Raw genomic sequence first — 115,343 nt, forward strand, 5'->3', positions numbered from 1 at the left:
TTCTTAATTATACAAAAATGTACCATACAGAGAGAGACTTTTTTAGTGTCTACTCTATAGGGTACATTTTACTTCTATGCACGGCCAGATGCTCTCGTCCTCCCCTAAAAAGAAAGAGGTTTTTATGTCGTTTTTTTAATTTGGATATATATAAATATATTCCACTCTATCCAGTATATCGAATACTATGAATCTCACAAGTATGAATTAACGTTTTAAAGTGGCTGATTTTCTAGCAACAAACAATGTCATTTCTGTTTGTATCCATTTTTGAATAGAAAATATCTTATATTCCCAATTATAAATCAGTATATTTTCTCATTAGTAATTCGATTGGTCCCCTTGTAAGGCGGGATCGCCAAATATAGGACAGAACAATTGCACTTACAAAGAAAAGAATAGAACACATAAGCGAAATATATAGAGTTTGATTTTCCAGCAAATTTACAAATACTAAACCAACTAAAAAGAGTACGTGCCCAATATAATGTGTTAATGCCATTTGTCCTGTTAGGATAAGAGATTTTGTAATTATATTTTTAGTGAAAATTTCTGTAAAATATATACATAAGATGATAACGATAACAGCTGAACTTGAACTAGATAAAATATAAAAAACATTTGGAGGCATAGGCTTTGTGGAAAAGATATACATTGCAATGTCTTCTTCTATATAGGGACTTATTGTTTTAATAAGAAAAAACGAAAGGCTTTCTAGTACAATAAATGAAAAAGAGGCATACCATAATAATTTTTTTCTAATATCATTTTGCGTAAAATCTAGCCTTCCTAACCACATACCAAGTAGAAAGAAGCATAGCCAAGGAAAAATAGGATGAAATCCATTGAATAAGAGATTACGCCAAAAACCTTCTAGTGTCCAAAATGTTGAGTATTCATGGAAAGATGTATCCCAGCCTTTCGTATAATCAAATATTAGTTGGGAAATTTGGGCTGTAGTTAAAATTACGATGCAAGAATAGAGAAGTGTACGGTTTGATGCGACAATATAAAAAGAAGATAGAAACATATAAAATGCATAATAGTGTAATATATCAGCATTCCAGCCAATTATATATAAGAAGATTCCTAGAATTAATAGAAAGAACGCTCTCCTCCAAATTGTATGTTTATTCTTTTTAATAAGAATAAGGTCTTTCGTTACACGTGCTTTTTTAGTCATGAGAGAGATTCCAATCCCAGCTAAAATTACAAATATTGCAGAAGCCCTTCCTTCAAAAAGGCCTGTGAAATGAATGATCCACGCTGCCCCTTTACCATCGGCTCCCATTGCCAATTTATAATTCACAATGACCATTCCGAATATCGCGAGTGCTCTAGCGAAATCGAAACCTGTTACTCTTTTTGATTTTTCAACCATTGTATTACTCCCCTTTATAAAATACTCTTTACAGTTAACCTCCAAATTTCTTCTGCATGGAGAATAATTGCACTTCCCATATATTTATCTAGCCCTTCGACAACTAAAGTGAGTAATTGTGCCTTCGCTTCAATTTTTTCATTTTTTAGAACTCCTAATTCAACTCCAAAGTGTAAAATTCTAGTAAACCCTTCTAAATATTCCTGCAGTACTTCTTGTAGCCAGTTTTCATACTTTTCTTCGCGCATGCTCAACACAACAAATTCATTTAATATTTTGGAGTAATAAACGTCTTTTTCTTGGACCTGTATCATATGAATCCCATCATGAATAAGCTGTGTTTCAAAATTTTCTTTGTTATATTTGTGCATTGAAAAAAATCTAGAGAAATTAATTTCTTTTACAATTACTTTAAACAATTCTTTAATTAATTCTTCCTTTGAAGAAAAGTAATAATAAATGGCAGGTTTAGTCACCCCCACTTCTTTTGCAATCATAGATAAACTAGTTTTTTCAAATCCATTTTCGGCAAATAGCTTATAAGCTGTTTCTAATATTTGTTCGTATTTTGATGACATGAGGTACACTCTCCTTTTTATTTACTTACCGGTAGGTAAATTATAAAGGATATTATTTCCATATTCAATAGGCGAAATGACAATTTATTTTCTTATGAACAGAAGGTGTAAATACAACACATATATCTTCTAAGTCAAAAAATTTGAAATTCTTCTTTTAAACCCTTAGTATATACTCTGACTCAAAATTTATAGTTATACGATGTAATGTAAAAAAGGAGGTTTTATATAGGATTTTCACTACTATTAAAGACTGAGAGGTTTTCCTATGTGGCGTAATAAAAATGTATGGATCGTTCTCACCGGTGAATTTATTGCCGGGATAGGGTTATGGCTAGGGATTCTAGGTAATTTGGAATTCATGCAAAAGCATGTACCATCTGACTTTATGAAATCCATTATTATGTTTATTGGTTTATTAGCTGGTGTCCTTGTTGGGCCCATGGCTGGAAGATTTATTGACCAATATTCTAAGAAAAAAGTTCTTTTATATGCAGGGTTAGGCCGTGTATTAAGCGTTATTTTTATGTTTTTCGCTATTGAGTACGAAAGTATTTCATTTATGATTTTATTTATGATCGCCATTCAAATTTCTGCAGCTTTTTATTTCCCTGCACTACAATCTGTTATCCCACTTATTGTTCAGGAGCATGAATTATTACAAATGAATGGAATTCATATGAATATCGCAACAATCGCTCGAATTGTCGGCACCTCACTAGGCGGTCTCCTACTCGTTGTAATGAGTCTGAAATATATGTATGCTTTTTCAATGGCTACATATGCACTATTATTCTTTGCTACTTTTTTATTAAACTTTGAAGATACAAAAACAAATATAACTAATGAAAAGAAACGCCAAAATACAAGTTTCATGGAAGTATTTCGCATTCTAAAAGAAATCCCAATCGCGTTTCGTGCTTTAATTTTAAGTATTATTCCACTTTTATTTATTGGCGGATTTAATTTAATGGTTATAAATATTAGTGAAATGCAGCATGATACAACAATTAAAGGGTTTATTTATACAATCGAAGGTTTATCTTTTATGCTTGGTGCGTTTGTCATAAAACGTTTGTCAGAGCACGTTTCTCCATATAAATTACTATATATCTTTTCAATTTGTATTGCTTTTTCTCACTTATCACTCTTTTTCAGTGATATAAAATGGATGACACTTGTTTCTTTCGGTATGTTTGGATTTAGTGTTGGTTGCTTCTTTCCCGTTATGTCAACCATTTTCCAAACGAAAATTGATAAAAGCTACCATGGACGTATATTCTCATTCCGTAATATGTTTGACCGTGTCATGTTCCAAATTGTCTTACTCGGAACGGGTTTTTTCTTAGATACAATTGGATTACAATATATGGTGCTTATCTTTGGTGTTATTTCTTTGTTTATTATTTTCATTTCAATATTGCAGCAAAAACAATTAAACAAAAACACTTCTCAAACACCAAATATGTAGGAGCCATCTCATTTTTGAGATGGCTTTTCTTATGATAAAATCAGTTTACCGAAATCTCCTGTTTTTATATTTGCACTGTTTGCTTCATCAGTATCAATATGCATATCTAAAGCATACGTATCCTTCACTCGGATTAATACTTGATTAAAAATCAGCCCTCTATCACCTTTAACTTTCACACTCACATATTGTCCTTCACTCACTTGAAACTGCGTTGCATCTTGTGGTGTCATATGAATGTGCCGCTCAGCGACAATTACTCCTTTATCAATTTGAAATTCACCATTTGGACCAATTAAGGTAATACCAGGTGTCCCATCAATGTTTCCCGATGAGCGCAGCGGGGCATCGATGCCAAGATGACGAGCATCTGTTTTTGAAATCTCGACCTGTGTAAATTTGCGAACTGGTCCAAGAATTCGTACTTTCACAATTTCGGATTTCTCTGTTTTGATCGTAACTGTTTCTTCTGCTGCGAATTCTCCAGGCTGAGAAAGCTCTTTTGCTACCGTTAACTCATAACCTTCTCCAAAAAGCTTTTCTAAATCTTCCTTTGTCACATGAATATGTCGATTTGATACACCAATAGGAATGTTCTTCATTTTATTTCTCCTTTTGTTGATATACACTTTCTATTATTTCCCCCTTTATAAAAATTAGTTATAAAAAATAGCAGCTAACATGTGAACTAAGAGTTTGAGTTTTTTGTATTTGTTTTTATTAAAAAATATACGGTAAAGGAAATTTTATTATCAACACTATTTTTACATCTACATCAAAAATGGTAAAATAAATTTATGCGTGTTTTCAGAAAAGCGTAACAATACAAATAACAGGACAAGTTTTAATAACAAGAAGAGTATTTTAGGAGGCGTTATCCATGAATTATAAGTTAGCAAATCGTATGGAAGCATTTCAATCCTCAATTTTTAGTGAACTAGCAACATATAAAAAAAAGAAAATTGCAGAAGGTCATGAAATTATTGATTTAAGCATTGGAAACCCAGATATGCCACCTGCTGATATTGTCATAGACACACTTGTAAATGCAGCAAACGAAAAGAATAATTATGGTTATACATTAACAGGTACACAAGAATTTCACGAAGCCGTAACAGAATATTATAAGATGAATCACCATGTAACTTTAAATGTTGACAATGAGGTCTTATTATTAATGGGATCACAAGACGGACTTGTTCATTTACCAATGGTTTTTGCTGATTCAGACGATATAATTCTTGTTCCAGATCCAGGATACACTGCGTATGCAACAGGACTTGCAATGGCAGGAGCAACTCCATATTTTATGCCGTTAAAAAAAGAAAATCATTTTCTTCCTGATTTACATACGATTCCAAAAGAAGTTGCTCAAAAAGCAAAAATGATGATTTTAAACTTACCTGGTAATCCTGTACCAGCAATGGCAACAAAAGCATTTTTTACTGATGTGATTGTCTTTGCAAAAAAGCACAACATTATTGTCGTTCACGACTTTGCTTACTCTGAATTTTATTATGATAATCAAAAACCTATTAGTTTTCTATCCGTTCCTGGAGCAAAAGACGTTGGCGTAGAAATTAACTCATTATCTAAAAGTTATAGCTTAGCCGGCAGTCGCATCGGTTACATAATTGGAAATAAAGACATTGTCGGAGCGCTCAAGCAATTTAAATCAAACACAGACTACGGCGTCTTTCTTCCCATTCAAAAAGCGGCAACCGTTGCTTTAAAAGAGGGTGCTACATATTGCGCAGCAAACCGGATAATCTATCAAAAACGAAGAGATACACTTATTAATGGGCTAACAGAAGCGGGGTGGCATGTTGAAAAACCACCTGGAAGTATGTTTATATGGGCTGAAATTCCAAAAGGCTATACTTCTTTAGAGTTCGCATATACATTAATTGATCGTGCCAATGTCGTTGTTACACCAGGTCATGCATTTGGTCCACATGGAGAAGGGTTTGTTCGCATTGCCCTTGTACAAAATGAAGAAAAATTAATACAAGTAGTTAACAACATTAAAAATAGTGGCATTTTTTCTAATAAAGGTGCTTTAATTAAAAATTAATTACATTTTTTCTTCTCTTTTCTATATATACAAGTTAAAAAAACGATAAATCCTTTTAGGGGAGACGAGCGCATCTGGCCGTGCATAGAAGCGATCAGAGCCTTTTCCTGCCACATGCACTGTTCTTCCCTCTTATCTAACAACAGAATAATATATAATCAAGGAGGTCATGCATGAGTAATATTAATATTCAAAGCATACTGCCGCACCGGTACCCATTTTTAATGATCGATGGCATCGTTGAAATAGATACCGGTAAATCGGTAAAGGGTTATAAAAATATAAGTTGCAACGAATGGTTTATAACCGAATCGCAAACGACGATGCCACATATGTTAATTGTTGAAGCAATTGCACAACTCGGAACATTTGTCAGCATGGAAAATACTGATGGGTTGGGATTTCTTTCATCACTAGAAGGAGTAGAATTTTTAGGGGCCGTTCAGCCTGGCGATCGATTAGACCTATATTATGAAGTTATTCGTAATAAGCGTGGATTCATCCTTGAGAAAGGCCATGCCACTGTAAATAAGAGAACCATTGTCAGTGTAGATAAATTATTAGTGTACATGCACTGAAGTCCAATTTAGATTTACAAAAATTAGAACAGTGACATTTACACTCACTGTTCTGTTCTGTTCTTTTCTCTTCTATCATACCTTTCGAGAGGACTCCCACCTCTAAACATATATGAAAGTGGTGAGGTGAATCGAAAAAAATATTTTATGTTCAAGTAAAAAGACAGAAACGTACGTTCTCGTTTTGGTATAATATCCTTAACAAGGAGGTGAAAAAATGACAATGGAAAATCAAACAAATTATAAAACTCTTCAGATTTGGATTAAAAAAGGACATCGTATGTATTCTTATTTTCAAGAATCTTGCCAAAACGCTAAAAATATGTACAACACGACAAACTTTTATATACGACAAGTGTATACAGGTTTGACACAAGATAAAGAATTGCAACTTTTACAAAAAGAAGTTTTGGATACAATTGATAAAAACATGGGGAAGATGAATAATACACAACTTCTTGCCTATCAAAAGAAATTGGAAAAAGAGAAAACAAAGCCAAAAGAAAAACAAAAAGAAGTGAAATGTAATTTGTTTTCAGAACCAACTACAGAAAAACCTTATGTAGATTATAATTTTCTAGATGCATTATTTAAAGCGATGATGCAGAAAGATTATCGTGCTTTGCCTACGCAATCTAGTCAATCCATCATGAAAAATGTATTCCAAAATTGGAAGTCTTTTTTCGCTAGTTTAAAAAATTATAAAAAGAATCCCAACAAATATACTGGAAAACCTAGAATTCCAAAGTATATTCGTTCTTCTGAAAAGGAAATCTTGTATACCAATCAAGATTGTGTCATTAAAAATGATAAGTTTTTAAAGTTTCCAAAGACAAAATTGCAATTAAACATTGGGAAATTGGAGTTTACTGAAGGGAAACTGAAGCAAGTTCGTGTGATCCCAAAATACAATGGATATGTGGTAGAGTTAGTGATAGATGTTCCTTCAGAACAACAACCCATTGAAGAGAATGGTCGTTATATGAGTATTGATTTAGGGATTGATAACCTTGCAACCATTGTAACAAACACAGGTATGAAGCCTGTACTTGTTAAGGGCAAGCATGTCAAAAGCATAAATCAATATTACAATAAAATGAAGAGCCATTTTACAAGTGTTTTAAGGCAAGGTAAACAAACAAATAAAGGCTCTTTTACTTCTAAAAGAATAGAAAAACTTCATCAAAAGCGTTACCTGAAAATAAAAGACATCTTCCATAAGGCTAGCCATCATATTGTAAAACTAGCTCAAGAAGAGGAAGTTTGTAAAATCGTTATTGGTCAAAACAAAAGTTGGAAACAAGAAACTGATATGGGAAAGAAAAATAACCAAACATTTTGCCATATCTCACATCGTTTATTGATTCAAATGATTACATACAAAGCAAATGCGGTAGGTATTCAAGTTGTTGTAACCGAGGAGTCTTACACATCAAAAGCAAGTTTTCTAGATCATGACTTTATTCCAATGTATGGTACAAATAACCAAAATGTAACTTTTTTAGGAAAACGAATGAAGCGTGGTATGTATCGTTCTGCAAAAGGAATCGAAATCAACGCAGACGTAAACGCTGCGGCTAATATTTTACGAAAAGTAGTCCCGAATGCATGGACAGACGGGATAGAGGGGTTAGGCGTGAAACAGCTCGCTAGTGTGTTAACTCCACTGACGTTAATCGTCCGTTAGGTCGAAACGTTAGAAACCCCCACTTCAAGCTTTGGTAAGTGGGGGAGTATTCATTAAGATCCTTTTGCTCCATAACCTTTAATATTTATTTTTACGCTATATTTGATTGGAACTTTACTAAATGTTTTATCCCAATCTTTTTTGACCTTTTCCCATACTTTTGGGTTCTTAATTCTTAATCTGTTTCCAAAGCCAGCAACGTCAACCTCATATTCTTTTTGTATCTTTTTTAATGTGTGATCTACTAGTCGATTCACTTCTTGTATAACAGCTTTTTCTGCTCTTGTTAGAAATTTATTATTAAAAGAATTCCCTGAAGTAACCCAATTTTCAGATATTTGCCCCTCTGATTCGATTTTTACATCAAAAGAAATTTTGTTTCCTTTAACTTGTGGTGTGATCGTGCTTTTCATAGACGCCACCTCATACATGATAGGTTGCCCTGTCTCTTTATCAACACCTTTCACTAAACCACCTTTCCCTTTACCCGTTATCCATGTTAAGCCTTCTAATTCTTTTTCAGACAAAAAACCACGCAGTTTTTTTGTTTTCCCTTTAATAATAGCAGCTCCCGAAAATTTCACTTCCCCTTTTGCCGATACCACATTTTGCAATAGAAAACTGGATTCTGATTGCATCTTGCCAGGTAATTTAGCAAGAGGAACAGGAGGTAAAATCCTTGATGTTCTATATTGATTATCTGCAATTCCATAGAGACGAAGTGCCGGAATTTCTCCTGGTTCCTTCATTTCTAACGTATTGCTAGCTCGTCCTTTGCTAATTAACATGAGGCAGCTTGGTCGAATCTCATTATCACGAAGATAAATATCAAGTATCTTTTTCAAACTATACGTACGCGCAAGATTTGCACTTATAACAATCACTTTTGTATGGTGGAAAATCACGGGGCGATCTCTTCTTAATGAAACTTCTCGAATCATTTGATGGAGAGAATCACCGGTTTCAGAAACATTCGTATAAGCTTTTTGCCCTGACGCCCCGCCCTTCCCACCTCCACCAGATGATTGTGGGTTAACAAATTGATAGGTAGTGGTTATAAGGTTCTTTTTTGGATATCCTCCGTCTTCTTCTTCTAGTGCTTTTTCAACAGTCGACTCCTTGCCCTTATCAAATGCCAAACCTACTTCAAAACCAAGCTCTTCAATTACATGACTGCTCCAGCATCCTGTAAGAGAAAAAAGGAAAAGTACTAACGGTAAAACTAGGAGGAATCGTATATTATTAAGATTTTGTTTCATTCTTTCCCTTCCTCCATCTTACGATCATGAGGAGAAGAATTGGCAATACACCGAATAAAAACAAAGCAGTATTCCCGATCATATCTCCAAGTTTAAATAAATCGTTAGTATTCTTTGGGATTAAAGCAATAACGTAAACAACTGGTAGTAATCCATACATAAACGAATGAATATTCTTTTTAAAAAGTTGAGCCAATCCAAAAGCAGCAGCATAGTAACAGATTGTATAAGTTGAAAAGATTTGCATAATCCATATTACAAGTAATAAAGATTCAAACCGTTCAAATATTAAACCAGGGATTTCAAAACTTCTCATGAGATCAAACGTTGGCCATGTTCTCGTTATTACGCCATCGATAGAAAAAGCTCCAATTACCATCACAACTGTAATAACATAAAAAATTAAAGGAATAACAGTTCCGACTAGCACAACTTTTACACCTTTGTTCGGCTTCTCCATAAACACCAACAGGAGCAACATGATTTCGGCACCTGAATATGCGAGAGTTGTTGTTTTGATCCCTTTTAGTACTGGCATAATACCTAATCCTAATACTGGACGGAGATTATCTGTCTCAAATATTCCGATACTCATAAAGGCAGTTAATAAAAAAATAAAGATTGTAATCGGAAATATAATCCCAAACATACGAGCCATCGGATTGATGCCACCTATCATCAAATAGAGACCTACCCACATAAATGTCATGATAATAGCCCAGCCAGGTGTTCCTTCCAGTAAAAAGAAACTTGTTACTTCCTCCAGTATTCTCACTTCAAATGAGGAAAGGGTAAAAAAGTAAATGATAATACATAGACTAAGTAACCCGCCTATCCATTTCCCTACAATATCTTGGCTATACTGATAAAATGTTTTTTCAGGAAACTGTTGACTTAATTTGACCATGATTATCCCCGTAACCATTGCAATCAATCCGCCTAAAATAACAGTTATCCATACATCTGGTGTTTTCACTTTCTCGGCAGCTGTTCTAGGCAAGGTGAGAATACCTGCTGCAAGTACATAATTGATCATAATAACAGCTGCTTGTGAGGTCTCAATTCGATCTTTAGGATTGGTAATCATCGCTGGTCACTTCCTTTTCAAAGTAAGCTATCCTTTTCGTATTGGATCTTTCGTACGCAGCATCTTTGGACGACGTTTCATCATTTGAAATGGAACGCGAACTATAAAGTCTTTCCAATCACTTGATCGATAAGGAACAGCTGGACTAACATAGGGCACACCGAAACTCTTTAGCTTCACCAAATGACTACATAAGAAGAGAAAAAACAAAATAAGTCCATACAACCCAAACAAGGCAGCGCAAAACATACCTACAAAGCGAAGGATGCGAAGAGGAATCGCTGTACTATAATGAGAGAGCGCAAATGAAGAGATTGCCGTTGCAGCTACTACAATAACCATAATAGGACTAACAATTCCTGCTTCAACCGCAGCCTGTCCAATAATGAGTCCGCCAACGATTCCCATCGCCGAGCCAATTGGTTTTGGCAAGCGCAGTCCAGCTTCTCGTAAAATTTCAATAGCGACTTCCATAAGTAATGCTTCTATAATCGCAGGAAAAGGAACACCTATCCGTCCTCCTATAATAGAAATGGCTAACTTAGTCGGAATTAATCCAGGATGAAACGAGATAAAGGAAATATACAAGGCAGGTGTAAAAAGAGCAATAATAGCTGCTCCAAAACGTAATACACGGATGAGTGTGCCTGGAATCCAACGCTCATAATAATCTTCAGGCGATTGCATCATCATACTAAATGTAACTGGAGCAATTAACGCAAAAGGCGTTCCGTCTAATAAAATTGCCACCCGCCCTTCCATCAATGCAGCAACGACTCGATCAGGACGCTCCGTACTTTGCACCTGTGCAAAAGGACTAAAATAATTATCTTCGATGAGCTGTTCTACATATCCTGATTCCGGTACATTATCAATATCAATTTTCTGAATTCTTCTCTTCACTTCTTCTACCAATTCCGAATCAGCAATCTCTTTCATATAAGCGACGACGAGTTCTTTTTTTGCTCGCTTTCCCACTTGGAATTTTATTAATGATAATCCTTCATTTTCACCATGGCGTCGTAACAGAGCGGTATTATCACTTAAAATTTCTGTGAAACCGATCCGCGGACCTCTAACTGATACCTCTGATATAGGCTCTTCTATATTCCGGGTTCGTCCTTTCGTTGTACTGAGAATCAACACATCTGTTGTGCCATCAACCAAAAGAGCTGTTGAACCTATCAATACTTTCGACATCAAACTCTTTATATCATGAACTTCTTTTACTGCACTTATGGAAAGGACTTGCTCTTTAATAAATTCTTTTGAAACCGTCCCTTTCTTATAAGTTGAGTCATGTTTATATTCTTCATAAAAATCAATCATTAATGATTTCATAATATGTGTTTCGATGAGCTCTTTATCTGACAATCCTTCCACAAAAATAATTGCCGCTTGAATACCTGTACGCCCGATGTTAAACTCCCGAAAGTGTACATCTGAGTTTTCACTAATTTCTTTCTTTACAAGTTCTAGATCCACCGTAAAATTGCCTGTGAAATTTTTAGAGGTGTTTTGAACGGACATAATTCCTTGCTTATTTTCATACATATTTGCTGTTTTTTTCATTTGTTGATTTTTTGACTCCTGTTCTCTCATTCTTATCACTCTTTCTCTAAAAAGCTTATTATATATCCGCCTAATACGAAACTTCACCAGTAATCACCGACTTTGGTATCACATTACAGTAAATGTTTATCAAACTGAGAGGTTGTTGATAAAGCTAGCCTATTGTAGTTGACTTCAAAATGGATACATTAAATCATTCATTTCGTTATTTTTCCTCTAATGTATGGATCCAACTAAAAATTTTTGAAATCACATACGGAATGAACAACACAATAAAGGATTGTCCAAAAACTTTCCATTCGGGGAGATAGGCAACGATTGTTTTCCACATTTTAACCATCCTATATCATCGGAATTTCATACGTAATTATTATGTGTTTTGTGCGGAAATTTAATCCAACCAAATACAGTGTAACTGCTCTGCTACCATATAAAAATGTAAATGAAACAGAGGTCACGCTTCATAGCGTGACCTCTGTTTCATTTATTTATTCTGTGTATAAGTATTCGCCTCGACCGTTGATAAAAACGGACTTAATTCATTTTTAAAATAAATATATAACTCGTGCATAGCACGTGTACAAGCCGTGTAGAAAAGCTTACGTTCACTTTCTTTTCTATATCGTTGATTTGAAGCGTTATAAATAATTACAGCGTCAAACTCTACACCTTTTGCTAAATATGAAGGTACGATAAGTACTCCCGGATCAAACGAAGTTGTTTCTTTTTCGATAAGGTGAATTTGTACATGTTGCTGCAATGTATTATATGCCGCTTTACTTTCCTCGGCAGTTTTACAAATAATTGCTATCGTTTTATGATTATTTTTTTGCAAATCTTTAATCCGATTTACAATATTTCGATGTAATTCCTCATCTGTTTCTACTGCTGTTATAACAGGTTTTCTCCCCTCGCGCTCAAATGGTTCAATACGGTTACCTTCTGATATTAGTTGCCTTGTGAATTCAATAATTTGTTTCGTGGAACGATAACTACGTGTAAGTTCAATCTTTTTACTTTTTTCCTCTCCATACAAAGCATATAATTGCGAAAATCCATTTTCGGCCGCATGTACATGTATCGTTTGATTAAAATCACCAAGTACCGTCATTTTACTATGTGGAAATAATCGCTTCAAAAAGGTGAATTGAAAAACAGAATAATCTTGTGCTTCATCAATAAATAAATGCATTGCAGATGTATTTCGTTGTAAGTCTTCCAGCTGATCTTTTAAATATAAATAAGGCGTCGCATCCTCATAAGTCATATGAAAATTCCGTATACACCTAACTGTTTCTTCGCATATTTCTTTCCAGCATGACGGTAAGTTATTATGATCTGTAAATTGTTTTACAAACAACGGATCAGTGAATAACTGTAAATAAATAGCGGTCATATTAATAAATTGAAACTGTTTCACCCGTTTTCGAATTGGTTTAAAATGCTTTTTCACAACCATTGCAGCTAACATTTGTTGTTCACGTTCAAAATCATCAAATGTATTCGTATCATTTTGTCTCTCTTGTTGCAGTTTTTTATGGATTTTTGCATACGTTTCTTTATCAAATAGCTGTATTTCCTCTTCAACCCAAAGTTCTTTTCGCTCTAACTGCTCTCTTTTCTTTAATTCTTTCAGTAACCACTCAGAAATTAATTTCATTCGATTCGGAATCCGCATGGATTCAGGAAAAGAATAAAATTTCTCTAGAATTTCCTCTTTCGATATTAAAACATTCCTGCGAAATTTCACGTCTTTAAAAATCATTCCAGCTTGTTTCAAATATGCCACATAACTGTCTACAACTTTAACAAAATGTGCACTTGCTTTATATTGAATGCCTTGCATACGTATTAAATATGCTGTGTCTTCTTTCTCTGAAAGTACATATTCCATTTGCGTAAACGGATCTTCTACATGAAACGTTTTCTCTATATGCTCCTCTATATACTCTTGAAATGTGGTTTGTTTCATATTCTCTTCTCCTAATTCAGGAAGAACAGTCGAAATATAACTATTAAACATTGGATTAGGAGAAAAAAGAATGATTTGATCTGCATGTAATGTATCTCGATATCGATATAGTAAATAAGCCACACGCTGCAATGCAGCCGATGTTTTTCCGCTTCCTGCTGCTCCTTGTACAATGAGTAGACGACTCGTTTCATTACGAATAATTAGATTTTGTTCTTTTTGAATCGTAGAAACGATACTTTTCATTTGTGTATTTGCATTCTTTCCTAACACTTCTTGCAATAATGCATCACCAATTGTTACCCCTGAATCAAACATGCTGTCCATTTGACCGTAACGAATGATAAATTGTCTCTTTAAAGTTACTTCTCCTGTAATCATTTCATTTTGCACCTTATATACGGCCGGTCCCAACGGAAAATCATAATACAAACTGGATATTGGTGCTCTCCAATCATAAACAAGAAATTGTTCTGTACTCTCATCAAAAAACGAATGAATGCCAAGATAAATTTGATCCGAACTTCTTTCACCATCTTCTAAAAAATCAATTCTCCCAAAATACGGGGATTGCTCCAGTCGTTTTAACATTGTAAGCTGCTTATCTGCATGATAGTGACTGCGTTCTCTTTCAGCTAGCAACTCTACTTGTTGCTTTATACTTGCCGCTGTTTCAACGGCCTCTTCAGCATTATCGAAGTTAGCTGTTACATCGTTCCAAAAGTTTTTTCGAATTTGAACTACTTCTTTCTTTCCACTACTTACATATTGTTGAAGACTATCTATGTGCACTTTAATTTTCCGTACAACTTCCTCTATTCGTTTTTGTTCCCTCTTCCACTCTTGTTCATACTGCTCCATATTGTCACTCCTTATCGACAAAAAAATTTTGACCAAAAGTTTGACAAACACAGGTGTTTTTTGATAAAATTAAATTGGGTAATTATTGAATAAAAGATAATATTTTCTATTGGTCATTTTTTCATTTTAACATATACATCTTACTTAGTTCAATGAAAATCAATACAATTATCAAACAATTTTACTCTATATGAGAGATCAAAAAAATCGATTCCCTATTTAGGAATCGATTTTTTGACGTATTCAATCACTTCTTATCGTTTTATTTTATTGAATTCCGATTACTCTACTATTTCCGTTCTTCGCAATTTGGACTTTTGCATACTTCCCTTCCCCTTTCACAAGGCTAACAGGAACTCCACGTGTACTTCCAATCGTAACATATCCATAATTCATATATCCCTTAATCCAAATTCCTTTTTCTTTCGGGTAGTCACCGATCTTTATTTGATCTAGACGATAATTCTTTTCTTGTTCTTTTTTCAATTTTATATACACTGTTGTTTTTGATTCTTTTTTTGTTTCACGATTCAACATCATTTCATTTGCTTCCGCTTCTATTTTGAAAGAAAACCATACTTTTTTCATATCCCCTAATTCTGTAACTGGATTTTCCAATTCTAACAATACAATATTACTGTTAGAATAGTTCCATTCTTGTTGTGTAACAGTACCTAGTAATATAAAACCAGAAAGTATACCTACTAACCATATATGTTTTTTCTTATAGGTTCCGTTATATTTTATTATGTTCTCTTGTTTATGCTGCTTATTTGTTAATAACAATACAATCCCTGCCAGAAACAACATCCCGCTCAATCCGTAGTTTCCAATGTAATTTGTCTCATACATAATAAAATTCGTAAATAAATAGATTACAATGCCAATCCGCTTCATTACAATATCTCTTACATACAAAATGCCTAGTACAAGAAGTAATATATATCCACCATGTGCACTTACAATAAACCAATAATCAGCTCCTTCGTATTTCCCTAACAAATAGAAAAATGCATATACCAATCCAAATCCAATACTATGTCTGAATAAAAATTTATTTTTCCGTACAATCGCAAAAATGAAAAATCCGATATGAATGAATACGAGATAACTCATACTTGTTGTATATTCCTCATCTCTTATACATTCACTTACAATAATTCCTTCCAATAGCCACCATAAACTATATTGTTCTGCCTTATGCTTTGCAAATAGACAATATCCAAATATACAAATAGCATACAACAATCCCCATATGTAATGGTGACTTGTTACAAGTGTTGTAATTCCTGACATGATAGCGAAAACAAATAAAAATATCCGCAAAAATTTTGCTGTTATTTTTTTATATCCCAAAATTCCAAGCACACTTAGTGTAGCGCTTATAATCATGATAATGCTGCTTTCCCTTACTATTTCCCATAAAATAAAGTACAGACTCGCAAGAAAAAGAATACTCCCTATTGAGCTTACGAAAACATATAGCACGTACTCTCCTATTTTCCGATGGTTTATGTTCGTTTGATTCTTTTTTTCTTGCCAAGTGAGATATTGCTGAGAAATAACAACAAACAAGCCAACAAGTCCCATCAATATATAAGAGATATTCATAGTTAAATTTACAAATAAATTCGTTATATCTATCAATGCATACAACGACCAAGCCGTTAAAATTGCACCAGTTGTTATTTTATACAAATTTCTTTCTTTTATTTTTTTGAATACCGTAATGTATACAACTGTCAAGAATATTGCACACACTACTTTTATCAAATAATTTGGTTCTCCTCCATCGTATAATCGTTCAAGGTACACTGTCCACAATCCTAATAAACTAGTTGTATAAAATACAAAACGTCCTGTCATTTCTCTTCCGAATCGGTACCATATAACTGAAGCAACAGTTATCATAGTAGATTGCCACTTGTCCGTGAAAGCAAACCATGTTATTTCATCGATATTTGATAAAAAGAAAAACAATGCTCCGCCGCTAAGCACATACCACTCTGCTTTTTTATCAGTTATATAAAAATATAACACGGGGAGTAACCAACTAATTGAAAGCCATAACTCTTCATTTTCTATACCGTAAATGTTTCGAAACATCCAACATGACCACGCATAAGCTAGATAGATCGTTACACACATCCCTCTCATAAACAACACATTTGCAAACATTACATTCCTTATTACAAAATAGCCCCCAAGTGCAAGAAGAGGTACCCCTAGTACGGCTAAACTTTGATAAACCGTCTCCCATGAGTAACGCATCGTCATCATTAAAACGATATAAGCACCAAGCAAAGACCATACTCCAAGTATTCTAACAATATCATCTTTCCAGTCCTTCATCCCCCATCCCTCCTTCTATAAGTGTATTCTTTTTATACATATTTTTCACTTATAATTTGTATATTTTTCCTTTTGTGATTTTAGTTGGGAAATCTATGAAAAAAAGCTCAATGTTTCTCTTTTTTCATAGAAACATCGAGCATCTTACACATTCTATACTAAATAAATTCATTTTTATTTCTCGAGATATACATCGATGCTATGAAGAATACAACATAACCGCTCCTATGCATGGCCAGATGCTCTCCTCCTCCCAAAAAAAGAAAGGGTCTTTATGTTGGTTTTTCAATTTGTATTTATATACTCTGTCTTAAGTATAAACAACCGTCCTAACTTTTCTATTCATACTATAATAATTCCTTTATAGCGTTTATCACGACCTCTGGATTCTCTAATTGAATTGAATGACCATTCTCTGTTTGAATGTGTTTCGTACAGTTTGTTAGTTGACATAAAAGTTGCTGCTGTTCTTTCCATATAGGATCTGAATTATTAGAGCTTATGATAACTACCGGCATGTTTTCACGTAAATTTCCTGCTCGTTTTACTTGGTTCGCTGATTCTTCACTGTATAACATTTCTTTATAAACCGCTTCATATGCCCGAGGAGTATATCCCACGTGTTTTACATGATTTTGAACTTGCGCCGGAAGACTTCTTCCTCCTACCGGTATTTTTAATAGACGCGGCAAACCAATTGTAGAGGTGATATATCCTAATCTCATCTGCTTTAAGCTTTTTACGTATTGCTGCGATCTGTCTGTATTCATTTCCTCTTTCAAGTATCGATTTTCATGTACCGCATCAACCAATACAATTCCTGCTACTTCATCTGGATATTGACTTGTAAATAATCGCATATTTAGTCCTGCAAATGAATGTCCCACTAAAATATAAGGAGGCGAAATCCCCATTTTGTCTAAAGCCCTTTTCAAATCATTCACTACTTCTTGACTAGTCGATAAACCACTTCTTGTATCACTCCAACCATATCCAGCCCGGTCAAAAGAAACCACTCTTGTAAACTTTGATAATTCAGGCTGGACAAGACACCAGGCTAAACAATTACCGCTTAAACCTGCATCTAAAATAACAGTGGCATTTCCATTTTCTTCACCAGAAATAATAGCATGAACGCTGCGACCATCGACTTTCACGATACTTCCAGGTTCTTTCGTTTCGTTCATTTTTCTTATATACAGATTTCCCGCTGTAAACGGAAATAGTACTGTGCTAATTGTGGTTTTTAAAAGATAATCAGTTTGAAAAGTCATGACATTAATTGTACCCCCATCCAACTTTTTAAAAATTGATGTTACCCTTATTAACTAGAGTTCATCCTCCGGAAATAAATAAATTCATTTTATTCCTCTCCAAACTAATTATTCGTCGTTCATTATGAAATCTCTTTTAAAAACTGTATATTTTCACCAAAATTCAAAAAATTTATCCTATTTTTAAATTTCAGGGTTTACAAACGGAACCCAACTGTATATACTTACTTACGTAAGAAAAAATTTCCAAAGGAGGTCGAATGATATGATGAAAGTAACTGTATACGTAGCACCTGTTTCACAATCAAATAAATATTCGACCATCCATATGGGGAATTGAAAATCGTGTTTACTATGATTTAAATTATTCTGCCACAGGAGGTCGGATGCCTCCCTGTGGCTTTTTCATGCCTTGCCGCAGGAGCACTCTGTCTTCCTGTGGCTTTTTTGTGCGATTTTCATATTCTTATGATTTTATACACTTGAAAGGGGTTAAAAATAATATGACATTTCATGTATTCTTTTTAACGATTACGATTCAAAAGACTCGTCTATCTGAAGAAGAACTTGAACATAAACAACGTGTTCAACAAATCGTGGACGAAGTAAAAGATCGTCAAATATCGTTTTATAACCATCTGTAATTTCGAATACCAAATAACGATGAAAGGAGATATTTAAAATGATTTTATCTAAGCGAAAAATTATGATTTGGATTGTAGAGGTAGACTCCGCATAACTTAGTATTTCTTAAGTTTGGATTACGAATAAATAGAGCTATTGAAAATTACCTCTGTCAAGTTTGCAACATACAGTAATACAGTATATAAAATCAAAAAACATACTGTTTGAATAGTTCGAGAGGAATCATTTTTTAAATTAGAAACATGCTCTCATCAATCGACCTTTTATCGGTTAAAATCTGATATGCAAACAAAAACAAGGTTGCTATAAATAATTATAAGCAACCTTGTTCACAATTTTTATTCATTACTTTTTTAAAAATCTAATGCATTCACTTTATCTTTTACTTTATTCACTTTCTGAGGTTGTTGAGAAAGTTGGCTGCATTCACGAAACGCAAAATGTTTACAACCTATACACTTTTTCGTATCCAAATGTTCTAAAGCGTAGTTAATTGCATCCCCTGTATGCTCAAAGAAGTTCTGTTCCGCAATCTCAGCATATAGTCCATTTCTAACTAAAGTTGTTTTTAGTTCAGATTGAATTCCTGAGACTAGAAGTATACCACCTTGTTGTTTAAAAGAATGAACAATACTTCTAAAATAAGACTCTCCCGTCGTATCAATAAAAGGAACTTTCCCCATTCGTAAAATTAAAACTTTCGGTTTATAATGAATGGTTGCTAATATATTTTGTTCAAATGTTTGAGCAGCACCAAAGAATAATGGACCTTCTATTGTATAAATACTAATTTGCGGACAATCATGAGCCTTATTCACCACATGTGGTAACAATTTTTCATTCTTTTTCGAATGATCTGGAAGCACTTTTGATATAACTAGCATGTTGCTCATACGTTTTGTAAATAAAATAATAGCTAAAATAAGACCGATTTCTACAGCTGTTGTTAAACTTGTAAATACAGTTAACAAAAATGTTACAACTAATACAAGAGAATCTCCGCTCTTCATTTTAAGGATATGGGCAAAATGTTTTTGTTCACTCATGTTCCAAGCTACTACCATTAAAATAGGAGCCATACTCGCAAGTGGAATGTGCGAAGCATACGGAGCTAATAATATAAGTATTAATAAAACAAAGATTCCATGAATAACACCTGATATCGGTGAAGTAGCTCCGCTCTTAATATTAGTTGCTGTTCGAGCAATTGCTCCAGTTGCCGGAATACCTCCAAATAATGGTGTCACAATATTGGCAATTCCCTGCCCAATAAGTTCTTTGTTACTATTGTGTTTACTATTTGTCATACCATCTGCCACGACAGCGGATAGAAGAGATTCAATACCACCGAGCATCGCAATTACAAATGCCGGACCCATCAGCTGTTTGATACGCTCGAATGTAATTTCTGGTACATGAAACTGCGGAAGTGTATTAGGTATTGTACCATATGCTGTACCGATAGTGGGTACATGGCCTGAGAAAAATACCGTTGCAATTAAAGTTGAAATTACAATCGCTACTAATGAACCAGGCACTTTTGGAAAGATTTTTGGTGTTACGAGTATAACAACAAGACAAATGAAAGCTGTTATAATGCTATAAAAATTGATGGTATCAATATGAATAAAGATTTCGTTCAGATTTGCTATAAATGCCTCATGCTTTTTTATACCTGTTAAACCTAAAAAGCTAGCAATTTGCCCTATAAAAATAGTAACAGCAATACCTGATGTAAAACCAACTGTTACAGGACGCGGGATAAACTTAATTAAAGATCCCAATTTAAAAATCCCCATTAAACATAAAAGAATTCCAGCTAATAAGCCCGCCAGTAACAAATTTTCATATCCATAGGTAATTACAATACTTAAAAGAATCGGAACAAAAGCACCTGTCGGCCCTCCTATTTGATATCTTGAACCACCAAATAGCGCAGTTAAAATTCCAGCAATACATGTAGTATAAATCCCATACTCTGGTTTAACCCCAGAAGCTATAGCAAAAGACATAGCAAGTGGAATCGCAACAACTCCGACAATCGTTCCTGAAAGAAGATCCTTTTGAAAGTGCCCCAATGAGTATCCTTCAAATCTTCCTGTAAATAACCCTTTCATTATAAACCCTTCTTTTCTGTTTTAATAAATCTTACTTTTTCCAAAAAATTAACTACCTCTTAATAAATTTGAATTGTAAATACATATTCTTATATAAAGAAATCGTTAACTTAATATTTACTAAACGTTTTGCTCAAATGACGTTCTAATTCACCTATATCTCCGTTCTCTTGTGCAAAAGTTTTCAATCTTTTTGCTAAAAGCAATCCATCTCGACTATCTAGCTTTTTCATATCTATAAATGATGTAATCTTTACTGTCTCTGGTGTATTATCCCTACGAAACATTTGCCCCGGAATTTCACTCCAAAAACGATTCCATTCATCCAGTAATCCTATTTGATCAAATAAAAAACTTTGAATCCCACATAACCAAGCTGTACAAGCCGTATTTCTCTTCTGACACCCAACATTATCTTGTAAATGCTGGCATGAAAAACAACAAGAATTCCCGCTCTTAATACAAACTTTACAAACGTGATAAGCTCCTACTGAGCGAAATATCTCAATTCCATGTTGAATAATAACGTCTTTCTTAACTTCGATACTCAACCCCCTCCTTAACTATGTTTTTATCATCATCTTCTAACATTGAAATCGTATCAATTAAATGGTTATTAAAAATTGCTCGTGCAACTTCGAGTAAATTCATAATCATTGGATCTCGAAGAGCGTATAAAACTCTTTTCCCATCTTTCGTACCAACAACAATATTTTTTGCACGTAGTACACTTAACTGTTGTGAAACTGCCGATCCTTCCTTATTCAGAATACTTTGAAGTTCATTTACACTTTTTTCACCCTCTGATAACAATTCGAGAATTCGGATCCGTAAAGGATGTGATAAGGCTTTAAAGAAGTCAGCCTTAAACTGTTGCATTTCGTTTCCCATTCAAACGCCTCCATTACTTACTTTTAAAGACTTTACAAGTATTCTATACATCTTCAAATGTTTGAATATGTATAGAATACTGCTATAGTTAGTAATTTTCAATACAAATTTTTAACCATTAAAAAGGCCCAAAATTCAAAAAATCCTATGTATATTTTAATTATTCGTATTACAATTATACTTAGAACGAAAGAAGACCAGTTACACTCTGTAACCGGTCCTCTTTTTATTTCTTATTTCTTTTCATTTTAAAAAGCCTAACTAAGTTTGAAATGATTGTTTTCAGTACAGCATAAGTTGGTACAGCTAAAATCATTCCAATAATTCCAGCAAAATTTCCGACACCAAGAATCAACATGATAATTGTTAAAGGATGAATATTTAATTTCTCACTCATAATTCGCGGTGATAAAATGTTACTCTCAAATTGCTGAACAATCGTTACTACAACAATAACCCATAACGCCTGCATCGGCGATACAAAAAGACCAACAATAACCGCTGGTGCCGCTCCTATAAACGGACCTAAATTTGGAATAATATTCGTAAATGCTGCCACAATCCCTAAAATAAAAGCATAAGGCAACCCAATGATTAAATAACCAACAAACGTGAAAGCTCCGACAAATAAACAAACAAGTGCTTGACCTTGAATATAAGCTGCAAGCGTTTCATTCGTTTCTTTAAAAAGACGAAACCCTTCTTCACGATAAGATTCTGGTAAAAAACGAACTGCTGCTCCAGGGAATTTATGACCATCTTTAAACATATAAAACAAAATAAATGGAACTGTGAAAACAACCAATGCAACGTTTGTTATTATTCCAAATAATGCTGTTGCACTCGCTGTAAGCGTATTTGGTATCTCTTTCAAATACGCAAGAGCGTTCTTTTCTAACGTCTGTAACGAAACATAATCCTGTGTTGTAAGCCATTGAAATAGCTTATGATTTGATAAATCTGCTATGTATTCTTTCCCCACTTTAATATACGTTGGCATATTCGTTACTAAATCCATCAACTGATGAGATACAGTTGGAACAACAACGCCAACTGCAACAGCTATTAATGAAATAATAAAGACATATAGTAACAAAATTGATAAGCTGCGTGGTACCTTTTTGTTCTCTAAAAAAAGTAACACGGGATTAAACATAAAATACAAAAATGCCGCAATTAAAATAGGGAAAAATAAAGTGGATATAAAAATACCGATTGGTTGAAATAAAAACGAAATTTTTGTACAGATAAAAATAATCGCTACAACCATCAATACTTCTAATGTCCAAAAATGAACTTTTGATTTCAAAAAAAGTGCCTCCTTTTAAATTTCTTCTATACATTGTAACAAATTGTAGCAAAAATTTATATGCTATTTCCACGTTCTATATTCCAAAACATAAATAAATACACTACAATAAAGGCATACGTGAAACTTTTGTCAGTAGAGTTTTCATTCTATGATGATTATTAGTTGAACCAATCGGACTTTTACGGGCGGTTATTCCTTCCCTATCTCCTTTGTATATCTCAAAGTCCTGAAGTGAGGATTCAATTGTCCGTAAGTAGCAAGATAAAAATTTGCAACTAAAAGGTGATAATTATGCCAATATGCAGTATATGTAGAGATGATAAACAATGTATAGAACAATATGTAATTCCAGAAGTGTTATGTGGATATTACTATATCAGCACTGTGTGTGAAACATGCCATGAAAACGCGCTAGCAAGTATAGATCGTCTATTAATTAGTCATAAATTAATCCAGTATAAAATTGATCAACTTAAACATCAAATTGACTCTCCTCTTCTTCTAGATATATATAATGAAGAAGAATATGCAAATGAAGAAACGGAAAGTGATGAGTTCCAATTCTCAAATTCTCTCATTATGAAACTATGTAAAAGACACGATATCTCACTTCATGATGAAATATGGAAAGAAGAACGAGTAACAAGAGTTGCGGGTTCTATTCAACGTGAATTACTCCTTGATAACCGCAAATATAAAATGGGTTTACTGAAAATGGCTTACTTATTTGCTGCAAATACAATAGATGGTTATTTTCATGACCCTGATGCAGTAGTTATTTCTAACATTTTATCTAACATAGATTTCATTGAATTAAAAGATAGAAATATTGTACGAGAGTTAAGTAAAAGTTCATTATGGAACACTTTAAATACCGATTGCGAAAACCACTATTTTATTCTACTAAGCGACAAAGATGGATTATTTTGTTTTATTCGCCTCTTTGATGTGTTTGATGTGGTTGTTCATCTATCTAGAAAAAGATACAATCTCCCGTCACCAATTGTTGGTATAAATGATGCAATCAATCAAGAATTTTATACAAAAAGCTTAAAAGAATATATGAATGGATTATTTAAGCCAACAAACGGAATTCAATCTTAAAAAGTCAATGTAATCCCAAAAGGAGAACGTACGCTCTCCTTTTTTACATGTACAAAATTGTGCTATAATAACTATGAAAAGAACGATACAATCACTTAAACAAGTTTAATTAGCATATAATAAAAAAAAGACTAGCGTGCGGCAACACACTAGTCCCATATAACTCAGCAGAGTGGATTATTCATTATCCTATTTGTTTCTCATGAATTAAACAACCCACCTTCTATTGGCGTAGAGTGGGTTGTTATTTTTTGAGCTTATCGATTAATAACACGACAAACGTTAGCAATGCAACGAGAAAAAGACCACCTTGCAAAAGCAACGAAAGTTCACTCAATTTATCACCTCCCAACACTTAGAGAAGTGATAATAAAACAACCACTCTGACCATGAGTTACTCTTTCATTTTATCATAAATTTCATTTCTTTACGATGAAAACCGGCAAGCTTTATACTTGCGGGTTATTTTATTGTGTTGAGAAAAAACAAATGTGACATACTAAGAAAAGGAAGGTAGTCATATGTGGAATTTGTAATCATTCCAAAAGAATAAGCATTACGAAAGAACCCTTACAAACCGAGCATTTTATCTTTCGGCTTGTAAGGATTCATAAATGATCAGCTTTTTATTATTGATGAAGTTGTACTTTATTCATTACTGTATCATAAAACGCTCTCTCATCATCCACATTGATGTGAACTTTTGTTACTGTTTTTTGAAACCCATAAAACATAGTTGCCTGCATTGGCTCCACTAACACGATTTCGAGTTTTGCTGGTTCTTTCATAAACTCGTTTACTGTCGCATCAAAAATTTGTTTTTGTTCAATTTTAGAAGGTAATGCCCCTTTATTATGATGTATGCATTCAATATTACCAAATGGTACAATAAGCTGTTTCGTCAACCCAACTTGTAAAATAAGCTCTTTATCAGTTACAACATATGGACATAAACGAATTGCTTGTATTTCTGCTAAGAAAAATATCACAGCGTAAATATTTAAGATTAGTAGAATCCATGCTACAATCGGATTCCATTGATGAAGAAAATAATGAAAACCGATTGATTCAATTAAAGTTGCATGTATAAGCATAATATTAAATGCAATGACACCTGTTTTTTTATGATATGTAAACATTCCTGAATCTGCAGGTACTTTTTTACGCCAAGAAAATAACGCGTAATAAAACAACTTACATTCTGATAACAATACATTCACAGCGACACTTTCGAAAACGGAATCGTATACTGCCCTTTCGATGGCATATGAAAAAGATGGATACGTGAGCTTGTATTTCTTATAAGCACGAACAATCGCAGGTAGTTTTCTTGCTATTTTGTAAAAAAGATACAATTCTAAGCAAAGAAATGCAATTTCCCCGGCTACTACTATATATGTGACAAACGAATAAGATTCAAAATACGGATTAGGAATAATAAATCTTGCAGCCACATAACCTGCAAGTATCACAGGAAAAATATATTTTAGTGAATATCGCCTTCTTATAATCAGTATGTAAGTGACGATTGGAATAGTAAGTATAAAATCAAATAGAGAAGCAAGTACTACTCGGTTTGGTAAAGGCGACATGATTGGTAGTGCATAAAGAAGAATATTCGAAAGGATAATCAAACTCGTAATAGCAAACCAAATTAACCATCGTTTCTTCGATATAGTATGATTCATGTAATCATTCCTTTTTATTTAAAAGTTTCATTTAAATGATCTCTGTAAAATGTAATTGCTCTTTCATAGTTCTTTACACCTTCCGTTTTCACTACCACGTCTAGCAGCAGTTTCATCGCATCTTCATGAGATTGTACATTGTACTTTGCAATGGATAAAAATACTTTCATGGCGTCATCATCTGGATAACATTTTATTCCCGATTCCAATGTAGCAATAGCTTTCTCATACTCTCCAATACACCGATATGTACTTCCTAAACAAATATAAGCACCTCGCAAACTTTCCCCTTCTAATCCTAGTTCAATAGCTTTCTCGTAATACGGGACGGCTTCCGTTTCCATTCCCATAGCATCGTGTGTGTATGCACATTGATACAAAATTTCTGGATTTTGAGTAAAGTTTGTTAAACTTAACAATATCTCTCTTGATTGGGCAAACTTTTTCTCATTACGTAATTGAATCGCTTTTTTTAATAGATTTTCCATCTTCTCCACCTACAATATGTATTCTTTTTTAACTCTCATGAATGAATAACAACTTGTTCTTTTTCAGAGTGTATCATTGTAAGTTTATTAATAAGACTTCTTGCTGTATTTGCTTTATCTAGACATACTTGAACTTCACTACCTTTAGAAATAATATAGTGATTTGTTTCAGTGGTATATAGTGCATTGGAAGCATTTGCAACTATGAAATCTGCTTGTGCACCTTCCATTCGGATTTGTGCTCTCGTTATTAATTCTTGTTGACTTATACCACTCTCTAACTTAAATCCTACTAACACAACACCCGGATCCCATTGTTTAATTTGAGATAGTACTTTGGGAGCTTTCTTAAAATGAATAACTGGCGGCATATCGCTTGATAACTTTCCTAATTGATCCATTACATTTCCTTCTTGATCGACAATTTTATCAACAATCCAATCCGAGCCAGCTACCGCCATAATGACAATATCTACTTTTTCACTTGTAATAATTTGTTTCATTTTCTCTTGTAAATCAATAATTCCTTCAAACGAATGAGAAGAAAGATTATGAGTCGCATCAGGTTTTTCTGCAAAATAACCATGTAAATATATAACAGAAGCCCCGTTCTTCAACGCTTCTTCTGCAAGAAGTTTTCCCATTCTTCCTGTCGATAAATTCGTATGTCCACGTACTTCATCCCATTTTTCTATACAGCCACCACTAGTTATGAGTACCTTTTTCCCCTTCATGTTTCCCATCCTTTAATTAGAGATTTGCTTCGTTTGCTTTTGTGTAAAAAACCATTCCGTTCCAAAATCAACGACTTCTCGTTGCTTCATTAATTTACATGATGCGTTCCCTATTTTTCCAAATATAACTGATCCGGTTTCATCAAATGCTTTTCCTAATGGCTCAAAATCATCAGAATCATAATCAAATTCCTCATACTCTTTCCATATGCGAGCTCCATTTTCGATAATCGGTGCTCCAATTTGGACTGTTTCTCGATATTGCGAACGAACTTCAGATAAATGAAGTGATGTATTCGAATCATGATCTACTCCGATTAATAAAATATATCCATCTAAATCATACATTTTTCCCAAAGGTGACTGTTCTCCAAAACTAGGAGTAAGGATGTGATCATCAATAATTTGTTTTGCGTGTTTCCCCCACGCTGCAAAGCTATGTAACGGATGATTACTTCTTTTTGTATTTGGATATGTCCGAAAACACTCCACTATTTTCCCCATACTTCGCGTTGGTGTTGTTTCCGGATGAAACGGTGGTACATTGTCACGAATAATTTCCCACCAACTTTCTGGGACAGGTGGCATTTGCCAATTTTTCGGATCAGACAAATCACTTGTTTGAGTTGGCATAATGATTGTTCCTTCTTCTGTAACTACTTCCATTAAAGCTTCTACTACCGCCAAAGCCCCACCACTTACCCAACCAATCGAACTAAGTGATGAGTGTACAATAACGTTCATTCCTTCTGTAACACCTAATTTTCGTAAATCGCTTACAATTGTATGAATTGTATTTGGCATTTTTGTTTTTGCGATTAAATCGTTTATGCTCATAATAAATCCCCTCGTACCTTCTAATAAAATTTCTTTTATCTTCCATTTATATATTATCATATTTTTCTTAATTTTTAATCTTTAAAAAAGGGACTACCTTTTACCATAAACAGAAAAAAGATGACCTTTAAAGATCATCTTCTCATGCTGTTATTTTCTCCTCTTTTTTCTCCATAACCGCCGCAAAACTATGTAAAATCATCCCCACGACAACAAGACTCATTCCAACCCAAGACAAGGTTGATGGTAATGGTGCTGACAATAATATTAATTCACCAAATAGCGCGAATAATACTTCACCAGATTGCGTCGCTTCAACTGTTGCCAATTTTTGCAGATCATCTTTTACAAGATCCGTCGCAAAAAAGAATAATACAGTTGCAATAAGACCTGAACTAATTGCAACTACCAAACATTGCAGTACTTGATCTGATGATGGTAATCCAACCGTTACAATTCCATATCCAGATAAAAGAAACCAAAAAGGTAAACTAGCCAACGTCATCCCTAACACCCTTTGAAATACATCCAATTCGCCGTTACACACTTGCATCATTTTACGATTACCAAGTGGATATGCGAACGCTGCAAGCATCACTGGTACTACACATAAAATAGTTTCTTGAATTCCTAGTGACGATGCATGTTCTATTTGCATAATGGCGACTCCAATTAAAATAACGCTGGACATCGCCAACTCTTTTATCGGTATTTTATTATGTATCACTTGATTCGAAAAAAATGGTGTTAACAAAATGCCCGCAATTATTGTCATTTGCCAAGTTAATGCGACGAGCCATCCTGGTCCATAAGCCCCGGCAAAGCTCAATGGTGCATAGAATAGTCCAAAACCTACAACACTCCATAACAACCATTCAGCTGGTTGTTTCTTCATATACTGAATAAGCTGCTTTCCATTCCCTCTATACATAACAATGATTAGTAATAGCGGAACCATAAAGAAATAACGTAAAGATGCGCTCCAAATCCAGCTTCCTCCTTGTAAATCCATTGCTCTGTTTAGCACAAAAGTAAACGCAAAGAAAAAAGAAGCTAGTATTCCTAATAGAATCGCTTTCATGTATAACTCCCTATGACATTAATGTTCTTATAAAAATAGAACCATATATTCTTCATCTCGATACACTTCATCCATTTTCAATGCCTTTTTTTCTAGACCATACGTTTCAAATCCAATTGATTGATATAATTTTTTTGCTACAATATTATTTGAAACAACTGATAAACTAATTTGTTCTACATTTAACTGCTTCGCTTTTTTCACGACTTCATTTATTAAGTTACGTGCATACCCTCTTCCTCTACTTTGAGCACTTACATACATTCCAACAATATGCCCTTTATGACGAAGTGCTGCTCTTGATTCTGTTAATAGTGTTACAATCCCTACTAACTTATTATTCTCATCTAAAGCGCCAAATGTATGGCTATGTTCTCCTTGTAAATTTTTGATTACTTCTTGAATCGGCTCTTCCTTTTTGATTGCTTCTTCATATGTAGTAATATAAGCTTCTGGATTTTTTTGCAATGCTTCTAAGCGTAAATCCCAATAATTTTCTGCATCTACTTCAGTTAACATTCTAATCATCTGACTTCATCCTTTCTTACATAATAAAATATAAACCTGCCTTTAGACAGGTTCTACAAAATTAGATCTTTTCCTATATATTTAATAAACAACATTTTGTTTACATAATAGTATTATATGTATCTTTTACTTCTGTAATGAAAAAATACGAAGTACCTCATCAACTTTATTCATTGTAGCATCACTTAACTGAATATTTTCAGTTTGATAAAAATGAAACGCCTTTTGTAAACCGTTATACAAATTTATTTGTGGTACATATAAATAATGTGCATTTAATTTTTCTATATTCATAGTATAAGTAACATTACGGAACGGAAAATAATTTCGTGTTGAAATGCCAGGATTTAAAACTGTTTCATCTATTTCCACAGTATGCGCTTCTCTTCCTACGATTTGGCTTGCTGTATCGACAAATGTATTCCATGTAATATCTTCTGGATACGACAAATTATAAGCTTGTCCATTAGATTGTTCTGAACCTATTACACTTTCCATCACTCGAACTACATCATCGATATGAACAAATTGCACTGGACCTACATTTTTTGGAATTGGAATCGTAAGTTTTTTTGTCAAGCGATCGAATATGTACGCTTCTCTATACAAATTATTGCCCTCACCATATATATACGAAGGTCTAAAAATCGTAATTGGAAATCCTTCTTGTTTATGTAAGGAAAATAAATAATCTTCCGCTTCTTTTTTATCAAGTCCATATTGCCCCCAATTATAATTTTCTGCTCGCTCAAAATCTTCAAATAAAGTTTGGTTAGTAGGAGCGTATACTGCTCCTGAACTACAAAATACATATCGCTTTAATTTACTTGTATCTACATAATCTAGTAATGTTTTTACATGATTCTTATGATAAGCCGTAATATCAAAAATATAGTCATACTGTTTATTTGAAATATTCTTCTTTATGTCTAAGGGAACATTTCGATCTCCTATAAGATGTGTATGTACTCCCTCATACATAATTTTCCGTGTTCCTCTAGTAAAAATATCTACTTCATATCCTTTTGAGATTAAAAACTTTGCTAATGCTTCACTAACAAACTGCGTACCACCCATTACTAATATTTGAACCATATATATTTCCTCCTTTATCAGAAAATCTATTTTATAACTCTAATTCATAGTGTTTCATAACAACTTCCATATTAAATTTTCTCATCATAAATTTCTCTGGTTCTATAATTCTTTCAAATCCAAATTGCTCATATAACGCATGTGCATCTTTTGTAACTAACATAAATCGTGTCCAGTTAAGCTTTGGATGCTTTACAATCGTCTCCATTAACCACTTGCTTAATCCTTTTCCTCTATAAGCAGATACAATAAAGACATCCGCCAACCAAGAAAAACGCACAAAATCCGTAACAACTCTTGCAAACCCAATTTGTTGATTCGTTGCACTTTCATATACTCCATAACAAAGCGATGAGTTATTAATAGCTTCAGTAACTAATTCTTTTTGTATTCCTTTTGCCCAATAGGAATTATTGCAAAGAAAATCATGGATGGTATCGATTTGTAACAAATCTTTATTGGTTGAAATATAATAATTGTTATTCTTCTTTACGTATAAGGCTGATTCCTTCCTTTCAAATTCCCCCTTATTTTACATAAGATAAAGGTAAATGCAGTTGGTTTGGAATAGTAGTTAAAAACTCTGGTGTATATTTCAGCGTAATAGAATAAGAATGTTGCACAAATTGTATTGTGTCTTCTTTTTTATTTACGTTTTGGATAAATTCTAGATCCGGAGTTCCAAAGGTGATGTTCATTTTGGGCATTAATGCTCCCATATCAATTGGAATCCACGGCCTTCCTTCTTTCACAACAACCGCATGTGCAGTACCGCCAATTACAAAATTGAATATATCTTGGTCATGCATCGTCTTCATTTGTAATGTATTTTTCAACCATTCTCGAAACATAGGAACAGACGGAACTGGAAATCCGACTTCTCTTACATACATAACTTGTAAAGGACCATTTCTTTGTAAAACCTCTTCTTGTACATATTCATGTGAAATAATCTCAAGAATATTCCCATCACTATCTTTGAAATATACGGCTTTACTTACCTTAGAATGATACGTAACTTTTTCACCTTGTTTATCCTTTAAAATTTGTACACCCGATTGTGTGAGCCACAATGCAATTTCATCAAACAGAGAATACGGCACTTGAAAAGCAAAATGAGTTGGCACAATTGGTTCTAATATTTCTTTGAAACTAATGGTTGTAAAATGAGTAACTTGAAACCGAATAAACGTTTCTGTTTGCTTTGCAATTGGAAATTGTAGGATATCAGCATATACTTGTTTTACGCCTTCAATGGATAATGTTTGTAATTCTATATCTGCAAAATGTGTAATCATATAGCATCCCTCACAATGGTTATTTACTACTAGTGTATAAAACATACTTAGTAAAAGAATCCACTTAAAGAGGGATCATGTAATTGCTACTTTTGTAGTATAGGCATGTTCACTGATAAATCTTCTCCCTCTATTACAATTGCCATCAAACCAGTTTTTGTACTTGTCTCATGATTTTCTCCCTTTTCCCAAAAAGCAGCTTGTCCTGCCTGAATAGGAATCTTTTCTTTATTCTCTCCGCAACATTTCAAAAAACTCTTCTTTTAACATACTAAAACGAAAACGATCAACAAATTCTCCGAGTCTCAGTCGATCTTTTCTCATTAATCCTTCACATACAAATCCAGCCCGTTTATAACTCTTCATCGCTTTCGTATTATCTGCATCTACTCGTAGCCAAATTTTTTCTAAATCGAACTCTTCAAATCCAATTTGCAGCATTTCATATAAAGCAGCCATTCCGTATCCTTTTCCCCAATATCGTTTATCTCCAATCGCAATTCCTAGCTCTGCATTTTTATTTGTTCGATCAAAATTTTTCAAATCTACCCAGCCGATATGCACACCTTCTTCGGAACAAATTGCTCTTTGTTCATAGCCATTTGTTCGATTGATACACATTTCAATCCATTTTCTTGTATCTTCATGCGTAAATGGTGGATATTGATCTGGAACTACTAGGTGACGTGTTACTTCTTTATCTAAAGACCATTGATATCGATCTTCTATATCATCTAATGACAATTCTCTTAATTGAATATTCGGCAAATTGAACATGTAATCATTCCTTATTTTTATATGTTTGTACAATTAATTCTCCTATATTTTTCAGTACTTGTTCTAATTGATACCACTCTGTATTTTCACCTTTTGCTTGAACAAAACCAATACAAAATAATACGCGATCTTCTAAATATAAATAACCAACATCATTACAAACTGTTTCAAGCCCACCAGTCATATGCAGCCATTCATATTGATTAGAGAATCGAAAACCATCTGGGTCTTCTTGTTCTTTTAAAGATTCGAAGATAAGCATATTTTCTTTTTTGTACTGATATAAGAATTTCATGAATTGAAATACACTAGCTGGTGTTCCGCAATTTTGAATTATACTTGTATTATCCTTGTTAACGAGTATATCGAGTTTCATATGCTGTAATTCACTATTTATCTCTTCTATATCAATTTTTTCTACAATAGAATCATATGCTTCTCTCGAATGTTTACTAATAGCCTCTTTGATTGTTATGGGTGTTATATACTCATGTTTCTGAAAAGCAATACTACCTACAATCCATTTTGCCAAACTCGCTAAAGGGAAATTTTTATTTTCATTTATACATAAGGTTTCCTTTGTTTTGGTGTCATATAAATACAGACCTATTTCTACAGAAGAAGGAATGAGTTGTAGGATATCCTTTATCAATAGTTTATTAAGACCCATTACTTTTCACCCTTTCCAATACAAAAACCCTCAAAAAGACGGCCTCCGTACATGTCTAAAATACCATCCACAAATACAATAATTTGCTCCTTCTCTCCCGTTTTATAAAATTGTTCAAATGTAGATACAAACTCTGCAGCAACCTGTTCATCATATTTCTTTAAAGTTTTCATGAACCACTTTGAGTGTCCTGTCCAACAATTATTCATTCGCAATATAAACTCATGAACAAGATCCGCAAGATGATTTGCAATAAACAATTCATCTTCTCGTTTTGCTACGCCAATAAAGTCGTCTAATACATCTGTAATGAAATATCGTTTCTGTTGTATCATTTCATTTGTCCATGGTTCTGGTCCTTTTTCTAATAGTTGCTGCGCTTCTTTCTTTATTGATGGTATGATGCCATTTATATCTTTTAACACAATTCCCTCAACAACAAGTTGCGGTAAAGAAGGACGACCACGTTTACAATCACTCGCAAAAAAGTCTTTATAAGACGTAAAGTTGTGAACAAATACTTCAACAGGCCATCCGTTAGCTATGAAAGATTCACGATACGCTGAAGAAAGCGTACTATCAAAAATGATAATGTCTAGATCAGAAGTTTTCGTTCCTTCTCCCCTTGCGATGCTTCCTCCTAAAAGAGCCGCGTCACAATTTGGAAATTGAGATGCAAGAATTTGTTTAGCTGCCTCTACTGGTTCCATATGTATCTCTCCTACTAGTTTATTATTTATATATTCTTTACTATCTATTGTCACTCATGATATATTCGACATTACTTTTTGATTTCCCTATTTTTTAACAAAAATACGGTATGTGAAATTCAAAAACTAATCTTTTCCGAACCTAGCTATAGCTAACTCATATATTTTAAAAACATTTTTCTTGAAAAAGACAAAATTTGAAACGATAGTTTAAGACCTTTTATTTTAATTAAAAAATCCTTTAACTAGACTGTACATAGACCATAAACCGAACATAAATAAAATGAAACCAGAAATACGATTCACAATGTTTAAAGAGAAATTTTTCATTCGATTCATCAATATTCCAGTTACACTACTAAGAATTAACCACCATAATGTTGAACCCAAAAACACTCCCAACACTACAACTAAGATGGTCGTCGTATCATCATTCAAATTAGAAATTCCCAGCCCAGAAAAAATGGCTAAGAAAGATAAAATGGTTACTGGATTTGTTAAAGTTAAAAAAAAGGTAGAAACATATGCTGAAAAAGCATTATTACCATTGGCCTTAGCTGATGTTTTTGACGGTTTTGAAACAAAAATTTTCAGTCCTAAATATAATAAAAACACACCACCAATAAAATGAATCCATCCTTGTTGTTCAATTAAAAAATCAGTTATAAGTGTTAAGCCGAGTCCAGCAATCATCCCATACAGACCATCAGCTGTTGCTGCACCTAACCCCGACATAAAACCAATAAATTTCCCATGCGCCAGTGTGCGTCGTATACATAAAACTCCAATAGGTCCAACAGGGGCTGCGATACTAAGCCCAATAATTAATCCTTTAATAAACAATTCAACGGCCACCATACTCCCCCTCCAATATTAATACTATCCTTTTATATATCTAAATCACGTTTACATTCGTATCGCGCTATAATCAACACAATATTCAAAATACTATTATAACATGTCTTCTATACTGGTAATAAACCAATTATGTAACTGACCTGCTCCAACCGGTTTTTAAGGTTAGTTAAAGAAGAAAAAAGGTACACCACTATATAATTAGTGATGTACCTTTTTTAATATAATGTGTAACATTATAAACAATTTCAAAGTACACTTTATATATTTTTTTCGATCGCGCTAAAACTAAATATAGTCCCATCTTTATTTGACTGTAAAGTATATTTGATATTGAGCAGTCTAGATATATCCTCAATTATTTTTAATCCCAGCCCCGTACTTTTACCATTCATATCAAATCCAATTCCGTTATCCCTAATAGAAACAATACTATTTTCAATCGTTACCACAAGTTTTTTAGCTTTTGAATGTTGTAACGTATTTTGAAACACGTTATCAAACAACCTTTGAAGCCACAAATTATTACTAGTCCATATCAAATCTTTATTTATTGGACTATATATTAATTCCATGTCATGCATACTATACAGATAACTCCATTTTTTAACCATCATTCCTAATAGATCATGTATATTCACATCATCATTTACAATATAAGAATTCTCTAACATATCTGTAGATTGCATTTTAAATTCATTGGTTAATTCAGCAATATACTGTATTTGTTGATATAACGATTCTAGTACTTGTGTTTGGCCATGATATTGATCTTCTAAATAAAATAATTGTAACCTCATAGCGGTTAAAGGTGTATTAATATCATGTCTTAGTTTATTTAAAAGCTCCTTTTTCATTTCCTCTTGCTGTTTAAGTTCTAATTCTCGATATGTAGTTCTTTCAATTAATAAATTTACTGATTTAATTAATTCCCCGACTTCATCATCGTTTTTCACATCTAATGTATTCGGAACCTTTTTATCGCTAGCTAAATGTCGAATTGTTTTATTTAATATATTTATTTTATTTAATAGCGAGTTAATTGATTTCGAGAATAAAAATGCTAACATTAATAGCGATACAAAAAAGATAACTAACATTGTAGGATATGCAAATGATTCATGAAAAGGAATGCCCTTGTTCTTCGCTTTAAAGGCAATATCATAAATTACTGACATAAAGACACTAATCAATAGCAATAACAATGGCACGCTACTAATAGCGATAAATAATAATAACTGGTATTTCTTTTTTAATTTCATTTCTTCATGTAGGTATTTAGTCTATACCCTTCTCCATATATATTTTGAATAATTTCACCGTTCTTATCATTGATTTTTGTTCTAATCTTTTTTATATGTACATTCACGATATTGGGATTTCGGTCTTCAAGTTGCCATAAGTAATCAAAAAAATGTTCTTTCGTTAAAATCCTATCCTTATTTTCATATAAATAAAAGAATATTTTACGCTCAATTGCGGTAAATACAACTTCATTATGCAGGCTACTTCTGAAAACCTTTTTATGTTCTGCATCAATATATACATGTTTAATTTGTGTAAAAGTACCATATTGATTATCTAGCATTTTCTGCATTCTTAATAACAACTCTCGCGGATCAAAAGGTTTTATCATATAATCTTCCCCGATTGTCAAACCTTGAAGTTTGCTATCCATATCACTTCGAGCGGATAGAAAAATAACTGGAATATTTAATCCGAGATTTTTTATTTTCTTTGTAATTTGATAGCCATCTTCACCTGGCAACATAATATCCATTATGACTAAATCTATCTCATGGATGATTCTAGTAATATCTTTTCCTTCTTTCTTCCAACATACGTTGTACCCTTCGCGTTGCAAAATTTTTTGCAATAAATCACCAATCATCAAATCATCTTCAATAATTAAAATGTTATATCCCCTCATCACATAAAACCCTTCATTTTTTATCTTTCTTATTCATAAACTCCATTGCCAGGTTGTAAATTTCATCTGGTTCGTATAAATAAATACAGTGTGTACCACTAATTTGTACAACTTCTGACTTTGACAGCTGTTTGGCAAAATCCTTATAATTTTCATACTTTTGTTTTGTATATTTCGAGTTTTTATATTGTTCAGCAACTGCATCTATAAACAATATCGGTGTTTCTTTTGGGAATGGTAGATGAATTGATTTCCTCCCATTTTCATATACCTGTAAAAGCTCTTGCTCCATATCATCATTAAAGAACTGTTTATAAGCTATTGCTTTATATACCTCTTTTTCCTGTTCAGTTAAAAAGGATTGTCGAATTACTTCGGGATTATAAGCTAAAGATGGTATTAATCGATGCAATCCGATTTTTGTAAAAATATTCATTCCTTTTACTTTTAGTGTATCTACTTGACCTAGTTTTTGCGTTACATATTGTTGTGGTAAGCCAATATCTAACGCAATTATTCCTTTTATCTCATTTGGATACTTTTGTGCCCAGTAGATAGCTTCTAGACCGGATAATGAGTGAGGCATTAATATATATGGCGGCTTATTACCACTTTGAATAAGCGCCTTCCTAGTCTGTTCTAATATTGTATCAATATCTCTGTCATCTTTAAAAGTATCACTGTATCCGTAACCCGCTCTTTCAATGACAGCAATCTTATTTTCTTTTGAGAACTTACTGTACAGTCCTTTCAATTCATAAACAGGAGCAGCTATCCCTGCACCAGACATAAATACATATGTATCCTCACCGCTACCTTCATTATATACATTCATTTTTTTATTATTAAAATAAACTGACGTTCCCTTACTTTTAATTAACGCTGACTCTTCGCTTAATTGGTAGTTATGGTATATACATACAGATACCAATACAAGTAAAATAACCGCAATGAACGCAACAAATATATTTTTTAATACTTTACATAATTTTCTCATAGAATTCTCCTTTCAAGCTATATTGAAAGGATACGAGATAAAAATAAATTTCTAATAAATTTTCATCTATATTTTTTAACATATGTTGCTATGCAAAATAAAACATAACCCATACTCGTTTTTTCCTTTTGTTTTAACCTTGCCTGTGGGAGAAAAAGGCCCTGAGCGTTTCTATGTTCTCCCCCCCTAAAAAAGGTTGGATGTCGGTTTTTCAACTTGTAATTACACAAATTAATTTACAAACATTTTTCAGGATTGATTTCAATAAACTCCCATTTTCCTTTCATATTCTTTTTATATTGCGCAGCCAAAATATCTGTATCATTTGTTAGTTGAAAAAATACAAAGCGATATTTGTTCCTGTCAGTACCAATCACATCAATTATTTTCGTATAACCTTCTTGTTTTGTTGGAAGTCTTTCTTTTACAAGTTTACACCAATTCCCGAACTTGATATCAACTACCGCCTCCGCATTATGTTGCCAAAGGTGATAAGCAGCACATAAAAAATCTTCACCCCAAAATCATTTATTTTTAAAATATATGGTTTCACTAAACGATTAATAAACAAAATTCAAAGAATCTTGCATCGCTTTCAAAAATCACTTCATTTCTTGTAAATATATTTTTTTACAGTACTATACATAAAATTCCTAATATAATAGAATGAAATAGAATGGGATTATTAGAAATAGAAAGAAGGACATTTATGCGTAACAAATCATCTCTTGTAACTTTATTTAAAAGAACTCTTATTATGTGTGTAGGAATATCATGCATATACGGTGTGTCTACCAAATCGAGTCACATTGTAAAAGCTAGTACGGACGATTCTCCACAATCTGTTCAGCTAGTAAGCGAAATACAAACTGCACTAGCTCCAAAGGAGACACCGGAACAATACAATGGTCAAGTTAGAAAAGTAGCTTATCTTACTTTTGACGATGGACCAGGAAAGTATACTGCTCAATTATTGGATATATTAAAACAAAATGATGCGAAAGCTACTTTTTTCCTTATTGGCTCTAATGTTAAAGAATATCCAAATTTAGTAAAACGCGAATTAGCAGAAGGTCACTATGTCGGCATGCATAGTATGTCACATGATTTCGCGAAGCTATACAAGCAAGGCGGTTATGTGAACGAAATGAAAGAAGATCAAAAGTTAATTGCTAATATAATCGGACGAGATCCAAAATTAACACGTCCACCATACGGTTCTATGCCAGGCCTAAATGAAGCATTACGAAATCAAGTCGCTGAAAATGGTTTGCGAGTATGGGACTGGACTATCGATTCTTTAGATTGGAAGTATAATAAAATGCCAGTGGATGCTGCTTCTACTAAAATTGTAGAAAATGTAATTGCAGGTGCAAAAACGAACAAAGAAGTAATCCTACTTCATGATATTCACCCACAATCTGTTTCTGCCGTATCTGCTATTATTAAAGGGTTAAAAGAAAAAGGCTATGAGTTTGAAAGTTATAATGAAAATGAGCATTTCGAATTAAACTTTTGGCATGATAAACGAATTTAATATAAATAAAAGGGCTGATTTCTACATCTTAAGAATCAGCCCTTTTATAATTAAAGTATGCTCCATTATATGAAAATGTAGTTTTGTATTATAGTTTGATAAAAAATGACGCTACTAACTCTTATAAGACAGCAAATAAAAAAGAATCCATTTTGAAAATATAGATGTGATATTTATCAAATAGTTTAACGTAATTCCGAAAAAAGTCCCCATCTTCAAGCGCGTAACGCGCAAGAGCCCAACAGTAAGGTAGGGATGAATTTCAGTTAGGCATCGCCTAACTGATTTGTAAGAACTGCCAATTGTTCGTATGGTGTATACGTTCTATATCTGATATCTTTACTTGCTTATAAGATTTAGCTGGATTTTGTATATATTGTCCATCGATATCTTGTACGTATACCATTTTCCCTGTAAATCCTGTCACAAATCCTACTTGTCCAAATACTTTCACTTTATCTCCTAAGTAGATTCCATCTACATACGGTGTGTTTTTCTTGTTCCGTTTTGCACTTGTATTCTTTATTTTCTTGCCTTTTCTTGCAGTTGCTTCATGTAGGGAACGCTTTTTCTTTCTAAATTGCTTGATGCGAAATTCACCACTTTGATCATATTCTTGCAAATATTTGGGACTTGTAATCGCAATTGCGTCATTTATATGTGTTTTTGATAAACCTAATTCTTTTCGTTTTGGTGTTGTGTAGCTGCCATACGTAGTGTCACAATCTAAACGATTCATGATTTGTAACCGCAATATATTCATAAAGGCTGTCTCTTTATATTGTTTTGGCTTCTTAAAAACATGTTTAAGTTTCCCTTGATGAAATTTTTGATGACATTCATCATGTACGGTTACGAGGTTATCTGCCATATCCGAACCACCATTGCATCGTTCGATGATATGATGCGTATGCAAGATGCCACCTTGTTTCTTACAAATTTGACAGGTGTAATTGTCTCTTGCGAATACATAATATCTAGTATTCCAAAAACCAAAAGCATCTCCTTGTTGGTATTCTGTTCCTTGTATATCGGGATTTTTTAGCTTTTGGGCATCAAACTTTCCTACTTCGACAATCACTTTTGGCGAAGATAAGAGTGACTTGAATGTTTCAATCCAATGAATTTGATTATCTACTTTGCTTTGAATCGATGGAGGCAACCATCCTTTTTTCTTTTTTCGATTGAGAAAACGCGCTTTGCGATACCTTATTTTTCGCTGTCTTCTTCCTCTGCGTAATGCAGCTCTTAGTGTGAGATTTTCTTTGACGTCCTGACGTAACTGGATGGTTCCTTTTGCTAACACATTGTTTTCAGTGGTAATCGCAATGCCGATATGCTTTACTCCGCTGTCAACACCGATTGTAACGGGCTGCACCGCTTCACCTGTGGCATATTGCAATTGAATTGTAAACGGAGTGTATCCAATAATCTTTGCTTTTCCTTGTTTGAGAAGAAGCCTAGCCTTACGAGGACTACAAGGCATAAGTGGTTCTCCTCTTAAATTCTTAACAAATACACGCATGTTTTGTCCCTCCTAAGAGTTTGTTTCCCTTCGCCAATGTTTGTAGGTGTTGGCAACTTCTTATACAAGAAGGCTTGTGGTTGACCGTTCCTTCCCAATCAGAACTGCTACAGAGCCACCATAGAGCCAAGAACTAGGGAATTATTCTTGGGTATGCAACCTACGAACGGAGTCCACGAAAGACTGTGGCTAGACAACCAAGGCTTTTTTTAAGCCCCCACTTCAAAACGTGTTAGCGTTTAAGTGGTGGGTAGTTGACCTTTTCAGGATTTAACACGATATAAATAGATATAATTTTATTCCCATCAAACCTAAAGCTCATTACCGCTTGCATTCCAGTACAATTTGTGATTACAATTCCAGGAGAGCCATTTACCCTTGTTTGTATTATAGAATATTCATCTTGATTCGCAAGGAATTTTTTTGCTAAAACAATAAGAAGTTTTTGTACACGCACTGCCCCATAAACAGGTTTAGCTGCAGCGGTTACTTTGCCGCCGCCATCTGCATAATATGCGATGTCTTTCCCTAGAACTTCCATCATCTGATTTGTATTTCCCTGCTGAATAGCGTTTATAAAACATGTAATGACTTGTTCGTGATCTTCTTTCACAGTTTCGACCACAATTTGCTTTTCAAGTTCTGGAAGCTCCTTTTTTATCCTACTTAAGATTTTACGGCAATTTGCTTCTTTTTTCTGTACAATTTCAGCAATCGTTTCATAGTCATATTCCAAAATTTCACGGAGTATAAAAATAGCTCTTTCAATTGGATTCAATTGTTCAAATAATACAAGCAAAGCATATGACATATCATTTTTCATCATCATTTCTTGTAATGGATCTGCTTCAATTGCTGCAATTGGTTCTGGTAGCCATGTCCCCACATATAACTCTCGTTTTTTCTTAGAAGACTTCAACATATCTAAACAACGATTGGTAACTAATTTACACAAAAATGCTTTTACATTTTTGCTGTGCTTCAATTCGTATTCATTCAACTTTATAAATACATCTTGTATAACATCTTCTGTATCAGCAATACTACCAGTCATTTTATAAGCAAGTGAGAAAAGAAGAGATTTATACTCAATATATAATTGACTTAGTTCAGCGTTTTCCATTGAAAAAAATCCTCACCTTCTATTTCATTCGGCACAATTAGACAAGTAAACTAGCTTGATTCCATGTTCGTTCTCGTATACGAGAACCTATTTTACCCGATAAAATGAAATCAAGTCCCCATTTTTGAACCCAAACAAATCCATTGTTAGGTCCAAGACTAATACAATATAATTTGACAGGATAAGGTTTATGAATAATAGAGTTAGATACTCCATATATCTCATTCTTTAAAATTTTACTTAATCTCGTCGCCTGAGGAATCGCTTCTTTACACGTCATTCCATCTACTTGTTTTGTTTTTTTATCAACAACTCTTGCACAGTCTCCGATTGCGTATATATGTGAATACCCTTTTATAGAATACGTATCAGTAACTAATATTTGGTTCTCATTAGATAACGGAAGATTAAATGTTTGAATAATCGGATTCACTTTAACCCCCGGTGTCCAAATACACTCTCCTACTGTATATGTTGTTCCATTTGTACAAACTAACTGACCATTTTCAAATTTCATCACTCTCGTTTTAGAGATGCATTTTATTCCGATTTTTTTGAGTTCATATGTTAATCGGTCACTTACTTTTACCGGAACCCCTCGTAATAAATGTTCTTTTGAATCAAATAAAATGACTTCTACCTCAGCTGGATTAAGTCCTACTTTTTGAACTTCTCCTTTAAACCAAACACATATTTCTGCAGAAGTCTCAATACCAGTAATCCCTCCGCCTACAATCGCGATGCGCAATAGTTCTCGCCTTACTTCTTTATTTTCTTCTATTTTTGCTAGTTGAATTAAAGAAAGCAATTTTTGTCTTATCTCTATAGCGGTCTTCGTACTACTTAATGTTGTTCCGCCTAACGTACTAGGAATTTCTTGAATGACACTCCCTAGTGCTAATACAAGATAATCGTATTGCACTGTTTTTATTCTTTCATCTTCTAATTTTATGTCTATTTCTTTTTTAGAATGATTACACGTTATCGCTTCTCCCTTTATAAATTCCATTCCATCTGTACAATACCTCTTTAATGGAACTTTTAAATCCGCATCTTCAACCACTGACTTAAACAATAAAACCTTCCGAAAATGAAACGAACTTTTATCCACTAACGTAATTTTCACTTCTTTTCCTAGTGAAATACCTAATTCTTTTTTTAATCCATTTAATAAATTAATACCAGCAAATCCTCCGCCTAATATAACAATATGTTTCATTTTCATTCCCCCTTTACCCTTAAAACGATTCGATTTATTTACTTGTGACATTTTAAAAGGAGAATTTATAAAAAAGAGTACAAAAAAACATCCCCTACATGAAGGGGATGTTACTATTTATTTTGCTTCTTTATACATCGCTTCTACTTGTTTTTGAAGCTCTTCGTTCTCTAAATACTCATCATATGTCGATTGTTTATCAACTAAACCGCTTGGTGTTACCTCAATAATACGATTTGCGATTGTTTCAACAAACTGATGGTCATGTGATGTGAATAAAATTGTTCCTTTAAACGCCATTAAACCGTTGTTTAATGCTGTAATAGACTCAAGGTCTAAATGGTTTGTTGGATCATCGAATGTTAATACGTTTGCACCACTTAACATCATTTTAGAAAGCATACAACGTACTTTTTCTCCTCCAGAAAGAACAGAAACGTTTTTCTTTACTTCTTCACCAGAGAACAACATACGACCTAAAAATCCGCGTAAGAAGCTTTCAGACTCATCTTGTGGTGAAAATTGACGTAACCACTCCACTAAGTTATATTCGCTATTTTTGAAGAACTCAGAGTTATCACGTGGGAAGTATGCTTGAGATGTTGTAACGCCCCATTTAAATGAACCACTATCTGGCTCCATTTCACCTGCTAAAATTTTAAATAACGTTGTAATTGCAATTTCATTACGTCCAACGAATGCAATTTTATCACCTTTATTTACAGTGAAATACACGTTATCTAATACTTTTTCGCCATCAATTGTTTTAGAAAGGCCTTCCACTGATAATAAATCATTTCCTACTTCACGCTCTGGTGTAAAACCAACGAACGGATAACGACGAGAAGACGGTTTAATATCATCTAATGTAATTTTATCTAATAATTTTTTACGAGAAGTTGCTTGTTTCGCTTTTGAAGCGTTCGAGCTGAAACGAGCAATAAAGTTTTGTAACTCTTTTACTTTCTCTTCTTTCTTCTTATTCGCATCTTGTGTTAACTTTAATGCTAATTGACTAGACTCATACCAGAAATCATAGTTACCAACATAAAGTTGAATTTTACCAAAGTCAAGATCCGCCATGTGCGTACATACTCTGTTTAAGAAGTGACGGTCATGGGATACAACGATAACTGTGTTTTCGAAGTTCATCAAGAAGTTTTCTAACCATTGAATTGCTTTTAAATCTAAATGGTTGGTAGGCTCATCCAGTAATAAAATATCTGGTTGACCGAATAGCGCTTGAGCAAGTAATACTTTTACTTTCTCTGCCCCTGTTAACTCAGACATTTTTTTCGCATGAAGGTCTTCACCAATGCCTAGTCCTTTTAAAAGAATTGCAGCTTCTGACTCTGCTTCCCAACCGTTTAACTCAGCAAATTCACCTTCTAGCTCAGCTGCGCGCATACCGTCTTCATCACTGAAATCTTCTTTCATGTAAATCGCATTCTTCTCTTGCATTACTTCATAAAGACGTGTATGTCCCATAATAACTGTTTCTAGAACTGGGAATTCTTCATATTCAAAGTGGTTCTGTTTTAAAACAGCTAAACGCTCACCTGGTGTAATATGAATATCTCCTGTTGATGCATCAATTTCACCAGATAAAATTTTTAAGAACGTAGATTTACCAGCACCATTTGCTCCGATTAAACCGTAACAGTTACCTGGTGTAAATTTTATGTTAACATCATCAAAAAGTTTACGATCTGCAAAACGTAAACTTACGTTACTTACTGTAATCATGTAGTTCCTCCTAGTAATACCGCTGCATCCAGCGTTTTCTCACCGAATGTCCTAAAAGTCGTAGTTTACGACTCACTTATTTTAGACTATTGCTATTATATAGTAGAACTCGAATGAATAGCAACGATAGATTCATTTTCTGCAAGGAAATCAAAAAGCTTTCCGCATTAATTCCGCTTTACTATCCTATTTCGTATAAAAAGCTGTTCAAAATGTTTTTTCATATCTTTTCGAAAAACAAAAAATTAAATAGCAAAAGTTATTGATATTAAGAAAACTATTACAAGTAAACAATAAACTCTATACGCTACTAAAGAGTCAATAATTTAATATAAAATGCCTCTATTTTCCTTGTTTATATAGCTTTTTGGTATATAAGTGAGGAACTAGGATCTCCTTAACATTGTAAATCCATATTTTTTGTTTTAAATAAAACAAAAGACAATCCTGCCGAGATACAGATTAGTACAGCACCAAATATATACACCATTCTAATACCAAAATATTCAGCTATAGCTCCTACTATAAATATAGAAATGCTTGAAACTGTTGACAACAAAACATTACGAGAAGCATATACTTTTGGAAGTAATGACACATCTATATTTGTTTGAAATGCAGTTTGCTGTGCTATATCCCGTATTTGATACGCCGGTCCCATCGCAATACAGAGTATAAGCGATAAGAGAGGCATACTACTAAGCCCATATAACAAAGTAAGAATGCTGAACAAAAAAGAGCCAGTTGCCATACTTAGTACAAGATTTGTTTGAATCTTTTTTGCTAGATATATCGTTATAATTCCTCCGACAATGGTACCAATATAATAACTAGCATTAATGTACCCCCACCATTGTTCTCCTTTGTGGAGTATTTCTTTTACATAAACCAATGTGATTGCACCAACCCAGATTTGACCTGCAATTCCTTCGATTACATCCATTAATGTAACTAATCGCAAGGTTGAGTTACTCCAAAGATGAATCCAACCTTCCTTCATAAGGGTCCACTTAGATGCTCCTTGCTGCTCTCTTTTCTGATTGTACAGAGAGCGAATAGCAAAGTATAAACAAACTATAGAAATCCATAAAAAGACAGCCGTTATTAGTAAAGTAGAAGTATACCCCATTTTTACAACAATAAATCCCGTCAGCGTATAGCCACCAATTTGTACCGCTTGATTGGAGATCGATAACAAGCTATTTGCTTTTACAAGTTCTTCTTTTAAAACGATTTTGGGAACTATAGAATTCAATAAGGGACTCCCCCATCCTTCAACAAAAGAAAGTATCAATATGTAAGTGAGTAAAATATAAATATGAGAAGTTAAGAATGTAAATCCTAATAGTAAAAAAGTAATCAAGATACTCTTAGTTATTTGCAAGTTTACAAGTGCTTTTGACGTAGAAGTATTTTGTAGAATTAGCGGTGCTGACAAACCAGCTATTAATCTTGTAAGAGCTTTCAAAAAAGGAAATAAAGAAGCAAATAAAACAGATTCCGTTTTCTGATAAATAAAAGTTGTAATGACCATAATATATACGACATCAGCTAACGAGATGGTTGTTTGAGCTATCCAGAACGAATAAAATCTATAATTTTTCATTGCCACCTCCAGATAAGAAATATAATTTAATTGTAACTATTATAAAATAAATAGAATTTAAATGTTTAATACAAATATTCAAGAGATAAACCTAATGCATTACCACATAACAATTTTCGGAAATGAATGACGAACAATTGAATGGCTATTAAAAATAGGGTAGCACTTCTTAAATATAGCCAAGACAACGGACCTACACAATCCTAACTAAAATTCACTTGCACACTTCAAACAAGTAAAAGAATATACTATTGCATACATGACCCATTGGAGTGAATTTATTATGAACCTCTTTCCAATAAGGGTTGTTGCCGTTACCCCTGTAGCAACCCCTGCCATCCACGTTGCCGCCATTCATACGGCAAGTCCCGTTGTAGGAATTGTAACGCCATTCATTTGGCCATATCCACCCATTCACTTATCGGTAACACATCCACACGTCAGCTATTATTACCATCACTTTCCTACAATATATAGAAAGTATTGATGAACCGTTTCATTATTACCGAACATAAAAAGCGCCATTTTTACATAGCGCTTTTTATGTTCTATATCCATTCGAAATGATTAAAAGAAATCATAAAAAAACGGCTGCTCGGAAGGAATCAAATTTTCAAATTGTTTTATGTCTTTTTCCCTCCCAGTAATGTTACCAATTTGATATAATTCCAATGGCCTTTTGTAACCGAAAAGCACTGTAGAAAGTGCATTAATGTTTACATGTACCCCCTTTCCTTTTAATGCTGCAGCTTCTTCTTCGCTTAACATAACTATTTCTTTCTCTCGTATAACTACTGTTTGATTATTCCAATGTGCATATGAATCAGAAATATGTAAAATAACCTCTTCCTCGTTATTTTCCCAAGCAAATGGATATTGCTTAAGAAAACGCTCAACATCTACGATTCTAGCCATAAAGTAAGGTTTTACTTCCGCTTTAATACGCGGCTCTTGCAATGAAAACAGCAATGGCTCTTTTTCATGAACGATCATCTCAAGTTCTTGTATCATTGAATCATGCTGACAAATGAAGTTCCATAAACCCGTTCTAGCTTCACTGTCTAATGGTACAAATTCTTCTATTTTCATCTTAGAGCTTTCTATTTTATACAAAATATAGCCCATTGGCTCATCTGCTCGATTATAATAAACGGCTGCATTTAGGTCACCATAAACAAAATTTAACCAAATATCTCGATCTCGAACTAACATCCCAGAATATTTCTTCGCAAATTGCTCATATACGATTTCAATCTCTTTCAAATGAGAGTCCTTCTTACATCGTTTGATACTTCCTGATACATGTTCTTTCATGATTAAATCCGCTTTTGTTAATGAACATACAAGACGATTCACAAACAGTTCCCATCCATATTTTCTGTAAAATGAAACAGAAAATGGGTGTAGCATGGAAACGCTATAACCGTCTTGTCTCATCGTCTCTAAAACATGTTTTAATAGTTTTTTTACATGACCGTTTCGTCTAAATTCTGGGTATGTAGCTACGCCTGCAATTCCACCCATTTTGAACTTTTCTTTCCCTAAAAATATTTCAAACGGGATAAGGTGTAATTTTGCGGCAAGTTCTTTTTCTTCTAATATCCCAAATATTTGATGATACTTTTTCATAAGCTGAAGACGTTTTTCAATTTGATCTTCTGCTACCTTGTATTGAAAGGCATATTCAGATAGCCGAATTGCCTCCCGGTATTGTTCTTCTACTAATTGAATTACTTCCATGCTCCGTTCCCCCTACATCGTATTCATACATACACATGCAAAACATAATATACCACAATAATCAGAAAATATAAATTTTCCGAATAAAAACCCGATAGATCTTATATCAATCTATCGGGTTTCTAATTTCAGCTTCTCAATCTCTTCAAAAAATCCTGGATATGATACGAAGGCAGCTTCTGCATCCTGGATCATCGTCTCTCCATTCGCAATACATCCGGCAATTGCTAGCATCATTCCAATCCGATGATCCCCATGACTGTTTACGGTATTTCCGTTTAATGATGTTTTTCCATAAATAATCATTCCATCATCTGTCGCTTCTATACGTGCCCCTAGTTTTGTTAGTTCTTCTACCACTGTATCAATTCGATTCGTTTCCTTTACCTTCAACTCATGAGCATCTTTAATAATCGTAACCCCTTCTGCTTGCGTTGCTGCAAGAGCGATAATTGGGATTTCATCAATTAACCTTGGGATAATGTCACCGCCAATCTCAATTCCCTTTAACTTTGATGTTTCGATTGTAAGATTAGCGGCAGGTTCCGCTGCATCTCTATCGTATTGTCCAATTGTTAATTTTGCCCCCATTTTTATAAGAACATCAATAATTCCCGTTCTTGTTGGATTGATTCCAACATTTTGTAATGTAAGCTTACTATTTGAAGTAATTGCTCCACCTACTAAGAAAAATGCAGCCGATGAAATATCTCCTGGTACATGAATGTTCGTTCCTGTTAGCTGTTGTCCGCCTTCTATTGAAACTTTCGGCCCGTCTCTCTTCACTTGAATGCCAAATGCTTGAAGCATTCGTTCTGTATGATCCCTTGATACATGAGGCTCTGTAACACTTGTTACACCTCGTGCTCCTAGACCTGCTAATAAAATAGCCGATTTCACCTGCGCACTTGCAACAGGAGAAATATAATCAATTGCTTGAAGATTCCCTCCTCGTATCGTTAACGGTGTAAATGTTCCATCTTCTCTTCCATCAATTGCTGCTCCCATTAAGCTAAGCGGTTGTGTAACACGTTTCATTGGGCGTTTTCCAATAGAATGATCACCTTGCAAGCAGAAATGAAGGTTTGTATTCGCTAGTATGCCAAGTAATAAACGAATCGTTGTACCAGAATTCCCAACATCAAGTACTTGCCCCGCTTCTTGTAACCCTTCCATTCCTGTTCCAATTACTTCTACTTCATCTCCGTTTTGCGTTATGGATACCCCCATCTCACAAAAACAAGAGATCGTGCTTAAACAGTCTGCCCCTGGTAAAAAGCCCTTAATCGTTGTTTTTCCGTGGGCGATAGCGCCAAACATGACTGAACGATGTGAAATTGATTTATCACCTGGAATTACAATCGTTCCTCGCAATCCTTCTATAGCTGTCTGTACAGTTTTCATATTTACCGCACCTTCTTTTATATATTTTCATATGTTTGATACTGTTCACGCTGTAAAGCTTGCGTTGCTTTCAAACGATCTTCTTCTGTCTGAAAACTAATTCGTAACACCCCAAGTAATCCTTCACGTGCTTCTAGTATTTGCAAATTTGTTATACTAATCTCATGCTTTGCAAGTATGCTTGTAATATGCGCTAACGCCCCAACTTTATCTAAAACATCAACATATAAGTCATGATAAGCTGGAATCGCCCCGCTTTTGCGGACAGGCATAGAATCGCGATATTCTTTTGCCTTAGCGAAGTAATTGTGTAATACTTCGGCATCTCCTTCTGCAACTGTATGGTGCAGTTGCTTCATTTCTGTAATCCATTCCTCTAATAGTTGTAATAAGTGAGAACGGTTTTGCCTTACAATATCACACCACATTTTCGGACTACTAGAAGCAATACGGGTAATGTCTTTAAAACCGCCTGCTGCCAGTATATGAATTAACGGATTATCTCCGGCATGCTTCTCTACTTGCTTCACTAACCCTGCCGCAATTAAATGGGGAAAATGACTAACTACACCTGTTACATAATCGTGTTCCTCTGTATGTAACACAAGAAAATGCGAACGCGTTCCTTTTAACCAATCTTTTAATTGTTCAACCTTCTCTGCCTGAACATGGCGCATCGGTGTTAAAATGTAATATGCATTTTCAAATAAATGCGCCTTTGCACTTTCAACTCCCGTTTTATGAGATCCCGCCATCGGATGCCCGCCAATAAACGTAACACCGCCGGGCAGCAACATTTCTGCTTCTTTCATAATTGTGCCTTTTGTACTTCCAACATCCGTCACGATGACATCTTCACGTAATTTATACGAAGCAAGTTGTTTTAATAACTTAGTTGTTTCTTCAACAGGAGATGCAAAAATAATTAAATGCGCTTCTTCACATATTGTTTGTAAGTTCACTCCCGCTTCGTCGATTACGTTCAATTGTTTTGCACGTTCCACTTGCTCACTTTGAATGTCATAACCAGTAATGATGACATTGTGTTCTCGCTTTATTGCTAAAGCAAGTGAACCGCCAATTAATCCTGTTCCTATTAATACAACTTTTTTACACATGTGCCTCATCTCGAGACCTACTATTATGAAAGTGTCGTTTTAACACTGCGATCACTCCTTCATTTTGTTTACCCGTACCGATTGTGATGCGAACACCATTTAAAAATGGACGAACGATATATCCAGCGTGTGCACAAAGTTCATAAATTTCTTGAGCATTTTCTAACGGTAAAAAGATAAAGTTCGTTTGAGATGAATAAAATGGAATCTCATTTTCTATACAAAAGCTTTCATATTGCTGCAATCCTTCTCGGTTTGCACGAGTGATCCTTTGTAAAAATGAATCATCATTCCACGCAACTACGGCAGCTTTTTGTGCAAGTGATGATACATTAAACGGAAGACGAACAACATTTAATTTCTCAATGATTGCTTCATTTCCAACTGCATAACCAACGCGAAATGCTGCTAATCCGTATGCCTTTGAAAATGTTCTTAAGATAAGAAGGTTCTTATACTCTTTCAAAAGTGAAATAGTATCTGGAAAGTCACCCGCTGTGACATATTCATAATACGCTTCATCAATTACAACTAATGTTTCTTTATGAACTTGCTCCATAAATTCACGTAATTTTCGGTCATTCACATATGTGCCTGTTGGATTATTCGGATTACAAATCCAAATAATTTTTGTTTTTTCATTCATGACTGCCGCGATTTCATCTAAGTTATAGACTCCATTTTGAAGCGGTACTTCCTTGACCTCACACCCTTCAATTACTGCATGATGGCGGTATTGCGGGAATGTTTCTCCAGCCGTCACAATATTATCGCCTTGGCAAAGCATTGTTCGGCTAATAATTTGAATGACTTCATCAAGACCACTACCACATAAAATTTCTTCTTTTTTCACATCCAATTTCTCCGCAATCGTTTGACGAAGCTCAACCGCTCCTCCGTCCGGGTATAAAGCATATGCATTCAGCTCTTTTCGTAATCCTTCCATCACACGAGTTGAACAACCAAATGGATTTTCATTTGATGCTAATTTTACAAATGAATGGACACCATAATCTGCTTGCATTTGTTTTGCTGATTTACCTGGTTTATAAGGTTGCAACGCCCGTAGTTGTTCTTTTACTTTCATAAAAATCCTCCTTTTTAAAATTCTTTCGCGTATTTTTTATGCTGAGCAATATTTTCCTTAATAAGATCCATACGATCTTGCCCAAATTGGTCTACTATCGCATTTGCCAGTTCCCAAGCGACAACAGCTTCTGCCACTACACTTGCCGCCGGTACAGCGCAGCTATCAGAACGTTCAATACTTGCTTGAAACACTTCCTTCGTATCAATATCCACACTTGCCAGTGGTTTATATAATGTCGGAATTGGTTTCATAACACCTCTGACAACAATCGGCATTCCTGTTGTCATTCCGCCCTCTAATCCACCAGCATTATTCGTTTTTCGTGTGTAACCCGTTTCTTCATCCCACAAAATCTCATCATGTACAGCACTTCCCGGTTGTCCGGCTGCCTCAAAACCAATGCCGATTTCAGCGCCTTTAAATGCATTAATACTCATGATTGCCGCTGCTAACTTTACGTCTAATTTCCTGTCATAATGAACATAACTGCCAACACCAACCGGCATTCCTTCCGCGATTACTTCCACGATGCCACCAATAGAATCTCCGTTACTTTTCGCCGCATCAATTTCTGCCATCATTGCTTGCTCCGCTTCTTGATCTAAGCAGCGAACAGGCGAATGTTCTGAAATCATCTGCATCTCTTCTAATGATTTATGTGAAATTTGTTTAGCTTTTACGCCACCAATTTCAAGCACATGACCTGTAATATTTACTCCTAACTCTGTTAAAATCTTTTTCGCAACAGCTCCTGCCGCTACTCTTACCGTTGTCTCCCTTGCAGAAGAACGTTCTAACACATTACGTATATCACGATGTCCATACTTTATTGCCCCGTTTAAATCAGCATGCCCTGGACGTGGCTTTGTAATTGTTCGTTTCATTTCTTTACTTTCCTGTTCAGAAATCGGTTCTGTTCCCATTACGTTTGTCCAATGTTTGAAATCATCATTTTTTACAATCAATGTAATCGGTGAACCAAGAGTATAACCATGTCGTACACCGCTTACGATTTCCACTGTATCTGTTTCAATTTGCATACGTCTTCCGCGGCCATAGCCCTTTTGGCGTCTTAATAGCTCTTTATTTATACCTTCTGCAGTTACATTTAGACCTGCCGGAACACCTTCCAAAATAACCGTCAATTGCGGGCCATGTGATTCTCCAGCTGTTATATATCTCATTTCCATTTCTCCCTTATCATTTTATCCCGCGCTAACGGACAGTAAGACTCCTTCCACAAGATTCTGAAAAGTCAAAGAAGATGGGTAGGAGGTAACTGTCCATAAGAGCCCGATTAGTTCAACTAACCAGCAGTGGGAGATAAACCCTCCTACTGCTGGAAGTTTCACTTTATAAAAAAACCCCTACTGATTTCGTTCAGTAGGGGCGACAATACGCGCGGTACCACCCTAGTTATAGACAAAAATGTCTACCTCTTTTTATTGTTAACGATCATTTTGACCGTCTTTCCCTTTATAAAAACTTTCGTCTTTACTACGAAAAAGATGCTCCAGGGGTGTAATTCACACATATCTTTGTACTGATTTCCACCAACCATCAGCTCTCTGCAACAAGAAAATACATGCTACTGCTTCCCTATCAACGCAATAGTTATTTCATTATGATAACTTATTTTTAAATCCTTTTAACTCTTCCATGAAGGCATGGAACTGCGGAATATCCATTTGTTGTGCTGAATCCGATAAAGCAACTGCTGGGTCTGGATGCACTTCTGCCATAACAGCATCTGCCCCAATCGCTAATGCTGCTTTCGCAGTTGGTAAAAGTAAATCTTTTCGCCCTGTTGAATGCGTTACATCTACAACAACCGGTAAATGTGTTTCTTTCTTTAAAATTGGCACTGCGGAAATATCAAGTGTATTTCGCGTTGCTCTTTCATATGTGCGAATGCCGCGTTCACATAGAATAATTTGATCATTCCCTTGAGCAATAATGTATTCTGCTGCATTCACAAATTCATCAATTGTCGCTGCTAAACCGCGTTTCAGTAATACCGGTTTATTCACTTTTCCAACGGCTCTTAATAAATCGAAGTTTTGCATATTACGAGCGCCTACTTGAATCACATCGACGTAATCAAGTGCCATTTCTACATCATTAGGATTTAAGATTTCGCTAATAATCGCTAAATCAAATTCGTCAGCAACTTGGCGTAAAATTTGCAGCCCTTCTTCCCCCAATCCTTGGAAGTCGTATGGAGATGTTCTCGGTTTAAATGCACCACCGCGCATTAGTTTTATTCCTTGTTCTTTCATCGCCTGAGCAACTTGGCGAACTTGCTCTAAACTTTCAACTGCGCACGGCCCCATAATGAACGTTTGTGCGCCGCTTCCTAGCAATTCACCTTTTACATCAACAATCGTATTTTCTTGTTTCTTTTTACGTGAAACTAATAATGCTTTACGATTATCATCTTCTTGCAGTTCTAAGCTCGCTTTAAAAATTGTTTTGAAAATATGTTGCACTGTAGATGTTTCAAATGGTCCTTCGTTATGCTCTGCAAGCATATCGAGTACTTCACGCTCACGAACAGGATCGAAGCGTTTCGTTCCTTGCAATTTCTTTTGTTGTCCGATTTCTTGTACAACCTTTGCGCGCTCATTCAATAAGTGCAGAAGTTGTAAGTTAATCTCATCCACCTGTTTACGTAATTGTTCTAATTCATGATTTCCCATTAAAAATTCCTCCTTGTATCTTTTTGAAGTTATATAATAAGGGATTGAAAATTCCCTATTTTCTGAACTTATCTCTTATAACAAAGCAAAGATGATAACGATTTCTCATATAAAATATATGAAAAAACCCCTACTGATCCAATCAGTAGGGACGATTATTATCGCGGTACCACCCTAGTTGCAGACACATTTGTCTACCTCTCTTTATTGTTAACGATCGTTTTGACCGTCTTTCCCTTCATAAAGACTTCTGCCTTTACTACGAAAAAGATGCTCCAGGATTGTAATTCATGTTTGTTTATGTACTAGTTCACACCAACCACCAGCTCTCTGTTACAGGGAAACAACCACTACTCTCTTTCCTATCATTGCGCTTATTATTTGATTATCATTTAGATCCGCGTATATGCAAAAAATCCCTACTGATCCAATCAGTAGGGACGATTATTATCGCGGTACCACCCTAGTTGTAGACACATTTGTCTACCTCTCTTCATTGTTAACGATCATTTTGACCGTCTTTCCCTTCATAAAGACTTCTGTCTTGACTACGAAAAAGATGCTCCAGGACTGTAATTCACGTTTACCTTTGTACTGATTTCCACCAACCATCAGCTCTCTATAACAGGGAGATAAACACTACTTTGTTCCCTTCAATGCATTGTTTTTATTAAGTATGATTTGTATTATAAAAGGTCATTTTAAAATATGTCAACACTTTTTCATTATTTTTTATATTTTTATTTTAATTGCATCGTATGTTTCAAAATAGCAAATGTGAATCATTTTCATTTCGATTAATCATTCCTATTCGCATTATCTCATTTTGAATACGTTCAAGTAACGTATTTTCAAGCTTCATCTCATCAAACAATAACCAAAGATGAATCACTTCATTTTCAATACACTCTGCATCATTTATCTTTGTTAATAAAACAAAAAATAATGTTGCATATACTTTAGAATTTTGATGGATTAGCTCATTTTTTTCCAACAGCTGTTTCAATAACTCCTTCAATGCTTGTTTTTCTTCTTGCAATGAAGTTATAGAAAAATAAGATAAAACAGTTTCAATCCCTTTTTCAGCAATAACATCCATGTATAACACAAACCGCAAAAAGATAATATATTCTTTCTCTGCTATTATACTCATTTTAGGGCGTTCTACTAAAAAATCTGCAAGCCAATTTCGCCAAAATTTTTGTTGTTCTTTTATGCTCAAACTTTTTACATAATACGAGACATTTTCTACAAACTTTACCTTCTCTACCTCTTCTCCCTGTATAAAAAGAGTGTTCAACCAATCAAGTTGTTTATCCCAATATAAAATACACTTTAAAAAGACGAGACTTAACCATTTCATAAATACTTCTTGTGTTTGTTTATTCAATAAATGTAAATATCGAACAGCAAAAGCAATATATTTCTTTGTTTGTATAAATAAAGGCAAATTAATTTGCGTATTTACAAACCCTGCCCATGCATACTTTGTTTCCTCTTCATTTTGTTGCAAATCTAAATAAGGAATCATATGCTTTCTACACCAGTGCTTCTCGATATGATAGAGAAATGTTAAATCTGCTGTTAGCCTCGCAATCATAATATTTACGTAGTATGATTTTTTCCGCATTTGCTCTTCAAATACATACAAATAAGCATGTATATTTCGATCATATAAATGTTCATATGCTAGAAGTTTTAACAAAACTGCTGTTGTTTTCCCTACCGGATGCTGAGCAGCCTCATTATAATAATCTACTTGCTCTTTACTTCCTGCGTGCTCTCCTTTCATAACATGAGGAAACATCGAAAAAGCAAGCTGTTTTATTGCTCGAATTGTTTCTTCTTGAAATTCAGCTAATTGATTGCTCTTTTCATACAGAAAACTACTAATAATCCAATGATAAGTAGCATGCCTTACAAATTGATGTAGTAATGGTAAAAGCTCTTGCATCTGTTTATCTGTTAATTTTCGATTATTTCGCCACTCTCTTATGAATACAAACCATACTTCTTTACTCACTTCTTTATACTTAACTAATTGATACGCAAGAGAAATACTCCACTGTACATTTGTTTTACAAGCCTTTGAAAGCATTTCTAAAAAATGATGTTTCTCAAACAATCCTTCTTGTGAATATTGAAGTACTTGCCTTATCATTTCTTCCTCTTTCATATGTAACAAACCATCAGTTGTTAAATTACATGTAATTGTTTGTAATGTCCGCTCTTCTTGTAAATCAGGAAACTGCCTCGATAAAAAATGAGGGAATTTTTGTTTCATAAATTCATATGTTCGTTTCGTTCGTTCATTAGTTGGATCGCACATATATAGCCAATCGATTAAGTTACAAGCCAGATAACACGTCTTTTCTTCAAACTGCTTCTCTATAGTTGTCAGCACTTTTTGTTTCGTATGTTCAGATACATGCTCATAATGATTCTTTAACAATTGAAACACTTCATGCTTACAGGAGTCTTCAGTTAGCATTTGATGTTGTAACAACCATTCTATTTTCTCATTTTGCGTTCGGAAAACCGTATGGTTCATACTATGCACTGCAATTCGTTTTTGCAGCGTATTTCCAAATTCCATCATAAAAGAAATATAAAAGTTTGCTTTATCTTCGAAATGGACACAAACATAGTCCATACAATCTCTAACAATATTAATTAAAAAAGAAAATCCACGAGGTTGGCTATCTTGCTCATGCGGTTCAATTGCACTTCGCGATTCACTAACTGAATCATGGATTTGAAGTGCCTGTTGTTTTAGTCCTAATCTCTGTAGTTTTTCTAATCCAACTTGCAAAATCGGAATCGAAAAATAAGAAAGATGTGGTTTTATTTTCACTTCCCATATGTGCTGCATCTTTGAAAAGGTTGTATCTGACAAATGGTTTGTTTCCGCTAACTCTACAACATCCTGCATTTCTGGTTCCCATTGCCGAAGTCGCTTCAATTTTAGTTTTCCGTCTAATATGCAAGTAAATAAAAGAACTATAATTTCTTTATGTTTCGGGTACGTACATTTATGAAGCAAAGAAGGCAGATTTTCTATAAAAAACTCATTTTCCCTCGCCTTTTCTAACAATAATAAGAGCCACTTCGCAAACGTATCCATATGTATCGGTTGTTCCATATCCACTAAAAATGTACATATCGTATTCCATAACAAGGCAGATATTTCTGTATTATTTTTATACATCAACTGAAATAATTCATTTTGATGACTTACTAAAAAATGATCAACAATCCACTTTGCAAGCAACTGATCTTTTTCGGAAGTCTCAGCTTCCTCCGAAAATAAATTCCGCAATTGCCCGTCTTTTTCTAACCATTCTACCCATTCGTAGTCTCTTGCAAATTCAACAAAGTAACGAAGTGTCTCAATCTTTTTTATTGATTGTTTAACATAAGACAACTGTTCTTGTTCTAAAGATGGTGGAACCGTTACAATATCACGAATTCGTGTTCTCTTTGTAATATAATTATCCCCCATTAACTCTGCCCATCGCTGCACTGCTTTTGCTAATGATTGATGATTTTGCGACTTATTCGGATAGACAATAGGCTTAATCCCTAAATGCTCCCAGTGATATGTATTATCCCCCTGAGCAACAAACGCATACCGCCTCGTACTTGGTGGTAATCCAGTTGCTAAGTACTTCATAACAGGGTCATTATGACTATATCCAATAAACAAAACTGTATAATTAGAAAATAAATCAACTAAAAATCGTCTTGCCCATCCTTCTGTTAAGTAAGCCCTTCCAAAATCACCATCAGTCAAAATTAAATTTTCTTCTTCTTGTTCTACATTCCCATGAATATATGCCAACCCTTTAAATGCTCTTCCCGTTGGAAGCGCCGGAGCGTAATATATATTTGCTTTACGTTTTGATTCCTCAATTACCGTTGAAAAATGCCGATCAAAATTTGTAGTTACAATCCGAACATTTTCATCAACTGAAAATAATTGTAAAATAGAATAGTGTAATGGATTTGGCTTTGAATCTGCTACATGAACAAGATTCTTCGCAATCTGATGAACATCTTTCGTTTTTGCAATTTTCCCAAGATAATAATCGTGCGGTTCATTTTCCTCACGTTTGTCTACATATAGTGCATTCGCAATATCATCCACTAAATCATCAAAATTTGGTAAGTTTGAATTGCCTTTCATAGATACTCCAGCTCCAACAAATAAAACCAGTTTTCCTTGTTCGAATTTATCAAATAGTTCATCTGGAATTTCTACCTCTGAAGTAATCCACACACCCGATCCCCCCTTACCTAAAAATGTTAATTCCCTCTTTCTAATATAACATTTTCTTTGTTTTTTTAACATTCAGAAAAGTGAAAGATAACAAACGATTAACTTTTTCTTGTAATTTTTTCTTGAAATTACAAGAAACTCAGGAAATAAAATACGCACTAAAAACATTTGAGTTATCATTACGTATTTATCCTCCGTCTTTTTAGAAAACACCTTACAAATTGCATCTTGAATTTCCCATGCATAAAGTCCCTATTTTCATTCAAACTAAATAGAAAAAGAGAGGTTCCAATAATGAGTCATCTTACAATTATGCTGATCAAATTTATATCCTGTATGATTGCTTTTGCAATTGGTTTAGATTTATTCTTTGATGCAACCATTGTTGACATCTTTTCCTTTAGTTTATTTATTACTATCGCGTCGTATATGTTAGGAGATCAAATTATCTTGCCCCGAGCTGGAAATACCGCTGCACTCATGATTGATTTTCTTTTTACTTATATGAGTGTATGGATTTTCGGAAGCGTACTGTTAGACAACTATATGCAAATTGCTTGGGGAAGTATTTTATCAGCTATTATAGTTACAGGAGCAGAAACTTTTGTTCACCGCTATTTAATGGATCGCATTGCTACTTATCAAACAATTGAAAGAAAACCTTTCACTTTCAACAGATCGCTAGCTTATGGAACAGAATTTGCTGAGGAGCAAGATATTACTGATACGAAAAAACGGAAATGATACAACCACTTTAGAGATTTGAATTAAAAAAATACTGCGTTTCTTGAACAAAAAGAAAAATCCTGAGAAATACTCTTTCTCAGGATTTTTCGTCAAATTAAAGTCATTGTTTATCAAGCTACACTTCGTTCCACTTGACTCTTATGAAGAAGCTTTTAATGGACGAAATGCAATAGTGAAATATGATTAAAGTAACAAATTTTTTTCATTTTAACGTTTGAGGTTTTCTCCAATACCCTCTATCTTTATGATACAAAATCAAAGCAATCACTAAAATTCCAGATGCAATCCAAATCGATTTATTTCCTATATGAGTGGTAGTAAATGTACCGAATAGCGCACCGAGTATAAAAGAAAGAATAATAACAAAAAATTCATTAAATCGTTTTTTCTCTTCTTGATCACGTTTTATAAACGCTAAATATGCTGCCTGTGTTACAGTTCGAAGATTTCCTGTTGTCATCGTTGAATTGTAGGCCCACTTGTCAAGCTTATTAAAAGTAGAGATTTGTAAAGATGATACAAACGCAATACATACTGTTACCACGATGTTAGGGATACTTTTTGGCAAGAACCCTACAACGATTAAAACGATACATTCTAGTATAAGAATAGAACGTCTGTAACTATGCAACGCATGTCTTATATGAGGAATCTTTACTACTTCCGATATTAAAACCCCTAACATAAAAGCTAAAATAGGTGGAATATAAAGCAAAGCATTATGCCATTCTCCGTTAGCTGCTCTTATAGCGAGCAATACTACATTGCCTGTCTGTGCATTGGCAAACACTCCGTCCCTACTGATGAAAGTATACGCATCTAAAAAGCCTCCAACTACAGCTAACAAAACACCTAAATAAACAGAGTTTGAAGATAATGAGGGGATTGTACTTAGCTTGTCTTTCATATTATTATCTCCTTGTACCTTATGTTACATATATTATCGATTTATACAAAAACAACATTATTATGAAATCGTTTACAAATTATTCGCAATCTCTAACTAATGTCGCTTCCTTTTACTTTTTCCTAATATGATATAATACCATACCAAGTTTTTCAGCTACAATCAACACAATTATTGAACATATTTTAAATGTTTAATTTCGTTCACATTTATAGATTTTTTCGTAACTACTCAGTTACTCTGTAAAAAAAGATAGAAAAGCATTTTTTTAAATGGGCGAGTGGGACCGGCGATGCATAGGCGCGGTCAGGGCCTTTTCCTGCCACACGCAATGTTTGAAAACAAAAGCAGAGTCTGGTCGAGGTCACTGAAAAAGTCCACTTCATAAGAAAATGGAGTCCACCACCTACTATATACAGGTGATGGACTCCGTTATGTTTCGGCATATTGATAAAATGCGTGTTATCTTTTCAAAGTAATCACTTTTTCAGTGTCTTCGTCTGGTCATAAGTTCTTTTACGTTCTCATCATTTCAGTAATCCATTTATGAGCATAATAAATTATTTATTCATTTGCTGTACTTTTTTTTGAGTAATATGCTGAAAGTAAATTAAACTCTACATGCAAAAATATTGAAAACACAATTGGTAGTGAGTAATCCGCAATCGCACCAAATATGATTCCACCTAAAAATGCGAACAGCATAAATTTTATACTAGTCTGATTAAAGCTGTAATATTGTAAGTGAGCTACAGCGAACAGAAAGGAAGATATTAGGATCGGTACTGTAACTGGTATGGAAGCTATTTCTAAATAAAGAGGGTATATTGGGAATGCATTGTTAAGTATTGGTATAATCATCCCTCTGAAAATTACTTCTTCAAAAATAGGATACATAATTACAAAGTTTAAAATATTCTTTTTCCCAATCGGCATATATCCTGAGTATCGCGAAATGAATATATTCGTTATCGCGGTACTCGAGATTAATAGAACAATTGATTCGTAGTGAATTGGTAACCGGAATACATAATTATCTTCATAAAAATAACTAATTACCGTCAGCAATGTTCCCCATATATAAATAATTTCATTTTCTATCTTTCGGTACAACGTTCTGCCAATAATAACGCCAACTGTAATATCAACAATTTTATATGAAAAAGCTAATAAAACAGCAAGTACCAAAGCAATAAAGTAGCTCATATCGATGTATCACCGCATCTCACAAGAAAATTTCGGTTTTTAATACGAATCAAAAATTAAAGTCTATATATTTAGCTGCTTGCTAAGCTTTTATCTATTGCCACTTTTCACAAAACAACATATGTGGTTCATACCATAAAGGTTTTACAACTTCAAAACCTTTATGATCTTCCACAGTATATGATGCAACCTTTCTATCATTTCATCTAATTGGTGCGGCGCAAAACGTAATGACCAGACTACTAATGAAAAGATAACCATTCCAGCATAAATGGAATAAAGCAGCCAAAAATCTTCAGGAATATTATGATTAAAATATCCTTGAATTTGCCCTATTGAAAATGGAATGCTCTCATTCCTTTGAAATAAAGCTACTTTTACAAAATCATGAATTGGGTCTCCCCAATCAAAATTATTGAAATCAATTACCCCAGCATACCTATTATTGTCTACGATAATATTTTGTAAATGAAAATCGTCGTGCTGAAATCGATTCGGACGTCCTTTTAATAAATACTTATTTTCTTCAATAAAATTAATAACCTTATAATCATTTTCAATCTTTATTCCACTTTTTTCATAAGCATCAAGGTATCGATAATGCTTTTGCATTGCTTGTTCATACCAAGATTTGATAGTAATAGGTGCTTCAAGCAAATGCATTCTAGATAGCTGTCCTCCTGCTTCAATACCAATCTTGTATTGTTCTTGATCAGTAAGAACGGTTAATGTTTCTTTTACATCAACGCCCTCAATAAAAGAATAAATTGTGTAGCAAGAATTCATTTCTTCTAAAATCCCGATTTTTATCGGCTTAGGGGATTTAACATAATATTCTTGCATTCTTTTCAATATTTGAAACTCCGTCTGCTTTCTTTCATACCCTTCTAAACTACCTGTTCTTAGTAAGAATTTCCCATCACCAGAATAGACTACATACTTTTCATCTGGAGAATATCCTTTAGATAATCTTTCAACTCTATTAGCACAATATAAGAAATCAATTTTTTCTTGAAGAAATCGAGGAACGTTCTCCATAGTTTACCTCCATTATAGATTTTTCAAATGCCTTTCTAATTCTTTCATTACATTACGATAGTTATAGTAATTATCATTTCTTTACATCAATCGGAAAAATCACATCTATTCCTATCTTACTTAATTCTTCCTGAATAAAATAACAATGCTCTGCGCCGATTGTTATTAAAATCCTTTCTTTTTCATTACTTGTAGCATATTTAATAATGTTATCTATAATTTGTTCATTTCTTTTACACCATACAATTTCATGTACAGCGGGGTTCTTTTCTTTTAGCCATAATTGTTTTTTCTTGATTATTTCATTCGTCGTATGAGAATTTAAAGGGAATGGTTCTAAAACCGTCACTTTAAATATATTTTCATATATTTGACTCAACTCATGTTCCAAGTGCTTTCTCGACTCTTCATTATAATAAGAAAAGTAGTTTAGGCTTGTTACCTCGTCATCAAACCAATCAATAGGTGCGAATGAAATACCTTCACTCTCACATAGTGGGAGAATTAAAGATCTATATTCAGAGGGGCCTAAATATCCTTCATAATTTCTATTTTCTAAGTACCGTTTATAATCTTCTGGTCTCACCTCTCCAAGAATTGAATTTGGTTGAAAAGTACGAATAGCATCCTCCATTAAATGTAGCGGATATTTTAACTTTTGACGTAAATCATCTGTGTGTACAGTTCCAAATAAACCAATTATAGCCATAAAATTCATCCTCTATATACCCTACATCACGTTCCAATCAAACCATCTACCATGTCCGTCTGTCTCTCCAACCGTTTGCTGGTACTCAACACCATCTATATAATAATCAAGGTGAAGATTTCGATCCCACATATTATTGTAAAGATGGAAAACGTCTCGTTTACTTCCAATCATTTTTATTTTTTCTAGCAGTTCATACTTAGACTTTTCTGGCATTTGATTTGCGACATGAGTATGAAAAATACAAATTACAGTATCCTTCGGAAGTTTTTCCACAACTTCTGTAAGTAAAGCCACTCCATCACCTTCTATAAGTTCTACTGGATTTTCAATTAAACATGTAGCTGCCTTTTCAAAAAGTGCTATCCTTTCTTCATGTTCTGGCCAAATAAGCGATTTTAACCACAAATAGTCTTCAAAATTATTTAAATCGTTTATATGTAAATCTAACCCTACTTTTGAAGCTACTGGAGGACTAGGTAATAGAAATGACGGTGTATAATTTCCTTTTATTTCAGAGGTTATATGGACACGTGAGTTTCTATCCCCATATATCCCATTTGCTCCATATGAATAACTATACTTGTCCCATAACAATTGAAGACCAGCACTTGTCCCAATTTCTATTAATGATAGCGGTTTCTTGACAACGCTATAAATATAACAAAATATTGGATATAAATACGCACAGCGCCTTACTTCATTAGTCTGTACTAACTTACTCTTTAGGAGAGAAATTATTTCGTCTTTATACACTTGGCAAAAATCTTTAAAATGAAGAAAAGAATCGTCTATTTCCCTTGGATCCTTCGTAATACTCAGATAATACTCTTTTAAAACATGCTCTTTTCCTTTTAGCAAAAGATAATGAACAGCACCAAATAATAGATTAGGAACTGGCTGCCCTTCTCGAGAATTCATGCATAGCTCTAACAATTCATCATCTTCAGAAATTTTGATGGATAAATACTCATATAATTCACTTGAACCTCTGCATTCCAGTTTCGCGAAATTTTCGAATCGTTCAGATAGTTGAGTTGTATTCAAAATAATCCCCCTTAATTAGTTTGAATTTTACTAATTTTAAAAACAATTTAATTATAACCAAAACTAATATTATAGTAAATTATTCTTGTTATAACAATATATGTAATTCAAAAGAAACTTATAAAAAACAAAAAGTACATCACTTTCAGCAAGTGATGTACCCTTGGTTGTTTATCCTTTTTGATAATATTCTTCCATAATTTGCGGTGGAACCATTCCGCCGCCTGTTCCCCACATAATATGCGTTGCTTGTTTCATTTTTTCTTGCAAGTGATTTTCTTGAATATATTGCTGTTGCTTGAACAATTGAACTGGTCCGTATACACTTGCTAATGCGGACGGCTCTAATTTTATACCTTCTGTATCAACAAAAGCCTTTAATAGTCTATATAATTCTTGATCATTCACTGTGTAACATCCACTTAATAACGGTTCAATTACTTTCCCTACAAATCCTGATGCTCTTCCTACGGCAAGACCATCAGCTTCAGTCACATTATCAATCCCAAAGTCTTGGACAGAAATTTGATCATGAAGACCTGTCAATAAACCAATTAACATACAAGGAGAATGAGTTGGTTCCGCAAAGAAGCAATGTACATGATCACCAAACAATAATTTTAAACCGAACGCTACGCCACCAGGTCCGCCGCCGACACCACATGGTAAATAAACAAATAGCGGATGATTAGCATCAACAATAACGTTTTGATCTTGTAGCTGCTTTTGTAAGCGGGAAGCTGCCACAGCGTATCCAAGGAAAAGATTTTTTGAATTCTCATCATCAACGAAATAACACATAGGATCTGCTTCGGCTTGTCTTCTTCCCTCTTCTACTGCCTTACTATAGTCCGCTGCATATTCAATAACAGTAACATTTTTACTGCGTAGTAAATCTTTTTTCCACTGCTTTGCATCAGCTGACATATGTACTGTTACATTAAATCCAAGTTTAGCACTCATAATGCCAATACTTAGACCTAAATTCCCCGTTGAACCTACTGCGATTGAATATTGCGAAAAGAACGTGCGGAATGCATCACTATCTAAAACGGAATAATCATCTTGTATATTTAATAACCCCTGTTCCAAAGCTAAATCTTCTGCATGTTTCAGAACTTCATAAATACCGCCTCTTGCTTTAATAGATCCTGATATCGGAAGTTGGCTATCACATTTTAGTAATACATTACCTGCGATATGCTGATCATATCCTTGTTCTAAATGTTGTTTCATAGAGGGAGTTGCGACTAACGGAGACTCAATGATTCCATTTGTATCTTTTGTCTCAGGAAAAGCTTTCGCAATATACGGCGCAAAACGTTTTAATCTTTCCTCCGCATCCTTTACATCCTCTACCGTAAGAGGTGCTTTTTGAATTCCTATTTCGAATTCTTCTTTATTCGGATTCACCCAAAATACTTCCTCTGTCAAAACAAGTTGATTTAATAAAGGGTGCTTTTCTTTTAACATTTGTATTGCTTCGCTGTCATACTTCTTCATTCGTCTATTCTCCCTTCTTCATTCCTGCCATGTTATCATTTCAAAATTTAAATTTATTTATTATAATTAAAACAAATTTAACACACAAACGAAAAGAATTAAATACAAATTAACAAATTTTAATTTAATTTAATTTCAACTAATAGAAGGGGAATTAGCATGAATGATATAAATGTCGGAGAAAAAATAGCAGAATACCGAAAAGCACAAGGATTAAATAGTCGAGAACTAGCAACACTCGTCAATATCACTCCTTCAATGTTAAGTCAAATTGAAAAGGGATCCGCAAACCCTTCTCTACAAACTCTTAAATTAATAGCTGCAGCATTAAATATTCCTATGTTTAATTTCTTCTTGGAAGATACGAATGCTCAAAGCTTAGTTGTAAGAGCTGACCAACGAAAAAAAATTACCTTTCCTGAAAGTGAAAGCTTATCATACGAGTTACTATCTCCCGATTTAAGCGGAGCTCTTGAGCTTGCTCTTATGACTTTATTGCCGCAATCTGCTTCTTCCGAAAAACCGCTGGAACATAAAGGGGAGGAAATTGCATTTGTTTTAGAAGGAACTGTTACCCTATATTTAAATCAAGAAACTTTAACTTTATACAAAGGAGATAGTGTAAAAATCCCCTCTTACATGAAACATAAATGGAAAAATCCATATAAAAAGAAAGCAGTAGTCATTTTTGCAATTACTCCTCCTACTTTTTAGACTAGTAAACAAGCCAGCATTTTGAGGGATTCCTCCTAAAAATGCTGGCTTATTTATCATACAATTAGCTTTATTTCTTTTACATCCACTATATCCGCAAACCAACCTAATACTTTGTTATGATGGTGAATGATATCCTCAGCACGTAATTGTTCTGAGTCAAACGTACTATGCGCTCCTCGAATGAGCGTTACCTTATATCCTTCACTAAATGCACGGCGAACAGTTGTATCTACGCAATATTCTGTTTGCAATCCGCAAATGAAAAGATGTTCAATTCCTTTTTCCTGTAAAACTTCACGCAGATTCGTTTTATGAAAAGAATCCGGTGTTTCTTTTTCCACTATAAGCTCATTTGGCATCGGAGTAATTTTAGAATGAATGTGCCAACCTGCTGTTCCTTTTTCTAACGGATGCCCTTCAGATCCATTGTGTTGTACATAAATAACAGGAATATTATGCGCACGACACTTTCGGATGACTTCCTCTAAATTTTGCAATAAGTTAGAACCATTATGTACAGGAATACCCGCTGCATACATTCCTTCTTGGACATCAATTACTATAAGTGCTTGTTTCTTCATATTAATCACTCCCTTTTTCTTTAAACTCCATCATCCAACAATCTTCCAATACCCCTTCATGCAATTCATGTTCTTCTAACACTTTCACTTTTTGGAACCCACACTTCTCATAACAACGAATTGCTCTTTCATTACTTACCCTTGGATCCATCGCAATTGCCACTGCTCCCAATTCATTCATAATATATGTAATTGCAGCCTGCACAAGTTCTGTACCAATCCCTCGATTCCAGTACGCTGTTTCTCCAATAAATTGATCCATCCCCCACACATTCTCTCTCTCATCATATCCATATAACGCTTTCCATTCTGGATCTAAAGGATACATTTGTATATAACCGATAGATTTATTTTTGTATTCTACAATACACCTTTTCTCTCCCGAACTACTTATATAGCGCTCTCGAACTTGCTGTGGTGATTGTGGTTTGTCTCGTCCTTCATAAAAGCGTAAAACTTCAGGGTTTGATAGCCAGTCTGATAAGGTTTGAACATCATTTTCTGTTACGTATCGAATGGATAGTTCCCCTTCTTGAAATATCATATAATCACTCCTCTCTTGCAACATTACTGTATTCGACTTTTAATGAAATAACCCCTTTCTTTGAAAGGAAGAGGTATGAAGAATTATCTTATTTCAACATTGAGAGTAATATTTTTTCAAGTTCTTCTTTTGGTAAAATACTAGCATTAATATAAATTTGATATGCACTTCTCCCATCTTTTTCTGGGATTATGATTTTCATTCCTTTTATATTCCCCCTTTCATTTTCACCAAAGGTTATATTATATCCTTCAAGAGTATACGTTGATATTTTAGCAAAATGAGGTTCTTTTTTCGTTGCTTGATCAAATGGTTTATTTTCAAAAAAAGTACCCTTTTGATTAAAAATTTCCGATTGCTGTATCGTAAATCCTTTCTCTGCATTCGATTTCCCAGAACCTGCATTATTATTTTTAAATTCTCGTTTAATAATTGGTTTGGGTTTTCCAGTTGTAATTTCAGTAAATACACTTTCCTCTTCTAATGTATAATCATCAGGAATATAAGTAGGAGATTGAACTGGGAAATTAACGACTTTTTTCACTTCTTCAATCGTATAATTAAATTTCTCTTGTATTTTAGCCCAATACTTATTTAATTTCTCAATTCTCTCTGTCGTCTGTTTTTCGTCGTCTTGATTAATCCGTTCGCTTGCTGTTCTTCTCTCTCCATCTTCAACAATACTAACCTTTTTCAAATACTCATAGTCCTCTTTTAATAGCACGATAAACTCATCGAATTCTTCTTTTGTAAGAACTTGCTTTGCCACTTCTATACTTTCATTAAATTTCGAATACCATTCACCATTCATACCTATATCCTTCTGCGCTTCTTCCGGTGTACCAACTATCTTACTAACCAACGTAGGTCCTGCTAATGTTCCTGTAGGTACGAGGATTGCAGCTGCCACCAATCCTGCTAATAACTTTTTTTTCATAGAACTTTTCTCCTTCCTTTTTTCTTGACGATACATTTCAAAAGATGCTTCAACTCTTTTTTGCAAATTGCTAGACGGTTGCATCATCTCCGCTGTTTTTTGAAACTCATCTCGTAATCGCTTTTCAAAATCCATTTACTTCGCCTCCTTGCTCAATCGATAAATTTTCCATCTCTGTTCGTAAACGCTTCAATGCTGTATGTAATCGAGATTTCACTGTACCAACCGGTGTTGCGAGAAGCGTTCCAATTTCATCTAAGCTATATTCATGGAAATAACGCATAACGACTACTTCACGATGTTTATATGATAACTTTTGCACAAGTTCCATTAATTCACTACGTGTTTCCATATGAAAAAAATCTTCATCAATAACATAAACTTGTTCTTGCGTGTATATCTTCTTTTTTTCAAAGATACGAAACCTTCTCCACGTCTTTCTTCTCCAATCCTGTACTTGCTTAACAATTAGACCATGCAACCAAAACCGAAAAGATCGGTTTATATCATAGTTATGTAACGATTTCCACATTTGGATATACACTTCATTTACAATATCCTCCACATCTTGCTTATCATGAATCAAGAACGCTACTGTTCGATATACATCTTTACATGTAAATTCATAAATAATATGAAAAGCGTCTTGATTTCCAGCAGCCATTTGCTGCAACCATTCTTGTAATTCTACTTCACTCACACTGGGGCCCCTTTCTATTACCTGTAAAAGCTTTCACTCTATATTCGCTCGATGTTCAAAAAAAGTTCATTTTTATTTCACAAAAAAAGAACAACCATTTTAGGCTGTTCTTCATTATGAAAATATTTATTATTATTAATAATTTTTTCTTTAAAAAGATTCCATTAAAAATTATACTTCTCAATATTATACTTTGTAAACACAACCTGTTCTGGTAAGATGATAATTCCATTTCCTTCCGCTTCATAAGCGTATCCTTGAATTGCATTTAGTTCTACTTTCACTTCCCCCATGGAATTCCAAAACTGTTGCCTACTTTTAACTTTTTCCCCTTCATCACCAATTCATTTGCAACATAAGCTGCAAGTGCACCTTGTTGTTTTACATCCCACAAACCAAATGGTTGAACTGGTCCGCGTTTTACGTAATCACGCATAACATTAGGTGTTGAAAATCCAGTAACAGTAACTTTCTTATCCATTTTCAAATTACTATATAAATCAATTTTAATTTTTCGACATATAAGTTGCTGTTATGCAGACTGTAACACCACCTGTACTCGCTTTTTCCCTTTGTTTTAAAACATCGCATGTGGCAGGAAAAGGCCCTGACCGCTTCTATGCACGGCCAGATGCTCTCGTCCTCCCCTAAAAAGAAAGAGGCTTTTATGTCGGTTTTTTAATTTGGATATATATATAGCAACCTGTGCATTGCTGGTAATGCAGTTGCCTCAGTACAAATCACTGCATTAATGTCCTGGATACGCTTTTAAAATACTTTCATCTATCTTTAATAGAAAACATTTTTTCAAACTTTATTTTTCTCTACTAGTTTTATAGCAATTATATATTCTTTTCTTCATATCTAAAAAGTATTTTTCTCAAGAAATTTCCAACTACTATTGGTATAAATGAAAATTTATGTACATATTTTGAAGAGATAGAAAGCATAACACAGCTGAACTTTGAAAAAAACTTGTTAAAGAATGATGCTTGGTATTATTACAAAGATTATCTTCCCCAACAAGAAATTTCCTCCTTACTACATATATCTAGAAATAAGGTTGTCCGTTTACTAGAGAAGGAGCGTGGAATATAATGACTGCTCTATTAGCTTATGATGCTGGAACCGGTAGTATCCGAGCTGTCTTATTTGATTTGCAAGGAAATCAACTTGCTGTTAGCCAACGAGAATGGGTTCACATAGAAAACTCACGATACCCAGGTTCAATGGATTTTGACGTAAAGGAAAATTGGAACCTTATTCAAAACTGTACAAAAGAAGTACTACAAACAAGTGGTATTCCCCCTTCTTCTATTCAAGGAATTAGTGCAACAAGTATGCGCGAAGGATTCATTTTATATAACAAAGATGGTACAGAAATTTGGGCATGCGCAAATGTTGATAACCGGGCTACTGATGAGGTTACACAACTCAAGCAAATACACACCCACATTGAACGTGATATATATACAGTATCCGGGCAAACGTTCGCTCTAGGTGCATTACCAAGGTTGCAGTGGATTGCAAAACACCAACCAGAGATTTATGAGAAAGTACATTCTATTACTATGTTAAATGATTGGATTTTATATAAACTGTGCGGCGTCTTACAAGTTGACCCTTCCAATGGGTGTACAACGGGAATTTTCAATTTACAAAACAGAAATTGGGCTCCCGAGTTAGCAACCCAATGTAGACTCTCCTCTATACCCTCACCACAAATAAATGAAGCAGGGACTATTATAGGAAACGTAACAAAACAATGCGCAGCAGAAACTGGATTATTCGAGGGAACGCCTGTTGTTACTGGAGGCGGAGATGCGCAAATGGCTTCTCTCGGTTCCGGGGTTGTCAAAAATGGGCAAACGTTCATATGCGGTGGAAGTTTTTGGCAACAAGAAGTAAACGTAAATAATCCTGTACCAGATCCAAACGCTCGCATTCGTGTAAATTGTCACGTTCTTCCTACTCTTTGGCAATACGAAACAATTGCCTTTTTTCCTGGTCTTGTTATGCGGTGGTTTCGAGACGCTTTTTGTCAGGAAGAAAAACAACGAGCAAAAGAACTAGGTATCGGTGCTTACGAATTATTAGAAGAACAAGCAAAGGACGTCCCCGTTGGATCACACGGCATCATTCCGATTTTTTCTAATGTCATGAACTATATATCTTGGCGTCATGCATCTCCCTCTTTTATAAATTTAAGTTTAGATTCTGAAAAATGCGGGAAGAAAGAAATATTTCGAGCAATTGAAGAAAATGCTGCTTTCGTGACATATGGAAATTTAAAGTTAATTGAAAAAATAACAGGAGAGTTCCCAAAAGAAGTAGTTTTTGCCGGAGGAGCTTCAAAGGGGAAATTATGGTGTCAAATTGTTGCTGATGTATTAGGCGTTCCTGTAAAAGTACCTGTAGTTAAAGAAGCAGCCGCTTTAGGAACAGCAATTGTGGCAGGGATTGGTGTTGGTATTTACCATTCAATGGAATCTACTTCTGAACAATTTGTAAAATGGGAAGCAACCTTTATACCAAATAGTGAAAATCATAAACAATATCAAATTTTATACAAAAACTGGAAGACTGTATACCAACAGCAACTCCAATTAGCTGATCAAGGCTATACTTCTCATATGTGGATTGCACCTGGTGCTTTGTAAATTGTTACAAAAAGGAGTGATAAGTTTGTTAAAAATAAATGAAGAAGATTTCTCCTATCGCTTCGGTGATAACGGACCAAAATATTTAGTAAAGGGACCTAATATTGATATAGGCGTTGTTGTCATTAAACCAGGCCAAGATTTTCAAAATCATTATCATAAAACGTGCGAAGAAATTTTCTACGCATTAGAAGGTGAAATAGATTTCTATATTAATCACGTAAAAGTTCCTATTAAACAAGGTGACGTCTTACAAGTTCGTCCTCATGAATCTCACTATCTCATCAATCGCTCTTCTCAAAATTTTAAAGCTCTCTTTATTAAATCACCTCATCTGCAAGAAAAAGATACTGTACAAACAGAAAATCCAAACTGTAATTAAGGAGTGATACCCTATGACTTGGGGATTTCAAAATCGCTTACATACTATTTTTCCTGGTGGAAAAGCAGTTATGTTAGCAATTGATCACGGTTACTTTTTAGGACCCATTCATGGATTGGAACAGCCTCATGAAACAGTAAAAAACCTACTCCCATACACTGACTCCCTTTTTTTAACGAGAGGTGTTCTTAATTCTTGTATACCAGAAAATTGTAAAACTCCTATGGTCCTTCGTGTATCAGGCGGGGCCACTGTAGTTGGAAAAGATCTTGCGAACGAAACAATTGTTACTCCAATAAAAGAAGCTTTGCGTCATAACGTAGCTGGAGTTGGCGTATCTGTCTTTGTTGGATCTGATTATGAAACACAAACTGTAACAAACCTTGCCAATGTAGTATCTGAAGCACACGATTACGGTTTACCTGTCCTTGGAATTACAGCGGTAGCAAAAGAACTTCAAAAACGAGAAGCACGTTTTCTAGCACTAGCTTCACGCGTATGTGTTGAAATGGGTGCTGATATTATTAAAACATATTACTGTGAGGGGTTTGAAAAAATCACAAGTACATGTCCTGCTCCGGTTGTTATTGCAGGGGGGCCAAAGTTAGACACAATTGAAGCAGTGCTTACAATTACATACAATGCACTACAAGAAGGGGCAGTCGGTGTTGATATGGGGCGGAATATTTGGCAATCCGAACACCCTGTTGCGATGATTCAATCTATTTATGGCATCGTAAAAAACGGATTAAATGTAAAAGAAGCTCTAGAATTATATAATACTATTATAAATTAACCATTCAATCAGCATTTATGTTCACGATTTAAGAACAAGTAATTTGTTTTATCCAAATTACTTGTTCGTTTCTAATTTCATATATTTTCTTACTTGTTTTATCAAACATGTTGTCAATTTTTTTCTTTTCCCTCCAACAACTCAATAACTCTATCTAACTTCTTCTCAATTTCAACCGAAGAAGCTCTTTGATTTGACTGATTGATGAGTCGTGATCGTATAAAGGCGCCAAGCGAAATAAAAAATAGCAGTGTTAAAGCGAAGAAAAGAATAATTGAAACAATGTTTACAATTGAAAAAATATCCATTCTTCCGTCGATCCTTTCTATTTCTTCATTAATTAATATGAAATGACGCCTTTTTTCTTTTGTTTAATTAAGAAGAGATTCCCTTACAAAACTTTAAGGTTGAATCTAACTTTTCTTTCTCTTTCAACAAGTCCATTAATTGACATACAGCTACTGCAAACTCTGCAAACGCAGTACCCTTTGCAGTTATTATTTTGTCTTCCACTTCAATATCTGTTCCTGTATATACTGATGTTGCAAATAGGGCTTTGTTATTCTCATATGTATGCTGAAGACACGTAAATTTTCTACCATTCAGTATCCCTGATTTTCCCAATAAGATAGCGGAAGCGCATATAGAAGCAATAGGAATATGTAAGTTAAAGGCGTTCATTAACATCCTACTAACAATTTCCTCATCTATTATTTCATGAACACCATCTCCTCCAGAAATAAGGACTAAATCAAATTCATTTACTTTAATTTCAGTTAAAGAGGTTTCGACTTGAGTCCATAACCCACCAATACTTTCTACTGGTTTACCATCTACGGAGATAGTGGTAATTTCTGCTTTACCTATTTTTCTAAGCAAAAATAATGCGTGAGCTATTTCAAAATCAGCGTATTGTGGATAAGCAAGAAATAATATTTTTTTCATACAATAATCATTCCCCTTTACATTTGTTATTCAATTACTTATAAAACCTCAAACATTTTTATCCGATACTTTCAAACTATAATCTGCTCTTAAATTGCGAAGATTTTTATCGCTAAATTATCGGAATAGTCAATATAAAATCTTGTATAATGAAAGCAGTAATAAAAATCTAATATACCGGACGGTGTTACATATGAATGAAAATCTTACCTTACAAGAATACTTTTCTGATTATCAATTTCAAATTTTAGATTTAATTCTCTCCATCCAACAAGATGAATACAATATCCCTATTTCAAAAGAGGATCAACCTGATTTACTTAGCATAGAAAGCGTTTACCAATCTGGTAACGGTAATTTTTGGGTTGCACTTTATCAAGGAGAAGTTGTAGGCACTATCGCTCTTTTAGATATTGGCAATCGTCAAGTAGCATTGAGAAAAATGTTTGTGAAAAAAGAGTATAGAGGCAAAACATTTCAAACAGCTAGTCTTTTATTACATAACGCGATTGCGTGGGCAAAGACAAAAGAAGTGAAAGAAATATACTTAGGAACGACGTTGCAATTTGTGACGGCCCATAGGTTTTACGAGAAGCATCATTTTGAAAATATAGAAATTGATAAATTACCTACAAATTTTCCTGTTATGCAAGTAGATAAAAAGTTTTATAAATACATCGTTTCATAACTAAAGACTCTGTTATTACTTCTTCATTTATCCAAATTTCCATATATTAATTAGATGGTAATAAATTCTCGCACAGTTCTTATAAAAGATTCCTTTTCTTCAACAAAAGGAAAATGATTACTATGCTCAAAAACTACCAATTTAGAATTTGGAATCAATGTATGCATTTCTTTTGAGTACAAAACAGGGCATTGAACATCATATTGACCACAAAGAATAAGAGTAGGGAAATTAATATGTTTTAATTTATCACGAACCTCATATGTTTTAAGGTCTTTATTATAAGCCCTCATTCTTTTTCTAATAATTTTACTAAAGGGTCTTTCACTAAAATATTCATTATACTTTTCTGGTTTATAGAGAGACAGTTCAATCAACTTCTTATTAGCTATTCTTTTCTTTGTTTGTGAAACAAAGGGTAACATCAATGATAAAAATATCTTGGATACTTCCTTGCGATGTTGCCCTGTTTTAAAATTATATATACAACTTTCCGAATTTAAAAACTCGTTAGATGCGGAAGTATCACATATTATAAGTGAATCCAATGCCTGAGGTTTACTGGTAGCATATATTAACCCTAAAAATCCACCCGCAGAATGTCCAGCAAACGACCATTTTGGATATCCTAACTCAATTCGTATGCTTTCCAGGTCTTTAACAGTCTCATTTATTGTCAATTCATTTGAGTTTTGAACCTTTGATGAATTTCCAGCCTGTTTTAAATTAACTAAGATAACCTTGTAAAAGGATGATAAACAATCTGCAAAAATGGAACCTTTAATGGAAAATTCTTGGTATAGGTGTGTTATACACAAAGGTTTGCCATTACCACTAATAAAGATTTCGAAGGATCCTCTTTCTGTATGAATAATTTTCTGCTCATAATTTACCAACTCATTCACCTACTTTACAGTTTCACTAAAAAATATTGTAGACTGTTTAAAAATAGTTGTAGACTGAAAAATTATTTTCTGTATATGAAAGCATCTTTTGTTAAGATAAAACCAACGTATCACAAAAGATTTAAAAGTCTCTTCAGAAGACCTGAAAAGACTCCCATTCGCATAATTAGTGGTATCGGATATTAAATTAAAACTAGTCTTTTTAGTTTAAGATGATTTCATTATTTCTTCTAAAATCTTGTTTATAAACTCACTTTTACCTTCCACATAACTCACTCGATTATTTGCTGTATTTGATAATTCCTTTTTTAATCGTCTATATTCTTTAGCAGCTTCTGGATGATTACGAAGATAATTACGAAATGCTAAATGTCTTGCAAGTTCCTTATTATCTTTACAGCAAACATATAAGTGGTGTTCCATCCATATTCTTTTTTCTCCATGCCATGGCGTGAAATGATCTTTTCTTCCAAAAGCTTCACGCCCTTCAACGCCTTGATTACCTTCATGATAATAACCTAATTTTTCAAGCTTTTGAGTAACTTTTGGAAGCATGTTGTGGTTATCCATTACAAGGTCTAAATCTATAATAGGTTTTGCACTTAGATTATTGACTGAAGTACTACCAACATGTTCAATTGACAATAATAAGTCGCCTAGCTCGGCTTCAAGAACATACTTTAAATCTTTAAAAATAATTGGCCATTCTGGATTATAGTCTTCAATTCTTATTACACTCTTAGTCATTAACATAGCCACCTTTTTGCTCTGTCCGGCTTGGCGATATGCCTAAAACTCGCCGACAAAACGTGAAAGCCTTACGCTAAAAGATATACCAACCAAAAATAAACGTTTTTTGATGATTCTGAGTGGTGCTTTTATATTCCAATTCTTAAACTTGCTATGAGTAGAAAATATAAAAAAGAAGATAGTTAAAGGCACAAATTAACAAAAGACCTAATGTATTTAATGTTACTGTTTTAGCATTTATTGGTTTGAAAATTAGAGATATTATAAAAAGTAATCCTGCCATCGCATAAAAAATAATTGGGTTTTTTAATAAGACAACAAATATAACAGATAAAACGATTATACCCATACTATAACGTTCTTCTGCTTTACTAGCATATCGAGAAAACATTTCATCCCTCCTTTCTATTCTTCGTAAAATTACATTTATCCCCTTTTCACTTTGATAGTATCAGATTTGATGTGCGAATTATTTGTAATATGGGAATTGATAGTGGCAAAAAGATTCGTAAGGTCTCACCGCATCGCCATCAAGCTAAGATACTCATTGTTCCCCAAAACGAGAAAATTGGCATCTCTAGGTGAAAATGTACATTTTTTTTGTTTTGGGGCGTTATAAAATTCTTAAGTTGATGAGCACGAGAGGTAAAGTATCGTAACTTTATTTCAAATCCATAGTAATATCTTTTAACACGACACAGCACTTAGTTTATCTTTATTTAAATTCCGACAAAATCTGTTCAATTCATTGAAGGCTTCCCATAATGCATCCACTGCTACCTTTCCATCTTCTTCTTTTATCAGAACCCAAATGGTCTTATGACTATCAGCAGCTTGTAAAATTTGCACACCTTTTTCCCATAGAGCAGAACTGACTTGTGATACGATTCCTGGCGCCCCAGAAAATTCAGCTGTTCCTTCTATGGTTACCTTAATACACCCTGGATTGATTTCAGGAATATAGTCAAACTGTTCGATAATTGTAATTGCCTTTGCTAATTTTTCATTCTCTACAGAAAATAAGACTTCCTCTACAGATATGTGTACAAAATCAACCTTAATCTTTTCTTTAACAATTTGATTAAATATCGGAATTGGGAACATAGTATCTATTTCTTTTTTCTTTACCTTTATTTGATTTATTGGTGAACTACAAAAAATATTTGTTTTAAATATTTCACTCATAATCATAATCTCCCATCTTTAAAACCATTCATTTTTCCCAACCTCTATACTCTTTATATTTTTTCAGAACATTCTTTCTCATTTTAAATCAAAAGAATAGCCCAGTAAATCCAAAATTTGTATTTACTAATCACTAAAAATAACATAAAAAACAACTTAAATTTCAGTACCAATCCTTGTAATTAGTGACAAGTATGACGATGCCATTGGACCAAGTCACTTTAAAAAATTTAAGTTTTCTAATATGTCCGTTACTATTTTAGAAGATAAACATCATCCTTATTTAGAAAACAAAGAGGAATTTAAACGTGTAATTCAGGAATTTGTACTAACTATATCTACTCTTAAAACAACTTAAATTTACTATTAATAACGCTGATTATGTGAATGTTAAAGATTTTGCAATACTTTGAATTTATGTCATTTGGTTACGGCAACCAAAAGTGAAATATAGGGATATATAAACTCCAATTGAAAATAGCATGAAATGAATAATATCATCGTCCCTATAATACTATTTATTTTTCTTTTACCAATTATATTTTTAGACTTTAGATTGATTAACAAGAAATACTAACAAAAAAAAGCTTTAGATAATATCTAAGGCTTTTTTGTTTTTCTTTGTGAATTCTTATTAAACTGTCCATTTTATAGGGTACAGTTCAGGTTTCAGATTATCTCTTTTCACTTTTACATATTCATCGGACTTTGAAGTAATGTTGCCCATTCTTCCTTTAACAACGAATACATAATTGCATCATGCATCACGTCATTTTGAATCATATACTTTCGAAGCAATCCTTCTTCCGCAAAACCTGCTTTTTGTAATAATTTTCGCGATGATTCATTTTCTGGGTACACAACCGCTGAAATTCTCTCATAATAAAGTGTTTCAAATCCATATGTAAGAATTGCTTGTAATGCTTCTGTCGCATATCCTTTTCCCCAATATGTTTCATCAAGTTCATATCCAATTTCAGCTCGTCTATGTTTGTTATTTATGAGATGAAAGCCGCATGTCCCAATTAGTTGATCAGTTCCTTTTAATACAATTCCCCAGCGGAATGCAGATCCTTCTTCATATCTGCTCCTAAAATTTCGGATGACGTTTTTTACTTCTTCGATATTTTGAAACGAATCCATCCCAAAATATCGAAGAACAGGTTCTTTTGCAAAATACTGAAACATTGTATCTGCATCGACTAACGTTAATTCTCTTAACTGTAAACGATTTGTTTCTAAACTAGGAAACCTTTCCATTCCCTTTCCCCCTTAATCTAATGAACTACAAATTTCAATATAATTTCCATCCGGATCAGAAACGTAAGAGACTGTTTGTCCCCACGGTTTTGTAACAGGTTCTACTAATACTGTTACACCATGTTTTTTTAGCATATGTATTGTTTCATCAACATCATCAACTACAAAGCCAATCTCAAATGTAGACGATTGTGATAGTGTCTTCGGGATTGGTAACCCAGTTAACTCTTGAACATCATCTCTACTATTGATCGCCAAAATGGTAGAACCCGTGTCGAACTCAACATATGTACCATGCTCTCCCTTTATCGGTAACTGTAAAACATCACGATAAAAACAGATGCATTCCTCGTATTGCTTCGCATATAAAATAATATATTTCATTTGAAGTTTCATATTTCTACCATCCTCCTCCACATCCTTACTACATTTGACAAAAAATGCATAAATCCTTTAATCTTTCATGAATAAACACCTCTATAGTTACAAATGCTAACAATGGAGGTGTGTTAATATGGAACCAATGCTTTGTCCAAGTTGCAAAACAAACCGCACACGATTCAACATTATTGAACAAACAGCAAAACCGGTAAAATTAAATCCACAAACTGGCCAGGTTGAAGAAGAATATACAAACGAGAATATGAGTGCATTTCATATGGCCTACCAAGGTCCTACATATCGCGTCCAATGCGCTGCGTGCGGATTAATTGAAAACCCAGAACAATTTATTAAGCCAGCACAAAATCAATCTTTCTAGTCTCTTAAACAAAAAAGTTGCTTACAAAATAAGCAACTTTTTTCATTGATCCCTAACTCTCTATCATCTAAAACAGCCCTTCTTATTCGAAAGCCAATCTTCCCAAGCATCTTCATGCTGTTTCACAAAGAGTGGTGGGAATTCGTCACTCGGAAAATATTTAAGCTCTAACGTTTCATTTCCATCTGTTTTTAACGTCCCTCCCACTTGCTTACATTGAAAAAAGAACACAATCGTCTGCGCTTGATCTCCATTTGGATATTCATCGTAATATTTCGTATACACGCCAATTAAGTGTTCAACTGTTACCATTAGTCCTGTTTCTTCATATATTTCACGAATAGCTGTCTCTTCAGCAGATTCACCAAGTTCCATCGCACCACCAGGAAATCCCCACGCATTTCTATCTCCACGTTTTTGCAGAAGCACTTCGCCTTCTTCGTTACAAATAAGTCCACCTGCAAAATTGAGAAAAATTCTTTCAGGCCCTAATTTCTCTCGAATAAAACGAATATAATCTAGCTTTTTAGTCATGATAATCCCCCTATTATTCAATACATTTTTGCTAAATCGTACCAATTAAACATGATATAATCATAATATCTAGAAAGGACTGATAGCAATGTCAATGTTACAAAATACTGTAAATAAACTACTCCTCGAAAATGAAACGATTCTTTTTCATAAGGAATGTTCTCTATCTTTATTTCTACATAAAGGACCTTCTGTACCGGGAGTAATACTAACAATAAATAATAGAATGCTGTTTATATATAAAGAAAAAGACACCTTTAATCCTACGCGATATGAAGAATATATTTACGAAAATATAAAGGAAGTAAAAGAACACCCTTATTTTTTCAACTCTCATATCTCGATATACTACAACGATGAATGGGTTCAATTTCGAGATATTTATGATAAAAATGTAAGAAAACAACTTTGTTCCATTATTCAAAAGCAAATTTCAACTAGTCCTGTATCCTAGTGCTACTTATATGTGTATCTCTTAAAACATGTACTACATTGTAGTATAACTTAAAATAGTTTTAATTTTTAGAAAAATTTGTTAAAATATTCAAAAAGATTGTACGAGAAAGGAAGAAACAAATGATACTTAAATTAAAAGAAAATATCTCTTCTGTTTTTGTTGGAAAAGAAAATGTAATTGATCTCCTCTTAGTTTCTTTATTAGCAGATGGACATGTCTTATTAGAGGATGTACCTGGTACAGGTAAAACATTATTAGCAAAAACAATCGCAAAAAGTATCGGCGGACAATTTTCTCGTGTCCAGTTCACACCTGATGTGTTACCGAGTGATGTAACAGGTATTGAATATTTTAATCCGAAAACAAGTGAATTTGAATTGCGCCTTGGTCCTGTTATGACAAATTTATTATTAGCTGATGAAATTAACCGTGCAATGCCGCGAACGCAATCGAGTTTATTAGAAGCAATGGAAGAAAGACAAGTAACACTTGAAAAGCAATCTACCCCTCTTCCCAAACCGTTTTTCGTAATCGCAACGCAAAACCCAATTGAATCACAAGGAACATTTCCACTTCCAGATGCTCAGCTTGATCGCTTTTTAATGACTATTTCGATTGGTTATCCTACTCCAGAAGAAGAACTCCAAATGATGAGACGTTTTCGAAAAAATAAACCGTTGGACGAGCTTCATTCGGTCATCTCACTAGAAGATATATTACAAATACAAAATAAAGTAAAAGATGTTCATGTATCAGAGCCTTTGGAAAGCTACATCATCAAACTCGCTAATGCGACTCGTAATCATGACTTTATTGCAAATGGAATTAGTCCGCGCGGGACACTCGCTCTAGTCCGAGCAATTCAAGCTCTTGCTTTATTACGTAATCGCGATTTTTGTACACCAGAAGACGTACAATTCCTACTTCCTTACATTTGGAAGCATCGTATTATTTTATCTATGGAAGGTGCTCTTCGTACGACAAAACAAGAGATTATCGAAGTAATTTTGAAAGAAGTTGATGTACCGGTGGAGATTGAACAAGCATGAATGGTCAACGTCTCGTCTCTGTCCCGTTAGTATTTCAAAATCATATCATTAAATTGACGATTCCGATTGCACTGTTGTTCACATTTTATTTGCCGCAGTCATATATCGTATATCCGCTTCTGTTTTATTATTTATTTTCTTTTTTTATTTATCGGTACGTCACTTACATAGAAGATTACTTTCAAATTATGAATAAGAAACAATCAACAAGATTGTTTCCTGAAGAAAGTGGACAACTATCTGTTGCGTTACAAAATGAAGCAAAATTACCGCTAGTGAATGGAAAATGTTTTTTGCATATAAACCCATCGCTCGTTATGCAGCCAAGCGATGGTCTAGATCAAATATCAAAAACGCTCTTTTCTTTCCCATTTTCACAACGTGCTCGCTCACAGAACATATGGGATTTAACGTTCACAGCGACAAGACGAGGCGTTTTCCAAATTGAACAGTTTGAATGCATCATTGGTGATCCCTTTAACATCATTCAAGTTCATTTACCCGTTATGCATAAACTAAAAACAGAAATTATTGTCTATCCTTCCCCAAAGCAAGTTGCGGGGTTACAAGAAATACAGCAATTATTACTCGGCTCTTACAGAACAAATTTTTCTTTTTTCCATGATGAAACGTCAATTGTCGGAGTAAAACAGTATGAAAGGGAATCCTTTCGATCCATTCATTGGAAAGCATCAGCGAAAATGCAAAGTTTACAAGCAAAGCAATATGAAGCAGTAAAAAATTATAGCTGGACCATTTGTATCTGTCTTGCCTCAGATCGAGGAATTGGATGGAAAGAAAATATAGAAGACTTGATTTCCTATGCGACATACATTTGTCAAATTGCAACGGAAAAGAAAATTCCATTTGAGTTATTTATTAGCATTTTAGCAGAAGATGGGCCGCTGCACTTGATGCTAAATGAAGGTCCCATGCATTATGCAAAATCATTGGAAGAACTTGCGCGTATTTCAGAAGATAGTACATTACTGCCGCGAGAAACTTTTCTGCATTATATGATGCGAAAAAGAGTGAGGTCGTCTACGCTGTTTTTCCTTGGCGTCCCTAAGCAAAATATTCCTCATACGATGCAGCCAACATATATTGTTCACGATGAAGGAGTGGTGGAACAACTTGAATACATGGCTACGGTACGTTAATGATTTTATTCTTCTTCTCCTTCTTTCTTTATTAACTGAAAAAGGAGAAGTTGTACACATCGTTTTGTTTCTTCTAGTCAGTCATATTTGCTTGCTTCCTATTATGAAAATTAGTAAAAAGAAAAATAGATGGCTTACAGCACTATTCATTCTACAAGTCATTGTTTGCTATTCGTTAGCGATATTTTCTTCTATTAGTTCCGTATTATTGCCGTTTTTCTTTTTTCTTGTGTACGTAAAGGATAATGTTTCACCCTTTCATAAATTATTAGGGGCATTTCTATGGTCTTTTTGTTCCCTTCTCCTCCATATGCAGTTTCCATCCATATGGGAAATAGGATTGCTTATTTTGTATACACTTCTAACATTATGGATTACAAGTTTTAATCGAAACCAACAAATGATGCGTTTGTCCTCAATTACAGCTATCGGGATTATTATTTTTTTATTCATCCCTTTACTCTCTTACGTACGAACCGGCATTATTTATGCACTTCAATGGATTGCTTTAGGATTGGGATATATATTAAATCCATTATTTCTAGCAGCTGAACGGAAGCAGACAGACCGTACTTTAAATAGTAATTTGACGCAAGGTAATTTGCCGCCTCCACCGGGTTCTAATAAAGTATATGATCCATTCATTATCCAATGTCTTACCATCTTGATCATTGTAGTTGTTGCCATATATGTGATTTGGAAACTATATAAGAAGCGTCATGAAATCAAATTTGGACGTATGTCTTCCTATGAACCTATCGCTGTTGGTCCTGAACTAGAAAATATACTAAAGCGAAACCGAAAGTTACGGCCACCAAACAATGCAATTCGCAAAGAAATTTTTAAACTTGAAAAAAATTAAAACCGCCATTAAATCGGCAACGTGGTGAGACAGTGGAACAATGGATGGAAAGACTTCGTATAGAAGAAGACATAAGGATTCAATCAGACATTATTATAACAGCGTATAGTACTGCTAGATATGGTGCTGAAGAAGATAATACCCTTCTTCAGCAGTTCAAAACAGAAACGAATACGTTATATAACTATCAAAAGAAAAAATAATTTAAAAAAGACGGTGCAAATCCGTCTTTTTTCAGTTTGTTACTATATGCTCTACGCACTCTGGTAAATGTTTAAGTTTTGTCGTTAAAAATGCAGGTTGCGTATTAAAAAGATGTAACTCCTCCAGCGGAACCCACTGGAATTCAAACTCTCGTCCTCCATCTTCTCTTATAAAAGAACCCGTTTTCGGAATTGAGCAATCTTCTAAATGCGTTTCATAGTAAAACCCAATTTCATGAAACTCATGATTATCATAAGTAAAAAACTTCTCAACAATCCATATTAATCGTTTTACATTTGCATTCGCTTCTAATTCTTCTTGAAGCTCTCTTTTAAGGGCAGACTCACTACTCTCAAGCATTTGAACTCGTCCACCAGGTAAACACCAATAATTGTCTCCCTTCCCGCGATGAAGAAGAACCTGTCCCTTTTCAATACATACTGCTGCAACGCGATAATTAAATCGTTTTCCGTTTTCAGTAAAAACAATATCCATCCCTATCCCCCCTATACTTAACTAACAAATCAAAAGCCACAAATTCCATTATAAGAAATTTATAGATTTTTTCCAATAATTTCACAACCAAAAAGCAGCAGAACAATTTTATATCGTTTTGCTGCTTACATCATTTATATATGCTTTACAAATAATACTCGGCTTCCACTTTTTCCATCATAGTTTGAATGTACAGACACTCCATCTATTTCAGCATCTCCTCTTTCAATTTCAAATCCGATCTCACGGTGAAATTGAATTGACTTTTTGTTAACCGGAGATGTTATCGCCTTTACAACGTGACGCCCATTGGAACGAACTGCCTCAAAAAAGCTGGAATACAATATCGACGCAATCCCTTGTCTTCTAAATTTCGGATTTACACTAATGAAATGAACATACGCTTCATCTTTAAAAGTTTGCGAGAAAAAACCACATAAAAACCCTGCAATTTCATTGTCTTTTTCAACAATAAAACTAGTTTCTTGAAAATGAACAAAAAAGAGCTTTGGCAGCATATCTGCCATCTGTCTTCCGCCCCACCAATCATTAATAACAGAATGAAGTGTAGTATAATCCTCAGGTCTAATTTTTCTAACGTGCATATGTCATACCCTCTCTTTTTCCTGTAATACTTATATATTATTAAATATTGAGATACATTTTCCTGTTTAACTTAAAAATTCATTTTCGTAGATTCATATGAGATAATTGGATTAAAACAAATGAAATTAGGTGAAAAACATGTACAAAAAGCCTTCTTTTGGCAAGAAAAAACAGCATATAGAATACATCTCACGCCCAAGCTCTTATGCAATTATTTTTAAAGAAAATACTAGTAAAATAGCCGTTATCCAAAAAGGAATACGTTACTTTTTGCCTGGCGGTGGAATAGAAAATGGTGAAACAAAAGAAAGCTGCTTACACCGTGAACTACTAGAAGAATTAGGCTGGGAAATTAAAGTGCTGCACTATATTGGAAATGCTGAGCGTTATTTTTATGCTGAAAAAGAAGATGTTTATTATTTAAATGATGGATTTTTTTACATATGTAACAAAATACGAAAAACACATGTTCCAAAAGAAGATGAATATATCCTGCATTGGGTTTCTTCATCTGAAGCACAGCGTTTGCTTGTTCACGATCATCAACAATGGGCTGTGAAGCAAGCAGTCTTATTATGCAAATAAAAATGACCACACCTCTCACGGTGTAGTCCATTTCCAAACTAACTTACCTTTTTTAAATTCAATGCTGGCTTTTTCACTGTTCCTTTTTTGACAACATATAACCCAGCGAAAATTACAAATCCACCGAACAACTGCATAATATTTACTTGTTCGCCTATCGTTACAGCCGCAAATATTACAGCAAATAACGGAACAAGATACATATAAACCATTACTTTTGTTGAACCATTTTTACTAATTCCAACGTACCACATTGCAAGTCCAAAAATTGTCGCAAAAACAATAGAGTAACCTAATGATCCCCAGCTTAACATGTCAGTTGTCCATGTTAACGAGTCGACATTTATAAAACAGTATATAACTAACGGAACAATTCCTAATAAAGTCGACCAAGCAGTTACTCGCATCGCGGAATATTTCGTAATAAGCGGCTGTGCTAGAATTGGATACCAGCCCCACGCAATTGACGCAACCAACCCAATTATATTGCCAATCCATGCGTATTCATATGTAGACTGATTTGTATTTCCAGTTAATAAAACAAGTGCTGCACCGCTAAAAGATAGTAATGATCCGATTTGTATTTTTAGAGAAAAGCGTTCTTGTTTATGCAATACCGCTAAAATCCCCGTAAAAATTGGTGACATTGCAATTAATAATGAAGCATTCGTCGCAGATGTATATTTTACTGAGAGCATAAATAGTGTCTGATATATAGTTGTCCCAACAATACCAACTACCAATAGTCTGAGCCAGTCTTTCTTCTCTATACGTAACGAACGTTCCATAATAAAAGTAATTAGTAACAAAACTGGAGATGCAATTAAAAAACGCATACTATTAAATTGAACGGACGACATATATGCCACCCCATATTTTCCTATCGTATAGTTCGCTCCCCATACTAATGCAACTAACATCAGGAGCACTTCCATTTGCCTTTGTTTCATCAAAACCTCTCCTTTCCTCATTTAGCATAGTAAAATTGGCCCGATGTAACACCATCCAATTGGCTGTTTTTTTACCCAGCCAATTTGCTATAATGGTGATAATAAAGTAACAAGGAGACGGGACAAATGAAATGGACATTAGATACTGATAGTAAAATCCCAATCTATCAACAAGTTGTTGATTTTATTGAGAGACGTATTTTATATGGAGAACTGCCACCTGGCAGTTTTCTTCCGTCAGAACGTAAACTAGCAGAGCAGCTTCAGGTGAATCGAAGTACAATTACAACAGCTTATAATGAACTACGCGCAATGGGAATTGTTGAAAGTACAACAGGAAAAGGGACGCGTGTAAGCACACATATGTGGGGTGTATCTCCAAAGTTCACGCCAAATTGGAGAGGGTTTGTAGAGGGCGGGACATTTTTGCCTAATTTACCGCTCCTTCGTTACATTCGTGAACAAGTACAGCAAAATGACAATATCATTGATTTTGCAAACGGAGAACTCGGATGCGATTTGTTCCCGCACCAACAATTACAAACGATATTACGCGAACAATCATTAACGCAATCGTTAAGTTATGATCATCCACAAGGCTATCTTCCTTTACGACAAGCTGTAGCTACATATATGAAGGAGCATTTACAAATTGATGCAACTGAACAATCCATTATGATTACTTCAGGCGCCCAACAAGCACTGCATCTTATTGTCCAATGTTTATTAAATCCAGGTGATGCGGTAGCATTTGAAAGTCCATCACATTGTTATTCGTTGCCTCTTTTTCAATCTGCAGGCATTCGAATTTTCCCGTTACCTGTTGATGAACACGGGATTAATCCCGATGATGTAGAAGAGCTCTATCGTAAGCATCGAATTAAAATGATTTTCTTAAATCCAAATTACCAAAATCCAACCGGAACGCTCCTACACCCGAAAAGAAGAGAAACTCTTTTATCTTTATGCGCAGATCTACGCATTGCGATTGTTGAAGATGATCCGTCTAGCTTACTTTCATTAGAAAAGAAAGAACAAGCATGTGCAACCTTAAAATCAATTGATACGAACGGAACAGTCATTTATGTTCATTCTCTATCAAAAATGATAGCACCAGGTTTGCGAATTGGTTGGCTCGTTGCTCCGCAATCTGTTGTGGAGCGGTTAGCAGATGCACGGCATCAAATGGAATTGGGCTTAAGTATTTTTCCGCAATGGCTTATGCAACAATTTTTTGAAACTGTTCCGTTCAAAACACATTTACAGCAATTACGGTCTGAATTAATCCAAAAAAGAAATATTCTAGCAGATGCACTGCAACATTCACTCAAAGAAGAACTCTCATTTTCATTGCCAACAGGTGGAATTTATATATGGGGGAAATTACAGCAAACGATTAATGAAAAACAGTTGATAATGCAAAGCATAAAACAACAAGTTGCTTTTATGCCCGGCAGTATTTTTGGCGCAAGAGATGGTTATATTCGTCTATCGTATGGAAAGGTAGATATAAACCACATTGCTGAAGGAGTCTCGCGCTTACAACAGGCGATTAAGTCGTCTCATACATGAAATTATTTCTACCATCTCTCTATGCAATAAAACTCATGTAAATTATTTATATAGGACGATCTACCTTTTGTTCTTTTCCAAATTACCCAGAAGTACAGAAACTTACTGTACTTCTGGGTAATTTTCTTTCACCTTAATTCTTCCTAAAATATGTACATACCATTTCGTATATGATATACACTCTTTTTCTCCTTATCTCCTTGAAACTCTATCGCAAATGGCGATTCACCATAATTTTTTAATTGATTCTGAACTATCCCACTCCCTATCGGTTCACAAAATTGAATGGTGATTTCTCCTAATGAAAAACTTTGAGAGATCGCATTCAACTCTTTATTTATTCTCGGTGGACTCATTTCTATTTGCAGTAAATCTTCCCATCGTTTGCTTGTTTCATTTAAATTCGTTACAGCATAAAACACTGTTTTCATGCCAATTATGTTATTGCTATGGGGCGAGATTACTCCTTTTTTCTGTAAATCATCCCTTCTTCTTTCATCCGATTCGCCCCACTCAATGAAAAATGGAAATCTAGGACCTTCTTTTTCTTGTTCAATAAATAACATTTTCCAGCTTAAGAGTGTTCCGTCATCCCTCATACGTTTCCCTTCCAATAGACCGTTTGTATGAAATCCTTTTTCCCTCAGTTTCTCAGCAAACTCTTCCATGCGTTCAGTCCGCAGTGCAATTTGAAGCATTCCCTCTCCTGTTTTCAACTTATGAACAACTTGCCTAATAAGAGGATTCTTTGTTCGGTTTGCTATCTCTTGATTTTGCACTGCTAAAAATTCAATATACGCTAAATCGAAATAACATAAACTATTATGTGTCCCCCAATTTGTATGCTCTCCCCCCTGAACGACATGAAATCCATGTATTTTCATCTGATTTATTGCCTCAGCTGGAGAGCAATGAACTACATGGACAAGATGATCAAACTGGAACATCTCCTCACCACCCTTACCTTTTCCATTTAGTGTATAATTTTTCAATTATTCTTTTCAATTCTAATATTAACTTAAAGCAAATTTCTTTATATGATTGTCGAAAAATATTTATCTGAATTTTCTATTAATTTTAAAGGATTTTTCGAAACATAATGCGAAACCATTGTATAACCTTTTTTATCAAAGGATTGCTTTATACATATTTATTAGGAACGGGACGAATTTTGAAAGCGCTTTTCTTAAATAGCCATTTATTTCTATAAGAAAATCCTTGCAATATATTCAGAAAATCATTACAATTGCCATATATTAAAAATCATAGTAATAGAAAAATCCTCATCAATCCGATGAGGTAGAGGTTGCGACTTTTATTAGTAATCTAGACGAGACGCGGAGAACGTCAATAACTCTAGCTGAAAGGAAAAGTTGCCGAAGTTTATACTTCTTCTCTGGAAGTATATGCTGGGGCTGTTTTCGAATAGGAACAGAACTGTCACGTTTACAAAATTACCGTGTAAACGTGGGGCGCTATCTTAACGGAAGGTATGATGGGGTGGCTATTTTTGAATTGCTCCGCTAAAGTCCTTTGGCGGTTTTTTTAATTCCCCCCGCTCCTTCCTATCTTACTAGAAAAGGAGTGTTGAACATGAACGGCGCAACTACTAACGTTACCTCTACAGCTACAAATCAATCTGCTCAATCAAATAATGAACTACGACGCGGATTGAAATCTCGCCATCTTACAATGATCTCTCTTGGTGGTACAATTGGAACAGGTTTATTCCTAGCAAGCGGTGGTGTTGTCCACACAGCTGGTCCTGGTGGTGCACTCGTCGCCTATGCTGCAATTGGTATTATGGTATATTTTTTAATGACAAGCTTAGCTGAATTAGCATCCTACATGCCTGTAGCAGGATCATTTAGCACCTATGCAACCAGATTTGTTGATCCATCGCTTGGATTTGCATTAGGTTGGAACTACTGGTATAACTGGGCCATTACCATTGCTGCTGAACTCTCTGCAGTCACATTAATTATGAAGTTTTGGTTTCCAAATACACCTTCCCTACTTTGGAGTGGAATTTGTTTAGCTATTATGTTCCTTTTAAACTATTTATCTGTTAAAGGCTTTGGGGAAGCGGAATATTGGTTTGCACTTATTAAAGTTGTAACTGTTATTGCCTTTTTAATCGTCGGATTTCTTATGATTTTCGGTATTATGGGCGGAGAGCCTGTTGGTTTTAAAAACTTCACAGTTGCAGATGCACCGTTTAACGGCGGCTTCATGGCAATCATCGGTGTGTTTATGGCAGCTGGATTCTCGTTCCAAGGAACAGAATTATTAGGAGTTGCGGCTGGTGAAACTGAAGATCCACAGCGCAACATTCCAAAAGCAATTCGCAGCATCTTTTGGCGAATTCTATTGTTCTATATTTTTGCGATTCTCGTAATTGGCTTATTAATCCCGTATACAAACGAAAACCTTGCAGCAAGCGATGTAACAGTAAGTCCATTTACACTTATATTCGATAAAGCAGGCATTGCCTTTGCAGCATCAGTAATGAACGCCGTTATTTTAACAGCTGTTTTATCCGCTGGTAACTCTGGTATGTATGCATCAGCACGTATGCTTTGGGATTTAGCAAACCAAGGCAAAGCACCGAAGTTTTTAGGAAAATTAAATAGTCGCGGTGTACCAGTAAATGCGTTGCTTGCAACATCATTAGTTGGATCTGCTGCTTTCTTAGCTTCTTTATTCGGTGATGGCGTTGTCTATGTGTGGCTATTAAATGCCTCTGGTATGTCAGGTTTCATCGCTTGGATCGGAATTGCCATTAGTCACTATCGTTTCCGCAAAGCATACATTGCACAAGGAAAAGACTTAAATGACTTACCTTATAAAGCAAAATGGTTCCCATTCGGCCCTATCTTTGCATTTGTATTATGCTTAATCGTTGTCCTTGGTCAGAACTACGGTGCATTTATGGGAGAATCTATTGATTGGAACGGTGTACTCGTTTCGTATATAGGCTTACCTCTTTTCTTAATACTTTGGTTAGGTTATAAATTTACAAAGAAAACAAAAGTAATCCCATTAGATAAATGTGAGCTTTAATAATCAAACCCTATCAACTTTTGTTGATAGGATTTCTTGTGTAACTCTCAATATACAAGTTAAAAACTCCTTCTTTTTAAACGAACGAGAGCAGCTGGCTGCGAATAGAAACGATTAGAGCCTATCACATGCAAGGTTTAAAACAAAAGAAGAAAGCAAGTATAGATCACTTTTTTCTTCTGCGTACCATTAACTAATATATTGAAAAATCAAAATGAATTTATATATTATTGTATCTTTGTTAAAATAGATGTTTAGGAAAGGAACGTGATCATATGAATATTCGCGTTACAAATATAGCAAAAGAGAAATTGCAACAAAACGAAGATAAAATCATTGTTAGAATAAAAGGAAGTATCGGAAACACTTGTACTGTCTATGTAAACATTGATTTAATCATTGATGAATACAATGCAAATGATGTTGTATTTGAAGATGAACAGCTCGTAATTCAAATGGACGATTTTACAAAAGATTATATCGGAGATGCTATGACGCTAGACTACAATACGGGGTTTAAAATCACAACACCAAGTGAAACGATTGTTTATGGCTTATCACTAAAAAAATAATGCTTTTTAATACAAAACAAACAACGCATGGAAAAACGAAATGCGTTGTTTGTTTTGTTTTATCCTTTTAGCACCAAATCAGCATGTTTGTCAGGAGCTTCCGTATTTACATAAAATTCTTCAGCCTTCCAATATCTATTTTCAAATTTCGCAATGTTCTTTTGAGTATCTTCACTTTCACGAAGAAACCTCTTACTTCTCGGACAATCTAGATATACGACATAATCATAGAAGCTTCTCCACTCTTTACGCTGTAAAAAAACACCTTCTACTATGATAACAGAAGCATTAGAAAGCTGAATTTCCTTCTTACTATGTGTGTCAGATTCATCATTATAAACAGGAAGAGTAAGATGGTTAGAGGATTTTAGTTTACTGAAAAAATGTTGATTTAACCAATCCGTATCCCATTGTAAATTGTAATACTCATACCATTCCTCATTCCCTGTATTATAACGTTTTTCACGCTGGGAAATATAATCATCAATATGAAAAACTTGAAACGGGATGTTCTTTTCTTTCATATTTTGACTGAGTTTATTCACGAGTGTTGTTTTGCCAGAACGGCTTAAGCCATCTATCCCTAAAATAAACCGATTTCCACTATTGGCATTTTTAATTATTTCTAGTAATATTCTTTCGTTCTTCCCCAAACTACTCTCCCCTTTGCAACAAATCTCCTTTTTTGAAACTATGATAGTTCTTTAACGCGATTTAAACATATACAATATTCCCCTTAACATTCAAGCCCCCACTTCAAAACGTGTTAGCGTTTAAGTGAGGGGTAGTTGACTTACTCGACCTATTCTTTTTCCGCTACTATTCCCTTCACAAATTCCCCAATCGTTTCATGAAATACATAATCAAAATATTGTTCTTGTCCTGTTTGTTCATTGTTAACAAGTATTGTTGTTGCTCCTATTTCTCGTTTTGCGATTTGCGGAAAGGATGCTACAGGCTGTACTTTCAGCGACGTTCCCATCACAAGTAATACATCCGTTTCATATAATCTTTCAACTGCCATTTGAAATTGCGGCAATGTATCTCCATATAACACAACATCAGGATTCAAAATGAAATTACATTTTTCACAACGCGGCACTTCATGTTCAATCATATATTGTAAGTTGTATTTTGCACGACACTTCGGACAATGAGCCGATTGAAGCGTACCATGTAAATTAATAACACGTGTACTCCCACCCAATTGATGAAGGCCATCAATATTTTGTGTTAACAATACAATATCTTTTCCCGCTTGCTCTAACTGCGCAAGAAACACATGTCCTTCATTCGGTTTATATTGATTGAATGTCTCAATTTGAAAAATGGCTTTATAATGTTTCCAAAATTCTTTCGGATTTCGATTATAATATCCTCTTGATAAATACATTTCTACATTTGCATCTGCGTACAAACCATTTGCTGATCGAAAGTCTGGAATTCCACTCTCTGTACTTGCACCTGCTCCGGTTAACACTGTAATTTTCTTGGCACTTCTAATAATAGAACGCACTTCCTCATAATGCTGCACAACATTCACCTCTATGTATCATTCTTTTTACATTATAACAGGCATTCATAATAACTTGGAAATATTTCCTTACTCAGTTTTCTCAGCTACCTTATAAAGTGAAACTTTAATCAGTGGGGGGGTTCTTCATCCCCCACTGATTATCAGCCCTCACCAATCGGGCTTTTACGGGCAGTTTATCTCCCACCTAACTTCTTAAGAAAAGCGGAAGCGGCTCGCTCAGAATCGCAGGACGCCCACGCACAGGGCGGAGAGGCGCTTTTTGCCTCGTCCGAGGGGGTGAAACGACCGGAGATTCTAGCCGCTAGAGCTAGACAATGTTTTTACCTAATTTTGAGGTGGGAGTATTACTGCCCGTTAATGCGGGATAAATTTTGATTGCACATTCTCAAGATAAAAATAAAAGAAGAGATCAAAACTCAAAATGAGTTTTGATCCCTTCCAAAAACGATTATAGTGCTCTAGCATGCTGCAATGGCCAAAATACTACTGAACCTTTCCCAACAATTTGTTCTTCAGAAACAAATCCAAATGCACGGCTATCTTTTGATACTTGACGATTATCTCCTAGTACAAATACAGAACCTTTTGGAACAGTTTTTTGCCCAGTTAACCCTTCTAATGTAAAATCAGGAGTTAACACCTCACCAGATAATTGCTTTTTATATTCATCTAAATATTGTTCAGCAACTGGTTTACCATTTACATATAAAACATCGTGTTTATATTCGATTGTGTCCCCCGGTAATCCAATTACTCGTTTCACCAAATCATGACCTTCATTCCCATGAAAGACGATAATTTCAAAACGATCTAACCCTTGTACACTATAGCCAATTTTATTTACAACCATTCTCTCATTGTTTTCCAGCGTTGGCATCATAGATTCCCCTTGCACAAGCGATGGTGTAAATAAAAATGCCCGACACACAAATGCAATAATTAAAGCTAAAGCAATACTTTTAACCCATGACATAATTTCACTCTTATTCATCTATCCCCTATCTCCTTTAACAACTAGTCATTTTTGCGATTTCTTGTACATTTTGAACAACAATTTCACCAAAGCACGATTTTCCCTCTCTCACCGCTGTACCTACGTGAGCCTGTATAGTCCCTGTTTCATGCAGTAATTGTTGTATATTCTCTTTCGTGACGCCACTACCAACAATCACTTCTATGTGTCCTTCACTTGCTTCGTGCATTTGGCGCAAGACAGAAATGTTATCTTCTATTTTTCCTTGTCCGCCAGATGTTAAAATATGTGTGACTTTCTTAAACTTCCGTAATATTTTGACGGCCCCTATTAAATCCCTCATTTCATCAATTGCGCGGTGAAACGTCACATTCATTCCCTCTGTTACTTCTAGTAATTTTGCTAACTTTTCTTCATCAATTTCATTTTTTTCATTTAAAACACCTAATACAACACCAGTTGCACCAAGCTCTTTTACCACTCGAATATCTTCTCTCATTAATTCTATTTCTTCATTAGAATATACGAAAGACTTAGCATGCGGTCGTATCATTACATGCACCGGAATAGAAACTGCAGCTATCACGCTTTTTATTAACGCATAGCTCGGTGTAAGACCACCTTCAGTAAAAGCAGTAATTAATTCGATCCGTTTCGCACCGCCACGCTCAATCCGTTTGGCATCTTCTAAACATGTTGCGATGACTTCTAGCATTTGTTAACTCCTTTTTGTACATTGTCCATTTTTATTATATACGAAAAAGGAAAGTAGTACCTATTTTTTATCACCAAAATCTTGCAAGGCATGTTGTGCTAATAGCGAAATTGTCATATCATCCATTGGAGGATTATGAAGGCCAGCACGAACATGCAAATAATAACGGTGTAATGGATTTTTTTCAGATAAACTCCTTGCTCCGACGATACGCATCGCCTTATCTACAATAGAAATCGCTGCATTTGTCACCGTATACTTCACAGCTGCCATCTCGGCTTGCATACACTGTTTATCTTCTTCATAGCGTTTTGCAACACTATATAAAAAAGTACGAACTTGCATCATCTCTAATTCTATTTCTCCTATTAATCTTTGCACATTTGGTACCATCGCTATCGGCCCTTTCAAACTATTCGGTTGATATGTTGCAGCAAATTGCAAAGCATACCGCCGCGCCGCCTCTGCAATTCCGAGATAACAAGCCGGAATGTGCAAAAGCCATCCTCTTCTCTTTTCTGTACTACGCGGAGAAATTTTCTCAACAAAATATTTATATGGAACTGCTACCTGTTCCAAAATTAAATCATGACTTGCTGTACCTCGCATTGCTACACAATCCCATGTTTCTTCAATTGAGGCACCCTCTGTAGTACGCGGAACAAGAAATTCTCCTATTTCTTCTGTCCCTTCGATAGATGCAGAAACTAGAAAATAATCTAATACCGGTGCCATTGTTGTAAATGTTTTTCTTCCAGAAATAATCCAATTATCTCCTTTTCGTACTGCTGTTGTTTCTAGTTTTCCTCCTCTTGTCGGACTCCCCGTGTTTCGTTCCGTGGCCGCTCTGTTTATAAGTGCTCCATTCTTAACCTTCTTACAAAGCCAAGAAAACAATTTCTTATCCCATGAATGATTTTCAGAAAGTTCATGTATAATCCCAAGATGCCACCCCATACATAGTGCCGTCGCACCATCACCCTGGGCAATATATTCTTGACATAATAAAAAATCATACAAGGACATTCCTAAACCACCTTCGTCCTTTGGAACGGTCCACGATGTATACCCAATTCCTTTTAAATCTTTTACATTTTCAAAAGGAAATGAATACAATTTATCTAACTGCTGCTCTCTCTTTGAAAATAGAGTGATATATGGTTGTAATTCACTAAGCCGCTTTTGTTGCTCTTTCGTTCTTACAAAATCCATTTCATCAACCCTTTCCACGTCATCCTAAAATTATATGCATACAGTTCTCTTTCGTTAATAAACGACAAAAATCTTGTTTATAAATTTATCACTTTACTCATTCTTTTCCTTAAACACATTAATCCACCTCTTAATTGTTGCACTATTCCGACAGAAAAACAATGTTTTAAACAAAAAAGATCTCCTAAAACATTAGGAAATCTCCTTTATTCATCACCCTTTAAAAACCGAACAGGTAAGGATGCCATATAACCAATATAAGAACATAACTCTTTAAAAAAGAACGGTAACTCGGTGTCTAGGCTGCGGTAAGCAGACGTTGGCGTTGGTGAAGAATATGCATCCATACCGAGATGCTTAGCAATTTGCATCGCTCGTTTCATATGAAGCGGATCACTTACAATTGTATACGTTTGTATGCCGTGGTCTTTTCCAATCTGAAGTGCATTTTTTAAATTCTCTTCTGTAAAACGCGACTCCGTTTCAATTAAAATATCTTCATCCTTCACACCATGCTTTAATGCATATATTTTTGACGTACGCGCTTCTTCTAATTCTGTATCAAACTTCGTACCACCAGTAAAAATAATTTTTTTAATGCTTCCATTTTGATAGAGAGCAATGGCATGATTAATTCTCTCACGAAGTACCGGTGACGGTTTTCCATTCCAAGAAGCCGCGCCTAACACAACTGCCGCATCTGTATCAACTCGATCTGTCTTAGAACGATAATGCCAAATATCATACGCCGCATAACTAACAAATACAATAATGGAACCAAGTATGAATAAGAGTGCCTGTACCACCCTTATTTTTATACTTCTTTTTTTCTTCATAAACTTATAGCCCCCGTATTTCACACATACTTTATATAAAAATTCGTTAAATCAAATAATCGGTCAATTTGTTTTTTGAATTCATTTGAAAGAAGGGAGTTTTTATGTCATAAAAGTAATCTATTTATAATAACAACTTATATTTCTCTCAAATTCTTAACTTCTATATTGTAGCGAATTTTTCTGTAGAATGGAATGATGAAACAAAAGTATATAGAATACGTAATCGTTTTGTAAGAAAAAATGCCTCCTAACATATTAGAAGGCATTTCACTTAATCTACTATTTCAAAATCCAATATTTCATATGTTCTTCCTGTAACACACAGTAAAAACCAGATTTTTCCAACACTCTCGCAGAAGCAGTATTACTTGTTAAACATTCCGCTTTAATCGTCGTTACATTTTGGTGATTTAATAACCACTGCACAAGACCTTTTACCATCTCTGTAGCATATCCTTTTCCTTGGTAATCAGGGACAATACTATAGCCGATTTCAACAATACCATTCACATCTGGGCCGCCTTTACAGCCCATATCACCAATAATTGTATGATCCTCTTTATGAATAATAAGTCCACTCCACTGACTACTTTCTGGATTTTCTTGTAGCCGCTCCGCTTTCCATGGTAAAATTTCCGCATAATCCGGCATAGGCCACTGCTTAGAAATTTCATAAGGTATTACTTTCGAAAGCTCCTCAGTCCCCTTTATTGTAGCCTCTACTAATTCTAATGTGAAAGAAATCATTTTTAATCGTTCTGTTTCTATATACGGCACCTTTATCCCCCTTTACCGATAACATATTAATTTATTTTCTAATTTCTCTTTTACACTTGGCCAATCTTCTGAAATAATACTATATACAACCGCATCCCTCACATATCCATTTGAAAGTTCGCGTTCATTTCGCATTATCCCTTCTTTAACTGCTCCAAGTCTTTCAATTGCTCGCTGAGACTTTTCATTGCGAGCATCTGTTTTAATTTGGACACGTAGCATTCCTAACTCTTCAAATGCATAGCGAAGCATCATAAATTTGCACTCTGTATTTACACTTGTACGTTGCACGCTTGGACTGTACCAAGTATGTCCAAGCTCGGTTGTTTTGCAATCCTTTGATATGTTGTATAACCGCGTCGTTCCCACAATCTCATTTGTCGTTTGATCAATTACAGTAAACGGAAGGTCACCCCCCTTTTTATACTTTCCTATTGATTCTTCAACTAATCTTTCCATGTCTTCCAAACAATCCATTTTCGCTATTAAGTATGTCCAAATATCAGGGTATTTTTCAATAATGGCGTACAATGGTCGTACATCATTTATAGATAATAACTGCAATTTTGCTCGATTATATACAATTTCCACAGGACAGTCCCCTTTATTTTTCATCTCAATTATATAATAATATTAATTATATAAATTTTCAAAAAAATATCGAATTTAAAATACTTAGGAGGAAATATACTTTGAAACGCTATTTTATTAACAATGGAAAAATAGATGTACATATTACAGAATGGGGAAATAAGAAGAACCCTGTAATCTTTTGTTTACACGGATTAGGCGGCACTAGTCTTAGCTTTATCGAAATTGCAATTGGTCTTGTTCCTAGTGAATTCCCCCCACTTTAAAAGCTAACGTGTTTTAAAGTGGGGGATATTGTCTACTAATTCACTTTTTCCCATTCTCAAACTCTTGTTTAATGTTTGCTAACAATGATTCCTCTGTTATTAACCGATAAGCAGTTAGTGCTAGTGCTTTTGCTCCAACGATTAATGCTTCATCTCCTCTTTCAGATCGTGCCGCTTCTCGAAATGCGTCTGTATGTGCAACTAAATCATCACTACCAATTTTAATGTAAGGATGAATTGTCGGGATGATTTGACTAACGTTTCCAGCGTCGGTAGAACCAATGCCAATTCGTTCATCACGATGAACATTTTCTCCTAATTCTTCTAGTTCTTCAGCCACTATCGCATTAAATGCTTGGTTAATTACTAAGTTATCAATCTCATTTTGAAATTGTTCAATCTTTACTGTTGTACCGGTCGCAAGCGCAGCTCCTTGTGCGATGTTACGAATCTTTTCTGTAATTTCTGTGCATCGTTCTCTCGTTTTTGCTCGAATAAAGAAGCGAGCAGATGCGTAATCTGGAATAATATTTGGTGCTTTTCCACCGTCTGTAATGATGCCATGAATACGCACGTCTGTTGGCAACTGCTGACGAAGTGCATTGATACTATTAAATAATTGTAAAACAGCGTCTAGTGCATTTATTCCCGCTTCTGGTGAGGCAGCAGCATGAGCTGATTTTCCGTAAAAATGAAAATCTAGCGGATCTAATGCAAGAGATGGACTAGTTGTTGCTGTTTTACCACTCGGATGGATCATAAGTGCTGCATCAATATCTTTAAACAAGCCTGCTTTTACATAGCTTCCTTTAGCACTTCCGTTCGGTCCTCCTTCTTCTGCCGGTGTACCAAACACAACAATTTCTCCGCCAATTTCTTCAATTACCTCTGATAAAGCAATTGCCGCAGCTGTACTAATTGTTCCAATTAAATTATGTCCACAGGCATGACCTAAACCTGGAAGTGCATCATATTCTGCTAAAAAAGCAATTGTAGGCCCTTTCTTTCCAGAGCTTTTTCTCGCAATAAAACCCGTTTCATGGCCAGCGATATGATGTTGAAGTTGAAAGCCCGCACTTCCAAGTAATAAACTAAGCGTTTTAGATGCAAAAAACTCTTGGTTTCCAATTTCGGGATTCTCATGAATTGTATGACTCGTTTTTATGTAACGCTCTCTTTTCTCCTCAACACTTTGCACAATTTTATTTCGATGCGCAGTAATTTGTAAAACTTCCATATTTCATTCCCCTTTCAATATACAAAATAAAAAACCTCTTTCTAAAAGATAGAAAGAGGTTTTTTAGTATACACATTACATATACTTATGCCATCTTTCTTATCTTTCAAGCCTTACACTTGCTGGAATTGGCACAGTATTCATAATGAATCCGCTGCCGAGGCTTCAAAGGGCCAGTCCCTCCACCTCTCATGATAAGAAATTTCAAGTATTCATATAGGATTAATTTTTAAATTATTTTCATTCTAATTTTATTATAAACAAAAGTCAAGAAAATTCTATATTTTTATATCTAAAAACCCTTTTAGTACTCCAACTGTTTGCGGAGCTTGTAGTCTCGCTGTTATATATGGAAATTCTGGACTACCATCAAAAATCATCTGAGATGTTAACGGAGCACCACTCCACATGATGTCATCATCAATAATAACAAATGGCATTACTTTGTTTTGCCGATGCACTTGTACATTTTTTATCGGAACTTGAGCTTCTATATAGATAATTACGGATGCTTCTGCACGTGCTAATGCTTGCCATACTCTCTTATCCATGCGACTTGAATTAGGAATTGATACGATGATCTTCTTTTTCGCTGAGATTATATCTTTTAATAGCATTTTCGTTTCTTCTCTACTTGTTTGTACAAACCACCTTAATCTTTTCGTAATCTTTCGCTCTAAAACTGATCTTGATGTTGTGCGATCATACACATCTCCCTGCTTTTGTAAATGAAACGTTAAATGAGATAAAGCCTGTTTTCGCGAAAGATTTTGCCTCATATATTGACAATCTGATAGCTGAATAAATTTCCCTCTTGCCCTTGTTACTGCAACATTAACGAGACGGTGATTTTTTTGATCGAAGAAGAGCACACCTGGCCGTTCTTGCGGGTAGCTATCAACTGTATCGAACAAAATCATATCACGCTCTGACCCTTGAAATTTATGCACTGTTGCCGCTAGTACAGGCGCATTTTTGAACTTTGTTTTTTGAAGAAATTCCCTTATACACGTTGATAAAAAACGTGACTGGGCACGATATGGTGTTACAATACCAATTGACGGTATTCCATCTACTAAACCAATTAAGGTAAGCTGCATCGCTAATAATCCAGATAAAATATTATAACGTGAACTAGATGCAACGTCTTTTAATGAATAAGCCCCCATATTACTTGTATCTAGTAAAACCGCTGCTTCTTTCATGAAAGGCTGTAAAGTTGCTATATCATTTCGCTCCGTGACAGATGGATGGTCGAACACTTCATTTTTATAAATAAATTCATTCGTAAAGCTTGAAATATGCGGATGCATACGACGCTGTTCTTGCAGCATGTATAAATTCGGATGCTTTTTACGTTCATTTACCGCATCAACTATGCCAGCATGGTAAAACATATCTTCTTTTAACCACTTATTCACAAGCTCATGGTTCGATAAAGCAATCGGCGGTAATTGCAGAAAGTCTCCACACACAACAATACGTTTTCCTAAAGAGGCTGCTAATGCAATTTGCGGAACATAAGCCATACTTACTTCATCGACGACGACAAGATCGAACGTTCTTTCATAAACGAGTGAATCGATTGCACATTTTGATAATGTTGCCCCAATGACTTTTGCATTTTCAATATACTCTTTCTCAACTTCTTTCACTTTTGCTTTTTGCTTCCGAAGATCAACTTCAATTTCCTGCATTTTTCTTTTTTCAGCAGAAGTCGCTTTATAAGAAAGAATTTTTTGTCTTAATTCTTGTCTTAATTCTTCTAAATAGAGCCTCTCTTCTTGCCATTCTTCATTTGTTGATTCAACTAGTCGCGTAGTTAGTAACGTTTCATGATTACGAATTAGGTCATTTTGACTAAAACCATACCGGATTACCTCTCCAGGTACCCACTTCTCTTTTTTCTCAATTTGTTTTGTTACTTCGCCCATTAATACATCAACGGCTGCATTACTATGAGCTAATACAAGAACAGATTTCCCACTTTGATAATGAGCTGCAATAATGCGCGATAAATTGTATGATTTCCCGGTTCCTGGCGGTCCCCAGACGTATGTTGTTGCATTATAAAAAGCACGATACGCAAGTTCATTTTTCTCTTTTTTCATTTTCACAATATGTTTTTGTTCACTTGTTCCTTGTAGTAACCGCTTTACGCGCTGACGTCTTTGTTTATCTTTTCTTACTTCTTTTAAACGTTCTTGCAATTGTTCTAATAGCTGCCACGGCTCACTATATAATGCAGCTTCCTGTATATGTTGCTGCATGTAACAATTAAGTTTGACTTCAATGTCTAATCCATGAACAGATAATACTTCCCCAGTTGCTTCCTCACCGTCAAATTCAATTCGAATCGGTGTTCCGTCCGGTATACTTACTTCAGAAATAAGCTGAAATACATAGACACTACTTTCATAGTCTGTATATAAAAAACGACCATTTATAATAGACAGTTTACTTCCACCAACTGTCTTCCAATGTTTAATTTCATATGTTAATGCTTCATGCCACTCTTTCATCGTTTCTGTTAATGAAGGAGTTTGCGCAGATGTAATCATGTTTATGTCTCCTTCCTCTACTGCAAACATACTTTCTCACTATACCACAAATCTATGGCTGAACTGAAAGCGAAATACTTCCTAATTAAGAGTAAATTGAGTGTTTTGAAATAGAACATAAAAAACCGCAGTAAAATTCCACCGCGGTTTTTGCTCTTTTCGTTTTATCCGTCCTTCTTGTACAAGCTTTTTATTACGTAATTTCAGCACCCGATTATACATCTATCATTCTTTCGTCGTTTATAATCATACCTATATATTCATTTGAATTTTCCGACCTCTAAGTCGCTGTTATGCAGAAGAAAACATGACCTCCACTTGTTTTCTTCTTTTGTTTTAAACCTCGCATGTGGCAGGAAAAGGCCCTGACCGCTTCTATGCACGGCCAGATGCTCTCGTCCCCCTAAAAAAGAGATGGGTTTTTATGACATTTCCAACTCGTATATACCCTAAACATTACTAGTTATTTTCGGAAGATAAAGTGTAAACGTAGTCCCTTCACCTTTTACACTTTGTACAGTAATACTTCCTTCATGAAGGTCAATAATTTTTTTCACAATCGAAAGCCCAAGACCACTACCTTCGATTGTTCTATTTCGGGCCTCATCCACTTTGTAAAATCGATCAAATATCTTGTCAATCTCCTCTTCACTCATACCGAGCCCTGTGTCAGAAATCGAGAGATATACTTCCGTTTCTTTCTCTTCTCCATAAAACGAAATAGTCCCGCCACTGTCTGTGAATTTAATGCTATTCGTCAGTAAATTTGTCCACACTTGATGAAGCAAGTTTTCATCTCCGTGCACCTGTATACTTGGAACATCGAGTTCCAGCGCGACATCTTTTTCACGCCATTGCCACTCTAACATAAATATAACATCTCTTATTTGCTTACCTACATCAAATGTTTTTTTATCTAATACTCTTTCTTCCTTATCAAGAGACGCAAGCGTTAATAATTGTTTACACAAACTAGACATACGTCTACTTTCTGATTCAATAATTTTCAAATAACGCTTACGCTCGGCTTCACTCATCTCATTTGTTTGTAACGTTTTCGAAAATCCTTGAATCGATGAAAGCGGAGATTGAAATTCATGAGAGACGTTTGAAACAAACTCTTGTCGCATTCGATCTAAATCCTTTAAGCTTTTTGCCATTTTCCGAAAACTTACAGCCAGTGTTCCGATTTCATCCTTTCGATATTCTGGTAGAGCTACTTCATACTCTCCGTTTGCAATTTTTTTAGTTGCCCTTGTAAACAGCTGAATAGGACGAACAATAAACCGAGCTGCAATTGCAATACAAATAATACTTAACCCGACCATTAAACATAATAAAACAGAAAAGAAAATACGCATTTCACCAAATTGCTGCTGAATATCCGGACGAATAAAGAGAGCGTATTGTTTATCATCATGTTGAATTGGAATCCCAATACTATTTAAGAGTTCATTATCAAAAAAGCCTGTTATAAATAACCTTGTAGGGTATGTCGAAATCCCGTTATATGTATGCCCCTTTAATACACTTTCTATCGTTTCGTCACTCACGTTAATTTTTCGAAATGCATTTCCATATCGTTTTCCTTGTTTTTGATCATCTACTACATAAATTTCAAAACCTAGATTAGATATAGATTGCAAATATTCTTCTCGATTTTGCTCATTGGATTGCTCATATAAATGTTTTACTTCTTGTGCATATTTTAAAATCTTTTCACTGTTATACGGTTTCAAATAAAGATGATAATACACATTCGATAATAAAAAACCAATCATACTACTAACTAACATAATGACAATCGATATTATTACAAATCGTGAATATAATGATCGCATTTTATTTCAACTCCAATTTATATCCAAGACCACGTACCGTCTTTATTTGAAAATCATCTGTTCGTTTCGAAAAACGATCACGCAATCGCTTAATATGGACATCTACAGTGCGTTCATCACCTGCAAAATCCACTCCCCACACAAGTTCGATCAATTCTTCACGAGAAAAAATCCGCCCTGGGTAACTCGCAAGCTGTGATAACAACTCAAATTCTTTTAACGGTAACAAAATGGTTTGTTCATGGCAACGTACTTCATAGCTTTTTCGATCGATCGTCGTTCCATGCAATTGAATGACATCTGCACTTAACATTTGATAACGACGCAACAATGCTTTCATTCGGAATAATACTTCAGCTGGCTCAAACGGTTTAACAATATAATCGTCTGTCCCAACAGAAAAACCTTTCTCCTTATCTACTAACTGATCTTTTGCTGTTAGCATAATAACTGGTATATCATAATATTTTCTAATTTCTTCACAAAGTGTGTAACCATCTACATGCGGCATCATAATGTCAACAATCGCTAAATGAATCGTTTCTTTCTCTAATATTGACTGTGCAGCTTTTCCATCTTCAGCTTCCCACACTGTATATCCTTCTTTTTGAAGGTGATAACGAAGGAGCTCTCTTATATGTAAATCATCATCAGCTAACAAAATATGTATCATATATATCCAACCCTTTCCTTCAGTCAGTACGACTATACATTATAAGATAGGTACAAAATATGCAAGAAAAAAAGAGAAAGCCATTTGCTCCCTCTTCTATTCTAACGAATGAATAAATAAACCACTGCGAAGTTTTGGTTCAAACCATGTTGATTTTGGCGGCATTACTTCCCCTGCATCTGCAATAGCTAGTAAATCTTCCATTGTTGTTGGGTACATTGAAAAAGCAACGGCCCATCTTTCCTCATCAACGATTCTCTCTAACGCTTCCAGCCCTCTTATCCCTCCAACAAAATCAATTCTGTCATTTGTACGCGGATCATCAATTTGTAAAATAGTATGCAAAAGTTGATCTTGTAAAATTGATACATCCAGTCTATTTACAACATCATTTTCATCAACTCTGTCTTCTTTCACCGTCAACTTATACCATGCTTTATTCAAATACATTCCAAACGTATGACGCTCTGTCGGTTTAAATGGCGCTACTTCTGCTTTATCTACATAAAACTCTTGAGATACCGCCTGCAAAAATTGTTCTTCTGATAATCCATTTATATCTTTTACAATACGATTATAATCCCAAATTGCTAATTCATCTTTTGGAAAAAGTACAGATAAAAAGGAATTAAATTCTTCTTCACCTGTATAATTTGAATGTACTTCCCGGCGCATTATCCCTACTTTCACAGCCGATGCAGAGCGATGGTGACCATCAGCAATATATAAAGAAGGTATACCCTTAAACAATTCGATTAATGTAGCAACGACTTTTTCATCATGAATCATCCACGCTTTATGCCCAATATCATCATCTGCTGTAAAGTCATAAACAGGGCTATGCGTTTTCTTCCAATTCACAATAGCATTTGCAATTTCACTTTTCCCACGATATGTTACAAAAATAGGCCCTGTATGAGCATTACAGACATCAACATGACGAATACGGTCTTTTTCTTTTTCAGGCCTTGTTCGCTCATGCTTCTTAATTGTGTCATTTAAATATTCATCAATGGATGTACAAACAACAAGTCCCGTTTGAGAACGACCTTTCATTGTAAGTTCATAAATGTAAAAACATGGGTGTTCTTCTTGTATAAGAACACTTTCTTCAATCAAATATTGCAAATTTTCCTTCGCTTTCTCATATACCGCATTATCGTATGGAGAAATAGATGGATCTAAGTCAATTTCTGCCTTGTCTATATGCAAAAACGAATATGGATTATCTTTCGCTATTTCTCTTGCTTCCTTACTATTAAGTACATCATACGGAAGAGCAGCTACTTCTTTTGCGTGCTCTTGTATAGGGCGAATTGCCCGAAATGGTTTAATTGTTACCACCAGAATCTCCTCCTTATTCGCATTTACAGGTAGTAAGCCCTCGAAGCCCCTACACTTTATATAATCATTCGTACTGCTACGACACCTGCAATGTTTCTAATATTTTCCACAATATCTTCTTTAATAATATCATCTATACCATTATCAATATCAATCATTGTATAAGCAAAAGAGCCCTTACTACGGTTAATCATATCTGCAATATTTATATGATGATCTGCCAAGCGTGACGTAATTTGTCCAACCATGTTCGGAATATTTTGATGCGCAATTGTAATTCGGTTCTTACCGATATACGGCAGTTCTACATTTGGATAATTAACTGAATTGCGTATATTACCCGTTTCTAAAAAGCTTCGCAATTGCCGCGCTGCCATAACCGCACAATTTTCTTCTGATTCGTATGTAGATGCCCCAAGATGCGGCGTTGCAATCACATTTTTCATTTGCAGCACACGCTCGTTTGGAAAATCTGTTATATAATGATTCACAGCCCCCGTATGAAGCGCTCGTTCTAACGCATCTTCGTCAACAAGCTCTCCGCGAGAAAAATTTAAAATACGAACTCCTTTTTTCATTACTTGAAATGCTTGTTCATTTATGAAACCTCGCGTTTGTTCTAGCAACGGAACATGTAAAGTAATATAATCGCATGTCGCAAAAACTTCTTCTAAACTAAATGCTCGCTCTACTTGTCTTGATAATCGCCAAGCTGTTTCAACCGAAACATATGGATCATAGCCAATGACGTCCATTCCTAACGATAAGGCATCATTTGCAACAAGAGCACCAATTGCACCTAGTCCAATGACTCCAAGACGCTTTCCGACAATTTCTGAACCAACATATTGCTTCTTCCCTTTCTCAACAAGTTGCGGCACTTCTTCACCTTGCAGCCCCTTTGTCCATACAATACCGTCAACAAGATTACGAGATGACATAATTAAACTTGCAAGTACAAGTTCTTTTACAGCATTGGCATTAGCCCCAGGTGTATTAAAAACAACAATTCCTTTCTCTGTACACCGTTCCACTGGTATATTATTTACACCTGCCCCCGCTCTTGCAATTGCTTTTAAATCACTTGAAAACTCCTCATGATGCAATGAATAGCTGCGCAATAAAATACCATCAGGGTTCTTGGCTGTTTCTCCTATTCTATATCTCTCCTTTGAGAATGTAACAATTCCTTTTTCGGCAATTTGATTCAACGTTTGAATATGAAACATTTTCTCATCCCCTTATTTGTGTTTCTTTTCAAATGCATACATGAAATTCACAAGTTTTTGTACAGCCTCCACTGGCATTGCGTTATATATACTAGCACGCATGCCGCCAACTGAACGATGCCCTTTTAATTCTTCAAAACCATGCTTTTTCGCTTCTTGAATAAACAACGTATTTCGTTCATTTGAAGAGGTTGTAAATGGAATATTCATTAAAGATCGGTATGTAGTTTGTACTGGTGAAGTGAACACACTTGATTCATCTAAAAAGTTGTATAGAATAGCTGCTTTTTTGTAATTTCTTTTTTCGATTTCCTGCACGCCTCCTTGTGCTTTCAGCCACTGCAAAACTAGCTTTGTTACATAAATACTGAAAGTTGGCGGCGTATTATAAAGTGAATTATGTTTACTGTAAGTTTCATAGTTTAACATGGCCGGGCAAGAAGAATTCGCAGCACCAATTAAATCTTTACGAACGATGACAACCGTTAACCCTGCAGGCCCTAAATTTTTCTGTGCTCCAGCATAAATAAGACCAAATTTTGTTACATCATACTCTTCAGATAAAATATGAGAAGACATATCAGCAATGAGTGGGATCTCTCCTGTCTCAGGAATATTTACATAACGTGTACCTTCAATTGTATTATTCGTTGTAATATGCATATAATCTATTTCTTGAGGGAGAAGTGTACGATTGAATTCTGGAATAGATGTAAATCGGTCATGTTCAGAAGACGCTATAACCGAAACCGTTCCAATTTTTTCTGCTTCTTGGATTGCTTTTCTTGACCAGGATCCTGTATGTACATATGCCGCTTGTTTAAATCGGTGCATTAAATTAAGTGGAATCATGGAGAATTGTAAAGATGCGCCCCCTTGTATAAAAAGGACTTCATAATTTTCAGGGATATTCATTAACTCGCATAATAAACTTTTCGTTTCGTCTATAATATCCTGAAAGACTGCAGATCTGTGACTCATTTCCATTATCGACATGCCTGTTCCCTGATAATTTAATAAATCTTTTTGTACTTGCTCTAAAACAGAAATAGGAAGTGTAGATGGTCCCGCTGAAAAATTGTATACTCGATGCATCATATTCCCCTCTTTCTTTTTATAATTTATAAATTGTGAAATTTTCTGAATTATAACTCATATAAAATAGCCGGTCAAATTGTTTTTCCCATTTTATTCTAAAAAGCATTGGAACCGTTCTCATGAGTGAGTTTTCATGAAGTTCTTCTTTACTTCCTTTTCGTATTGAAACAAAAAAGTGTTAAGCACGTCTGCTTAACACTTTGAATAATAATTGTATAATTGCTAATTACTTGCAAAAAAACGATCATAAATTTGATATAGTGCAGAAATACCAATAAGCCAATAAACGGTATCAACAAGCGCTGGTACAGAACCAAAAATTTTTTCCACCAGATTAAAATCTAGCGCAACAAATAACCAATTTAAACCGCCAATAATCACCAGAATTGCTGTAAGGTAAGACAAAAATTTCATTTTGATTGCCCCCTCGGTGAAAAATGGTGAAAGGCCTTTCGCTATATTATATGCATAGAATTCTTGAATTTGACCATTTTTATTTTTATTTTTTCGTTTTAAACATATTATTTTATCTTAGCTTGATAGCGATGGGGTCCTGGCAGTTTTCAAATTAAAAATCCACGCAAACTATATGTATCCATTTTAATTTTTAGACATATAAGTCGCTGCTATGCAGAATACAGCATGAACCGTACTCACTTTCTCTTTTTGTTTTAAACCTTGCATGTTGCAGAAAAAGGCCCTGACCGCTTCTATGCATGGTCTGATGCTCTCGCCCGCTTAAAAAGAAAGAGAGTTTTTATGTCGATTTCTTAATTTGTATTTATATAACGTTGCAATTTATACTGTTTTTAACTTTCCTTCAAATATTATTTTTCGTCCACAAGGCTCTACAACCATTTTACCATCTCTTTTCACCTCATGGAAAATAGGCTCTTCCATACGGCGTGACGGTGTATATCCTTCCTTTTCCATTCTTTCGAGGCACTGTGCAATTGTTTCATCTTGTAATACTTCAAATTTCTTCTTTTTTAATTGCTTTGTCATTGTTTTACCTACTTTCTGCTTTCCTTATCATTGTTTGACTTTTCATATATGCCACATAAACAATCGATATTACTGCCATAATGATCATAACGGCAAAGAAAAAACTTGTATACTGTATTTTCTCTATAAATAGTCCACCTAATACAGGCCCAGTAATGCTTCCGATACTAAAAGCAATTCCGCACAAAATATTTCCTGCTGGTAATAAATGTTTAGATAATAAATCTGTCATATACCCGAGCCCAAGTGAAAAACATGATCCAATAACCATACCAGCAAGTAACATACATATAAATACAAGCCAATAATATTGATCGAAAATAGCTGCTAATAGAAAAATCACTGTACTGATGCTAAATGCCCATGTTAAAATACGTTCTCTTCCAAGGCGATCACTCAGCATACCAAGTGGTATTTGTGTAATAATTCCACCGATCGAAAATGCTGGTAATAAAAATGAAATTTGTTCAACCGACCAACCTTTCCTCATCGTATATACAGGCAAATTACTATTAAGCATCCCTTCTAATACTCCGTATGCTAACGGTGCAAGTAACGCAATCCAACCCAAGATCCAAACTTGCTTATAGCGCTGCAAAGATGACTCACTTTCTTGATTCACTTCTCCTTGATCAGGAAATGCATTTTGTATTGGAATTAGCAATAACCAACCTATTAAGCAAAGAATAGTTGATACAATGAATGGAGTTGCAACACCGTATTGTACTGTACTCGCTAAATAAGGTCCTATTGCAAAACCGATACTGAAAAATGCTCCGTAAATTGAAACTTGTTTTCCTACTTTGTGCGGACTAGCAGTTGTCGTAATCCACGTTTGTGTTCCAACATGAAGCATATGATCCCCTACCCCAACTAAAAAACGAAGAACAAACCATACCCAAAAAGAAGATGTTTGCGTAAACAAAAATAATGCTCCAACAACAATGAAGCCTCCAATTACAATAAGAGGTTTCATTCCAAATTTTTTCATCGGTTTCTCAAGCCAAGGTGAAATAACAAAAATACCAATATATAATGCCGTTGCATGAAGGCCATTAAAACTTGAGCTAATTCCCTCTTTCTCAAAAATCATTGCGATTGCTGGTAACAACATACCTTGCGAAAGCCCAGAAATCGCAACAATTCCAACCATAATCCAAAACGTATACTTTCTCCCCATTTTATTACGCTCCCTCGATAAACTCACATCCTTTATTATAGATGTTTTATCCGTAAATCGTATACTCTTAATTTCCACAAAAATAAAGCTAGAAGTTCAGACTTCTAGCTTTCATCCTTCCCATACTTGAGCTTTTACATATGATTGCATATGATTTATATATGATTTTACCTTAGGGGCATAAAAGAACGGTTGTTGCACCACTACACCTTGTTGTGGATGTGAATAAGAATATGTCACATAATATTTCGTTCCATATACTGGTGGGAATGTATGGAAATATAATTTTTGTATATGTGTATTCGTACCATTTAACAAAGGATGCATATACACCGTCCTATGACGAATTGATAGATAAGCCGGTTCTGTATAAAAAATCACCATAACCTTCTCCTTTTCAAAACAATCCTATTACAGTATACGTTTGTTATGTGCAATAGGAAACAAGGCAACTATCCTTTCAAAAATGCGATTACTTCATTTATAAACACGTCTAAACAATCAATAAATGGCGAATGCCCACAATCTTCTAACATGACCAATTTTGCATTCGGTAAATGCTTTGCCAACTCTTCACCAACTACTTTTGGCACCACATAATCACGATCCCCTTGGAGAACTAATGTTGGCACCTGAATGCGATTTACATCTCCGTTCCCAGGTACAATTCCGTTATGTTCATCAGAAATATTAAATGTTACAAGTCCATAATTCACATCAACAAAATTGCGCTGCGTCAACATATCATTCAGATATTTTTCATAACGATCTGCTCTAGGCTGATGATGCGTATAAATAAGTAAATTCCAGATATTACGATAGTACTTCTTATCCTTTTGTTTTAAAGCTTCAACAACAGGTGCAATTTGAACAGGATCTTCCGCTATTTCTTCTTTTGTTGTTAACAGATTTGATACAATTGGTTGACCATTTATATCCTTCTTATATATTGGATATCCTTTCACACCTACCGATTCTACTAATATGAGTTTATTCACATTCGTCGGATAAGCTGCTGCAAACTGCATGGCAACTCCTCCCCCCATCGACCATCCGACCAATGAGAAATTTTCAAGTTGCAGTTCATCCACAAACAACTTCACATCTTCTGCAAAATCATTCAATGAATCAATCGGCTGATGATAAGTCGAAAAACCAAAACCACGTAAATCTAGAGCATAAATATGATAAGAATCTTGCAATTGTTCTATAACCAAATCCCAATGCTGCGAAGACGTCATATTCCCGTGAATAAGCACTACTCTTTCTGTTCCATTTCCCAATTCTTGATATGCAATTGTTTCTCCATTTGATAATGCTACTGATTTCATAACGGCAGGTTTCATCATTCTGTTTCCCCCTCAAAATTATCAATAACACACATTTTTGAAAGACAGAAAATTCTAACTTAATCATATCATACAGAATATATGTTCTCAATCTGAAAATGAAATTTTTTTCATAAGCATAACGATAGACTACTAGACAATTCTGAAAAAAATAGATATAGTTAGCTAGGTAACTAATTAGGAAAGGAAAAAAATATGGACGAAAAACAACACTTTTTTCACACTGTCAGCCAAACCGCTCGGAAATTTTCCAAGAGATTCAACGAACGTGTTTCTCCAACCGGTTTATATAGCGCGCAGTGGGCCGTTATCTTCAGGCTAAATCAATCCGGACCTTGTACACAAACAGAATTGTGTCAATACTTAAACGTTGAGTCTCCAACAATGACCCGTACTTTAAAACGGATGGAATTAATGGGATGGATTACTCGAACTGAGGGGACAGATCGACGCGAGAAGCTCATTTCTTTATCAGAAACAGCAATCGCAATGATACCGAGTTGGCAGGAAGAAGTAGACTCATTTGAAGAAAAAGCATTGCAAGATATTAGCGAGGAAGAGCTTCACCTTGCTTTTCATCTACTACAAAAAGTAATTCGAAATCTTGATTAGAAATCGGAGGGATGACTATGGAAAGTCAAAGACTTTGGACGAAAGACTTCATTGGAACATGTTTGAGTAGTCTATTTCTCTTTTTAACATTTTATATGCTCATAACAACCTTGCCTGTATATGTTATTGACGGATTAAAAGGAAAACCTGAAGAAATGGGTCTTGTCGCAACAGTGTTTCTTATTTCTTCTGTAATCTGCCGACCATTTACAGGGAAATGGCTTGATGATTTAGGAAGGAAGAAAATTTTATTCATCTCCCTTTCGTTATTTTTAGCTGCAACAGTCATGTACTTTGGTGCACAAAGCTTATTTTTACTGCTTGCTCTTCGCTTCTTCCATGGCATCGGATTTGGAATGGCAACAACAGCTACTGGTACAATCGTAACAGATGTAGCGCCGGCCCATAGGCGCGGTGAAGCACTTGGATATTACGGAGTATTTATGAGTTTACCGATGGTTATCGGTCCTTTTTTAGGTTTAACAATTATTTCTAAATTCTCATTTACTGGTCTATTTATACTTTGTTCTATATTTTCTATCCTTGCTTTTTTATGCGGACTATTTGTAAATATCCCTGATAAAAAAACAGCTGTCACTAACGAAAAGAAACGTATGCAATGGAAGGATTTAATAGAGCCTTCAACAATCCCAATTGCTCTCACAGGTTGCATACTTTCCTTTTCCTATAGCGGTATTCTTTCATTTATTCCCGTTTATACAAAAGAGCTTGGCATGGCAGAGATTGCAAGTTATTTCTTTGTTGTATACGCAATTGTAGTGGTTATTTCTAGGCCGTTTTCAGGAAGAATATTCGATCGATTCGGGGAAAATGTTCTTATTTATCCATCTATTATTATCTTTATGATTGGGATGTTCATTTTAAGCCAAGCACAAACGTCATTTTGGTTACTTGCTTCTGGCGTACTTATCGGTTTTGGATATGGAACCTTAATCCCGAGCTTCCAAACAATTGCAGTTAGTGCCGCACCTAATCATCGACGCGGATCTGCAACAGCTACTTATTTCTCATTCTTCGATACAGGGATCGGTATTGGCTCTTTCATCTTAGGAATCGTTGCTGCACATTCAAGTTATCATCATATGTATTTTATTTCTTCGATTATCGTTGCATTTACATTACTGATTTACCATTTTCTTCATGGACGTAAACAAAAGTTCAAAAAGCAAACAACAGAAGAAAAACTATCTGCTTAATCATATTAGAGAGAGTAAACTTCTGTGTTTACTCTCCTTTTTTTGCTTCTTTATAAGCTTATCTCTTATAATAAAATAAGAAGGAGGCTTATATTATGAGGTTTAAAAAATCGCCGCTTATTTTCATCATTTTAATTTTTGTATGTATATTGACTGGAATAGGATTTACGTTATTCAATCCGAATAAAAGTTTTTCTTCAAAACAAACAGTGACGAAAAAAAACTGGTTACAAGACCCGTATCTTCGTTGGTCGTATTCACATATGCGCGAACTTGCTTCAACAAAAGTTGTCGCTAAAAATCCAAATTATATATCCTCACTCCCAACTAATTTGCAAAATCTAGATAATCTAAAAATCACAGATGAAAATGACAATAATACATCCATTCGAAAATTATTAGAAAAACATAAAACAGATGCATTCATTGTTTTACATGATGGGAAGCTTGTGTATGAACGGTACTTTCATGGATATAAAGAATCTGAGCCACACGGTATGGCATCGGTAGCAAAAGTATTTACAGGGTTGCTCGTTAATACCCTTATTGAAGAAGGAAAGCTGCAGCCTAACGCAACTGCAGAAACTTATGTAAAAGAATTAAAAGGAACACCATTTGGAATAGCAACAATTCAACAACTATTAGATATGCAAGTTTCAGTAGAATATCCAACTCACGGTTTTAAACAAGCTGGATTAGATAATCAAGATGCACAATTATATTTAGCAAGCAATCTTCTTCCTCGCTGTAAAAACTATAATGGACCTGTAACAATTTATGACATGTTGCTAGAAGGCAACAAAACCGCTGCTCCAGGAGAAACATTTTCATATAATAACGGTTCTGCTGAAACACTAGCCTGGATCCTTCGGACTGTAACAGGAAAATCACTCGCAGATCAAGTAAGTGAACGGATTTGGTCACCAATTGGCGCAGAAGAAAATGCTTATTACGTTGTTGACAAAGCTGGAGTTGAACAGGCAAGTGCAGGATTAAATACCACCGCTCGAGACATGGCAAGA

Annotated in this window: 112 protein-coding genes, 5 pseudogenes, 2 riboswitches and 3 other annotated features (1 of these 122 running past the window's edge); of the genes and pseudogenes, 29 read left to right on the top strand and 88 right to left on the bottom strand. The window is 34.7% G+C overall.

The window, feature by feature from the left end; all coding sequences use genetic code 11:
* Positions 1–298 precede the first annotated feature (298 nt).
* Together Q9306_RS05810 and Q9306_RS05815 are read right to left on the bottom strand one after the other, a co-directional pair.
* On the bottom strand, positions 299–1,381 hold the full coding sequence (locus Q9306_RS05810; RefSeq protein ID WP_306196223.1) for a DUF418 domain-containing protein: 1,083 nt from the start codon (positions 1,379–1,381) through the stop codon (positions 299–301).
* 14 nt (positions 1,382–1,395) lie between these two features.
* Complete coding sequence (locus Q9306_RS05815) at positions 1,396–1,959, bottom strand: TetR/AcrR family transcriptional regulator (protein ID WP_306196225.1); 564 nt, start codon at positions 1,957–1,959, stop codon at positions 1,396–1,398.
* A gap of 268 nt (positions 1,960–2,227) precedes the next feature.
* Between Q9306_RS05815 and Q9306_RS05820 the strand changes: the two genes are divergently transcribed.
* Entirely contained in the window at positions 2,228–3,430 is a 1,203-nt protein-coding gene (locus Q9306_RS05820; protein ID WP_306196227.1) for an MFS transporter, read from the top strand.
* 29 nt (positions 3,431–3,459) lie between these two features.
* Here the strand turns inward: Q9306_RS05820 and pduL are convergent, their stop codons facing one another.
* Positions 3,460–4,032 carry a phosphate propanoyltransferase gene (gene pduL, locus Q9306_RS05825; RefSeq protein ID WP_306196229.1) on the bottom strand — a complete coding sequence of 191 codons (573 nt, stop codon included), beginning with the start codon at positions 4,030–4,032 and terminating at the stop codon, positions 3,460–3,462.
* A 278-nt stretch (positions 4,033–4,310) separates the two neighbouring features.
* Between pduL and Q9306_RS05830 the strand changes: the two genes are divergently transcribed.
* From Q9306_RS05830 to Q9306_RS05840, 3 genes are all read left to right on the top strand, one after another.
* Positions 4,311–5,504, top strand: a complete 1,194-nt coding sequence (locus tag Q9306_RS05830) for an LL-diaminopimelate aminotransferase (RefSeq protein WP_306196230.1) — start codon at positions 4,311–4,313, stop codon at positions 5,502–5,504.
* Positions 5,505–5,677: 173 nt separating this feature from the next.
* Positions 5,678–6,082 (top strand): 3-hydroxyacyl-ACP dehydratase FabZ family protein, encoded by a 405-nt coding sequence (locus Q9306_RS05835; RefSeq protein ID WP_306196232.1) that lies wholly within the window; start codon positions 5,678–5,680, stop codon positions 6,080–6,082.
* Positions 6,083–6,299: 217 nt separating this feature from the next.
* Positions 6,300–7,769 (top strand): RNA-guided endonuclease InsQ/TnpB family protein, encoded by a 1,470-nt coding sequence (locus tag Q9306_RS05840; protein WP_306196234.1) that lies wholly within the window; start codon positions 6,300–6,302, stop codon positions 7,767–7,769.
* A 53-nt stretch (positions 7,770–7,822) separates the two neighbouring features.
* On the opposite strand, the gene Q9306_RS05845 is transcribed toward Q9306_RS05840, so the two are convergent.
* The 7 genes from Q9306_RS05845 to Q9306_RS05875 all read right to left on the bottom strand — a co-directional run bounded on the left by Q9306_RS05845 (position 7,823) and on the right by Q9306_RS05875 (position 18,146).
* Positions 7,823–9,028: a Ger(x)C family spore germination protein gene (locus Q9306_RS05845; RefSeq protein ID WP_306196236.1), complete on the bottom strand. Its 1,206-nt coding sequence runs from the start codon at positions 9,026–9,028 to the stop codon at positions 7,823–7,825.
* Positions 9,012–10,115, bottom strand: coding sequence for a spore germination protein (locus Q9306_RS05850; protein ID WP_306196237.1), 1,104 nt, complete (start codon positions 10,113–10,115; stop codon positions 9,012–9,014). Before Q9306_RS05850 ends, Q9306_RS05845 begins: the two co-directional genes overlap by 17 nt.
* Positions 10,116–10,142: 27 nt before the next feature.
* Positions 10,143–11,669, bottom strand: coding sequence for a spore germination protein (locus Q9306_RS05855; protein WP_371932337.1), 1,527 nt, complete (start codon positions 11,667–11,669; stop codon positions 10,143–10,145).
* A 223-nt stretch (positions 11,670–11,892) separates the two neighbouring features.
* Positions 11,893–12,018, bottom strand: coding sequence for a hypothetical protein (locus Q9306_RS05860; RefSeq protein ID WP_306196241.1), 126 nt, complete (start codon positions 12,016–12,018; stop codon positions 11,893–11,895).
* 153 nt (positions 12,019–12,171) lie between these two features.
* Entirely contained in the window at positions 12,172–14,520 is a 2,349-nt protein-coding gene (gene helD / locus Q9306_RS05865) for an RNA polymerase recycling motor HelD (RefSeq protein WP_306196243.1), read from the bottom strand.
* 267 nt (positions 14,521–14,787) lie between these two features.
* Positions 14,788–16,872, bottom strand: coding sequence for a hypothetical protein (locus Q9306_RS05870; protein WP_306196245.1), 2,085 nt, complete (start codon positions 16,870–16,872; stop codon positions 14,788–14,790).
* Between the two features lie 347 nt (positions 16,873–17,219).
* On the bottom strand, positions 17,220–18,146 hold the full coding sequence (locus tag Q9306_RS05875) for an alpha/beta fold hydrolase (RefSeq protein WP_306196247.1): 927 nt from the start codon (positions 18,144–18,146) through the stop codon (positions 17,220–17,222).
* A gap of 503 nt (positions 18,147–18,649) precedes the next feature.
* On the opposite strand from Q9306_RS05875, the gene Q9306_RS05880 reads away from it, so the two are divergent.
* A complete protein-coding gene (locus tag Q9306_RS05880; RefSeq protein ID WP_098917817.1) occupies positions 18,650–18,790 on the top strand; it encodes a YrzI family small protein in 141 nt (46 codons plus the stop codon).
* A gap of 354 nt (positions 18,791–19,144) precedes the next feature.
* Here Q9306_RS05880 and Q9306_RS05885 read toward each other — a convergent pair whose 3' ends face one another.
* The 4 genes from Q9306_RS05885 to Q9306_RS05900 all read right to left on the bottom strand — a co-directional run bounded on the left by Q9306_RS05885 (position 19,145) and on the right by Q9306_RS05900 (position 23,108).
* Positions 19,145–20,908: a SulP family inorganic anion transporter gene (locus Q9306_RS05885; RefSeq protein WP_306196249.1), complete on the bottom strand. Its 1,764-nt coding sequence runs from the start codon at positions 20,906–20,908 to the stop codon at positions 19,145–19,147.
* 110 nt (positions 20,909–21,018) lie between these two features.
* Entirely contained in the window at positions 21,019–21,459 is a 441-nt protein-coding gene (locus tag Q9306_RS05890; RefSeq protein ID WP_306196251.1) for a DNA mismatch repair protein, read from the bottom strand.
* Positions 21,443–21,799 (bottom strand): ArsR/SmtB family transcription factor, encoded by a 357-nt coding sequence (locus tag Q9306_RS05895; protein WP_306196253.1) that lies wholly within the window; start codon positions 21,797–21,799, stop codon positions 21,443–21,445. Before Q9306_RS05895 ends, Q9306_RS05890 begins: the two co-directional genes overlap by 17 nt.
* A 226-nt stretch (positions 21,800–22,025) precedes the next feature.
* On the bottom strand, positions 22,026–23,108 hold the full coding sequence (locus Q9306_RS05900; protein WP_306196255.1) for an AI-2E family transporter: 1,083 nt from the start codon (positions 23,106–23,108) through the stop codon (positions 22,026–22,028).
* A 294-nt stretch (positions 23,109–23,402) separates the two neighbouring features.
* Here Q9306_RS05900 and Q9306_RS05905 point away from each other — a divergent pair, with 294 nt between their 5' ends.
* Entirely contained in the window at positions 23,403–24,215 is an 813-nt protein-coding gene (locus Q9306_RS05905; RefSeq protein WP_306196257.1) for an HNH endonuclease, read from the top strand.
* A gap of 244 nt (positions 24,216–24,459) precedes the next feature.
* On the opposite strand, the gene Q9306_RS05910 is transcribed toward Q9306_RS05905, so the two are convergent.
* The 18 genes and pseudogenes from Q9306_RS05910 to Q9306_RS05995 all read right to left on the bottom strand — a co-directional run bounded on the left by Q9306_RS05910 (position 24,460) and on the right by Q9306_RS05995 (position 37,903).
* Complete coding sequence (locus tag Q9306_RS05910) at positions 24,460–24,552, bottom strand: putative holin-like toxin (RefSeq protein WP_090996886.1); 93 nt, start codon at positions 24,550–24,552, stop codon at positions 24,460–24,462.
* Positions 24,553–24,844: 292 nt separating this feature from the next.
* A complete protein-coding gene (locus tag Q9306_RS05915; protein ID WP_306196260.1) occupies positions 24,845–25,903 on the bottom strand; it encodes a hypothetical protein in 1,059 nt (352 codons plus the stop codon).
* Positions 25,904–25,917: 14 nt separating this feature from the next.
* Positions 25,918–26,391: a tetratricopeptide repeat protein gene (locus Q9306_RS05920; RefSeq protein ID WP_306196262.1), complete on the bottom strand. Its 474-nt coding sequence runs from the start codon at positions 26,389–26,391 to the stop codon at positions 25,918–25,920.
* A gap of 35 nt (positions 26,392–26,426) precedes the next feature.
* Positions 26,427–27,125: a phosphopantothenoylcysteine decarboxylase domain-containing protein gene (locus Q9306_RS05925; protein ID WP_306196264.1), complete on the bottom strand. Its 699-nt coding sequence runs from the start codon at positions 27,123–27,125 to the stop codon at positions 26,427–26,429.
* A gap of 12 nt (positions 27,126–27,137) precedes the next feature.
* Complete coding sequence (locus tag Q9306_RS05930) at positions 27,138–28,022, bottom strand: AAC(3) family N-acetyltransferase (RefSeq protein ID WP_306196266.1); 885 nt, start codon at positions 28,020–28,022, stop codon at positions 27,138–27,140.
* A gap of 82 nt (positions 28,023–28,104) precedes the next feature.
* Positions 28,105–29,043 carry a DMT family transporter gene (locus Q9306_RS05935; RefSeq protein ID WP_306196269.1) on the bottom strand — a complete coding sequence of 313 codons (939 nt, stop codon included), beginning with the start codon at positions 29,041–29,043 and terminating at the stop codon, positions 28,105–28,107.
* A 27-nt stretch (positions 29,044–29,070) separates the two neighbouring features.
* A complete protein-coding gene (locus Q9306_RS05940; RefSeq protein ID WP_306196271.1) occupies positions 29,071–29,571 on the bottom strand; it encodes a GNAT family N-acetyltransferase in 501 nt (166 codons plus the stop codon).
* Between the two features lie 126 nt (positions 29,572–29,697).
* Positions 29,698–30,666 carry an NAD-dependent epimerase/dehydratase family protein gene (locus Q9306_RS05945; RefSeq protein WP_306196273.1) on the bottom strand — a complete coding sequence of 323 codons (969 nt, stop codon included), beginning with the start codon at positions 30,664–30,666 and terminating at the stop codon, positions 29,698–29,700.
* A 31-nt stretch (positions 30,667–30,697) separates the two neighbouring features.
* Positions 30,698–31,117 (bottom strand): GNAT family N-acetyltransferase, encoded by a 420-nt coding sequence (locus Q9306_RS05950; protein ID WP_306196275.1) that lies wholly within the window; start codon positions 31,115–31,117, stop codon positions 30,698–30,700.
* A gap of 76 nt (positions 31,118–31,193) precedes the next feature.
* Complete coding sequence (locus Q9306_RS05955) at positions 31,194–31,964, bottom strand: VOC family protein (RefSeq protein WP_306196277.1); 771 nt, start codon at positions 31,962–31,964, stop codon at positions 31,194–31,196.
* A gap of 86 nt (positions 31,965–32,050) precedes the next feature.
* Positions 32,051–32,206: pseudogene (locus Q9306_RS05960) on the bottom strand (cupin); the annotation flags it as partial.
* Complete coding sequence (locus Q9306_RS05965; RefSeq protein WP_306196281.1) at positions 32,193–32,741, bottom strand: GNAT family N-acetyltransferase; 549 nt, start codon at positions 32,739–32,741, stop codon at positions 32,193–32,195. The pseudogene Q9306_RS05960 and the gene Q9306_RS05965, both read right to left, overlap by 14 nt.
* A gap of 4 nt (positions 32,742–32,745) precedes the next feature.
* Entirely contained in the window at positions 32,746–33,411 is a 666-nt protein-coding gene (locus tag Q9306_RS05970; RefSeq protein WP_306196282.1) for a serine hydrolase, read from the bottom strand.
* A complete protein-coding gene (locus Q9306_RS05975; RefSeq protein ID WP_306196284.1) occupies positions 33,411–34,121 on the bottom strand; it encodes a nucleotidyltransferase domain-containing protein in 711 nt (236 codons plus the stop codon). Before Q9306_RS05975 ends, Q9306_RS05970 begins: the two co-directional genes overlap by 1 nt.
* Before the next feature lie 225 nt (positions 34,122–34,346).
* Positions 34,347–34,979: a LysE family translocator gene (locus Q9306_RS05980; RefSeq protein ID WP_306196286.1), complete on the bottom strand. Its 633-nt coding sequence runs from the start codon at positions 34,977–34,979 to the stop codon at positions 34,347–34,349.
* 257 nt (positions 34,980–35,236) lie between these two features.
* Positions 35,237–36,238 (bottom strand): sensor histidine kinase, encoded by a 1,002-nt coding sequence (locus Q9306_RS05985; RefSeq protein ID WP_306196288.1) that lies wholly within the window; start codon positions 36,236–36,238, stop codon positions 35,237–35,239.
* Positions 36,235–36,906, bottom strand: a complete 672-nt coding sequence (locus Q9306_RS05990; protein ID WP_306196290.1) for a response regulator transcription factor — start codon at positions 36,904–36,906, stop codon at positions 36,235–36,237. Before Q9306_RS05990 ends, Q9306_RS05985 begins: the two co-directional genes overlap by 4 nt.
* 13 nt (positions 36,907–36,919) lie before the next feature.
* The gene (locus Q9306_RS05995; RefSeq protein WP_306196292.1) at positions 36,920–37,903 is read right to left on the bottom strand and encodes an alpha/beta fold hydrolase; all 984 of its coding nucleotides are present in this window, start codon (positions 37,901–37,903) and stop codon (positions 36,920–36,922) included.
* A gap of 709 nt (positions 37,904–38,612) precedes the next feature.
* On the opposite strand from Q9306_RS05995, the gene Q9306_RS06000 reads away from it, so the two are divergent.
* Positions 38,613–39,440: a peptidoglycan-N-acetylglucosamine deacetylase gene (locus Q9306_RS06000; RefSeq protein WP_306196294.1), complete on the top strand. Its 828-nt coding sequence runs from the start codon at positions 38,613–38,615 to the stop codon at positions 39,438–39,440.
* 277 nt (positions 39,441–39,717) lie between these two features.
* Here Q9306_RS06000 and iscB read toward each other — a convergent pair whose 3' ends face one another.
* From iscB to Q9306_RS06025, 5 genes are all read right to left on the bottom strand, one after another.
* Positions 39,718–40,965, bottom strand: a complete 1,248-nt coding sequence (gene iscB, locus Q9306_RS06005) for an RNA-guided endonuclease IscB (RefSeq protein WP_306196296.1) — start codon at positions 40,963–40,965, stop codon at positions 39,718–39,720.
* 232 nt (positions 40,966–41,197) lie between these two features.
* The gene (gene sigJ / locus Q9306_RS06010) at positions 41,198–42,088 is read right to left on the bottom strand and encodes an RNA polymerase sigma factor SigJ (protein WP_306196298.1); all 891 of its coding nucleotides are present in this window, start codon (positions 42,086–42,088) and stop codon (positions 41,198–41,200) included.
* A 37-nt stretch (positions 42,089–42,125) separates the two neighbouring features.
* Complete coding sequence (locus Q9306_RS06015) at positions 42,126–43,307, bottom strand: NAD(P)/FAD-dependent oxidoreductase (RefSeq protein ID WP_306196300.1); 1,182 nt, start codon at positions 43,305–43,307, stop codon at positions 42,126–42,128.
* A 117-nt stretch (positions 43,308–43,424) separates the two neighbouring features.
* Positions 43,425–45,053, bottom strand: coding sequence for an ABC-F family ATP-binding cassette domain-containing protein (locus Q9306_RS06020; RefSeq protein ID WP_306196302.1), 1,629 nt, complete (start codon positions 45,051–45,053; stop codon positions 43,425–43,427).
* Positions 45,054–45,450: 397 nt separating this feature from the next.
* The gene (locus tag Q9306_RS06025; protein WP_306196304.1) at positions 45,451–46,659 is read right to left on the bottom strand and encodes an MFS transporter; all 1,209 of its coding nucleotides are present in this window, start codon (positions 46,657–46,659) and stop codon (positions 45,451–45,453) included.
* Positions 46,660–46,942: 283 nt separating this feature from the next.
* On the opposite strand from Q9306_RS06025, the gene Q9306_RS06030 reads away from it, so the two are divergent.
* Positions 46,943–47,146, top strand: coding sequence for a hypothetical protein (locus tag Q9306_RS06030; protein ID WP_306196306.1), 204 nt, complete (start codon positions 46,943–46,945; stop codon positions 47,144–47,146).
* A gap of 80 nt (positions 47,147–47,226) precedes the next feature.
* Here Q9306_RS06030 and Q9306_RS06035 read toward each other — a convergent pair whose 3' ends face one another.
* From Q9306_RS06035 to Q9306_RS06065, 7 genes are all read right to left on the bottom strand, one after another.
* Positions 47,227–48,399, bottom strand: coding sequence for a GNAT family N-acetyltransferase (locus Q9306_RS06035; RefSeq protein ID WP_306196308.1), 1,173 nt, complete (start codon positions 48,397–48,399; stop codon positions 47,227–47,229).
* 111 nt (positions 48,400–48,510) lie between these two features.
* Positions 48,511–49,803, bottom strand: coding sequence for a 3-phosphoshikimate 1-carboxyvinyltransferase (gene aroA, locus Q9306_RS06040; protein WP_306196310.1), 1,293 nt, complete (start codon positions 49,801–49,803; stop codon positions 48,511–48,513).
* A gap of 17 nt (positions 49,804–49,820) precedes the next feature.
* Positions 49,821–50,921: a prephenate dehydrogenase gene (locus Q9306_RS06045; protein WP_306196542.1), complete on the bottom strand. Its 1,101-nt coding sequence runs from the start codon at positions 50,919–50,921 to the stop codon at positions 49,821–49,823.
* The gene (gene hisC / locus Q9306_RS06050) at positions 50,914–52,008 is read right to left on the bottom strand and encodes a histidinol-phosphate transaminase (protein ID WP_306196311.1); all 1,095 of its coding nucleotides are present in this window, start codon (positions 52,006–52,008) and stop codon (positions 50,914–50,916) included. Before hisC ends, Q9306_RS06045 begins: the two co-directional genes overlap by 8 nt.
* Positions 52,009–52,022: 14 nt before the next feature.
* Entirely contained in the window at positions 52,023–53,195 is a 1,173-nt protein-coding gene (gene aroC, locus Q9306_RS06055) for a chorismate synthase (protein WP_306196313.1), read from the bottom strand.
* Between the two features lie 198 nt (positions 53,196–53,393).
* Positions 53,394–53,626: a binding site (T-box leader), on the bottom strand.
* Between the two features lie 7 nt (positions 53,627–53,633).
* Positions 53,634–54,710, bottom strand: a complete 1,077-nt coding sequence (locus tag Q9306_RS06060; protein ID WP_306196314.1) for a bifunctional 3-deoxy-7-phosphoheptulonate synthase/chorismate mutase — start codon at positions 54,708–54,710, stop codon at positions 53,634–53,636.
* 144 nt (positions 54,711–54,854) lie between these two features.
* Positions 54,855–55,088 (bottom strand) — a binding site (T-box leader).
* A gap of 55 nt (positions 55,089–55,143) precedes the next feature.
* Positions 55,144–55,376, bottom strand: a binding site (T-box leader).
* Positions 55,377–55,473: 97 nt separating this feature from the next.
* Complete coding sequence (locus Q9306_RS06065; RefSeq protein WP_306196316.1) at positions 55,474–59,061, bottom strand: DUF4020 domain-containing protein; 3,588 nt, start codon at positions 59,059–59,061, stop codon at positions 55,474–55,476.
* A gap of 222 nt (positions 59,062–59,283) precedes the next feature.
* On the opposite strand from Q9306_RS06065, the gene Q9306_RS06070 reads away from it, so the two are divergent.
* On the top strand, positions 59,284–59,733 hold the full coding sequence (locus tag Q9306_RS06070) for a YndM family protein (RefSeq protein ID WP_306196318.1): 450 nt from the start codon (positions 59,284–59,286) through the stop codon (positions 59,731–59,733).
* A gap of 205 nt (positions 59,734–59,938) precedes the next feature.
* On the opposite strand, the gene Q9306_RS06075 is transcribed toward Q9306_RS06070, so the two are convergent.
* From Q9306_RS06075 to dsdA, 6 genes and pseudogenes are all read right to left on the bottom strand, one after another.
* On the bottom strand, positions 59,939–60,643 hold the full coding sequence (locus Q9306_RS06075; RefSeq protein WP_306196320.1) for a YoaK family protein: 705 nt from the start codon (positions 60,641–60,643) through the stop codon (positions 59,939–59,941).
* A 564-nt stretch (positions 60,644–61,207) separates the two neighbouring features.
* Positions 61,208–61,849 carry a CPBP family intramembrane glutamic endopeptidase gene (locus Q9306_RS06080; protein WP_306196321.1) on the bottom strand — a complete coding sequence of 214 codons (642 nt, stop codon included), beginning with the start codon at positions 61,847–61,849 and terminating at the stop codon, positions 61,208–61,210.
* Between the two features lie 94 nt (positions 61,850–61,943).
* Positions 61,944–62,887 (bottom strand): annotated as a pseudogene (locus Q9306_RS06085) (aminoglycoside phosphotransferase family protein).
* Positions 62,888–62,960: 73 nt separating this feature from the next.
* Entirely contained in the window at positions 62,961–63,596 is a 636-nt protein-coding gene (locus Q9306_RS06090; protein WP_306196323.1) for a DUF5694 domain-containing protein, read from the bottom strand.
* Positions 63,597–63,617: 21 nt separating this feature from the next.
* Positions 63,618–64,646, bottom strand: a complete 1,029-nt coding sequence (locus tag Q9306_RS06095; protein ID WP_306196544.1) for a DUF2332 domain-containing protein — start codon at positions 64,644–64,646, stop codon at positions 63,618–63,620.
* 168 nt (positions 64,647–64,814) lie between these two features.
* Entirely contained in the window at positions 64,815–66,146 is a 1,332-nt protein-coding gene (gene dsdA, locus Q9306_RS06100) for a D-serine ammonia-lyase (RefSeq protein WP_306196324.1), read from the bottom strand.
* 159 nt (positions 66,147–66,305) lie between these two features.
* On the opposite strand from dsdA, the gene Q9306_RS06105 reads away from it, so the two are divergent.
* Positions 66,306–66,860 carry a helix-turn-helix domain-containing protein gene (locus Q9306_RS06105; RefSeq protein ID WP_306196326.1) on the top strand — a complete coding sequence of 185 codons (555 nt, stop codon included), beginning with the start codon at positions 66,306–66,308 and terminating at the stop codon, positions 66,858–66,860.
* Between the two features lie 56 nt (positions 66,861–66,916).
* Here the strand turns inward: Q9306_RS06105 and Q9306_RS06110 are convergent, their stop codons facing one another.
* From Q9306_RS06110 to Q9306_RS06130, 5 genes and pseudogenes are all read right to left on the bottom strand, one after another.
* The gene (locus tag Q9306_RS06110; RefSeq protein WP_306196328.1) at positions 66,917–67,444 is read right to left on the bottom strand and encodes a cysteine hydrolase family protein; all 528 of its coding nucleotides are present in this window, start codon (positions 67,442–67,444) and stop codon (positions 66,917–66,919) included.
* Position 67,445: 1 nt separating this feature from the next.
* The gene (locus Q9306_RS06115; RefSeq protein ID WP_306196330.1) at positions 67,446–67,988 is read right to left on the bottom strand and encodes a GNAT family N-acetyltransferase; all 543 of its coding nucleotides are present in this window, start codon (positions 67,986–67,988) and stop codon (positions 67,446–67,448) included.
* Between the two features lie 88 nt (positions 67,989–68,076).
* Positions 68,077–69,060 carry a hypothetical protein gene (locus tag Q9306_RS06120; protein WP_020062356.1) on the bottom strand — a complete coding sequence of 328 codons (984 nt, stop codon included), beginning with the start codon at positions 69,058–69,060 and terminating at the stop codon, positions 68,077–68,079.
* Positions 69,050–69,625 (bottom strand): sigma-70 family RNA polymerase sigma factor, encoded by a 576-nt coding sequence (locus Q9306_RS06125; RefSeq protein WP_306196334.1) that lies wholly within the window; start codon positions 69,623–69,625, stop codon positions 69,050–69,052. Before Q9306_RS06125 ends, Q9306_RS06120 begins: the two co-directional genes overlap by 11 nt.
* Before the next feature lie 164 nt (positions 69,626–69,789).
* Positions 69,790–70,115 (bottom strand): annotated as a pseudogene (locus Q9306_RS06130) (autoinducer 2 ABC transporter substrate-binding protein LsrB); the annotation flags it as partial.
* Positions 70,116–70,573: 458 nt separating this feature from the next.
* Between Q9306_RS06130 and Q9306_RS06135 the strand changes: the two are divergent.
* The 4 genes and pseudogenes from Q9306_RS06135 to lsrF form a co-directional block, all read left to right on the top strand.
* Positions 70,574–70,714, top strand: a pseudogene (locus Q9306_RS06135) (sugar-binding transcriptional regulator); the annotation flags it as partial.
* A gap of 8 nt (positions 70,715–70,722) precedes the next feature.
* Positions 70,723–72,285 carry an autoinducer-2 kinase gene (lsrK, locus tag Q9306_RS06140; protein WP_306196336.1) on the top strand — a complete coding sequence of 521 codons (1,563 nt, stop codon included), beginning with the start codon at positions 70,723–70,725 and terminating at the stop codon, positions 72,283–72,285.
* Between the two features lie 25 nt (positions 72,286–72,310).
* Positions 72,311–72,667: a cupin domain-containing protein gene (locus tag Q9306_RS06145; protein WP_306196338.1), complete on the top strand. Its 357-nt coding sequence runs from the start codon at positions 72,311–72,313 to the stop codon at positions 72,665–72,667.
* 13 nt (positions 72,668–72,680) lie between these two features.
* Complete coding sequence (gene lsrF / locus Q9306_RS06150) at positions 72,681–73,463, top strand: 3-hydroxy-5-phosphonooxypentane-2,4-dione thiolase (protein ID WP_306196340.1); 783 nt, start codon at positions 72,681–72,683, stop codon at positions 73,461–73,463.
* A 113-nt stretch (positions 73,464–73,576) separates the two neighbouring features.
* Here lsrF and Q9306_RS24565 read toward each other — a convergent pair whose 3' ends face one another.
* Both Q9306_RS24565 and Q9306_RS06155 read right to left on the bottom strand, forming a co-directional pair.
* The gene (locus Q9306_RS24565; RefSeq protein ID WP_371932333.1) at positions 73,577–73,771 is read right to left on the bottom strand and encodes a DUF4083 family protein; all 195 of its coding nucleotides are present in this window, start codon (positions 73,769–73,771) and stop codon (positions 73,577–73,579) included.
* 67 nt (positions 73,772–73,838) lie between these two features.
* Positions 73,839–74,408 carry a DJ-1/PfpI family protein gene (locus tag Q9306_RS06155; RefSeq protein ID WP_306196342.1) on the bottom strand — a complete coding sequence of 190 codons (570 nt, stop codon included), beginning with the start codon at positions 74,406–74,408 and terminating at the stop codon, positions 73,839–73,841.
* 193 nt (positions 74,409–74,601) lie between these two features.
* Between Q9306_RS06155 and Q9306_RS06160 the strand changes: the two genes are divergently transcribed.
* Positions 74,602–75,096, top strand: coding sequence for a GNAT family N-acetyltransferase (locus Q9306_RS06160; protein ID WP_306196344.1), 495 nt, complete (start codon positions 74,602–74,604; stop codon positions 75,094–75,096).
* Positions 75,097–75,146: 50 nt separating this feature from the next.
* On the opposite strand, the gene Q9306_RS06165 is transcribed toward Q9306_RS06160, so the two are convergent.
* The 6 genes from Q9306_RS06165 to Q9306_RS06190 form a co-directional block, all read right to left on the bottom strand.
* Complete coding sequence (locus tag Q9306_RS06165; protein WP_306196347.1) at positions 75,147–75,992, bottom strand: alpha/beta fold hydrolase; 846 nt, start codon at positions 75,990–75,992, stop codon at positions 75,147–75,149.
* A gap of 216 nt (positions 75,993–76,208) precedes the next feature.
* Entirely contained in the window at positions 76,209–76,748 is a 540-nt protein-coding gene (locus tag Q9306_RS06170) for a GrpB family protein (RefSeq protein ID WP_306196349.1), read from the bottom strand.
* A gap of 154 nt (positions 76,749–76,902) precedes the next feature.
* Positions 76,903–77,142 carry a hypothetical protein gene (locus Q9306_RS06175; RefSeq protein WP_306196351.1) on the bottom strand — a complete coding sequence of 80 codons (240 nt, stop codon included), beginning with the start codon at positions 77,140–77,142 and terminating at the stop codon, positions 76,903–76,905.
* A 296-nt stretch (positions 77,143–77,438) separates the two neighbouring features.
* Complete coding sequence (locus tag Q9306_RS06180; RefSeq protein ID WP_306196352.1) at positions 77,439–77,936, bottom strand: ACT domain-containing protein; 498 nt, start codon at positions 77,934–77,936, stop codon at positions 77,439–77,441.
* A gap of 690 nt (positions 77,937–78,626) precedes the next feature.
* On the bottom strand, positions 78,627–79,196 hold the full coding sequence (locus Q9306_RS06185) for a GNAT family N-acetyltransferase (protein WP_306196355.1): 570 nt from the start codon (positions 79,194–79,196) through the stop codon (positions 78,627–78,629).
* A 12-nt stretch (positions 79,197–79,208) separates the two neighbouring features.
* A complete protein-coding gene (locus tag Q9306_RS06190) occupies positions 79,209–79,592 on the bottom strand; it encodes a VOC family protein (protein WP_306196358.1) in 384 nt (127 codons plus the stop codon).
* 118 nt (positions 79,593–79,710) lie between these two features.
* Here Q9306_RS06190 and Q9306_RS06195 point away from each other — a divergent pair, with 118 nt between their 5' ends.
* Positions 79,711–79,956: a DNA alkylation repair protein gene (locus Q9306_RS06195; protein WP_098919013.1), complete on the top strand. Its 246-nt coding sequence runs from the start codon at positions 79,711–79,713 to the stop codon at positions 79,954–79,956.
* Positions 79,957–80,019: 63 nt separating this feature from the next.
* On the opposite strand, the gene Q9306_RS06200 is transcribed toward Q9306_RS06195, so the two are convergent.
* Positions 80,020–80,490 (bottom strand): NUDIX hydrolase, encoded by a 471-nt coding sequence (locus Q9306_RS06200; RefSeq protein WP_306196362.1) that lies wholly within the window; start codon positions 80,488–80,490, stop codon positions 80,020–80,022.
* Positions 80,491–80,584: 94 nt separating this feature from the next.
* Between Q9306_RS06200 and Q9306_RS24570 the strand changes: the two genes are divergently transcribed.
* The 5 genes from Q9306_RS24570 (at position 80,585) to Q9306_RS06220 (ending at position 84,221) form a co-directional block, all read left to right on the top strand.
* Positions 80,585–80,944, top strand: a complete 360-nt coding sequence (locus tag Q9306_RS24570; RefSeq protein ID WP_371932338.1) for a PH domain-containing protein — start codon at positions 80,585–80,587, stop codon at positions 80,942–80,944.
* A 122-nt stretch (positions 80,945–81,066) separates the two neighbouring features.
* Positions 81,067–81,996: an AAA family ATPase gene (locus Q9306_RS06205; RefSeq protein WP_306196364.1), complete on the top strand. Its 930-nt coding sequence runs from the start codon at positions 81,067–81,069 to the stop codon at positions 81,994–81,996.
* A complete protein-coding gene (locus Q9306_RS06210) occupies positions 81,993–83,156 on the top strand; it encodes a DUF58 domain-containing protein (RefSeq protein ID WP_306196366.1) in 1,164 nt (387 codons plus the stop codon). The genes Q9306_RS06205 and Q9306_RS06210 overlap by 4 nt, the downstream gene beginning before the upstream one ends.
* Positions 83,131–84,018, top strand: coding sequence for a DUF4018 domain-containing protein (locus Q9306_RS06215; protein WP_306196368.1), 888 nt, complete (start codon positions 83,131–83,133; stop codon positions 84,016–84,018). The genes Q9306_RS06210 and Q9306_RS06215 overlap by 26 nt, the downstream gene beginning before the upstream one ends.
* 32 nt (positions 84,019–84,050) lie before the next feature.
* Positions 84,051–84,221 carry a hypothetical protein gene (locus Q9306_RS06220; RefSeq protein WP_306196370.1) on the top strand — a complete coding sequence of 57 codons (171 nt, stop codon included), beginning with the start codon at positions 84,051–84,053 and terminating at the stop codon, positions 84,219–84,221.
* 31 nt (positions 84,222–84,252) lie between these two features.
* Here Q9306_RS06220 and Q9306_RS06225 read toward each other — a convergent pair whose 3' ends face one another.
* Positions 84,253–84,717, bottom strand: coding sequence for an NUDIX hydrolase (locus Q9306_RS06225; RefSeq protein ID WP_306196372.1), 465 nt, complete (start codon positions 84,715–84,717; stop codon positions 84,253–84,255).
* 134 nt (positions 84,718–84,851) lie between these two features.
* A complete protein-coding gene (locus Q9306_RS06230) occupies positions 84,852–85,322 on the bottom strand; it encodes a GNAT family N-acetyltransferase (RefSeq protein WP_306196374.1) in 471 nt (156 codons plus the stop codon).
* 139 nt (positions 85,323–85,461) lie between these two features.
* On the opposite strand from Q9306_RS06230, the gene Q9306_RS06235 reads away from it, so the two are divergent.
* The gene (locus tag Q9306_RS06235) at positions 85,462–85,908 is read left to right on the top strand and encodes an NUDIX hydrolase (protein ID WP_306196377.1); all 447 of its coding nucleotides are present in this window, start codon (positions 85,462–85,464) and stop codon (positions 85,906–85,908) included.
* Positions 85,909–85,946: 38 nt separating this feature from the next.
* Here the strand turns inward: Q9306_RS06235 and Q9306_RS06240 are convergent, their stop codons facing one another.
* Positions 85,947–86,858, bottom strand: coding sequence for a DMT family transporter (locus Q9306_RS06240; protein ID WP_306196379.1), 912 nt, complete (start codon positions 86,856–86,858; stop codon positions 85,947–85,949).
* A gap of 126 nt (positions 86,859–86,984) precedes the next feature.
* Here Q9306_RS06240 and pdxR point away from each other — a divergent pair, with 126 nt between their 5' ends.
* Complete coding sequence (gene pdxR, locus Q9306_RS06245; RefSeq protein WP_306196380.1) at positions 86,985–88,430, top strand: MocR-like pyridoxine biosynthesis transcription factor PdxR; 1,446 nt, start codon at positions 86,985–86,987, stop codon at positions 88,428–88,430.
* A 143-nt stretch (positions 88,431–88,573) separates the two neighbouring features.
* Here the strand turns inward: pdxR and Q9306_RS06250 are convergent, their stop codons facing one another.
* Positions 88,574–89,377 (bottom strand): VOC family protein, encoded by an 804-nt coding sequence (locus Q9306_RS06250; RefSeq protein WP_306196382.1) that lies wholly within the window; start codon positions 89,375–89,377, stop codon positions 88,574–88,576.
* A 345-nt stretch (positions 89,378–89,722) separates the two neighbouring features.
* Positions 89,723–89,916, top strand: a riboswitch (Lysine riboswitch).
* A 107-nt stretch (positions 89,917–90,023) separates the two neighbouring features.
* Between Q9306_RS06250 and Q9306_RS06255 the strand changes: the two genes are divergently transcribed.
* Both Q9306_RS06255 and Q9306_RS06260 read left to right on the top strand, forming a co-directional pair.
* A complete protein-coding gene (locus Q9306_RS06255; protein WP_306196384.1) occupies positions 90,024–91,493 on the top strand; it encodes an amino acid permease in 1,470 nt (489 codons plus the stop codon).
* Between the two features lie 275 nt (positions 91,494–91,768).
* Positions 91,769–92,065 (top strand): iron-sulfur cluster biosynthesis family protein, encoded by a 297-nt coding sequence (locus Q9306_RS06260; RefSeq protein WP_306196386.1) that lies wholly within the window; start codon positions 91,769–91,771, stop codon positions 92,063–92,065.
* Between the two features lie 59 nt (positions 92,066–92,124).
* On the opposite strand, the gene Q9306_RS06265 is transcribed toward Q9306_RS06260, so the two are convergent.
* The 8 genes from Q9306_RS06265 to Q9306_RS06300 form a co-directional block, all read right to left on the bottom strand.
* A complete protein-coding gene (locus Q9306_RS06265; protein WP_306196388.1) occupies positions 92,125–92,718 on the bottom strand; it encodes a kinase in 594 nt (197 codons plus the stop codon).
* Positions 92,719–92,867: 149 nt separating this feature from the next.
* Positions 92,868–93,599 carry an NAD-dependent protein deacylase gene (locus Q9306_RS06270; protein ID WP_306196390.1) on the bottom strand — a complete coding sequence of 244 codons (732 nt, stop codon included), beginning with the start codon at positions 93,597–93,599 and terminating at the stop codon, positions 92,868–92,870.
* Positions 93,600–94,050: 451 nt separating this feature from the next.
* Complete coding sequence (gene lepB / locus Q9306_RS06275; protein WP_306196392.1) at positions 94,051–94,593, bottom strand: signal peptidase I; 543 nt, start codon at positions 94,591–94,593, stop codon at positions 94,051–94,053.
* 16 nt (positions 94,594–94,609) lie between these two features.
* Complete coding sequence (locus Q9306_RS06280; RefSeq protein ID WP_306196394.1) at positions 94,610–95,290, bottom strand: copper homeostasis protein CutC; 681 nt, start codon at positions 95,288–95,290, stop codon at positions 94,610–94,612.
* A 60-nt stretch (positions 95,291–95,350) separates the two neighbouring features.
* Entirely contained in the window at positions 95,351–96,502 is a 1,152-nt protein-coding gene (locus tag Q9306_RS06285; RefSeq protein WP_306196395.1) for an acyl-CoA dehydrogenase family protein, read from the bottom strand.
* A gap of 206 nt (positions 96,503–96,708) precedes the next feature.
* Complete coding sequence (locus Q9306_RS06290; RefSeq protein ID WP_306196397.1) at positions 96,709–97,338, bottom strand: YdcF family protein; 630 nt, start codon at positions 97,336–97,338, stop codon at positions 96,709–96,711.
* A gap of 282 nt (positions 97,339–97,620) precedes the next feature.
* Positions 97,621–98,118: a GNAT family N-acetyltransferase gene (locus tag Q9306_RS06295; protein WP_306196399.1), complete on the bottom strand. Its 498-nt coding sequence runs from the start codon at positions 98,116–98,118 to the stop codon at positions 97,621–97,623.
* Between the two features lie 12 nt (positions 98,119–98,130).
* The gene (locus Q9306_RS06300; RefSeq protein ID WP_306196401.1) at positions 98,131–98,709 is read right to left on the bottom strand and encodes a GNAT family N-acetyltransferase; all 579 of its coding nucleotides are present in this window, start codon (positions 98,707–98,709) and stop codon (positions 98,131–98,133) included.
* A 101-nt stretch (positions 98,710–98,810) separates the two neighbouring features.
* On the opposite strand from Q9306_RS06300, the pseudogene Q9306_RS06305 reads away from it, so the two are divergent.
* A pseudogene (locus tag Q9306_RS06305) lies at positions 98,811–98,939 on the top strand (alpha/beta hydrolase); the annotation flags it as partial.
* 76 nt (positions 98,940–99,015) lie between these two features.
* On the opposite strand, the gene Q9306_RS06310 reads toward Q9306_RS06305, so the two are convergent.
* The 12 genes from Q9306_RS06310 to phaZ form a co-directional block, all read right to left on the bottom strand.
* A complete protein-coding gene (locus tag Q9306_RS06310; RefSeq protein ID WP_306196403.1) occupies positions 99,016–100,212 on the bottom strand; it encodes a M20 family metallopeptidase in 1,197 nt (398 codons plus the stop codon).
* Between the two features lie 96 nt (positions 100,213–100,308).
* Positions 100,309–100,413: riboswitch (SAM riboswitch) on the bottom strand.
* Positions 100,414–100,490: 77 nt separating this feature from the next.
* Positions 100,491–102,803: an AAA domain-containing protein gene (locus Q9306_RS06315; RefSeq protein WP_371932334.1), complete on the bottom strand. Its 2,313-nt coding sequence runs from the start codon at positions 102,801–102,803 to the stop codon at positions 100,491–100,493.
* A 419-nt stretch (positions 102,804–103,222) separates the two neighbouring features.
* Positions 103,223–104,614, bottom strand: coding sequence for a sensor histidine kinase (locus tag Q9306_RS06320; protein ID WP_306196407.1), 1,392 nt, complete (start codon positions 104,612–104,614; stop codon positions 103,223–103,225).
* 1 nt (position 104,615) lies between these two features.
* A complete protein-coding gene (locus Q9306_RS06325; protein WP_306196546.1) occupies positions 104,616–105,293 on the bottom strand; it encodes a response regulator transcription factor in 678 nt (225 codons plus the stop codon).
* Positions 105,294–105,383: 90 nt separating this feature from the next.
* On the bottom strand, positions 105,384–106,631 hold the full coding sequence (locus Q9306_RS06330) for a DUF1015 domain-containing protein (protein ID WP_306196410.1): 1,248 nt from the start codon (positions 106,629–106,631) through the stop codon (positions 105,384–105,386).
* Between the two features lie 56 nt (positions 106,632–106,687).
* Positions 106,688–107,860: a 3-phosphoglycerate dehydrogenase family protein gene (locus Q9306_RS06335; RefSeq protein ID WP_306196412.1), complete on the bottom strand. Its 1,173-nt coding sequence runs from the start codon at positions 107,858–107,860 to the stop codon at positions 106,688–106,690.
* A gap of 12 nt (positions 107,861–107,872) precedes the next feature.
* A complete protein-coding gene (gene serC, locus Q9306_RS06340; protein WP_306196413.1) occupies positions 107,873–108,955 on the bottom strand; it encodes a 3-phosphoserine/phosphohydroxythreonine transaminase in 1,083 nt (360 codons plus the stop codon).
* A gap of 225 nt (positions 108,956–109,180) precedes the next feature.
* Positions 109,181–109,372, bottom strand: coding sequence for a DUF378 domain-containing protein (locus tag Q9306_RS06345; RefSeq protein ID WP_020061108.1), 192 nt, complete (start codon positions 109,370–109,372; stop codon positions 109,181–109,183).
* Between the two features lie 384 nt (positions 109,373–109,756).
* Positions 109,757–109,963 carry an NETI motif-containing protein gene (locus Q9306_RS06350; RefSeq protein ID WP_306196416.1) on the bottom strand — a complete coding sequence of 69 codons (207 nt, stop codon included), beginning with the start codon at positions 109,961–109,963 and terminating at the stop codon, positions 109,757–109,759.
* Positions 109,964–109,967: 4 nt separating this feature from the next.
* Positions 109,968–111,143, bottom strand: a complete 1,176-nt coding sequence (locus tag Q9306_RS06355; RefSeq protein WP_306196418.1) for an MFS transporter — start codon at positions 111,141–111,143, stop codon at positions 109,968–109,970.
* A 111-nt stretch (positions 111,144–111,254) separates the two neighbouring features.
* Positions 111,255–111,527, bottom strand: a complete 273-nt coding sequence (locus Q9306_RS06360; RefSeq protein ID WP_306196420.1) for a hypothetical protein — start codon at positions 111,525–111,527, stop codon at positions 111,255–111,257.
* A gap of 68 nt (positions 111,528–111,595) precedes the next feature.
* The gene (gene phaZ / locus Q9306_RS06365) at positions 111,596–112,492 is read right to left on the bottom strand and encodes an intracellular short-chain-length polyhydroxyalkanoate depolymerase (protein WP_306196423.1); all 897 of its coding nucleotides are present in this window, start codon (positions 112,490–112,492) and stop codon (positions 111,596–111,598) included.
* A gap of 195 nt (positions 112,493–112,687) precedes the next feature.
* Here phaZ and Q9306_RS06370 point away from each other — a divergent pair, with 195 nt between their 5' ends.
* The 3 genes from Q9306_RS06370 to Q9306_RS06380 all read left to right on the top strand — a co-directional run.
* Entirely contained in the window at positions 112,688–113,104 is a 417-nt protein-coding gene (locus tag Q9306_RS06370) for a MarR family winged helix-turn-helix transcriptional regulator (RefSeq protein ID WP_306196425.1), read from the top strand.
* A 17-nt stretch (positions 113,105–113,121) separates the two neighbouring features.
* Positions 113,122–114,321 (top strand): MFS transporter, encoded by a 1,200-nt coding sequence (locus Q9306_RS06375; RefSeq protein WP_306196427.1) that lies wholly within the window; start codon positions 113,122–113,124, stop codon positions 114,319–114,321.
* Between the two features lie 95 nt (positions 114,322–114,416).
* Positions 114,417–115,343: the 5' portion of a serine hydrolase domain-containing protein gene (locus Q9306_RS06380; RefSeq protein WP_306196430.1), read on the top strand. The gene runs 336 nt beyond the window's last position; only the first 927 of its 1,263 coding nucleotides appear in the window; the start codon lies at positions 114,417–114,419; its stop codon lies off the right edge, out of view.

Source organism: Bacillus multifaciens, assembly GCF_030756675.1.
GTDB lineage: Bacteria > Bacillota > Bacilli > Bacillales > Bacillaceae_G > Bacillus_A > Bacillus_A multifaciens.

What these genes read in the sequence shown, in the direction of transcription:
- Q9306_RS06345 (WP_020061108.1), bottom strand. Translation starts at nt 109,372, where the DNA reads ATGAAATTTTTGTCTTACCTTACAGCAATTCTGGTGATTATTGGCGGT.
- hisC (WP_306196311.1), bottom strand. Translation starts at nt 52,008, where the DNA reads ATGAAAGTAAAAGAACAACTACGGGCGTTGCAACCTTATAAACCAGGT.
- Q9306_RS06120 (WP_020062356.1), bottom strand. Translation starts at nt 69,060, where the DNA reads ATGGATTTTGAAAAGCGATTACGAGATGAGTTTCAAAAAACAGCGGAG.
- Q9306_RS06170 (WP_306196349.1), bottom strand. Translation starts at nt 76,748, where the DNA reads ATGACTAAGAGTGTAATAAGAATTGAAGACTATAATCCAGAATGGCCA.
- Q9306_RS05820 (WP_306196227.1), top strand. Translation starts at nt 2,228, where the DNA reads ATGTGGCGTAATAAAAATGTATGGATCGTTCTCACCGGTGAATTTATT.
- Q9306_RS06370 (WP_306196425.1), top strand. Translation starts at nt 112,688, where the DNA reads ATGGACGAAAAACAACACTTTTTTCACACTGTCAGCCAAACCGCTCGG.
- Q9306_RS05875 (WP_306196247.1), bottom strand. Translation starts at nt 18,146, where the DNA reads ATGACTTTTCAAACTGATTATCTTTTAAAAACCACAATTAGCACAGTA.
- Q9306_RS05905 (WP_306196257.1), top strand. Translation starts at nt 23,403, where the DNA reads ATGCCAATATGCAGTATATGTAGAGATGATAAACAATGTATAGAACAA.
- Q9306_RS05920 (WP_306196262.1), bottom strand. Translation starts at nt 26,391, where the DNA reads ATGGAAAATCTATTAAAAAAAGCGATTCAATTACGTAATGAGAAAAAG.
- dsdA (WP_306196324.1), bottom strand. Translation starts at nt 66,146, where the DNA reads ATGAAGAAGTATGACAGCGAAGCAATACAAATGTTAAAAGAAAAGCAC.
- Q9306_RS06090 (WP_306196323.1), bottom strand. Translation starts at nt 63,596, where the DNA reads ATGGCTATAATTGGTTTATTTGGAACTGTACACACAGATGATTTACGT.
- Q9306_RS05995 (WP_306196292.1), bottom strand. Translation starts at nt 37,903, where the DNA reads ATGAGAAAATTATGTAAAGTATTAAAAAATATATTTGTTGCGTTCATT.
- Q9306_RS05975 (WP_306196284.1), bottom strand. Translation starts at nt 34,121, where the DNA reads ATGGAACCAGTAGAGGCAGCTAAACAAATTCTTGCATCTCAATTTCCA.
- Q9306_RS06075 (WP_306196320.1), bottom strand. Translation starts at nt 60,643, where the DNA reads ATGAAAGACAAGCTAAGTACAATCCCCTCATTATCTTCAAACTCTGTT.
- Q9306_RS24570 (WP_371932338.1), top strand. Translation starts at nt 80,585, where the DNA reads ATGTTACAAAATACTGTAAATAAACTACTCCTCGAAAATGAAACGATT.
- Q9306_RS05870 (WP_306196245.1), bottom strand. Translation starts at nt 16,872, where the DNA reads ATGAAGGACTGGAAAGATGATATTGTTAGAATACTTGGAGTATGGTCT.
- Q9306_RS06035 (WP_306196308.1), bottom strand. Translation starts at nt 48,399, where the DNA reads ATGGAAGTAATTCAATTAGTAGAAGAACAATACCGGGAGGCAATTCGG.
- Q9306_RS05855 (WP_371932337.1), bottom strand. Translation starts at nt 11,669, where the DNA reads ATGTATGAAAATAAGCAAGGAATTATGTCCGTTCAAAACACCTCTAAA.
- Q9306_RS05840 (WP_306196234.1), top strand. Translation starts at nt 6,300, where the DNA reads ATGACAATGGAAAATCAAACAAATTATAAAACTCTTCAGATTTGGATT.
- Q9306_RS06290 (WP_306196397.1), bottom strand. Translation starts at nt 97,338, where the DNA reads ATGAAGAAAAAAAGAAGTATAAAAATAAGGGTGGTACAGGCACTCTTA.
- pdxR (WP_306196380.1), top strand. Translation starts at nt 86,985, where the DNA reads ATGAAATGGACATTAGATACTGATAGTAAAATCCCAATCTATCAACAA.
- Q9306_RS06180 (WP_306196352.1), bottom strand. Translation starts at nt 77,936, where the DNA reads ATGAGTGAAATATTTAAAACAAATATTTTTTGTAGTTCACCAATAAAT.
- Q9306_RS06225 (WP_306196372.1), bottom strand. Translation starts at nt 84,717, where the DNA reads ATGGATATTGTTTTTACTGAAAACGGAAAACGATTTAATTATCGCGTT.
- Q9306_RS06030 (WP_306196306.1), top strand. Translation starts at nt 46,943, where the DNA reads ATGAACCTCTTTCCAATAAGGGTTGTTGCCGTTACCCCTGTAGCAACC.
- lepB (WP_306196392.1), bottom strand. Translation starts at nt 94,593, where the DNA reads ATGAATAAGAGTGAAATTATGTCATGGGTTAAAAGTATTGCTTTAGCT.
- Q9306_RS06155 (WP_306196342.1), bottom strand. Translation starts at nt 74,408, where the DNA reads ATGAAAAAAATATTATTTCTTGCTTATCCACAATACGCTGATTTTGAA.
- Q9306_RS05830 (WP_306196230.1), top strand. Translation starts at nt 4,311, where the DNA reads ATGAATTATAAGTTAGCAAATCGTATGGAAGCATTTCAATCCTCAATT.
- Q9306_RS05935 (WP_306196269.1), bottom strand. Translation starts at nt 29,043, where the DNA reads ATGAAAGCGATTCTATTAGGAATACTAGCTTCTTTTTTCTTTGCGTTT.
- Q9306_RS06175 (WP_306196351.1), bottom strand. Translation starts at nt 77,142, where the DNA reads ATGTTTTCTCGATATGCTAGTAAAGCAGAAGAACGTTATAGTATGGGT.
- Q9306_RS05860 (WP_306196241.1), bottom strand. Translation starts at nt 12,018, where the DNA reads ATGTGGAAAACAATCGTTGCCTATCTCCCCGAATGGAAAGTTTTTGGA.
- Q9306_RS06110 (WP_306196328.1), bottom strand. Translation starts at nt 67,444, where the DNA reads ATGAAGAAACAAGCACTTATAGTAATTGATGTCCAAGAAGGAATGTAT.
- Q9306_RS05990 (WP_306196290.1), bottom strand. Translation starts at nt 36,906, where the DNA reads ATGAGGGGATATAACATTTTAATTATTGAAGATGATTTGATGATTGGT.
- Q9306_RS06105 (WP_306196326.1), top strand. Translation starts at nt 66,306, where the DNA reads ATGAATGATATAAATGTCGGAGAAAAAATAGCAGAATACCGAAAAGCA.
- Q9306_RS06045 (WP_306196542.1), bottom strand. Translation starts at nt 50,921, where the DNA reads ATGTGTAAAAAAGTTGTATTAATAGGAACAGGATTAATTGGCGGTTCA.
- Q9306_RS06310 (WP_306196403.1), bottom strand. Translation starts at nt 100,212, where the DNA reads ATGGAAGTTTTACAAATTACTGCGCATCGAAATAAAATTGTGCAAAGT.
- Q9306_RS05835 (WP_306196232.1), top strand. Translation starts at nt 5,678, where the DNA reads ATGAGTAATATTAATATTCAAAGCATACTGCCGCACCGGTACCCATTT.
- lsrK (WP_306196336.1), top strand. Translation starts at nt 70,723, where the DNA reads ATGACTGCTCTATTAGCTTATGATGCTGGAACCGGTAGTATCCGAGCT.
- Q9306_RS05895 (WP_306196253.1), bottom strand. Translation starts at nt 21,799, where the DNA reads ATGGGAAACGAAATGCAACAGTTTAAGGCTGACTTCTTTAAAGCCTTA.
- aroC (WP_306196313.1), bottom strand. Translation starts at nt 53,195, where the DNA reads ATGAGATATATAACAGCTGGAGAATCACATGGCCCGCAATTGACGGTT.
- aroA (WP_306196310.1), bottom strand. Translation starts at nt 49,803, where the DNA reads ATGAAAACTGTACAGACAGCTATAGAAGGATTGCGAGGAACGATTGTA.
- Q9306_RS05940 (WP_306196271.1), bottom strand. Translation starts at nt 29,571, where the DNA reads ATGATTAGAATGTTAACTGAAGTAGATGCAGAAAATTATTGGGATTTA.
- Q9306_RS06230 (WP_306196374.1), bottom strand. Translation starts at nt 85,322, where the DNA reads ATGCACGTTAGAAAAATTAGACCTGAGGATTATACTACACTTCATTCT.
- lsrF (WP_306196340.1), top strand. Translation starts at nt 72,681, where the DNA reads ATGACTTGGGGATTTCAAAATCGCTTACATACTATTTTTCCTGGTGGA.
- Q9306_RS06020 (WP_306196302.1), bottom strand. Translation starts at nt 45,053, where the DNA reads ATGATTACAGTAAGTAACGTAAGTTTACGTTTTGCAGATCGTAAACTT.
- Q9306_RS05945 (WP_306196273.1), bottom strand. Translation starts at nt 30,666, where the DNA reads ATGGTTCAAATATTAGTAATGGGTGGTACGCAGTTTGTTAGTGAAGCA.
- Q9306_RS06350 (WP_306196416.1), bottom strand. Translation starts at nt 109,963, where the DNA reads ATGACAAAGCAATTAAAAAAGAAGAAATTTGAAGTATTACAAGATGAA.
- Q9306_RS06060 (WP_306196314.1), bottom strand. Translation starts at nt 54,710, where the DNA reads ATGGGAAATCATGAATTAGAACAATTACGTAAACAGGTGGATGAGATT.
- Q9306_RS06280 (WP_306196394.1), bottom strand. Translation starts at nt 95,290, where the DNA reads ATGCTAGAAGTCATCGCAACATGTTTAGAAGATGCCAAACGGATTGAG.
- Q9306_RS06205 (WP_306196364.1), top strand. Translation starts at nt 81,067, where the DNA reads ATGATACTTAAATTAAAAGAAAATATCTCTTCTGTTTTTGTTGGAAAA.
- Q9306_RS06315 (WP_371932334.1), bottom strand. Translation starts at nt 102,803, where the DNA reads ATGTTTGCAGTAGAGGAAGGAGACATAAACATGATTACATCTGCGCAA.
- Q9306_RS05985 (WP_306196288.1), bottom strand. Translation starts at nt 36,238, where the DNA reads ATGAAATTAAAAAAGAAATACCAGTTATTATTATTTATCGCTATTAGT.
- Q9306_RS06355 (WP_306196418.1), bottom strand. Translation starts at nt 111,143, where the DNA reads ATGGGGAGAAAGTATACGTTTTGGATTATGGTTGGAATTGTTGCGATT.
- Q9306_RS06285 (WP_306196395.1), bottom strand. Translation starts at nt 96,502, where the DNA reads ATGGATTTTGTAAGAACGAAAGAGCAACAAAAGCGGCTTAGTGAATTA.
- Q9306_RS06070 (WP_306196318.1), top strand. Translation starts at nt 59,284, where the DNA reads ATGAGTCATCTTACAATTATGCTGATCAAATTTATATCCTGTATGATT.
- Q9306_RS05815 (WP_306196225.1), bottom strand. Translation starts at nt 1,959, where the DNA reads ATGTCATCAAAATACGAACAAATATTAGAAACAGCTTATAAGCTATTT.
- Q9306_RS05965 (WP_306196281.1), bottom strand. Translation starts at nt 32,741, where the DNA reads ATGTTCAATTTGCCGAATATTCAATTAAGAGAATTGTCATTAGATGAT.
- Q9306_RS24565 (WP_371932333.1), bottom strand. Translation starts at nt 73,771, where the DNA reads ATGGATATTTTTTCAATTGTAAACATTGTTTCAATTATTCTTTTCTTC.
- phaZ (WP_306196423.1), bottom strand. Translation starts at nt 112,492, where the DNA reads ATGATGAAACCTGCCGTTATGAAATCAGTAGCATTATCAAATGGAGAA.
- Q9306_RS05880 (WP_098917817.1), top strand. Translation starts at nt 18,650, where the DNA reads ATGACATTTCATGTATTCTTTTTAACGATTACGATTCAAAAGACTCGT.
- Q9306_RS06015 (WP_306196300.1), bottom strand. Translation starts at nt 43,307, where the DNA reads ATGAAACATATTGTTATATTAGGCGGAGGATTTGCTGGTATTAATTTA.
- Q9306_RS06185 (WP_306196355.1), bottom strand. Translation starts at nt 79,196, where the DNA reads ATGGAAAGGTTTCCTAGTTTAGAAACAAATCGTTTACAGTTAAGAGAA.
- Q9306_RS05810 (WP_306196223.1), bottom strand. Translation starts at nt 1,381, where the DNA reads ATGGTTGAAAAATCAAAAAGAGTAACAGGTTTCGATTTCGCTAGAGCA.
- pduL (WP_306196229.1), bottom strand. Translation starts at nt 4,032, where the DNA reads ATGAAGAACATTCCTATTGGTGTATCAAATCGACATATTCATGTGACA.
- Q9306_RS05980 (WP_306196286.1), bottom strand. Translation starts at nt 34,979, where the DNA reads ATGGTGGCCGTTGAATTGTTTATTAAAGGATTAATTATTGGGCTTAGT.
- Q9306_RS05915 (WP_306196260.1), bottom strand. Translation starts at nt 25,903, where the DNA reads ATGAATCATACTATATCGAAGAAACGATGGTTAATTTGGTTTGCTATT.
- Q9306_RS06235 (WP_306196377.1), top strand. Translation starts at nt 85,462, where the DNA reads ATGTACAAAAAGCCTTCTTTTGGCAAGAAAAAACAGCATATAGAATAC.
- Q9306_RS06065 (WP_306196316.1), bottom strand. Translation starts at nt 59,061, where the DNA reads ATGTTAAAAAAACAAAGAAAATGTTATATTAGAAAGAGGGAATTAACA.
- iscB (WP_306196296.1), bottom strand. Translation starts at nt 40,965, where the DNA reads ATGCGTGTATTTGTTAAGAATTTAAGAGGAGAACCACTTATGCCTTGT.
- Q9306_RS06255 (WP_306196384.1), top strand. Translation starts at nt 90,024, where the DNA reads ATGAACGGCGCAACTACTAACGTTACCTCTACAGCTACAAATCAATCT.
- Q9306_RS06210 (WP_306196366.1), top strand. Translation starts at nt 81,993, where the DNA reads ATGAATGGTCAACGTCTCGTCTCTGTCCCGTTAGTATTTCAAAATCAT.
- Q9306_RS05955 (WP_306196277.1), bottom strand. Translation starts at nt 31,964, where the DNA reads ATGATTACACATTTTGCAGATATAGAATTACAAACATTATCCATTGAA.
- Q9306_RS06200 (WP_306196362.1), bottom strand. Translation starts at nt 80,490, where the DNA reads ATGACTAAAAAGCTAGATTATATTCGTTTTATTCGAGAGAAATTAGGG.
- serC (WP_306196413.1), bottom strand. Translation starts at nt 108,955, where the DNA reads ATGCATCGAGTATACAATTTTTCAGCGGGACCATCTACACTTCCTATT.
- sigJ (WP_306196298.1), bottom strand. Translation starts at nt 42,088, where the DNA reads ATGGAAAACGCTGAACTAAGTCAATTATATATTGAGTATAAATCTCTT.
- Q9306_RS05925 (WP_306196264.1), bottom strand. Translation starts at nt 27,125, where the DNA reads ATGAAGGGGAAAAAGGTACTCATAACTAGTGGTGGCTGTATAGAAAAA.
- Q9306_RS06115 (WP_306196330.1), bottom strand. Translation starts at nt 67,988, where the DNA reads ATGATATTTCAAGAAGGGGAACTATCCATTCGATACGTAACAGAAAAT.
- helD (WP_306196243.1), bottom strand. Translation starts at nt 14,520, where the DNA reads ATGGAGCAGTATGAACAAGAGTGGAAGAGGGAACAAAAACGAATAGAG.
- Q9306_RS06000 (WP_306196294.1), top strand. Translation starts at nt 38,613, where the DNA reads ATGCGTAACAAATCATCTCTTGTAACTTTATTTAAAAGAACTCTTATT.
- Q9306_RS06190 (WP_306196358.1), bottom strand. Translation starts at nt 79,592, where the DNA reads ATGAAACTTCAAATGAAATATATTATTTTATATGCGAAGCAATACGAG.
- Q9306_RS05850 (WP_306196237.1), bottom strand. Translation starts at nt 10,115, where the DNA reads ATGATTACCAATCCTAAAGATCGAATTGAGACCTCACAAGCAGCTGTT.
- Q9306_RS06195 (WP_098919013.1), top strand. Translation starts at nt 79,711, where the DNA reads ATGGAACCAATGCTTTGTCCAAGTTGCAAAACAAACCGCACACGATTC.
- Q9306_RS06375 (WP_306196427.1), top strand. Translation starts at nt 113,122, where the DNA reads ATGGAAAGTCAAAGACTTTGGACGAAAGACTTCATTGGAACATGTTTG.
- Q9306_RS06160 (WP_306196344.1), top strand. Translation starts at nt 74,602, where the DNA reads ATGAATGAAAATCTTACCTTACAAGAATACTTTTCTGATTATCAATTT.
- Q9306_RS06080 (WP_306196321.1), bottom strand. Translation starts at nt 61,849, where the DNA reads ATGAGCTACTTTATTGCTTTGGTACTTGCTGTTTTATTAGCTTTTTCA.
- Q9306_RS06320 (WP_306196407.1), bottom strand. Translation starts at nt 104,614, where the DNA reads ATGCGATCATTATATTCACGATTTGTAATAATATCGATTGTCATTATG.
- Q9306_RS05970 (WP_306196282.1), bottom strand. Translation starts at nt 33,411, where the DNA reads ATGGGTCTTAATAAACTATTGATAAAGGATATCCTACAACTCATTCCT.
- Q9306_RS06260 (WP_306196386.1), top strand. Translation starts at nt 91,769, where the DNA reads ATGAATATTCGCGTTACAAATATAGCAAAAGAGAAATTGCAACAAAAC.
- Q9306_RS06250 (WP_306196382.1), bottom strand. Translation starts at nt 89,377, where the DNA reads ATGTTCCAGTTTGATCATCTTGTCCATGTAGTTCATTGCTCTCCAGCT.
- Q9306_RS06360 (WP_306196420.1), bottom strand. Translation starts at nt 111,527, where the DNA reads ATGGTGATTTTTTATACAGAACCGGCTTATCTATCAATTCGTCATAGG.
- Q9306_RS06335 (WP_306196412.1), bottom strand. Translation starts at nt 107,860, where the DNA reads ATGTTTCATATTCAAACGTTGAATCAAATTGCCGAAAAAGGAATTGTT.
- Q9306_RS05845 (WP_306196236.1), bottom strand. Translation starts at nt 9,028, where the DNA reads ATGAAACAAAATCTTAATAATATACGATTCCTCCTAGTTTTACCGTTA.
- Q9306_RS06025 (WP_306196304.1), bottom strand. Translation starts at nt 46,659, where the DNA reads ATGAAAAATTATAGATTTTATTCGTTCTGGATAGCTCAAACAACCATC.
- Q9306_RS06240 (WP_306196379.1), bottom strand. Translation starts at nt 86,858, where the DNA reads ATGAAACAAAGGCAAATGGAAGTGCTCCTGATGTTAGTTGCATTAGTA.
- Q9306_RS05885 (WP_306196249.1), bottom strand. Translation starts at nt 20,908, where the DNA reads ATGAAAGGGTTATTTACAGGAAGATTTGAAGGATACTCATTGGGGCAC.
- Q9306_RS05930 (WP_306196266.1), bottom strand. Translation starts at nt 28,022, where the DNA reads ATGATAATATATAAATGGAAGATAAAAGAAATTTTATTAGAAGGTACG.